The sequence below is a fragment of the Pseudomonas sp. 25 R 14 genome (assembly GCF_900004755.1).
Taxonomy (GTDB): domain Bacteria; phylum Pseudomonadota; class Gammaproteobacteria; order Pseudomonadales; family Pseudomonadaceae; genus Aquipseudomonas; species Aquipseudomonas brenneri.
In genome coordinates this window covers 56240-156925 of sequence record NZ_CVTS01000020.1, presented here as the reverse complement: position 1 = coordinate 156925, position 100686 = coordinate 56240, and the positions used below count along the sequence as shown (strand labels likewise).

Here is a 100686-nt window from a genome sequence, read left to right as displayed (position 1 = left end):
CCCGCCGCACCGGCCTGCGCGAAGATGCCAGCCTGGCTGCGATCTACCCGATTTCCCTGGCCGCCGGCGTGCTGATCCTTGGTCTGGCCGGCAAGCGCCTGGACCTGCTGCACCTGCTGTTCGGCTCGGCGCTGGCGGTAGACGGCCCGACCTTGACCGGCATGCTGTGGGTGTCCGGCTTCAGCCTGATCGCCATGGCACTGATCTACAAACTGCTGGTGCTGGACACCCTCGACCCCCTGTTCCTGCAAACCGTCAGTCGCCTCGGGCCGTTGGCCCATGGTGTGTTCCTGACCCTGGTGGTGTTGAACCTGGTGATCGGTTTCCAGGCCATCGGCGCCTTGATGGTGGTCGGCCTGATGATGTTGCCCGCCGCGGCGTCACGCTTCTGGAGCCGGCGGCTGCCGGTATTGATCGCGATATCGGCGCTGCTCGGATGCGTGTCGGTGTGGCTTGGCTTGTTGCTGTCGTTCTATTACTCGCTGCCCAGCGGCCCGGCGATTGTGCTGGTGGCTGGCGGCTTGTACCTGCTATCCGTGGTGTTCGGGCCGGTACATGGCTTGCTGCGCCGCCCGCCCTTGCTTACATCCCAATGAGGTGTTTTCCGATGCGCGCTCTACTCGTACTGTTCAGCGTCCTGCTACCGCTGTCGTTCGCGACCGCCCAGGATAAGCTCCAGGTGGTCACCAGCTTCAGCATTCTCGCCGACATGACCCAGCAGGTCGGCGGCGAACATATCCAGCTCAGCAACATGGTCGGCCCCGATGCCGATGCACACACCTATGAGCCATCACCCGACGATGCCAAGGCGCTGCTCAAGGCCCGCGTCATCATCAAAAATGGCCTGGGTTTCGAGCCGTGGCTCGATCGCCTGGTTGCCAGCACCGAGACCCCGGCCACGGTGGTCACCGCCAGCAAAGGCGTGATCGCGCGAACGCTGGACGAAGACGGTGAAAAGATCCCCGACCCCCACGCTTGGCATAACCTGGCCAACGCCGAAATCTACATCAGCAATATCACCCAGGCATTGATCACTGCCGACCCGGCCAACAAGGCCGACTACCAACGCAACAGCCAGGCGTACCTGCAAAAGATCTACCGCCTGCTGGCCGAAGCCAAGGCCAAGTTTGCCGCGCTGCCTGCGAGCAATCGACGCATCGTCACTTCCCATGACGCCTTCGGCTACCTGGGCCAGGCCTACGGTATCGACTTCATGGCGCCCCAAGGTTTGTCCACCGAGCGCGAGCCATCGGCCGCCGAAGTCGCCGCGCTGATCACCCAGATCCGCCAGGCCCACGTCAAGGCGGTCTTCATCGAGAACATCAAGGACGCACGCCTGCTCAAGCAGATTGCCGAGGAAAGCGGCGCGCATATCGGCGGCACGTTGTACTCCGATGCCCTGGCTGCCAAAGGCCCGGCCAGTACCTTTATCGGCCTGTTTGAATACAACCTCAACACCTTGTCCGACGCCTTGGGCACGCCATGACACTGTCGATGCTTGAACTGGAAGCCGCCGCCGTGGGCAGCCGCTTTCCCCTGGCCCAGGTACTGGATGCCTTGCCGTGGAACAGCGACGGCCTGATTGCCGCCATCGCCCAGCAACACCGCAGCGGCGAGGTATTGATGCTGGCCTGGATGAACCGCCAGGCCCTCGACGAAACCCTCGCCAGCGGCCAGGTCTGCTACTGGTCACGCTCGCGTCAGCGCTTGTGGCGCAAGGGTGAAAGCTCAGGCCACAGGCAACAGTTGATCGAAGCACGCCTGGACTGCGACGGCGATGCCGTCCTGCTGATCGTCGACCAACAAGGCCCGGCGTGCCACACCGGGCGCCCGACCTGCTTTTACAACGCCATTGAAGACCACCAGGTACACATCCTCACCGCGCCCCTCAAGGAACCTGCTGCATGATCCGCAAGAACCCCTCCGGCGATCTGCCGGTCATTGCCGAGTCAGCCTACGTCGATAAAACCGCGATCATCTGCGGCAAAGTGGTCATCGGCGAAAATGTATTTGTCGGCCCCTATGCGGTGATTCGCGCCGACGAAGTCAACGCCGACGGCGCCATGGATCCGATCACTATCGGCGCCAACTCCAATATCCAGGACGGCGTGGTGATCCACTCCAAATCCGGCGCGGCGGTAACCATCGGCGAATTCACCTCCATTGCTCACCGCTCGATTGTCCACGGCCCCTGCATCGTCGGCGATCGGGTGTTTATCGGTTTCAACAGCGTGCTGTTCAACTGTGTGGTCGGTGATGGCTGTGTGGTGCGGCACAACTCGGTGGTCGATGGTCGCGACTTGCCCGCCGCGTTCTATGTGCCCTCCACCACCCGTATCGGGCCCAACACCGACCTGTCGCAGTTCCCGCCAGTGAGTGTCAGTGCCTCGGAGTTTTCCGAAGACGTGGCCCGTACAAACGTTGATCTGGTACGCGGCTACAAAGCCCTGCAAAACGAGTTCTGACTATGAGCAGCCTGCTGATCCGCAACGCCCGCCTGGTGAATGAAGGCCAGGAATTGGACGCCGACGTGCTGGTCACCAACGGTCGTATCAAAAAAATCGCCAGCAGCATCGAAGGGCAAAACGCCGCTGTCGAGATCGACGCCCAGGGTCAGTGGTTGCTGCCAGGCATGATTGACGACCAGGTGCATTTTCGTGAGCCTGGCGCGCCGGACAAAGGCAGTATCTACAGCGAGTCCCGTGCAGCTGTCGCCGGCGGGATCACCAGTTTCATGGACATGCCCAACACCCAGCCGGCGACCTTGACCCTCGAAGCACTGGCCGACAAAAAACGCCGCGCCGCCCTGCACTCGGTGGCCAACTATGGCTTTCACTTTGGGGTCAGCAACGACAACCTCGATACCGTGGCCGCCCTTGATCCGCGCAAGGTTGCCGGAGTCAAAGTGTTTATGGGGGCCTCCACCGGCAATATGCTGGTGGATGATCCGCAGATTCTGGAGCGGCTATTTTCCGAGGTGCCGACGATTTTGCTCGCGCACTGCGAACATACGCCGAGCATCCAGGCCAACGAGCAACGTTTGCGCAACCGCTTCGGCGAAGCCATTCCTGCCGTCGCGCACCCGCTGATCCGTGATGCCGAAGCCTGCTACCAATCCTCGTCCCTGGCGGTGGACCTGGCCCGTCGCCACGGTACGCGTTTGCATGTGCTGCACCTGACCAGCGCCCGGGAACTGGCACTGTTCGAAGACAAGCCGCTGGCAGAAAAACTCATCACCGCTGAAGTCTGTGTGCATCACTTGCTGTTCGATGATCGTGACTACGCGCGCCTGGGCCATCAGATCAAATGCAACCCGGCGATCAAGACCCGTGCCGACCGCAATGCCCTGCGCCTGGCCTTGCTCAGCAACCGGTTGGATGTGATCGGCACCGACCATGCGCCTCACACCTGGGAACAAAAACAGCGGCCGTACCGCGAGGCACCCGCGGGGTTGCCCCTGGTGCAACATGCACTGCCGGCATTATTGGAGTTGGTGGCTGACGGCCTGCTGCCGCTGACCACGTTGGTGGCCAAGACCAGCCATCGCGTCGCCGACCTCTTCGCCATACCCGACCGGGGTTACCTGCGTGAAGGCTATTGGGCCGATCTGGTACTGATCAAGCCCGAGCCCCACGGCAAACCGGTAAGCAGCCAGCCGATCCTGGCGCGTTGTGGGTGGACGCCGTTTGCCGAGCGTAGCTTTCGCCACAGTGTCAGCACCACGGTGGTATCGGGGCACCTGGCCTGGCATGACGGTCAGGTGATCGACAGTTGCCAGGGGCTGCCCCTGCACTTTTTACGCTGACCCAAATGTGTAGGAGACGGTTTGCCGGCGCCTACAGGGGGATGCTTCAGGCGCGAGGTTTTACCGTACCGCAGTCGCTGCCCAACCACTGGGCTTGAGTGTCGAGGCTGCCGTTCTGCTGGATACCGGTGGCGTTGAAAGTGCCGTTGACCGAGGTGGTGAACGCCTTCTGACTCTGGAACGTCGCCACGCCACTGCCCTGGGCTTTCGGGCAACTGAAGCGGAACTTCCACTGGTTGCCGGTCTTGTCTGTCACCTCTTGCTTGCAACCCGATTGCGGGTCGGTCAGCGGGATCGAATCGGAGGCTACTTGCGCGGGGGTCAGGCACACCTGCACGCCCTTGCCGGCCATGGTAATGCCTTGTTTTTCCAGCATGGCGCGCTGTTCCGGGGTCATCTGTTGCTTCAGTTGACCGAGGATCAACGACAAGTCAGGCAGGTTCTGGTTATCGACCTTCATATTGCTGGTGGTCAATTCCCACAAGCCCGGCGCCAACATCTGCGCCTGCGCTGCCACCGGCAGCGTCAAACCAACAACCATGGCCAAACCAAGCAGACGAGCATTCATCGGGTAACTCCTGGGTAATTGTCGGTGTTAGACGTCGTAAAGTGGTCGGCGTTGCATGCTCAATAAAATAGCGACAATCGCCGCCGAACATGGTCTGTTACGCATTGGATTGTCAGGAGTAATGTTGTCCATGGATTTCTTCGGCCCGCACCTGCTTGGCTACTTCATCGCAACCCTGCATTTTCTCGGCTCCCTCGCCGCCCTGCACGCGGTGCTGACCGTACGCACCGCCCAAGGCTCGATCGCCTGGGCGCTGTCGCTGATGTTCATGCCTTACCTGACACTGATTCCCTACCTGATCTTTGGCCGCAGTAGCTTCGATGCCTATATCCAGGCCCGGCGCCAGGCCAACCAGGAGATGCACAAGGCAATCACCGAACTGAACTGGCGCCCCTGGGTCGAAGAGGCCCTGGCCGCGCGCAACTCCCACGCCTACGCCTCCCTGCGCGCCATGCCCAAGCTGGGACGCATGCCGTGCCTGGCCAATAACCAGGTGCGTTTGCTGGTCAATGGCGACGCGACCTTCAGCGCCATCTTCGAGGCCATCCGCGCGGCCAGGACGGCTGTGCTGGTGCAGTTCTTCATCATTCATGACGATGAACTCGGGCGCCAACTGCACGCCCTGCTCAAGGCCAAGGCCGCCGAGGGCGTGGCCATCTACGTGCTGTATGACCGCATCGGCAGCCACTCCCTGCCCCACCGCTATGTGCAATCGCTGCGCGACGCCGGGGTACAGATCAAGGCGTTTGCCACCCGCAGCGGCTGGCTCAATCGTTTTCAGGTGAATTTCCGCAACCACCGCAAGATTGTCGTGGTGGATGGTCTTAGCGGATTTGTCGGCGGGCATAACGTCGGCGACGAATACATGGGTAAAAAACCGCCGCTCGCGCCCTGGCGCGACACCCACGTGCAAGTCAGCGGCCCGGTGGTGGCGTGCTTGCAGGAGTCGTTTGCCGAAGACTGGTTCTGGGCTGCACGCGAACTGCCGCCACTGATCCTGCCCGACACCTATGCCGATGACGGCGTGCTCTGCCAACTGCTGGCAAGCGGCCCGGCGGACCCGTATGAAACCTGCTCGCTGTTTTTCGTCGAAGCCATTCACGCGGCCACCGAGCGGGTGTGGCTCACCAGCCCGTATTTCATCCCCGATGAAGCGGTATTCGCCGCACTGCGCCTGGCGGTATTGCGTGGTGTGGATGTGCGCTTGCTGTTGCCATCACGCCCCGACCATCGGATTGTCTATGCGGCGTCCAGCCTGTACGCGATTGAAGCAGTACGCGCCGGGGTCCGGGTATTCCGCTACAAACCCGGTTTCTTGCATCAGAAAGTGGTGCTGGTAGACCGCGAAATCAGCGCTATCGGCAGTGCGAATCTGGACAACCGTTCATTCCGCCTCAATTTCGAAGTGATGTTGCTGACGGTCGACAAAGCCTTCGCCAGCGAAGTGGAACACATGCTGCTGGACGACTTTGCCCAGGCCCATGAAATCAGCCAGGAAGAAAGCCTGCAGACCCGCCGCCTGCAACAATTGGGCATGCGGGTGGCGCGGCTGATTTCCCCGATCCTATAGACCAACGCAGAACCAATGTGGGAGCGGGCTTGCTCGCGAAAGCGGAGTGCCAGTCACAATAATTACCGACTGTTACACCGCTATCGCGAGCAAGCCCGCTCCCACATTTAGTATTGCAGCGTACCCAAAGACCTCAGCGGTAAAGGTCTTCCCGCGTCCACGGCAACTCATGGCTGCCATCGGCATGGGGTTTGACTGCCAGGATCTGGTGCAGGTTGATCCAGCCCCTGGCAAACGCATAGGCGCAACCCGCCAGATACAAGCGCCAGATGCGCAGTGCCTGCTCCGGCACCATCTTCGCAGCGGCTTCCAAGTTGTCTTCCAGGCGCTCGCTCCAGTGGTCCAGGGTGCGTGCGTAATGCAGGCGCAGGCTTTCCACGTCGACCACTTCCAGACCCACTTCACTGATTTGGGCGCTGATCATCACCAGGTGCGGCAACTCGCCATTGGGGAACACGTAGCGCTCGATAAACTCGCCGGCGCCACGCCCCACCGGGCGGCCGTCGGTATGTTTGGCAGTGATGCCATGGTTGAGCACCAGGCCACCTTCGCGCACGGCGCCGAACAGGGTCTGGCAGTACTGCGCCAGGTTCGCGTGCCCAACGTGTTCAAACATGCCGACGCTGACCACTTTGTCGAACCGCCCGTCCTGGGGCAGGTCGCGATAGTCGAGCAACGCCAACTCCACCTGGTCTTCCAGACCCTCGGCGAGCACCCGCTCCCTGGCCAGTGCCAGTTGTTCCTTGCTCAGGGTGATGCCGAACACCTTGACCCCAAACTCCCGCGCCGCATAACGCGCCAGCCCGCCCCAGCCGCAACCGACATCCAGCAGATATTCCCCAGGCTGCAGACGCAACTTGCGGCACAGGTGGCGGAATTTGTCTTGCTGGGCCTGGTCCAGGGATTCGCTGCCGGTCTCGAAGTAACCGCAGGAATAGGCCATGTCGCGGTCCAGCCAGAGCTGGTAGAACTCGTTCGACAGGTCGTAATGGTAGGAAATCGCGGCGGCGTCCGTAGCCTTGTCGTGGATCGAACGCACCGGTCCGGCGTGCTCATCTTCCTCGACCAGCGCGTGGCTCAATTCGTCACACACCCGGATCACATCGCTGATGGAGCCTTCCAGCTCCAGTTTGCCCTCAACGAAGGCAGCGCCCAGGGAATCGAGCGTGGGATGGCTCAGTTGCGTCACCATCACCGGGTCCTTGACCACAATCGTGACGCTGGGCTCCGGGCCCAGGTTGAATTCATGGCCATCCCAGAGTCGCAGACGCAGCGGTAGCTGAAGATTCTGTAAGGCCGGTGGAAGTTGCGCGAGCATGAGTAGTCCCCCCTTGTTTCAGACGTCTGAAATGAGGGTAGACCATCCATAAAAAAGTAGCAGGCTATCGATTCAATAGCCCCATTCTATGGTGCCCGACGTTGCAGCAAACCGTCCTGAACCCACTGTTTCAACCACGTGACAGCTTGCAGCGGCGCGCCCTCTTGATAAGTGACTGCCAATTCGGCGCACAGTTCTGAAAACGTCCAACCCCGCTCGGCCATCCCGGCCAGGGCGTACGCCTCGGCGGGCTCCAGGCTGCGGTAGCGGCACACCTGTTGGTCACGCCAGATCAGGCACACCTCGGCCAGCGGCAATGGCTGGCTACCGGGAAACTCAGCCTGCGCCTTGACCGCGCGCCAGATCTGCAGGCTGTTGAAGCGGCACACCACCTGCTGCACTGCTGGGGCCCACTCGACCTGCAGCAACGGCCAGGCCTCGGGGGCCAGTTGCGCCATATCCTGCAGGGTCAGGGGTTGGCCCGCTGGCGCATCAAACGCCAGGGTAAAGGCCCATTCCAGGCGGGCCAGTTCTGCCAGGGGGGCGCTTTGTTCGGCGACCAGATGCTCGCCAATAAAGCCTTCAAACCGCTGCCCCAACCAGCGCAAGCTGAAGTGCGTCGAGGGGTAACGATGCACATAGGCCGCCACCAGCCCAGCAAACTCGTCATCCCCCAGCCAATGCCACAGCCCTGGAAAATCCCCTTGCATCACTTCCAGCAGGCGAGCCCGGTAGGCGTTGTGGTAGATCGCCAGCCCAGTGTCGACATCCAGGGTCGGGCCACCGATCAACGTGCTGCCAAAGCCACTGTTGTCACTGTCTGCCAAGAGATGTCGTTCGAACGCCAGTTGCCACTCGATCAGGCGCATAACGACCTCCTGGCCAAGGCGCCAGCCCCCAACTCACGGGCCTTGCCCAGTTCGTCGAGCAGCTCGGCGAATGGCGGGAAATGGTCATCACGCTCCAGCAATGTCGCCACCGGCCCCAGGTGTTCCAGGGTCTGTTGATACAGCTGCCACACCGGGTCACACACGGGATGGTCATGGGTATCGACCACGTAGTCACCGTAATCCATATGCCCGGCCAGGTGCAGTTGGCGGATGCGCTGCGGCGGCAGGTTACGGATAAAGGTCCAGGCGTCGAAACCGTGATTGCGCGAGCTGACATATACGTTGTTGACGTCCAACAGCAGCTCGCAACCGCTGAGGTGGGTCAAGGCGCTGAGGAATTCCCACTCGGTGAATTCATCGTCCTTGGATCGCACATAGCTGGAGACATTTTCCAGCACCAATGGCCGCTGCAACACGTCTTGTACCTGCCGTACACGGTCGGCGACGTGGCGCAGGCTTTCCCCGGTGTAGGGCAGTGGCAGCAAATCATGCAGTTGATGGGCGTTGCCACGGCTCCAGCACAGGTGATCGGACACCCAGGCCGGCTTGACCCGGTCAGCCAATTGCTTGAGTTGCTTGAGGTAGTCCATATCGAGGGCATGGGGCCCGCCGATGGACAGGGACACGCCATGCATCACCAGCGGATAGCGCTCGGCGATGGCGTCCAGGTAGTACAGGGCTTTACCGCCCTGGACCAGATAATTCTCGGAGACGATTTCAAACCAGTCCACATCGGGCGACTGCTCGATAATCTCCTGATAGTAAGCGCTGCGTAAACCCAGGCCGTAGCCCAGGCAAGGAACCGATACCGACATGACGAACTCCTGGAAAGTGTCCACAGCGGCGTGCACACCGCTGCGGGATCACGTATTCGCGGTTATTCGCCGACTTTGCCACCAGCCGCATCGCAGGCTGCCTTGGTCATAGACTTGAAACCATGGCCCTTGCAGACAGCCTGGCCCTTGCAGGCGTTCTCAGCGGTCTTGCAATCGTTCATGCCTTTGCAGGAGGTCACGCCGTAGCAATGCACATTCGCTTCATCAGCGGCCTGGACCTGGGTCGCGACACCGGCAAACATCGTGGCGGCAGCAATGGCCAGGGCAGCACCGGAAACGGCATTCTTGAAGTTCATTGTTGTATTCCTCATGGGTCTGTAGGGGGTCGGCTGAACGGTTTGTTCCGTCCCGACATAGCACTAGAGTGAGGTGCCGGATGGACGTTACAACGCTGTGAAAATTTTCGTGGTTTCCTGAATCCTTGTAGGAGCCATCACTAGTGCCCGCCGCGATTTGTCGTCACACTCGCAGCAGCTTTTTCGCGGGATCACGGACAAGGAAGCGTCACTCTCATGATTTCGATCTATCAGCTCAAACCGCGTTTTCAAAACCTGCTGCGCCCTCTGGTACAGCGCCTGTATGACAACGGCACCACCGCCAACCAGATCACGGTGCTGGCCGGGATCGTGTCGTTGCTGGTGGGCCTGCTGATCGCCGGTTTCGCCCAGTACACCTGGCTGTTCGCGTTGATCCCGCTGTGGATGATCCTGCGCATGGCCCTCAATGCCATCGACGGCATGCTCGCCCGGGAGTTCGGCCAGCAGTCGCTCCTGGGCGCCTACCTCAATGAACTGTGCGACGTGATCGCCGACAGCGCGCTGATCCTGCCATTTGCCTTGATTCCCGGGGTCAGCCTGGCACCGGTGTTGCTGGTGACACTGCTGGCGGTGTTCAGCGAATACGCTGGCGTGCTCGGGCCCATGGTCGGCGCATCGCGGCGCTATGACGGGCCCATGGGCAAGAGTGACCGTGCGTTTGTCCTCGGCGTACTCGCCACCGGCGTGGCCCTGGGCTGGCTCGGCGCCGGCTGGGTCGACGGGGTGATGTGGCTGATGGCTGCGTTGCTCGCCTACACCCTGGTCAACCGTGTGCGCCAGGGCCTCAAAGAACCACAAGACATCTCCCCGACGGCATAAGGATCTTGCGATGCGCGAACAGCAGCAACACACCTTCAGCACCCATGACGGCGTAGAACTTTTCTATCGGCACTGGCCCGCGACCACAGAGGCAGGCAGCGAGCCGCGCCAGGCGATCCTGCTGTTCCATCGTGGCCACGAGCATTCCGGGCGCATTGCGCACCTAGTGGATGAGCTGGACCTGCCGCACTTCGATTTCTTCGCCTGGGACGCCCGCGGCCACGGCCAATCCCCCGGCGAGCGTGGCGATAGCCCAAGCTTTGCCACCAGCGCGCGGGACGTGCAGACCTTCTGCGACCATATCGGCACAACCTATGGCATTGAGCCCGCCAACCTCGCCGTCATCGCCCAAAGCGTCGGCGCGGTGATCGCCGCCACCTGGGTCCACGACTACGCGCCGAACATCCGCGCCCTGGTGCTTGCCTCCCCGGCGTTCAAGGTCAAGCTCTACGTGCCCTTCGCCCGGCCAGGCCTGGCGCTGATGCGGCGCTTTCGCGGCAACTTTTTCGTCAACAGCTACGTCAAGGCCAAATTTCTTAGCCATGACCCCGAACGCGTGGCGTCCTATGACAGCGACCCGCTGATCACCAAGGCGATCTCGGTGAACGTGCTGCTGGGCCTGTACGAAGCGGCCGACCGCGTGGTCGCCGACGCCCAGGCCATCCAGGTGCCGACCCAACTGCTGATCTCCGGCTCGGACTTTGTGGTGCATCGCAAACCCCAGCAGCAATTCTTCGAACGCCTTGGCAGCCTGAAAAAAGAACTGCACATCCTCCCCGGCTTTTTCCACGACACCCTCGGCGAACGTGACCGCGCCGTGGCACTGGCCAGCGCCAGGCGTTTTATCCTGCAAAACTTCGCACACCCGCTGGACCGCGCCAGCCTGCTGGATGCCGACAAGATCGGCGCGACCTGCGCCGAATCCGAATCCCTCGCCGCGCCGCTGCCACGCAACTCACTGCGTGACCTGTACTGGCGCATGACCCGCGCCAGCATGGGCCTGGGTCGCCAGTTGTCCGAGGGCGTGAAACTGGGCTTTGACACCGGTTTCGATTCCGGCAGCACCCTGGACTATGTCTACCGCAACAAGCCCACCGGCAAAGGTGCGCTGGGGCGGATGATCGACACCAACTACCTGAACTCCATCGGCTGGCGTGGGATTCGCCAGCGCAAACTGCATGTCGAAGAGTTGCTGCGCCTGGCCATGGCCAAACTGCGGGACGACGCTCGTGAAGTGCGTATCGTCGACATCGCCGCCGGGCATGGTCGGTACATTCTGGAAGCCTTGCAGGGCGTTTCTCCACTGCCGGAATCGATCCTGTTGCGCGACTACAGCGATATCAACGTACGCGACGGCGGCGCGCTGATCCGCGAGAAAGGCCTGGGGGATATTGCGCAGTTCGTCAAAGGCGATGCGTTTGACCGGGCCGACCTGGCAGCGCTGGCGCCCAAGCCAACGTTGGCCGTGGTGTCCGGGTTGTATGAACTGTTTGCCGATAACGCCATGGTCGGCGGCTCCCTGGCCGGCCTGGCCGAAGCCGTAGAGCCCGGCGGGTACCTGGTGTACACCGGCCAACCATGGCACCCGCAGCTGGAACTGATCGCCCGCGCCCTCACCAGCCATCGCCAGGGCCAGGCCTGGGTGATGCGGCGTCGCAGCCAGGCGGAAATGGATCAATTGGTGGAGGCGGCGGGCTTTCGCAAGATCACCCAACGCGTGGATGAGTGGGGCATCTTCAGCGTGTCACTGGCGCAGAAGATCTGAGCATGCGCGAACCGGGACTTTTCAAACCAGCGTTGCTGTGGCTGCTGCTGTTGGCACCGCTGTTTTTCAGCACCTACGGCTTCGCCACCTGGGTCACCAGCCAGCGCAGCGACGTCGGCACCCTGGTGTTCGGCTGGGAAACCCATATGCCGTTCTGGGCCTGGACCATCGTGCCCTACTGGTCGATCGACCTGCTCTACGGTTTCTCCCTATTGCTGCCCAACAGCCGCCATGAACTCAAGCAACATGCCCTGCGCCTGCTCAGTGCCCAGGTGATTGCCGTGAGCTGCTTCCTGCTCTGGCCGTTGCGCTTCACCTTCGAACGACCGGAAATGGACGGCGTGTTCGGTTGGCTGTTCGCGGTGCTGGCGGGGTTCGACAAACCGTTCAACCAGGCGCCTTCGCTGCATATCGCCTTGCTGGTAATCCTGTGGGTCATGTACCAGCGCCATACCCAGGGCCTGTGGCGCTGGCTGGTGCATGGCTGGTTCGCCCTGATCGGCATTTCGGTGCTGACCACTTACCAGCATCACTTTATCGACTTACCCACAGGCGTCCTGGCCGGCTGGCTGTGTGTGTGGCTATGGCCGGTGGATCATCCAAGCCCGCTGTTGCATGCACGGCTGACCCAGGACCCGAAACACTGGCGCCTGGGCTTGCGTTACGCCGTGGGCGCCCTGTTGCTGGCGATAGCGGCCTTTACGTTGGGGGGCGCAGGGTTGTGGCTGCTCTGGCCGGCCGTGGCGGTGTTATTGGTGGCGCTCAACTATTGGCTGCTGGGCGCCGCAGGTTTTCAGAAACGCGCGGATGGGCGCCTCAGCCCGGCAGCACGCTGGCTGTATGCGCCTTATCTCGCGGCGGCGTGGCTCAACTCACGGCTCTGGACGCGCAAACATCCACAGCCCGACCAGGTTGTGGATAACGTCTGGCTAGGGCGGATTCCGACAGCAGCACAGTTAAATTCATTCAATGCCGTGGTCGACCTGTGTGCCGAACTGCCGGTTTATCCACAAGGCCGCGCTTACCATGCCCTGCCCATCCTCGACCTGACCGTACCTACACCTGCACAGTGCCTGGAAGCGGCCCAAGCCATTGAGCGCTTGCGCGAACACGGGCCGTTGCTGGTGTGCTGCGCCCTCGGTTATTCGCGCAGTGCCTGCGCCGTGGCTGCATGGCTGCTGCACAGCGGGCGTGCCAACACGGTGGATGAGGCACTGGCTATTATTCGTACAGCACGACCGGATGTGGTCCTGCATGCCAATCACCGCCAAGCCTTGGGAGAACTGCCGCATGCCCGCTGATATGCAACTCCAGGTGGTCGCCAGCCTGCTGCGCCGCGGCCGCTCGCTGGATCAGTTATCCACAGGCCTGACCTTGCTCGGGGTGCTGTTTGGCCTGGCGCAACTGTTGATGGTCAGTATCGCGCCGATCTGCCTGCTGCTCAGCCTGTGGATGATTATCCTTGGGCTGCTGCAAAAGTATTGGGCACTGCGGGTGGCGTTCGATGCCGATCTGTTTGCGCTGCTGGCCAAGGACATAGAGCGCACCGGCGAACTGGACCAGAGCCTGCAAAGCCTGGGCCTGCAACCGGCCAACCGCGCCAGCCGACCCTGGGCCGAGCGCCAGCGCGGCGCCCTCAAATTGCTGCGCAAACAGGCTTACCTGCTGGGCGCGCAAGTCTTACTGACATTGGCCGTCATCCTGGCCAGCCCGTGGCTGCCCTTCTCCGGATAAGGAATCCTCATGTTCGAACCCGTGGTCGCGACCCTGATTACCTCCATGGCCCGCACAGTGACCGGCGCTCGCAGCCTGTGGCTGGGTTGTGCGCCAGAACCGGTGCAGCGCATCTATTTTGCCAACCACAGCAGCCACGGCGACTTTGTGCTGCTCTGGGCATCCTTGCCGCCAAACCTGCGCAAAGCCACACGCCCGGTGGCCGGCACGGACTACTGGAACAAAAGCGCGCTGCGCCGTTACATCATCAACCGCGTCTTCAACGGCGTGCTGATTGACCGCGAACGCAAAGACCCTGTGGATAACCCTTTGCAGCCAATGCTCGAAGCCCTGGAACAGGGCGACTCGCTGATCATCTTCCCCGAGGGTACGCGTAACCTGGAGGATGGCCTGTTGCCGTTCAAAAGTGGCCTGTATCACCTGGCAAAGAGTTATCCACAGGCGCAACTGATCCCGGTGTGGATCGCCAACCTCAACCGCGTAATGCCCAAGGGTCGCGTGCTGCCACTGCCATTGCTATGCACCACCAGCTTCGGCGCCCCCCTGCAATTGGCAGACGGTGAAGACAAGGCCCTATTCCTCGCCCGCAGCCGCGACGCCCTGCTCGCCCTCGCCCCGGAGCATTCCTGACATGGATAGCCAAACCCTGATGTTGTTCGGCGGTATCGGCATGATCCTGGTGCTCGCCTCGCTGATCGGCCTGATCCTCAAGCTACGCACCCGTGGCACGCCTAACGCGGTGATCGACAACCTCAACGCCCGCATCAACGCCTGGTGGGTGATGGTGGTGGTGATCGGCATCGCCTTCTGGCTCGGCACCGGCACGGTGATCCTGCTGTTCTACGCCGTGTCGTTCTACGCCCTGCGCGAATTCCTCACCCTCACCCCCACCCGCCGCAGCGACTACCCGGCGCTGGTCGCCGCGTTCTACCTGGCGCTGCCGCTGCAATACCTGCTGATCTACTTTGACTGGTACGGCCTGTTTTCGATCTTTATCCCGGTCTACGTATTCCTGCTGCTGCCCATCCTGGCCTCGCTGGGCGGCGACAGCACGCACTTCCTGGAGCGGGCGTCGAAAGTGCAGTGGGGCCTGATGATCGCGGTGTTCTGCGTATCCTTCGTCCCCGCCCTGCTGACCCTCGACATCGTCGGCTACGAGGGCCGCAACCTCTTGCTGATCGCCTACCTGGTGATCGTAGTGCAGCTCTCGGACGTGTTGCAGTACGTGTGCGGCAAACTGTTCGGCAAACGCAAGATCGCCCCCAACCTGTCACCGTCGAAAACCGTCGAAGGCTTTGTCGGCGGGATCCTGCTGTCATCCCTGATCGGCGCGGCGCTGTGGTGGATCACACCGTTCAACCCCTGGCAGTCCTTCCTGATAGCACTGTTGATCAACCTGCTGGGCTTTGCCGGCGGGATTGTGATGTCGGCGATCAAGCGCGATCGGGGCGTGAAGGACTGGGGGCATATGATCGAAGGGCACGGCGGGATGCTCGATCGGCTGGATTCGGTGTGTTTCGCGGCGCCGATTTTCTTTCATCTGGTGCGGTATTGGTGGACCTGAGTCACACCTATCCGAAGGCTCGCGACGCTCAAATGTGAGAGCGGGCTTGCGCGCGAAAACGTGATGTCAGGCGCCACCTGTTTGGCCGAGTCTCCAGGCTATTCGGCATTACTCGCGTTATGTCTTAACATAGCCGGTTGCCGAAAGAACCGTCATGGCCATAACCATGGAGGGCTTCCGCCCTTTTCGACTACAAATAAGTGTGCTGAAGATGAACAAGCCTTTCATTTCGCTGTGCCCCGAAATTACTCGGGCGCATGCACTGACGCTGATGGACTGGTTGGAGGATGAGCGCGTCACCTGCTATCTGAGCGATTCGCGTCATGTCTCCCGCTCCATCGAGCACGCCATCGATCGGACTCAATTGCCGATCCTGACCCATCTATTCAACCGGGGCGGGCGATTCTTCATGGCCTATGACCGGCATGACGCGCCGGTGGGCTTTGTCCGTCTCATCAAGACCGGCTCAGATTGCGAGATCGTCCTGGTCATCGGAGACAGCGACAAATGGGGCAAGAACCTTGGCGCCCGTACGATCCGCGAAGGCATGAAACTGGCCTTCCTCGACATGCGGGCCAAGAAGCTCATCGCCAAGATCCACCCGGACAACGCGCGCTCGCTGAAAGCCTTTCTGCGCAGCGGCTTTGTGCTTGAGAGCGAAACACCGACATTGAAGTCGTTTTCCATGACGGTGGGGCGCTATCTCCAGTTCTTGCGCGAAGGTGGCGTTGGCGACTCCACTAGGATCTACATCACTGAAATCGACAAGGCCAGGCTCGAAAGTCTAATCGTGCTCGAACAAGGCCCGGCCGTTGTTGAACTCGAACACGAGCTTGAGCGAGCCATTGTCGTCAAGCCGCAGCAGGTGGCGCGCAATGTCGTCACGATGAACTCCAGGGCCTTGCTGCAACTGGACGACGAAGAGATCGAAGTGGCCCTGGTTTACCCCGAAGACGCGGACAGCAACGCAGGGAAGCATTCCGTGTATTCCGACATCGGCGCCGCCATCCTGGGCTATCAGGAGGGGGACGCCATCGACTGGCGAATTTCTGATCGGACCCGCCGGATTGAGATCAGGAAAGTGCTTTACCAACCGGAAGCTGCGGGCGACTTCCACCTATAGGGATCTGGCCAAGGCTACTTCGTGCAGCCATTGAGGACGGTGGCGCGTCTGTAGCAGGCGCTGATCAGAACGGTCAGCTACCTGCGTCAGATTTAATACACCAGCGGCAGTTTTAATTCTCTAAAACCACCCTTTCTCATTCCCGATAGACGTTACTCAACCGTCACCGACTTGGCCAGGTTACGCGGCTGGTCAACGTCGGTGCCCTTGAGCACGGCCACGTAGTACGACAGCAATTGCAGCGGGATGGTGTAGAGGATCGGTGACAGGGTGTCGTGGATGTGCGGCATGTTGATGACGTGGGTGCCTTCACCATTGGTCATGCCGGCCTTTTCATCGGCGAATACGATCAATTGGCCGCCACGGGCGCGTACTTCCTGCAGGTTGGACTTGAGCTTCTCCAGCAGTTCATTGTTCGGCGCAACGGTGACCACCGGCATGTCGTCGTCCACCAGGGCCAATGGGCCGTGCTTGAGTTCACCGGCCGGGTAGGCTTCGGCGTGGATATAGGAGATTTCCTTGAGTTTCAGGGAGCCTTCCATCGCCACGGGGTACTGTGCGCCACGGCCAAGGAACAGGGTGTGGTTCTTGTCGGCAAACAGCTCCGCGACTTTCTCTACAGTGCTATCCATAGCCAGGGCTTCGCCCAGGCGAGTCGGCAGGCGGCGCAGTTCTTCCACCAGGGTGGCTTCGACGCCTGCGCCCAATGTGCCGCGCACCTGGCCCAGGGACAGGGTCAGCAGCAGCAGGCCCACCAGTTGGGTGGTGAAGGCCTTGGTGGAGGCTACGCCGATTTCGCGGCCGGCCTGGGTCAGCAGGGTCAGGTCGGACTCACGCACCAGGGAGCTGATGCTGACGTTGCAGATCGCCAGGCTCGCCAGGTAGCCCAGCTCCTTGGCATTACGCAGGGCGGCCAACGTGTCGGCGGTCTCGCCGGACTGGGAGATGGTCACGAACAGGGTGTCAGGCTGCACCACCACCTTGCGGTAGCGGAACTCGCTGGCGACTTCGACCTGGCACGGGATGCCGGCCAGCTCTTCCAGCCAGTAACGCGCGACCATGCCGGCGTGGTAGCTGGTGCCACAGGCGACGATCTGCACATTGCGCACTTTGGCGAACAACTCGGCGGCTTGTGGGCCGAAGGCGTTGACCAGCACCTGGTTCTGGCTCAGGCGACCTTCCAGGGTGCGCTGCACCACGGAGGGTTGCTCGTGGATTTCCTTGAGCATGAAGTGGCGGAACTCACCCTTGTCGGCGGCTTCAGCGCCGTCGCGGTACTGCACGGCTTCGCGCTCGACAGAATTGCCGTTGACGTCCCAGATCGCCACGCTTTCACGGCGGATGTCGGCGATATCGCCTTCTTCCAGGTACATGAAGCGGTCGGTGACCTGGCGCAGGGCCAGTTGATCGGACGCCAGGAAGTTCTCTCCCAGGCCCAGGCCGATCACCAATGGGCTGCCACTGCGGGCGGCAACCACACGGTCCGGTTGGCTGGCGCTGATCACGGCCAGGCCGTAGGCGCCATGCAGTTCCTTGACCGTGGCCTTGAGGGCGGTGGTCAGGTCGCTGTGGTCCTTGAGCTTGTGGTTGAGCAGGTGGGCGATGACTTCGGTGTCGGTGTCCGAGGTAAAGACGTAGCCCAGGCCCTTGAGCTGTTCGCGCAGCACTTCGTGGTTCTCGATGATGCCGTTGTGCACCACCGCAATATCACCGGAGAAGTGCGGGTGCGCATTGCGTTCGCACGGCGCACCGTGGGTCGCCCAACGGGTATGGGCGATGCCCAGGCGGCCTGCCAGGGGCTCACCGGCCAGGGCCTGCTCCAGTTCGCTGACCTTGCCTGGGCGGCGCATGCGCTCCAGCTTGCCAGCATTACTGAAGACCGCGACACCGGCACTGTCGTAGCCACGGTATTCCAGGCGCTTGAGGCCTTCGAGCAAAATGGCGGTAACGTTTCGTTCAGCGACTGCGCCTACAATTCCACACATGGTTTCTCTCCTAGATGACTGCCGCGCAAATCAGCGTAATGCCGCGGGCTTGAATCTGGTCGCGGGCCTCAAGCGGCAGGCGATCATCGGTAATAAGGGTATGGACGCTGCTCCAGGGCAGTTCCAGGTTGGGGATCTTGCGGCCAATCTTGTCGGACTCGACCATCACCACCACTTCGCGGGCAACTTCGGCCATCACGCGGCTCAAACCCAGCAATTCATTGAAGGTGGTGGTGCCGCGCTGCAGATCGATGCCGTCGGCGCCGATGAACAGTTGGTCGAAGTCGTAGGAGCGCAGCACTTGTTCAGCGACCTGGCCCTGGAACGAGTCCGAGTGCGGGTCCCAGGTACCGCCAGTCATCAACAGCACAGGCTCATGTTCCAACTCACTCAGGGCACTGGCCACATGCAGGGAGTTGGTCATCACCACCAGGCCGGGCTGATGGCCCAGTTCCGGAATCATCGCGGCGGTGGTGCTGCCGCTGTCGATGATGATCCGTGCATGTTCACGCAGGCGTTTGACCGCCGCCCGCGCGATGGCGCGCTTGTGCACAGAAATCGGTTGGGCAGGATCGCCGACCAGTTCCTGGGGCATGGTGATGGCACCACCGTAGCGACGCAGCAACAGGCCGTTGCTTTCCAGCGCGGCGAGGTCCTTGCGGATGGTCACTTCGGAGGTTTCGAAACGCTTGGCCAATTCGTCCACGCTCACTTCACCCTGCTCGGTGAGCAAAGCCAGGATGTTGTGGCGTCGTTGAGGTGTATTTCGTTTCGACATGGTGATGATAAGTTTCGTTTCGAAAGATAACGAAGGCAATCAAAACCTACTGGCGGGAAATCGTCAAGCGGCGGATGCACTTTTTTGAAAACAACATAGATCCAATGTGGGAGCGGGCTTGCTCGCGAAGGCGGTGCATCAGATACACGTTCAGTGACTGGCACTCCGTCTTCGCGAGCAAGCCCGCTCCCACAATGGAATGGCGTTGCTAATGAGGTTGTGGATAACTCAGGTCTTTTTGATTTTGACCGGGCGTTTCCAGCCGTCGATGTTGCGCTGGCGGGCGCGGGCCACACCTAGTTGCAAGTTATCCACATCCTGATTAATGGTGGAGCCTGCGGCCGTGCTGGCACCATCACCCACCTTCACAGGGGCAACCAGCGAGTTATTGGAGCCGATGAATACATCTTCACCCAGCACGGTCTGGTGCTTGTTGGCGCCATCGTAGTTGCAGGTGATGGTCCCTGCGCCGATGTTGGTGCGCGCACCGATAACGGCGTCGCCCAGGTAAGTCAGGTGACCCGCCTTGGCGCCCTCGCCCAGGTGGGCGTTTTTCAGTTCGACAAAGTTACCCACATGGGCCTTGGCTCCCAGCACGCTACCCGGACGCAACCGCGCGAACGGCCCGGCATCGCTGCCCTCGCCCATCACTGCACCGTCGATATGGCTGTTAGCCTTGATCACCACGCCTTTGCGCAGGGTGCTGTCCTTGATCACGCAGTTCGGGCCGATGACCACGTCATCTTCAATCACCACGCGGCCTTCGAGGATCACGTTGATATCGATCAGCACGTCGCGGCCCACGGTAACCTCACCGCGTACGTCGAAACGCGCCGGATCGCGCAGCGTCACGCCCTGAGCCATCAAGCGGCGGCCTTCACGTAGTTGGTAGTGACGCTCCAGTTCCGCCAGTTGCTTGCGATCGTTGGCGCCCTGCACTTCCATCGGGTCGTGGGGCTGCTCGGTGGCGACCACCAGGCCATCATTGACGGCCATTTCAATCACGTCGGTGAGGTAGTACTCACCCTGGACGTTGTTGTTCGACAGACGACTCATCCAGTCCGCCAAATGAGTCGCCGGCACCGCGAGAATTCCGGTGTTGCCTTCGGTAATTGCCCGTTGGGCCTCAGTGGCGTCCTTGTGCTCGACGATGGCTGTGACCTTGCCGTCGGCATTGCGCACGATACGGCCGTAACCGGTCGGGTCGTCCAGTTCGACGGTCAGCAGCCCCATCTGGCCAGGCACCACGTGTTTGAGCAGGCGCTGCAGGGTTTCTACTTCGATCAGCGGCACATCACCGTAGAGGATCAGCACGGTGTCAGCCTTGATGAACGGTACGGCTTGCGCCGTGGCATGACCGGTACCCAGTTGCTTGTCCTGCAATACGAAATTCAAGTCGTCGGCGGCCAGACGTTCACGCACCGCATCGGCACCGTGGCCAATCACCACGTGGATACGCTGTGGCGCCAGTTGCCGGGCGCTGTGGATAACATGGCCGAGCATGGAGTTGCCAGCAACCGGGTGCAGCACCTTGGGCAGGGCTGAACGCATGCGAGTGCCCTGGCCTGCGGCGAGAATGACGATTTCAAGAGACATGAATGGCTACCAATCCTGGGCGGTCCGGCTTCAGACCAAAGAAGTGTTTTGCTAAAAAAGAAAAAGGGTAGCCGAGGCTACCCTTTTTAATCAATCACACATGAAGCATGACGGCGAGGCCGCTTACTTCTTGCGGATCTGCTGGAGAGTACGCAGCTGAGCTGCGGCCTCGGCCAGACGTACTGCAGCAGCGCTGTAGTCGAAGTCTGCGCCTTTTTCGTGCAGGGCCTTCTCGGCAGCCTTGACGGCTTCCTGAGCGGAGGCTTCATCCAGGTCGCCAGCACGTTGCACAGTGTCGGCAAGCACCTTGACCATGTTCGGCTGAACCTCAAGGAAACCACTGGAGATGTAAAACACCTCACGTTCCCCGCCTTGCTTGGTCAGCGTGATCGGACCTGGCTTCAAGCTGGTAATCAGCGGCGCGTGCCCCATGGCGATACCAAGATCACCCAGAACGCCGTGCGCTGTTACAAACTCGACCAGACCGGAGAAGATTTCCCCTTCCGCACTGACGATATCGCAATGGACTGTCATAGCCATCTGATTGCCTCAACCTAAATTAGCGCCCGTTGCCGGGCGCTGGGATTACAGTTTCTTGGCTTTCTCGATCGCTTCTTCGATGCCGCCGACCATGTAGAACGCTTGTTCTGGCAGGTGGTCGTAGTCACCGTTGAGGATGCCTTTGAAGCCAGCAATGGTGTCTTTCAGGGAAACGTATTTACCCGAGGCACCGGTGAAGACTTCAGCCACGAAGAACGGCTGCGACAAGAAACGCTGGATCTTACGAGCACGGTTTACCAACTGCTTGTCGGCTTCCGACAGCTCGTCCATACCCAGGATCGCAATGATGTCCTTCAGTTCTTTGTAACGCTGCAGCACGTACTGAACGCCGCGAGCGGTGTCGTAGTGCTCCTGGCCGATCACGTTCGGGTCCAGCTGGCGCGAAGTCGAGTCGAGTGGATCGACCGCTGGGTAGATACCCAGGGAAGCGATGTCACGGGACAGTACGACGGTGGCGTCCAAGTGGGCGAAGGTGGTCGCAGGCGATGGGTCGGTCAAGTCATCCGCAGGTACGTATACCGCTTGGATCGAAGTGATCGAACCTTCCTTGGTCGAAGTGATACGTTCTTGCAGAACGCCCATCTCTTCAGCCAGGGTCGGCTGGTAACCTACTGCCGAAGGCATACGGCCCAGCAGTGCGGATACTTCAGTACCGGCCAGGGTGTAACGGTAGATGTTGTCGACGAACAGCAGAACGTCGTTACCTTCGTCACGGAACTTCTCGGCCATGGTCAGGCCAGTCAGTGCTACGCGCAGACGGTTACCCGGCGGCTCGTTCATCTGACCGTAGACCAGTGCCACTTTGTCCAGAACGTTGGAATCCTTCATCTCGTGGTAGAAGTCGTTACCCTCACGAGTACGCTCACCCACACCGGCGAACACGGAATAACCGCTGTGCTCGATGGCGATGTTACGGATCAGTTCCATCATGTTTACGGTCTTGCCTACACCGGCACCACCGAACAGACCGACTTTACCGCCCTTGGCGAACGGGCAAACCAGGTCGATAACCTTGATGCCGGTTTCCAGCAGGTCGTTACCGCCCGCTTGCTCGGCGAACGAAGGTGCTGGACGGTGAATGCCCCAGCGCTCTTCGGTGGCGATCGGGCCAGCTTCGTCAATCGGGTTGCCCAGTACGTCCATGATCCGGCCCAGGGTCGCTTTACCGACCGGTACGGAGATGGCAGCGCCAGTGTCGACAACGTCCAGACCGCGCTTCAAGCCTTCGGTGGAACCCATCGCAATGGTACGAACTACGCCGTCGCCCAGCTGCTGCTGAACTTCCAGGGTAGTTTCCGCGCCTTGTACTTTCAGCGCGTTGTAGATGCTCGGTACGCTGTCGCGTGGGAATTCCACGTCGATAACGGCGCCGATGATTTGAACGATACGTCCGCTACTCATAGCTGGATCCTCTGAATATTTGAACCGTTAAACCGCGGCAGCGCCGCCGACGATTTCCGAGATCTCTTGGGTGATCGCAGCCTGACGCGCCTTGTTGTAGATCAGCTGCAAATCGCTGATCAGATCACCGGCGTTGTCGGTAGCGTTTTTCATCGCGATCATCCGCGCCGCTTGTTCAGCTGCGTTGTTCTCGACCACCGCCTGGTACACCTGCGACTCCACGTAGCGCACCATCAAGCCGTCAAGCAGCTCTTTGGCGTCTGGTTCGTAGAGGTAGTCCCAGTGGTGCTTGAGTTCCTGATCCGGGGTCGCCACCAGTGGAATCAATTGCTCCACGGTTGGCTGCTGGGTCATGGTGTTGATGAACTTGTTGGATACCACGGACAGGCGGTCAATCCGGCCTTCCAGGTACGCATCCAGCATCACCTTCACACTGCCGATCAAGTCATTGATCGACGGCTCTTCACCCAGGTGGCTGATAGCTGCAACGACGTTACCGCCGAAGTTGCGGAAAAAGGCCGCACCCTTGCTACCAACAACACACAGATCGATCTCGACGCCGTTTTCGCGGTTTACCGCCATGTCCTTGACCAGGGCCTTGAACAGGTTGGTATTCAGACCACCGCACAAACCACGGTCACTGCTCACTACCACATAACCCACACGCTTGACTTCGCGGTCGATCATGAACGGGTGGCGGTATTCCGGGTTGGCGTTGGCCAGATGCCCAATTACCTGGCGGATACGCTCCGCATAAGGACGGCTAGCAGCCATGCGCATTTGTGCCTTGCGCATTTTGCTGACCGCCACTTTCTCCATGGCGCTGGTAATTTTTTGCGTGCTTTTGATGCTCGCAATCTTACTGCGAATCTCTTTTGCGCCTGCCATGTAACACCTATCAGGTTAGCAAGCGGGAGCCTTGCGGCTCCCGCTGCGGCTTACCAGGTTTGGGTGGCCTTGAACTTCTCGATACCGGCCTTCAGGCCAGCGTCGATTTCGTCATTGAAGTCACCCTTCACGTTGATCTTGGCCATCAAATCGGCATGATCTCGGTTGAAGTAAGCAATCAGCGCTTGTTCAAAGCTGCCGACCTTGGCGATTTCGACGTCAGTCAGGAACCCACGCTCAGCGGCATACAGCGACAGCGACATGTCAGCGATCGACATTGGCGCGTATTGCTTCTGCTTCATCAGCTCGGTAACGCGCTGACCATGCTCAAGTTGCTTACGGGTCGCTTCGTCCAGGTCAGAAGCGAACTGGGCGAATGCCGCCAGTTCACGGTACTGAGCCAGAGCGGTACGGATACCACCGGAGAGCTTCTTGATGATCTTGGTCTGAGCGGCACCACCCACACGGGATACCGAAACACCGGCGTTCACAGCAGGACGGATCCCGGAGTTGAACATGGCCGATTCCAGGAAGATCTGACCGTCGGTGATGGAAATCACGTTGGTCGGAACGAACGCGGAAACGTCGCCAGCCTGGGTTTCGATGATCGGCAGTGCGGTCAGGGAACCGGTTTTGCCGGTCACTGCGCCGTTGGTGAACTTCTCTACGTACTCTTCGGATACGCGGGATGCGCGCTCCAGCAGACGGGAGTGGAGATAGAACACGTCGCCTGGGTAGGCTTCACGGCCTGGTGGACGGCGCAGCAGCAGGGAAATCTGGCGGTAAGCCACTGCTTGCTTGGACAGATCGTCATAAACGATCAGCGCGTCTTCACCGCGGTCGCGGAAGAATTCACCCATGGTGCAACCGGAGTACGGTGCCAGGAATTGCAGCGCAGGAGATTCCGAAGCACTGGCAGCCACGATGATCGTGTTGGCCAGGGCGCCGTTTTCTTCCAGCTTGCGAACCACGTTGGCGATGGTCGATTGTTTCTGACCGATCGCTACGTAGACGCAGAAAATGCCGCTGTCTTTCTGGTTGATGATCGCGTCGATCGCCAGAGCGGTCTTGCCGATCTGACGGTCACCGATGATCAGCTCACGCTGGCCACGGCCGACAGGGATCATGGCATCGACAGCCTTGTAGCCAGTCTGTACAGGCTGGTCTACCGACTTACGCCAGATCACGCCTGGAGCAACTTTCTCGACCGCGTCGGTCTCGGTGTTGCCCAGTGGACCTTTACCGTCAACAGGGTTACCCAGTGCGTCGACAACGCGACCCAGCAGTTCCTTACCAACCGGAACTTCGAGGATGCGGCCTGTGCACTTGGCGCTCATGCCTTCAGCCAGACTGGTGTACGCGCCCAATACAACGGCACCTACGGAGTCTTGCTCCAGGTTGAGGGCCATACCGTAGACGCCGCCCGGAAACTCGATCATCTCGCCGTACATTACGTCGGCCAGACCGTGAATCCGCACGATGCCGTCAGATACGCTGACGACAGTGCCTTCGTTACGGGCTTGGGAGGTCACATCGAGCTTGTCGATGCGGCCCTTGATAATTTCACTTATTTCGGAAGGATTGAGTTGCTGCATTGCTCTGCTGCCCCTTCAAACTCAAGATTTCAATGCTTCGGCAAGTTTCGCGATTTTGCCGCGAATCGAGCCATCGATAACCAGGTCGCCGGCACGGATAACAACACCACCAATCAGGGATGCGTCCTCCGAAGCTTGCAGGCGCACTTCCCGATTGAGTCGTGCACTGAGAACCTTGGCGAGTTTGTCTTGCTGTTCTTGGTTCAATGCAAAAGCACTGGTCACTTCAACGTCTACCGACTTCTCTTGCTCGGCCTTGTACAGGTCGAACAGAGCGGCGATCTCCGGCAATAGCGGGAGACGGTCGTTTTCGGCAACGACGTGGATGAAGTTCTGTGCCTTCACATCAAACTTGTCGCCGCACACGTCAATAAACGTGGCGGCCTTGTCTGCGCTCGTCAGTCGCGGGGCCTTGAGCACGCGCTGCATGGTGTCGTCTTGCGACACTGCTGCAGCCAGGCCGAGCATGGCTGACCAAGAGGCCAGCTGCTGGTGGGCCTGGGCGTGCTCGAAGGCTGCCTTAGCGTAAGGTCGGGCCAACGTGGTCAATTCTGCCATGATCGCCCTCGCTTAAATTTCAGCAGCCAGTTTGTTTACCAGCTCCGCGTGCGCGTTTTGATCGATTGTGGCACCCAGGATCTTCTCAGCACCGCCGACGGCCAGAGCACCCAGTTGGGCACGCAGCGCATCTTTGACACCGTTCAATTCCTGTTCGATCTCGGCCTGAGCCTGAACCTTCACACGGTCAGCGTCGATACGGGCTTTTTCAACAGCCTCTTCAACAATCTGGTTACCGCGTTTCTTGGCTTGCTCAATGATTTCAGCTGCCTGAGCCTTCGCTTCGCGCAGTTGCTGACCCGCTTTATCTTGGGCCAACTCCAGGTCGCGAGCTGCTCGTGCGGCAGCGTCCAGTCCATCCGCGATCTTCTTCTGACGTTCGTGCAGAGCCGCGATGACCGGAGGCCATACGAACTTCATGCAGAAAACAACAAAAATCAAGAACGCTAAGGACTGACCAATAATGGTTGCATTAATGTTCACGCCAATACCTCGCTCGTTCGTTGCACAACACACCAATCACTCGAAAAAACGAGTGATTAACCGGCGAGTTGACCAACGAAGGGGTTCGCGAAGGTGAAGAACAGAGCGATACCAACACCGATCATGGTCACGGCGTCGAGCAGGCCGGCAACGATGAACATTTTAACTTGCAGCATTGGAACCATTTCTGGCTGACGCGCTGCGCCTTCCAGGAACTTGCCGCCCAACAGGCCGAAACCAATGGCAGTACCCAGGGCGCCCAGGCCGATCAACAGTGCAACAGCGATAGCGGTTAGACCAACTACAGTTTCCATCTTTCCTCCCGACTTTTACGTCGTATGGTTTAGGTTTTTTAGATTTTAAAGCGGTAAAACAAATCGTTTCATAGCCCTTTGGGGCCACCTTCCCGTTTCACCGGGAAGGACATCAGACTAGTCGAGACTGGTCTTAATGGTTCTCTTCGTGCGCCATCGACAGGTAGACGATGGTCAGCATCATGAAGATAAACGCCTGCAGGGTGATGATCAGGATGTGGAACACAGCCCACGCCCACTGCAGAACAATGCCCAGGCCGCTAAGCCAGAGCAGGCCGCTGCCGAACATCACAGCGATCAGAATGAACACCAGTTCGCCGGCATACATGTTGCCGAACAGTCGCAGAGCCAGGGAAATCGGCTTGGCGATCAGGGTCACGAATTCCAGCAGGAAGTTCACCGGGATCAGCAAGGCTTGAACGAAGATGTTCTTGCTGCCGAACGGGTGCAGGGTCAGTTCGCCGATGAAGCCGCCGATGCCCTTGATCTTGATGCTGTAGAAAATGATCAGCGCGAACACCGACAGGGCCATGCCCAGGGTAGCGTTCGGGTCAGTGGTCGATACAGCGCGGAACGGGATGTGCGGGTCGCCGGAGATCGCCATGGCCAACTGAGGAATCCAGTCCACCGGAATCAGGTCGACGGCGTTCATCAGGAACACCCAGACGAAGATGGTCAGTGCCAGCGGTGCAATCACCGGGCTACGGCCATGGAAGCTGTCTTTCACGCTGGTATCGACGAATTCGACCAATACTTCAACGAAGTTCTGCAAAGCACCTGGCTGACCGGAAGTCGCCTTCTTTGCCGCCATGCGGAAAATCAGGACGAAGATCAGACCCAATGCGACCGACCAGCCCAGAGTATCCAGGTGGAAAGCCCAGAAGCCCATTTCTTTGGCTTCTGCTGCGGAGTGGGCAAAGCCCCAGCCGCCGTTGGGAAGCTGACCGAAGGTCAGGTTCTGCAAGTGGTGCTGGATATAGCCCGAAGCGGTTGTTTCTGCCATGGTTGCCTCAAACGCCCTAAGGTTTCGAAAGTCTTGTTTTCATTAGCAGGGGAGCGAACCAGCTGACCAGTTGGGTCAACACGAAGACGCCGAATACAGCTAGCGGCGCCAATGGCTTCACACCTGCAAAGGTCAGTGCAAACAGCACTGCCGTCAAAATCAGTTTCCCTGCCTCGCCGGCATAAAAGGACCGGACGATAGCCTGGGCTGCTCGGGCGCCGGAAAACCGAAAGGCCCTGTGAGCAAAATACATATTGGGCAGCAAGGCTATCAGGCCTCCGCAGAGTCCTGAATATCCGGCTACGACCCCATGCCAATACCAAAGCGCCAATGCGGCGATCAGCAAAATGACAAATTGGGCCAATAAAACCGGAAAAACGGCCAAGCGATGGAACGGCAACGTGTTTGGCGTGCGGGTTTCCATCACTCTTGCTCCTCAATGGTCGGCTGCCGGAAATCAATAACTTGGCATAATTTGTGCCGACAAAATGCGCGCAGAGTATAGGGGCGGTTCAGCCCCTATTCAACTGCCGGGTAGTGATTTCCGACTGCGCGCTACATAAGCAAATGTTTCAGCGGATGTGGGAAAGAACGCCCTGAAGCTCATCAAGGGAGTTATATCCGATAACCAATTGCCCTTTGCCCTTCTTGCCGTGGCGAATTTGCACCGCAGAGCCCAGCCGCTCGGCCAGGCGCTGCTCCAGACGCGCAATATCCGGATCAGTTTTGACTGTTTCGACCGGTGCAGGTTTGCCACTGAGCCACTGGCGAACCAGGGCCTCGGTCTGACGAACGGTGAGACCTCGTGCGACAACGTGTCGCGCCCCTTCAACCTGTTGATTTTCCGGCAAACCGAGCAAAGCCCGGGCATGACCCATTTCCAGGTCGCCGTGGGACAGCATGGTCTTGATCACTTCAGGAAGCGCGATCAGGCGCAGCAGGTTGGAAACCGTGACACGGGATTTGCCCACCGCATCGGCTACTTCCTGCTGGGTCAGCTTGAATTCCTGCTGCAAGCGCTGCAGGGCAATGGCTTCCTCGATGGGATTGAGGTCTTCGCGCTGGATATTCTCGATCAGCGCCATGGCGATGGCCGTTTCATCCGGTACATCGCGCACCATCGCCGGGATGGTTTCCTGGCCGGCCTGCTGGCTGGCGCGCCAGCGGCGTTCGCCGGCGATGATTTCAAAGCGACCGCCGCCAATGGGGCGCACGACAATCGGCTGCATCACGCCCTGGGCCTTGATCGAATTCGCCAACTCCTCCAGCGCCTGCGGGTCCATGTCCCGGCGCGGCTGGTACTTGCCACGCTGGATCAGGTCCAGCGGCAAATGTTGCAACTCACGCGAGTCGGCCTGCACCGCCTGTTCTTCCAGCGAAGTGACAGTCGGACCACTCAGCAGTGCATCCAGTCCACGTCCGAGACCTCGTTTCTTGACGGCCATGGGGATTCCTTAAGTTGGCTGGGCTGCAGCGGTGCGTGAATTGCGACGTTGGCGGCGAACCATCTCGCCGGCCAGCGCCAGGTAGGCAATGGCACCACGCGATGACTTGTCGTACGCCAGCGCGGGCATGCCATAGCTTGGCGCTTCGGCCAGGCGGATGTTGCGTGGAATCACGGTGTCGTAGAGCTGATCGCCAAAGTGCTCCTTGAGCTGCGCCGACACATCGTTCATCAGGCTCAGCCGCGGGTCATACATGGTCCGCAGCAGGCCTTCGACTTTCAGGTTCGGGTTGAGCAGCTCGGCGATGCGCTTGATGTTATCCACAAGGTCGCTCAAGCCTTCGAGGGCGAAGTACTCGCACTGCATGGGGATAATCACCCCATCGGCGGCGACTAACGCGTTGAGCGTGAGCATCGACAGCGACGGCGGGCAGTCGATCAAAATGTAGTCGTAATTCTCGCGGATCGGCGCCAGGGCGCTGCGCAGACGGCTTTCTTTCATCTGCATTTCCAGCAGCACCACTTCCGCCGCGGTCAAATCGCGGTTGGCCGGCAGCAGTTGATAACCGCCGTGCTCGGAATAGTGCATGGCCTGGGCCAGGTCGCACTCGCCAATCAGCAAGTCGTAGACCGAGTTTTCCAGGCCGTGTTTATCCACACCGCTACCCATGGTGGCGTTGCCCTGTGGATCGAGGTCGATCAACAGCACCCGACGCTTGGTAGCGACCAGGGATGCTGCGAGGTTGATGCAGGTGGTGGTTTTGCCCACGCCACCTTTCTGGTTCGCTATCGCGAATACCTTAGCCATTCTTGCTTGTGTTCCCAATCATGCCGTGCGGCGCAGTATCAGCAGATGGCGTTGGCCTTGGCAACCGGGTACGGCCAAGGCGTGTTCGCTATCGAGGTGGAAGTCTGCCGGCAATGCTAACAGCTCGTCGCTTGGATGAACGCCCTTCATTGCCAGCCAACGGGTGTTCAGGTCGCCCAGGTGGCGGGTCCAGTTGCTGAAGTTCTCCATGCTGCTGAAAGCCCGGGAAACAATTCCGTTGAAAGGCAGTTCAGGCGTGAAGGCTTCGACGCGGCTGTGGATAACTTGCAGGTTGTCCAGCTTGAGTTCGAGTTTGACCTGGGTCAGGAAGCGGGTTTTCTTGCCGTTGCTGTCCAGGCAGGTCACTTGCGACTCGGGAAACAGGATCGCCAAGGGGATGCCAGGCATGCCACCGCCACTGCCGACGTCCAGCCAGCGGCCGTTTTCGATAAACGGCATCACGCTCAAGCTGTCGAGCAGATGCCGCGATACCATTTCGTCCGGATCGCGCACCGCAGTGAGGTTGTAGGCCTTGTTCCATTTGATCAACAGGGCCAGGTAACCCAACAGCAACTCGTGCTGGGCTTCGGTCAGGTCCACGCCCAATTGGCGCGCACCTGTGGATAACTCTTCGGCGTGTTGCGAGGTGACCAACGAACTCAAGCGCTTTGCTCCAACTGACGGCCCGCGCCGCGTTTTTTCAAATGAATCATCAACAGCGAAATGGCTGCCGGGGTGACACCCGGGATACGGGAAGCCTGGCCCAGAGTCTCGGGACGAGTTATCCCCAGCTTGCTTTGAATCTCTTTCGACAGGCCGGAAATCCCGGTGTAATCGATATCCACAGGCAGCTTGGTGTCTTCACTGGCGCGCAGCCTGGCGATTTCGTCCTGCTGGCGGTCAATGTAACCGGCATATTTGGTCTTTATTTCGACCTGCTCGGCAACCTGTGGATCTTCTGCACCGCCACCGGTCACTTCGACCAGACCAGCGTAGTCGATTTCCGGACGGGACAGCAGGTTCAACAGATTGTATTCGTGAGTCAGCGGCGTGCCGAATTTTTCGGCAATCGCATCGCCCTGCTCAGTGCCCGGGCGCACCCAGGTACTTTTCAGACGCTGCTCTTCGACTTCGATGCTCTCGCGTTTTTTGCAGAACGCTGCCCAGCGTGCGTCATCGACCAGGCCCAGCTCGCGACCTTTTTCGGTCAGGCGCAGGTCGGCGTTGTCTTCGCGCAGGATCAGGCGATATTCGGCCCGGGACGTGAACATCCGGTACGGTTCCTGGGTACCGAGGGTAATCAGGTCGTCAACCAACACGCCGATGTACGCTTCATCGCGACGCGGGCACCAGCTGTCTTTGCCCTGGGCGCGCAATGCCGCGTTGGTCCCGGCTAGCAAACCCTGGGCGCCGGCTTCTTCGTAACCGGTGGTGCCATTGATTTGCCCGGCGAAGAACAGACCGCCGATCACTTTGGTTTCCAGGCTGTATTTCAAGTCCCGCGGATCGAAGTAGTCGTACTCGATGGCGTAGCCAGGTCGCACGATGTGCGCGTTTTCCATGCCGCGAATCGACTGCACGATCTGGATTTGCACGTCGAATGGCAGGGAAGTGGAAATCCCGTTCGGGTACAGCTCGTGGGTGGTCAAGCCTTCCGGCTCGATGAAGACCTGGTGGCTTTCCTTGTCGGCAAAGCGGTGGATCTTGTCTTCGATCGACGGGCAATAACGTGGGCCAATACCTTCGATCACCCCGGAATACATCGGCGAACGATCAAGATTGGCCGCGATGATTTCGTGGGTCCGCGCATTGGTGTGGGTAATCCAGCAACTCACCTGTTTGGGGTGCTGCTCTTTGGAACCCATGAACGACATCACCGGGATTGGCGTGTCCCCGGCTTGCTCGGTCATCACCGAGAAATCCACAGAACGCCCGTCGATACGCGGCGGGGTCCCGGTTTTCAGACGACCGACACGCAGTGGCAGTTCGCGTAGGCGATGAGCCAGGGCGATGGACGGCGGATCACCGGCACGGCCACCCGAATAGTTCTGCATCCCGATGTGGATAAGTCCACCGAGGAACGTGCCGGTGGTCAGCACCACGGATTCTGCAAAGAAACGCAGGCCCATTTGCGTGACAACGCCGCGCACTTGGTCCTGTTCGACGATCAGGTCGTCAGCAGCCTGCTGAAATATCCACAGGTTGGGCTGGTTTTCCAGGGTTTCGCGCACCGCGGCCTTGTACAGGATGCGGTCGGCTTGTGCCCGGGTAGCACGCACGGCCGGGCCTTTGCGGCTGTTGAGCACGCGAAATTGAATACCACCCTTGTCGGTAGCCATGGCCATCACACCGCCAAGGGCATCGATTTCCTTGACCAGATGGCTTTTGCCAATCCCACCGATGGCGGGGTTGCAACTCATGGCACCGAGGGTTTCCACGTTGTGCGTCAGCAACAGGGTTTTGACCCCCATGCGGGCTGACGCCAGTGCTGCCTCGGTACCGGCATGACCGCCGCCGATGACGATCACTTCAAAACGGGAAGGGAAATCCACCACGCACCTCGTGCCTGCTTATGTAGGTAATCAGGAATTGTTTGTTGAAAGAGTTTTAGAGCTATGGCGGCAAGTATAGGGACTTAGCCCTTCCTAAAGAACCCTTTGCACAAAATTTAACCAGCTGTGGATGAATCAGAGGTAATAGAAATTAAAAGAGAGAAATTTATTAAATCTTTGTTTTTATGTTTATTTCTACTGAGCCTACTTTCTGTGGATAGATCTCTACAGGCCTTTGTTTACATTGTGTACAGAGATTCAAAAGTCTGTGGTTAGGTGCCAATGAGGCCCTTGGATAAGTGCTCTAAGCCTGTGGATTAAACAGGTGCTTATCCACAGGCGGGGTTTTACTCAGGTTTCAAGCCCTGTTATCAACCGGGCACAGGGGCGGTTATTCACAGGGCTTAATCCACAGAAACGGCAAATTTCACCCACGGCAAGGCACCTCGGTGTGAGGTAAATGTCAGGAAATACGAAGGTGTTGCCCTGAAACGGGCAAAACAGACAGGCACGAACGGCCTGTCTGTGAACAACGAAGGGTTATTTACCGATGCAGAAGCTGGAAAAGATCCTGCCGAGCAGATCATCGGAGCTGAATGCCCCGGTAATTTCCCCCAGCAGTTGCTGCGCCTGCCGTAAATCTTCGGCTAGCAGCTCTCCTGCACCCGCCAGCGTCAGCTGTGCCCTACCGTGCTCAAGGGCGGCACTGGCATGGCGTAGGGCTTCAAGGTGCCTGCGACGAGCACTGAAGCTGCTTTCCGAGGTCTGTTCATAACCCATGCACGCCTTGAGATGATCGCGCAGCAGTTCCAGGCCATCGCCGGCAGACTTGGCGCTGAGGCTGATCGTGACATGGCCATCGTCGCTGACTTCCAGGGCAATGGCTTCACCCGTCAGGTCCGCTTTGTTGCGAATCAGCGTGACTTTGGCCGGGTCCGGCCGTTGTTCAAGGAATTCGGGCCACAGCGCAAAAGGATCCACGGCCTCGGGTGCTGTGGCATCCACCACCAACAGCACCCGATCGGCTTCACTGATGGCCTTGAGCGCCCGTTCCACACCGATTTTTTCTACCTGGTCATCGGTATCGCGTAAGCCGGCGGTATCGACCACGTGCAGCGGCATGCCATCAATGTGGATGTGTTCGCGCAGGATATCCCGGGTGGTACCGGCAATCTCGGTGACAATGGCGGCTTCACGACCCGCAAGAGCGTTGAGCAAACTGGACTTGCCGGCGTTGGGCCGACCAGCAATCACCACTGTCATGCCATCGCGCAGCAATGCGCCCTGCCCGGCTTCCTTCAGGACTGTGGATAACTCATCGCGGACCTTATCGAGCATGGCCAGGACATGGCCATCGGCGAGAAAGTCGATTTCCTCTTCCGGGAAATCAATGGCGGCCTCGACATAGATGCGCAAACTGATCAGTTGCTCGGTGAGGTTATGCACACGCAGGGAAAACTCCCCCTGCAGCGAGCGCAACGCATTGCGTGCGGCCTGTGCAGAACTGGCCTCGATCAGGTCGGCAATCGCCTCGGCCTGGGCCAGGTCGAGTTTGTCATTGAGAAACGCGCGCTCGCTGAACTCACCCGGCCGGGCCAGGCGGCAACCCAGCTGCAGGCAGCGTTGCAGCAACATATCCAGGACGACAGGGCCGCCATGGCCTTGCAGTTCCAGCACATCTTCACCGGTGAATGAGTTTGGTCCCGGGAAATACAGGGCCAGGCCCTCATCCAGTACCTCAAGCTCCTCGCCGAAAAAAGGCCCGTAATGCGCATACCGGGGCTTTAGCTCACGCCCGCTGATGGCTTGGGCAGCGATGCCGGCAAGCGGCCCGGAAATACGAACGATACCGACACCGCCCCGGCCTTGAGCAGTGGCGACGGCAGCGATGGTTTCACGAGGAGCGCTCATCAGCGGTTTCCCAGACAAAAGTGACAGAATGCAAAACGCCCCACGAGGGGGCGTCTTGAGTGGTTATCCACAGAGTAAGTTACGCCTCGGCTTTTTTGGCAGCCGCTTCGATCTTACGTGTGATGTACCACTGTTGAGAGATCGACAACACGTTGTTGACCACCCAGTACAGAACCAGACCAGCCGGGAACCACAGGAAGAAGAAGGTGAAAATGATTGGCATCATTTTCATCACCTTGGCCTGCATCGGATCCGGAGGAGTCGGGTTCAGACGCTGCTGGATGAACATGGTCGCGCCCATGATGATCGGCAGGATAAAGAACGGGTCTTTGATCGACAAGTCCGTTATCCACAGCATGAACGGCGCTTGGCGCATTTCCACGCTTTCCAGGAGCACCCAGTACAGCGACAGGAATACCGGCATCTGTACCAGAATCGGCAAGCATCCACCCAACGGGTTGATCTTCTCTTTCTTGTACAGCTCCATCATGGCTTGCGACATTTTCTGCCGGTCGTCGCCATGTTGCTCTTTCAGTGCAGCCAGTTTCGGTGCAACCGCACGCATACGGGCCATCGATTTGTAGCTGGCAGCCGACAGCGGGAAGAAAATCCCTTTGATCAGCATGGTCAGGAAGATGATCGACCAGCCCCAGTTACCAACGATGCTGTGGATATGTTGCAGCAACCAGAAGATTGGCTGGGCAATGAACCACAGAATGCCGTAATCCACAGTCAGTTCCAGACCTGGGGATAACTCCTTGAGTACTGCCTGGCTTTTTGGGCCGGCATACAAGGTGGCGCTGGTTTCAGCCTTGGCACCTGGCGCAACGGTCAACGCCGGGCCAGTGAAACCGATGATGTAGTTGCCCTGGTTGTCCTTACGGGTCTGAACCAGGTTGGCTTCGCCCTTGTTCGGGATCCATGCGGTTACAAAGTAGTGTTGCAGCCAGGCTACCCAACCACCTTGTACCGTCTCTTTCAGCGCGCCCTTGTCGATATCTTTCATCGACACTTTTTTGTACGGCTCGTTACTTGTCCACAGGGCGGCGCCCAGGTAAGTCGCGGTGCCAGTGGCAGTGCTGGAGGAAGGATCGGAGCTGCCATCACGCTTGAGCTGGGCAAACAAGTTGCCCGTCCAGGCTTTTTCGCTGGTGTTGTCGATCAGATAGGTGACTTTCAGATCGTACAAACCGCGAGTGAAGCTGAAACGCTTGATGTAATTGACGCCGTCGTGACTGAATTTCAGGTCGACGTTCAACTGGTTCTGGCCATCAGCCAGTTGATAAGTCTTCTGTTCGGTCGAATAAACCGGACGACCGGTAGCACGAGCATCAGGACCATCAGTCCCAGTCAGGCCGCTTTGTGCCAGATAAACACGTTCGCCACCGTTATCGAACAACTGGAAAGGAACATCCGGGTGGTCTTGGCGACGTGGATACAGTGGCAATTTCAGTTGGGCGATATCGCCACCCTGTGGATCGATCGCCAGGTCCAGTACATCCGTTTTGACGTGGATGAGGTCTTTATTGGTGATGACCGCGTTGTCTACAGGGGTGCTGGTATCGGCATTCGCGCTGGGTACATCGGCACTGGCGGAAGCATTGTTACCCAACGGTGCATCTGCAATAGCAGGAGCAGACTGATTGGTAGCAACATTCTGAGTCGGCAGGGCAGCCTGGCCATAGTCCTGGTTCCATTTCAGAACCATAACGTAGGACACGATTGCCAGGGCGACGATCAGGATCGTGCGTTTAATATCCATGATTACTCGGCCATCGAAGAAGAACGGGAGGTAGGGATAGGCGGAACCGGGTCATAACCACCGGGATTCCACGGATGACAGCGACCTAAACGACGAAAGGTCAGCCAGCCACCGCGCAGAAGGCCATGATTTTCTATGGCTTCATACGCGTAGCAGGAACAACTGGGGTAGAAACGACAGTGGCTGGCCATCAGCGGACTAATGGCATAACGGTAAAACTGGATCGGAACGAGGGCCAGTTTACGCATCAGTGCTGTCTACCCCTACAGTTTCGGGGCTGACTGCTGGGGTTGGCTTGCTGGTGCGAGCCAAACGTTTCCAGAGCTTGCCGAAATGCTGAATCAATTCGGGGTTTTCTACGTCCCCCAAGCCTTTGCGCGCGACGATAACAATATCCCAACCAACCAGAGTGTCCTGGTGGAGGCGAAACGATTCGCGCATCAGACGCTTGAGGCGATTGCGCTCAACGGAGAGCTTTACGCTCTTCTTGCCGATCACCAACCCGAGACGGGGGTGATCCAGATCGTTGTTACGCGCAAGGAGCAGGAGATTTTTCCCCGGAACCTTGCCGGTGGGGGAGTCAAAGACTGCCTTGAAATGCCGGGGGGTTAGCAGACGCTTTTCCCGACTGAAGTCCTGACTCACCACCAGTACCGGATTATCAAACTGCCAGACGCGCACGACCTTTGGCGCGGCGACGCGACAGGACAGCACGGCCGTTCTTGGTAGCCATGCGAGCACGGAAACCGTGGGTACGGGCGCGTTTGATGGTGCTTGGTTGGAAAGTACGTTTCATGGCGTGTTACCTGGTTCGTCCACAACGGGCCGGAATGGCCCCCGTTTTAAGAGACCGGGGATTCTAGAGAAAGCAAGCCTCTAGGTCAATTTCCAACCAGCTATTCCTGCAATTAGATATCTGAAGGCCTTGGGACCGATTCCGTGAGGTTCGACTTTCATGAGCAATGCCATAGATATAAAAATAAAGAAGGAAGTTATTTAAAGCTTTTCTGTAAAGCTTATAAAAGCTAGGGAGCCGATCATCTGTGGATAACTGACTTAAGGCCTTGTTCTACGTGCTGTACAGAGAATGACAACACGGGGGAGAAACGGTGCTCTGCCTGTGCTGCGCTATCGGATAAGCTGTGTGTGGAATGGGTACTTATCCACAGGCTGGTTACCCACAGACTTTCGACCCCACTTGTACAACGAGCTCAGGGGCGTTTATCCACAGAGCTTATGCACAGACCATTGGTCGCCTTTTTTAGGGGTAAGGCATTGATTCTTGGTGGCCTGTGAGCAACCTACATGTGGATAAGTGGCCCGCTCGCCGCTACAATGGCGGCTGTTTTTGCCTCACCGGCTTTCAACTTAGGGGATATCCGTGTCAGTGGAACTTTGGCAGCAGTGCGTGGAGCTTTTGCGCGATGAGCTGCCTGCCCAGCAATTCAACACCTGGATCCGTCCGCTACAGGTCGAAGCCGAAGGCGACGAGTTGCGTGTCTACGCACCCAATCGTTTTGTTCTCGACTGGGTCAACGAGAAGTACCTGAGCCGCGTTCTCGAATTGTTCGACGAGCATGGCAACGGGATGGCTCCAGCCCTCTCCTTACTAATAGGTAGCAAACGCAGCTCGGCACCGCGTGCCGCTCCGAATGCACCCCTGGCTGCCGCTGCATCGCATGCCCAGGCTGCTGCAGCGCCGATCAACCACGCACCAGCACCTGCTGCACCCGCCCCGAGCAAATCCGTGGTGCAAAAAAATGCGCCGGTCAGTGAAGAGCCGTCCCGCGACAGCTTCGACCCGATGGCGGGTGCCAGTTCGCAGCAGGCGCCGGTACGCGCCGAACAGCGCACAGTCCAGGTCGAAGGTGCGCTCAAGCACACCAGCTATCTGAACCGCACCTTTACCTTTGAAAATTTCGTCGAAGGTAAGTCCAACCAACTGGCCCGTGCTGCGGCCTGGCAGGTTGCCGATAATCCCAAGCACGGTTACAACCCGCTCTTCCTTTATGGCGGTGTTGGCTTGGGTAAGACGCACTTGATGCACGCTGTGGGTAACCACCTATTAAAGAAGAACCCGAATGCCAAGGTCGTGTACCTGCACTCGGAGCGCTTCGTGGCCGACATGGTCAAGGCGTTGCAGCTCAATGCGATCAACGAATTCAAGCGCTTCTATCGCTCGGTCGATGCGCTGCTGATCGATGACATTCAATTCTTCGCGCGCAAGGAACGTTCCCAGGAAGAGTTTTTCCACACGTTCAATGCCCTGCTTGAAGGTGGCCAGCAGGTCATTCTCACCAGTGACCGTTACCCGAAGGAAATCGAAGGCCTGGAAGAGCGCTTAAAATCGCGCTTCGGCTGGGGCCTGACCGTTGCGGTAGAGCCGCCGGAACTGGAAACCCGGGTTGCGATCCTGATGAAAAAGGCCGATCAGGCGAAAGTCGATCTGCCTCATGACGCTGCATTCTTCATCGCCCAACGCATTCGCTCCAACGTGCGTGAGCTCGAAGGCGCGCTCAAGCGCGTCATCGCTCACTCGCACTTCATGGGCCGCGATATCACCATCGAGCTGATTCGCGAATCCTTGAAGGACTTGCTGGCACTGCAGGACAAACTGGTGAGTGTGGATAACATCCAGCGCACCGTGGCCGAGTACTACAAGATCAAGATTTCCGACCTGCTGTCCAAGCGCCGTTCGCGCTCGGTAGCCCGTCCCCGGCAGGTGGCCATGGCGCTCTCCAAGGAGCTGACCAACCATAGCCTGCCGGAAATCGGCGATGTGTTTGGTGGTCGCGACCACACCACGGTCTTGCACGCGTGCCGCAAGATCAACGAACTTAAGGAATCCGACGCGGATATTCGCGAGGACTACAAGAACCTGCTGCGTACACTGACCACTTGATGAACACCAGCGCAGCTTATTAAGGCAAGGGACTAGACCATGCATTTCACCATTCAACGCGAAGCCCTGTTGAAACCCCTGCAACTGGTCGCAGGCGTCGTCGAGCGCCGACAGACCTTGCCGGTGCTTTCCAACGTATTGTTGGTTGTCGAAGGCCAGCAGTTGTCCTTGACCGGTACCGACTTGGAAGTCGAACTGGTTGGCCGTGTACAGCTGGAAGAGCCCGCCGAGCCCGGCGAGATCACCGTGCCTGCGCGCAAGCTGATGGATATCTGCAAAAGCCTGCCCAATGACGCGCTGATCGACATCAAGGTTGATGAGCAGAAGCTGGTGGTCAAGGCCGGGCGTAGCCGTTTTACCCTGTCGACCTTGCCGGCCAATGACTTCCCGACGGTGGAAGAAGGTCCGGGCTCGTTGACCTGCAGCCTGGAGCAAAGCCGACTGCGTCGTTTGATCGAACGCACCAGCTTCGCCATGGCCCAGCAGGATGTGCGTTACTACCTCAACGGCATGCTGTTGGAAGTCTCCGAAGGCATCATCCGCGCCGTGGCTACCGACGGTCACCGTCTGGCAATGTGTTCGATGAAGGCCGATATCGGCCAGCCGGACCGCCACCAGGTCATCGTGCCGCGCAAAGGTATCCTGGAACTGGCGCGCCTGCTCACCGAGCCGGATGGCAATGTCAGCATCGTCCTGGGCCAGCATCACATCCGTGCGACCACGGGTGAGTTCACCTTCACATCCAAGCTGGTAGACGGCAAGTTCCCGGACTACGAGCGCGTACTGCCCAAAGGCGGTGACAAGCTGGTGATCGGTGATCGTCAAGCCCTGCGTGAAGCGTTCAGCCGTACCGCGATCCTGTCCAACGAAAAGTACCGCGGTATTCGCCTGCAATTGGCCAATGGTCAATTGAAAATCCAGGCCAACAACCCGGAGCAGGAAGAAGCCGAAGAAGAAATCAGCGTTGATTACAACGGTGGCTCGCTGGAGATTGGCTTCAACGTGAGCTACCTGCTGGATGTGCTGGGTGTGATGACGACCGAACAGGTTCGCCTGATCCTGTCCGACTCCAATAGCAGTGCACTGGTGCAAGAATCCGATAACGACGACTCGGCTTATGTTGTTATGCCGATGCGCCTGTAATCATGCTCAGCAGAAGCTAGATGTCCCTCAGTCGCGTCTCGGTCACCGCGGTGCGCAATCTGCACCCGGTGACCTTCTCTCCCTCCCCCCGCATCAATATCCTCCACGGCGCCAATGGCAGTGGCAAAACCAGCGTGCTGGAAGCCATTCATCTGCTGGGCCTGGCTCGCTCCTTTCGCAGCGCCCGTTTGTTGCCGGTGATTCAATACGAACAATTGGCGTGCACCGTATTTGGCCAGGTTGAACTGGCGCAAGGCGGGCATAGCAGCCTGGGGATATCCCGTGATCGCCAGGGGGAGTTCCAGATCCGTATCGATGGGCAGAATGCGCGCAGTGCGGCGCAACTGGCGGAAATCCTGCCTCTGCAATTGATCAACCCTGACAGCTTCCGCTTGCTGGAGGGCGCACCCAAAATTCGCCGGCAATTCCTCGATTGGGGAGTGTTCCACGTGGAACCGCGGTTCATGGCCACTTGGCAGCGCCTGCAGAAGGCCCTGCGGCAGCGAAACTCATGGCTGCGGCATGGTACACTTGACGCCGCTTCGCAAGCGGCCTGGGACCGTGAACTGTGCCTGGCCAGCGACGAAATAGATGAATACCGCCGCGCCTATATCAAAGCCTTGAAACCAGTCTTTGAACAGACCTTGAGTGAGTTGTTGGAACTTGAGGGGCTGACGTTGAGCTACTACCGCGGTTGGGATAAAGAGCGAGAGCTGAGTGCAGTGCTCGCAACGTCCCTGCAACGGGATCAGCAAATAGGTCATACGCAGGCTGGACCCCAACGAGCTGATCTGCGCCTTAGATTAGGTGCACATAACGCTGCGGACATCTTGTCTCGCGGTCAGCAAAAACTGGTGGTCTGTGCTTTACGTATTGCCCAGGGGCATTTGGTCAGCCAAGCCCGGCGAGGCCAATGTATTTATCTGGTGGATGACTTGCCGTCCGAGTTGGACGAGCAACACCGTCGCGCGCTATGCCGCTTGTTGGAAGACTTACGCTGCCAGGTGTTTATCACCTGTGTAGATCACGAATTATTGAGGGAAGGCTGGCAGACGGAAACGCCAGTCGCTTTGTTCCACGTGGAACAGGGCCGTATCACCCAGACCCACGACCATCGGGAGTGAAGGCATGAGCGAAGAAAACACGTACGACTCGACCAGCATTAAAGTGCTGAAAGGTTTGGATGCCGTACGCAAACGTCCCGGTATGTACATTGGCGACACCGATGATGGTAGCGGTCTGCACCACATGGTGTTCGAGGTGGTCGACAACTCCATCGACGAAGCACTGGCCGGCCACTGCGACGACATCAGCATCATTATCCACCCGGACGAGTCCATCACCGTACGCGACAACGGTCGCGGCATTCCGGTAGATGTGCATAAAGAAGAAGGCGTATCGGCGGCAGAGGTCATCATGACTGTGCTCCACGCCGGCGGTAAGTTCGATGACAACTCCTACAAAGTATCCGGCGGCTTGCACGGTGTAGGTGTGTCGGTGGTAAACGCCCTGTCGGAAGAACTGATCCTGACCGTTCGCCGTAGTGGCAAGATCTGGGAACAGACCTACGTCCATGGTGTGCCTCAGGCTCCTATGGCGATCGTTGGTGACAGCGAAACCACCGGTACCCAGATTCACTTCAAGCCTTCGGCTGACACCTTCAAGAATATCCACTTCAGCTGGGACATCCTGGCCAAGCGGATTCGTGAACTGTCCTTCCTCAACTCCGGTGTGGGTATCGTCCTCAAGGACGAGCGCAGCGGCAAGGAAGAACTGTTCAAGTACGAAGGCGGCCTGCGTGCGTTCGTTGAATACCTGAACACCAACAAAACTGCGGTCAACCAGGTGTTCCACTTCAACATCCAGCGTGAAGACGGCATCGGCGTGGAAATCGCCCTGCAGTGGAACGACAGCTTCAACGAGAACCTGTTGTGCTTCACCAACAACATTCCTCAGCGCGATGGCGGTACTCACCTGGTGGGTTTCCGTTCCGCCCTGACGCGTAACCTGAACACCTACATCGAAGCTGAAGGCCTGGCGAAGAAGCACAAAGTCGCCACCACCGGTGATGATGCGCGTGAAGGCCTGACCGCAATTATTTCGGTCAAGGTTCCGGATCCGAAGTTCAGCTCCCAGACCAAAGACAAGCTGGTTTCTTCCGAAGTGAAGACCGCTGTCGAACAGGAAATGGGTAAGTACTTCTCTGACTTCCTGCTGGAAAACCCCAACGAAGCCAAGCTGGTCGTCGGCAAGATGATCGATGCGGCGCGGGCTCGTGAAGCGGCGCGTAAAGCCCGTGAAATGACTCGTCGTAAAGGCGCGCTGGATATTGCTGGCCTGCCGGGCAAACTTGCGGACTGCCAGGAGAAGGACCCTGCCCTCTCCGAGCTGTACTTGGTGGAAGGTGACTCTGCTGGCGGTTCCGCCAAGCAGGGTCGCAACCGTCGCACCCAGGCGATCCTGCCGTTGAAGGGCAAGATCCTCAACGTCGAGAAAGCCCGTTTCGACAAGATGATTTCCTCCCAGGAAGTCGGCACCTTGATCACCGCCCTGGGCTGTGGCATTGGTCGCGACGAGTACAACATCGACAAGCTGCGCTACCACAACATCATCATCATGACCGATGCTGACGTCGACGGTTCGCACATCCGTACCCTGCTGCTGACCTTCTTCTTCCGTCAGTTGCCAGAGCTGATCGAGCGTGGCTACATCTACATCGCCCAGCCACCGTTGTACAAAGTGAAAAAGGGCAAGCAAGAGCAATACATCAAAGACGACGACGCCATGGAAGAGTACATGACGCAGTCGGCCCTGGAAGATGCCAGCCTGCACTTGAACGACGAAGCCCCGGGCATCTCCGGTGAGGCGCTGGAGCGCCTGGTAAACGACTTCCGTATGGTGATGAAGACTCTCAAGCGTTTGTCGCGCCTGTACCCTCAGGAGCTGACCGAGCACTTCATCTACCTGCCAGCTGTCAGCCTGGAACAGTTGGGCGATCACGCAGCGATGCAGGATTGGCTGGCCCAGTACGAAGTCCGTCTGCGCACTGTCGAGAAGTCCGGCCTGGTCTACAAAGCCAGCCTGCGTGAAGACCGTGAACGTAACGTCTGGTTGCCAGAGGTCGAACTGATCTCCCACGGTCTGTCGAACTACGTCACCTTCAACCGCGACTTCTTCGGCAGCAACGACTACAAGACCGTAGTTACCCTGGGTGCGCAACTGAGCACCCTGCTGGACGACGGCGCTTATATTCAGCGTGGCGAACGCAAGAAGCAGGTCAAAGAGTTCAAGGAAGCACTGGACTGGTTGATGGCTGAAAGCACCAAGCGTCACACCATTCAGCGATACAAAGGTCTGGGCGAGATGAACCCGGATCAGTTGTGGGAAACCACCATGGACCCAAGCCAGCGTCGTATGTTGCGTGTGACCATCGAAGACGCCATTGGCGCGGACCAGATCTTCAACACCCTGATGGGTGATGCGGTCGAACCACGTCGTGACTTCATCGAGAGCAATGCCCTGGCAGTGTCTAACCTGGACTTCTGATAACGCCATTGCGAAACAAAAAAGGCCAACGTCAAACGTTGGCCTTTTTTATTGCCCGGATTTCAGGCCTTTTTAAAATGCTCCACGTGGAACATTAGCTATGCCGTAGCCGCGGTCACGCTCTCCAATCGATAGCCATACCCATAGATCGTCAGTAACTGCCAACCCCGTTCCGGCGTCAGTCCAAGCTTGTTTCGTAGTCGATAGATATGGGTATCCAACGGCCGCGAAGACACCATTTCTTCATGGGTCCAGAACCGTTCATAGAGATATTCCCGGGACAGCGGCCGCGCCAGGTTGGCGAACAGGCAGCGTGCCAGGCGGTATTCCCTTTCGGTCAGGTTGATTGGATCACCGGCGCGGCTGACCGTCAGCTCGGCATCGTCGAAGGTCAGGTCGTTGAAAACCAGCACTTCGGTTGCAGCAGATTTCTGCAGGCCGTGACGACGCAAGACTGCACTCACCCGGGCCTTTAGCTCGTTGGGGCGAAACGGTTTGCTGACATAGTCATCAGCGCCGCTGTTCAGTGCCTGGACGATATCGCTCTCGGCATCGCGGCTGGTCAGCATGATCACGGGAGGGGGCGCCTCCATGTGTTCACGGGTCCAGCGCAGGATCGCGATGCCGCTCAGGTCCGGCAACTGCCAGTCGAGTACCAGCAAATCGAAAGTTTCTCGGCGCAGTTGGCGCAGCAAGTCTTCACCGCGCTCGAAGCAATGTAGCGTCCATGGCTGCTCCGAGGCACTTGGGATTTGTCGCAGTGTCTGTTCCACCCGCCGCAATTCGGCAGGTTCGTCATCCAGTATCGCGACACGCATGGGAGGGTCCTTTCTTCTTGAAGAATGTTGCAGCGGTTGAAGAGAGCGTACTAGTTCACCGTTGAATCTGAACAATTATGGCCAGTTTCTCAAGTCCCCTGAATCTCTCGGTACGCTGATATCAAATAGCCCTAAGGCCGTTAAACATCGTGTACCCAGCTGGAAAGATACCGGCTCAAGCCCCTCAGGAAAAGGATCAATGGCAATCAGGTTTTATGCGCTGTCGGGACGAGTGAGTCTCGTGCAGAAGGTCAGTGTGTGGGGAAAGATGTTGATCTTGGTGGTGGCCACAGGTTTGGGGACGGAAATGGTGGATGCCCGTAGTGCTCCTGCCGAGCCAGTTCAAGTGTACAGCGAGTCTGTAGACGCCCTTGGTTACGCTGGATTCTGGGAAGTTGATGCCCCGCAAGGTGTTCAACAAGGCAGCGTGCTTGACCAGGACCAACGCTGGATCTTTTAAATCTGAACAAATGTTGCGATGCCGCCCTATGCACCTTGCTTGTAGGTAAATTCTCTATTGCTGAGTGACCACAGGGAGGGCGCACGCGGGAAGCGCGCTCGATACAGGGACGTATCATCCGTAGTCCGGAGCTTGTTCGGGCTGCTGTCGGAGGGATGTGAGGGACAGTATTTCTTCGATGTATACCCGGTTCGGCCTTGCCGATTCGGCAGACACAGGGATGTGTCACCTTTCCCGTAAAACCCGTCATGCCTTCTACGGCTATCGAGTGCGATACGTCATCGGGTATCGTAGGCATCATTCAAGGTCCTGCCACTGCAAGACGCTTTCTGAACGTGCAGTCTGATGAACCTTTAGAACTAGACCCTTGATGAGCACCATGACTCTCTCTCCCCGTCACTATCGCTCTGCCCTTTCCTCGCTGCTGGGCTCAGGCCTGGTCCTGGCGCTCTGTATCAACAGTCCCTTGGCCTTGGCCAAAAAATCTGCACCTGTGCGTGCGCCCTACATTGATGACAACCTGCTGTGCAGGGCGCAACCGCTGCCTGCTGTAGTCCAGCACCTCAACGGTGAAGCCTGGAAGCTGGATGCCAAGGGGCGCCCCAGTGTGTTGGAAGAAGGCATGCTGATCGATGAGCAGGAAAGTGTAAAAACCTCGCCATCGGCGTTTGTCAGCTTGTTGCTGGGTGATGGCTCGCGGATTGTCCTGCCCTCCAGCTCCGAGGTGCGTTTGCACCTGGTGGAGGAGCAGGCTATCCCCCAGGTAATCCTGCAACAAGGGCAAGTGGAAGCCTACGTACTCAAGCGTGCCAGCGACTATGACCGTTTTCAGATCGTGACCCCGGTGGGCGTACTGGGTGTGCGCGGTACGCACTTTCGTGTGCGTAACGACGATCAGCAATCGGTCGTCGAGGTGCTCAACGGTCAGGTAGCCGCCAGCCGTACCGAACCGCATCCGGTGGGCAAACAGCTCAAGAAAAAACCGCAGACGGGCCCGGTGGAAGGTGAGTTGAAGGTCGGTGCCCGACAAGGGGTGCTGCTCAAGACACAGGGTGAGTTGAAGACGGTCGACCTATTGCCCGCTCCGCGCCTGATGGGCCAGGACGGCCAGAAAGGCGACGCGCCGGTCTGGACGTTGATCCTGCATCCGCAACCGGGTGCCCGGCGCTATCGTGCGCAAGTGGCTACCGATACAACGTTCATGAACATCAAGCAGGAAAACTTCTCCAGTGAGCCGCGCTTGAGCTTCACTGGACTGAAGGCCTCGTTCTATCACGTTCGCGTGTCGGCCTTCGATGACCAGGGACTGGAAGGAGAAGCAGGCGTTTATGACATTTTCTATTACCCACCTGCCACCCGTGTGCAGTAGCACCGCGGCGTTCGGACGGTGAAGTGGTGGCGTCGGGCTGAACAGCGCCAGCCGACCCAGGCCCAGCGCCTGTTCAATGGCCTGGTCAGGGAATGGCTGTGGATCAGCCTGCTCCTGCTGCCGCTGACGGCCTTTCTCTCCCTGAGCCCCGGGCTTTCCCTGAATAACCTGTTGTATGACAGCCTGCGGCGCCTGGCGCCGTTACCCGTGGACTCGCGGATTCTGTTGGTGACCATTGACGACATGAGTCTCAAGGAACTCGGCCAATGGCCCTGGTCACGCCGCCTGCACGCTGATCTGCTTGACCATTTAAGTGCCGCCAAGCCTGCGGGGATCCTGTTCGATGTGATCTTCAGCGAGCCGGCGCGCGAGCCTGCCAACGACCAACGCCTGGCTCAGGCCATCTGCAATGCCGGCAATGTGTTGTTGCCTTTGATTCGTGAAGGCACGCAGCGCCTGGGGCAACCTGTGACACAGATCCTGCCCGTGCAGCCCTTGCGTGATTGCGCCAGGAGCGTTGGCCATATCAACGTTGAAGCTGACAGCGACGGCATTGTGCGTAGCCTGTACCTGCGTGAGGGGCCTCCTGGGCAACTGGTACCGCAATTGGCCTGGCTGGCGTTCGAACTGACTGGCCAGCAAACCGATATGCCCGGGTTGTCAGTGGCGTCTGGCGATACTGATTGGCAGCGGGACAATGCCATCCGTATTCCGTTTATCGCTGCCGATGAGGGCTTTCCCAGCGTCCCTTATGTCAGCGTCCTGCGCGGTGAAGTCCCGGCTCAACTGTTGCGTGATCGTGTGATTCTGGTGGGGGCTATCGCGCCCGGCATGGGTGATCGTTATGTAACGCCGCTGTCGGCCAGCGTCGGTACTACACCGGGTGTGGAGATTCAGGCCAATATCCTCAACGGGCTGCTGCAAGACCGCAGTATTACGGTGTTTCCAACGTGGCTGGCCACGCTGTTGTCCACCTCGATGGTGGCATTGCTGATGGGCTTGTTGCTGTTGCGCCCACGCTACGCGCTGTGGCTGACCCTGGCCTGCATGAGCACTGCCCTCCTCGCCTCCTGGGGCTTGTTGCGCCTGGGCCACTGGTGGTCGCCAGCCGCCACGCTGATCGGCATGCTGCTGGGCTACCTGATCTGGAACTGGCGCCGCCTGAGCGTGATCCTGGCCTATTTCGGCTGGGAACTGGCGCGTCTCGACAGCGAACCCAAGGTGTTGCCGGAACGCCGCCGTGTCCCCGTCAGTAGTGGCGACGTGTTGCAGGGCCGCATTGTGGCTTTGGAGCAAGCCGTCAGCCGTACCCGCGACACCCGGCGCTTCATGGCTGATGGCCTGGAATGCCTGGCGGTCGCTACGCTGATCACCGATCCGCAGGGCGATATCCTGCTGGCCAACCGCATTGCCCGCGATGTGTTTGGCAACGAACTGATTTCCGAAAACCTGCTGGAGCAGCTGGCGGCGCTGGGTTATCCACCGTTGCAAGGCAAGCTCGATACACCGCTGTCAGCCCTGGAAATCGTCGAATTCCGAGATATCCAGCAACGCAGCCTGCGCCTGGAGCTTGCCCCGTTGCTACCGGCTGACGGGGACATTGCACTGGGCTGGTTGCTGAGCCTGACCGACCTGAGCGTCGAACGTGACGCCCAACAGCAACGTGAAACCCTGCTGCAGTTCCTGTCCCATGACCTGCGGGCACCCCACTCGGCAATCCTGGCGTTGCTGGACGTGCAGCGGCATGAGGCCACAGACGTCACGCAGGTGTTTACCCAGATCGAGCAGCAAGTGCGCCGCGCGTTGAACTTGACCGAGTCGTTCGTGCAACTGGCCAAGGCTGAGTCCGACGGCTACCAATTCCAGCCCAGCCTGTTTGCGATGCTGGTACTCGATGCGTTTGACCAGGTGGCGTTGTTGGCCCAATTGAAAAATATCCAATTGGTCCATGACCTGGACGAGGCCGGTGAAGACATGGTCCTGGCGGATCAATCGCTGTTGACCCGTGCCTTGTTCAACCTGATCCAGAACGCGATCAAATACAGCCCATCCGGCACCACGGTTACGGTGAGGCTCGAACGTAACGACCAAGGGTTGGTGTGCCATATCCAGGATCAAGGCCCAGGTATTGCGGCTGAAGAACTACCTGAGTTGTTCAGCCAGTACCGACGCTTTGCCTCGTCTCAGGGCAGTGAAGGCTTGGGCTTGGGGCTGACGATGGTCAAGGCGGTAATGGATCGCCACGGTGGCCGTATCGGCTGTGAGAGTGTGGTGGGGCAAGGTACGGTTTTCAGCCTGCAATTGCAGGTGTGGGAAGAGTAAAAAGTTGTGCATAAAAAACCGGCCACAAGGGCCGGTCTTTAAGTGCCTGCAAAACTTATGCACGTTTTTCGCTGTTTTATTAGCTTAAGAAATATGTAATAAAATCATAAGCCTACAAGCTAAAAACTGCATTTCGCCAACAAACCGTACACAGGTTATCCACAGAACGTCAGATCACTGCCTGGTCTTCTGCAACCGGTAGTGGCGGCAGCGAACCCATGGCCCGCTGTTGCGCTTCATTCCAGGCCGCCGCGCGGTCATTGAGCGCTGCAATTGCACGCGGTCCTTCCCCTTCGGCATACATCGGCTCGCCGATCACCACGGTGATGGTGCCTTTACGCTTGGCCCAGCCTTCCTTGGGCCAGAACTTGCCAGCATTGTGAGCAATCGGCAGCACCGGCAGGTTGGCGTTGACGGCCAATGCCGTACCACCTCGTGAGAACTTGCCTACAGTGCCAAAGGGCACGCGGGTGCCTTCAGGGAAGATCAGTACCCAAACACCGTCCTTGAGCAACTCGTCACCCTTCTTCGCCACATGCTTGAGTGCGGCCTTGGGGTTGTCCCGGTCGATAGCAATCGGGCGCAACATGGCCATGGCCCAGCCAAAGAACGGTACGAACAGCAACTCACGCTTGAGCACCTGGCTCAGGGGCGAGAAGTAGGCAGAAAGGAAAAAGGTTTCCCAGGTGCTCTGGTGGTTCGACAGGATCACGCACGGCTGGTCCGGGACATTCTCGGCGCCCTTGACCTCGAAACGAATACCCAGGAACACCTTGGACAGCCACAACGCGCAGCGGCACCAATAGACGTTGATAAAGCGATAGCGCGCCTTGAATGGCAAAAAGGGCGCAATAAAAAAGCTCAGGGTGCACCAGAGAAACGAACTGGTGCCCAGTAGCAGGTAAAAGAAGAAGGTTCTGATGGCCTGCAAAATCGACATGGCAGCATTTACCGTTGCGGGACAACGCCCGCCTGTTAAAAGTGCACTCCCGAACAGTCCTTGGTCAGGAAGTCGAGGGCGACTAGTTGTTGATAAGTTCTGCGGCAACCGCCGCCAGATCGTCAAAAATCAAGGTGCCTACCGGCAGGTTTTTCGCCTGGGTCTTTTCGCCTTTTCCGGTTTTTACCAAAACTGGCTGAGAGTCGACGGCTTTGGCCGCCTCCAGGTCACCGAGACTGTCCCCGACGAACCATATCCCAGCCAGGGGCACCTTGTAATGTTCTGAAATGATTTTCAACATGCCAGGCTTGGGTTTGCGGCAATCGCAGCCCTCGTCCGGTCCATGGGGGCAGTACACAACCAGCCCCACCTCACCGCCCTGCTCTGCCACCAACGTGCGCAGGCGCGCGTGCATGGCGTCCAGGGTGGCGATGTCGTAGTAGCCGCGAGCGATGCCGGACTGGTTGGTAGCAATGGCTACCGTCCAGCCGGCCTTGCTCAACTGCGCGATGGCCTCGATCGAGCCGGGCAGCGGGATCCACTCCTCCACCGACTTGATGTAAGCGTCGGAGTCATAGTTGATCACCCCGTCCCGATCGAGAATCAGCAGTTTCAACATGATCAGCTCAGCGTCGAAATGTCAGCGATGTTGACGAACAAGCCGCGCAGGCGCGCCAACATGGCGTAGCGGTTTTTGCGCACGCCAGCATCTTCGGCATTGATCATCACCGCTTCGAAGAACGCATCCACCGGCTCACGCAAGGTGGCCAGGCGCGCCAGGGCTTCGGCGTAGTTGCGTTCGGCGATCAGCGGTTTCACTGCGTTCTCTGCCTTGGCAATGGCCGAGTTCAGCGAGAACTCCTTGGCATCGGCAAACAGGCCAGGGTCGACCTCGACAGAACCGGCGTTGTCGGCCTTGCTCAGCAGGTTCGACACACGCTTGTTCACGGCGGCCAGGGCATCGGCTTCTGGCAACTTGCGGAACGCTTGTACGGCTTGTACGCGTTGGTCGAAGTCCAGCGCCGAACCCGGTTGCAGGGCACGTACCGACAGGTAGACGGAAACGTCCACGCCTTCGTCTTCGTAGCGCGCACGCAGGCGGTCGAACACGAACTCCAGCACTTGCTCGGCCAAACCGGCTTGCTTGACCTTGCCACCGAACTGGCCAACCGCGAACACCACGGCCTGGGTCAGGTCGAGGTCCAGTTTCTTGTCGATCAGGATGCGCAGCACGCCCAGGGCCGCACGGCGCAGGGCATACGGGTCTTTGCTGCCGGTAGGCAACATGCCGATACCGAAGATACCGACCAGGGTGTCCAGCTTGTCGGCGATGGCTACGGCCGCACCGGTGAGGGTGCTTGGCAGCTCGGCACCGGCACCACGTGGCATGTACTGCTCGTTCAAGGCCAGGGCGACGTCTTCAGGCTCGCCGTCATTGAGCGCGTAGTAGTAACCGGCAACGCCTTGCATTTCCGGGAACTCGCCGACCATCTCGGTGGCCAGGTCGCATTTGCACAGCAGGCCGGCGCGCGCGGCCAGGGCAGCATCGCCGCCAATGCGTGGCGCGATGTAGGCCGCCAGCTTGGAAACCCGCACAGCCTTGTCGTAGACGCTGCCCAGCTTCTCTTGGAACACCACGTTCTGCAGGCGCAGGTTGAAGTCTTCGAGCTTTTGCTTCTTGTCTTGCTTGAAGAAGAACTCGGCGTCGGTCAGGCGCGGGCGCACGACTTTTTCGTTACCGGCGATGATCTGCTGCGGGTCCTTGCTTTCGATGTTGGCCACGGTGATAAAGCGCGGCAGCAACTTGCCATCCACGTCCAGCAGGCAGAAGTACTTCTGGTTGTCCTGCATGGTGGTGATCAGGGCTTCTTGCGGTACATCGAGGAAGCGCTCTTCAAACGAGCACACCAGCGGCACAGGCCACTCGACCAGCGCGGTCACTTCGTCGAGCAGGCTTGGCGGCACGATGGCGGTGCCTTCCTGCAGGCGGGCCAGCTCTTCGGTGCGCTTGCTGATCAGCTCGCGACGCTCGTTGGCATCGGCCAGCACATAGGCAGCGCGCAGGTCATTGAGGTAGTTGGCGGGTGCGCTGATACGCACGCTGTGCGGATGGTGGAAGCGATGACCACGGGAATCGCGGCCGGCCTTCTGGGCGAGGATGGTGCAATCGATGACGTCATCACCGAGCAGCATCACCAGCCATTGGGTCGGGCGTACGAATTCTTCTTTGCGCGCACCCCAGCGCATGCGCTTGGGAATCGGCAGGTCGTTCAGCGAGTCTTCAACGATGGTCGGCAGCAGGCTGGCGGTCGGCTTGCCGGTGATGACCTGGCTGAAACGCAGTTTCGGGCCGCTCTGGTCGATCTCGCTCAGCTCTACACCACACTTCTTGGCAAAACCCAGGGCGGCCTGGGTCGGGTTGCCGTCGGCATCGAAGGCAGCCTGGCGTGGCGGGCCGTCGAGGTTGATGCTGCGGTCCGGCTGCTGGGTTTGCAGCGCGGTCAGCAACACCGCCAGACGACGTGGCGCGGCGTAGACCTTCTTGGCTTCAAACGTCAGGCCGGCAGCCAGCAGACCTTTTTCGATACCGGCCAAAAATGCATCGGCCAGGGTGTTCAGGGCCTTGGGTGGCAGCTCTTCGGTGCCCAGTTCAACCAGGAAATCTTGAGCACTCATTGTGCAGCCTCCAGCTTAGCCAACACTTCATCACGCAAATCCGGGGTGGCCATCGGGAAGCCCAGCTTGGCGCGAGCCAGCAGGTAGGCTTGGGCGACGGCACGCGCCAGGGTGCGTACACGCAGGATGTATTGCTGGCGCGCGGTTACCGAGATGGCACGGCGGGCGTCCAGCAGGTTGAAGGTATGGGACGCCTTCAACACCATTTCATAGCTTGGCAACGGCAGCGGCTGGTCGAGTTCGATCAGGCGCTTGGCTTCGCTTTCATAGAAGTCGAACAGTTCGAACAGCTTCTCGACGTTGGCGTGTTCGAAGTTGTAGGTCGATTGCTCCACTTCGTTCTGGTGGAACACATCGCCGTAGGTCACTTTGCCGAACGGGCCGTCAGCCCACACCAGGTCGTAGACCGAGTCCACGCCTTGCAGGTACATGGCCAGGCGCTCAAGGCCGTAGGTGATCTCGCCGGTCACCGGGTAGCACTCGATGCCACCGGCTTGCTGGAAGTAAGTGAACTGCGTCACTTCCATGCCATTGAGCCAGACTTCCCAGCCCAGGCCCCAGGCGCCCAGGGTTGGCGACTCCCAGTTGTCTTCGACGAAACGGATGTCGTGGACCAGCGGGTCCAGGCCGACATGCTTCAACGAGCCCAGGTACAACTCCTGGAAGTTGTCCGGGTTCGGCTTGAGGACGACCTGGAACTGATAGTAGTGCTGCAGGCGGTTGGGGTTTTCGCCGTAGCGGCCGTCAGTCGGGCGACGACTGGGCTGCACATAAGCGGCGTTCCAGGTTTCCGGGCCGATGGCCCGCAGGAATGTTGCGGTGTGGAAAGTGCCGGCGCCTACTTCCATATCGTAGGGCTGAAGTACCACACAACCTTGCTCGGCCCAGTATTGCTGGAGGGCGAGGATCAAGTCTTGGAAGGTACGCACGGCTGGCGTAGGCTGGCTCACAAAATTCACCTGTTACTTGGGCTGCGATTTAAAGGGCGGCAGTATACCCGATTCGGCCCTGCCACCACTCCCTGGAGCCTTATGCCACGCTGCTTTTGGTGTTCTGAAGATCCGCTGTACATGGCTTATCACGATCAGGAGTGGGGAACGCCGCTGCGCGATGCGCAGGGTTTGTTTGAACTGCTTTTGCTCGAAGGGTTCCAGGCGGGCCTGTCCTGGATCACCGTTTTACGCAAACGCGAGCATTATCGGAAGGTCTTGTTTGGTTTTGATGCACAGCGTCTGGCGCAACTGACTGACGCCGAGATCGAAGCATTGATGCTCGATCCGGGCATCGTGCGCAACCGTCTCAAGCTCAACGCCACCCGGCGCAATGCCGCGGCCTGGCTGGCGCTAGAGGACCCGGTGGGGTTGCTCTGGTCGTTTGTCGGCGGCGTGCCCAAGGTCAACCATTTCAAGGACCGCAGCGAAGTCCCGGCGATTACGCCACAGGCCGAGGCCATGAGCAAAGCCCTCAAGAAAGCCGGCTTCACGTTCGTCGGGCCGACCATCTGCTACGCGTTCATGCAGGCCTCGGGCATGGTCATGGACCACACTCAGGACTGCGACCGTTACGCGGACTTGGTCAACGCCGGGTAGAATGGCGTACTTTGCGCACCGCACAACATCAGGAGTGACCTGTGGAAAAGTTAAAAGGCGCCTTGCTGGTAGGCGCTCTTCGGTTGTTTGCCTTGCTGCCCTGGCGCGCCGTCCAGGCGGTTGGCACGGCCATCGGCTGGATCATGTGGAAAACCCCCAACCGCTCCCGCGACACGGTGCGGATCAACCTCTCCAAGTGTTTCCCGGACATGGACCCGGCCGAGCGCGAGCGCCTGGTGGGCCAGAGCCTGATGGATATCGGTAAGTCCCTGACCGAAAGTGCCTGCGCCTGGATCTGGCCGGCCCAGCGCTCCATCGACCTGGTGCGCGAAGTCGAAGGCCTGGAGGTCCTGCATGAGGCGTTGGCTTCGGGCAAAGGTGTGGTGGGCATCACCAGTCACCTGGGCAACTGGGAAGTGTTGAACCACTTCTATTGCAGCCAGTGCAAACCGATCATTTTCTATCGTCCGCCCAAGCTCAAGGCGGTGGACGAACTGTTGCGCAAACAGCGTGTGCAATTGGGCAACCGTGTGGCGGCGTCCACCAAGGAAGGCATCCTCAGTGTGATCAAGGAAGTCCGCAAGGGCGGCCAGGTGGGGATCCCCGCTGACCCGGAACCGGCAGAGTCGGCCGGAATCTTCGTACCGTTCTTTGCCACCCAGGCGCTGACCAGCAAATTCGTGCCGAACATGCTCGCGGGTCATAAGGCGGTGGGTGTGTTCCTGCATGCCCTGCGGCTGCCGGATGGCTCGGGCTACAAAGTGATCCTGGAAGCGGCGCCGGAAGATATGTACAGCACCGACACGGCCACGTCCTGCGCGGCGATGAGCAAGGTGGTGGAACGTTATGTCGGGGCGTACCCGAGCCAGTACATGTGGAGCATGAAACGCTTCAAGAAACGCCCGCCGGGCGAGGCGCGCTGGTACTGATTCAAGGTCGACACAAAACCAATGTGGGAGCGAGCAAGCCCGCTCCCACATTTTGATTTTGGTTAAGCCAGGCGATCGAGTTTTTTCAGGAACACCGTCATCTCTTTTTCGGCCTGCTTGTCGCCATGGGCCAGGGCCGCTGCAATCCCCTGCTCCCACGCCAGCCGCGCCGCAGCGTTATCACCCAAACCCGCATGCGCCTTGCCCAACAGCTTCCACGCCGCCGAATACTTCGGATCGAACTCGACGCATTTTTGCAAATGCTCAGCCGCTTTGGCGTTGTCTTTCAGGTCCAGGTAACCCTTGCCCAAACCAAAGCGCAGCAGTGAGTTATCCACACCCTTGGCGAGCATTTTTTCCAGGGATTCGAGCATTTCAATCACTCCGTTTGATCAGAAGAAGCTCAACCCCACGTGGAACAGCTTCTCCACATCGCGGATATGTTTCTTATCCACCAGGAACAGAATCACATGGTCCCCTGTGGCGATTACCGTGTCGTCATGGGCGATGATCACTTCTTCATCCCGAATGATCGCGCCAATGGTGGTGCCCGGTGGCAAGCCGATATCGCGAATCGCCCGGCCGATCACCTTGCTCGACTTCGAGTCGCCATGGGCAATCGCTTCGATGGCTTCCGCCGCGCCTCGGCGCAGTGAGTGCACGCTGACGATATCGCCGCGCCGCACGTGGGCCAGCAAGGTGCCGATGGTCGCCAATTGCGGGCTGATGGCGATGTCGATGTCACCGCCCTGGATCAGGTCCACATAGGCCGGGTTGTTGATGATGGTCATCACTTTCTTGGCCCCCAGCCGCTTGGCCAGCAGCGACGACATGATGTTGGCTTCGTCGTCGTTGGTCAGGGCCAGGAAGATATCGGCGTCGGCGATGTTTTCTTCCATCAGCAGGTCGCGGTCCGAGGCGCTGCCTTGCAGGACCACGGTGCTGTCGAGGGTATCGGACAGATAGCGGCAGCGTGCAGGGTTCATCTCGATGATCTTCACCTGGTAGCGGCTTTCGATGGCCTCGGCCAGGCGCTCGCCAATCTGCCCGCCGCCCGCGATGACGATGCGCTTGTAGCTCTCGTCGAGCCGGCGCATTTCACTCATCACTGCACGAATATTGGCCTTGGCGGCGATGAAGAATACTTCGTCGTCGGCTTCGATCACCGTGTCGCCCTGGGGCAGGATCGGCCGGTCGCGGCGGAAAATCGCGGCCACGCGGGTATCTACGTTGGGCATGTGTTCGCGCAGTTGGCGCAATTGCTGGCCGACCAGCGGGCCGCCGTAGTAAGCCTTGACCGCGACCAGTTGCGCCTTGCCTTCGGCGAAATCGATCACCTGTAGCGCGCCGGGGATTTCGATCAGGCGCTTGATGTAGTGAGTGACCACTTGCTCCGGGCTGATCAGCACGTCTACCGGAATCGCGTCGTTGTCGAACAGGCCGGCGCGGGTCAGGTAGGCCGCTTCACGCACCCGGGCGATCTTGGTCGGGGTGTGGAACAGTGTATGGGCGACCTGGCAGGCGACCATGTTGGTCTCGTCGCTGTTGGTTACCGCCACCAGCATGTCGGCGTCATCGGCGCCGGCCTGGCGCAATACGGTCGGAAACGAGGCCCGCCCCTGCACCGTACGGATATCCAGGCGATCGCCCAGGCTTCGCAGGCGTTCGGCATCGGTGTCGACCACGGTAATGTCGTTGGCTTCACCGGCCAAGTGCTCGGCCAGCGTGCCGCCAACCTGCCCTGCTCCGAGGATGATGATCTTCATCCGTTCACTCCCTTAAAAACCATTCAACCGCGTGCAGCGGCAATCTTGATCAGCTTGGCGTAATAGAAGCCATCGTGCCCGCCTTCCTGCGCCAGCAACTGGCGGCCATGGGGCTGCTTGATGCCGGCTGTGGTGGCGATGTCCAACTCCCGTGCGCCGCTGGTGCGGGCGAGGAAGGCTTGGATCACCTCGGTGTTCTCGGTCGGCAACGTCGAACAGGTGGCGTAGAGCAGGATGCCACCGACTTCCAGCGTCGGCCACAACGCGTCCAGCAACTCGCCTTGCAGTACGGCCAGGGCGGCGATGTCATCGGGTTGGCGGGTCAGTTTGATATCCGGGTGGCGGCGGATCACGCCGGTGGCAGAGCACGGTGCGTCGAGCAGGATGCGCTGGAACGGTTTGCCATCCCACCAGGTGGCGGTGTCGCGACCGTCGGCGGCAATCAACTCGGCTTCCAGGCCCAGGCGTGCGAGGTTTTCGCGCACACGCACCAGGCGCTTGGCTTCCAGATCCACGGCAACCACGCCGGCCAGGCCCGGCTGGACTTCCATGATGTGGCAGGTCTTGCCGCCAGGCGCGCAGCAGGCGTCCAGCACCCGTTGGCCCGGCGCCAGGTCGAGCAGGTCGGCGGCCAGTTGCGCGGCTTCGTCCTGCACGCTTATCCAGCCTTCGGCAAAGCCTGGCAGGCTGCGTACATCACCTGCCGTTTCGAGCACGATACCGTCCTGGCTGTACACACAGGCGCTGGCATTGATGCCGGCATTTACCAGCAGCGTGAGATAGGTATCGCGGCTGTTGTGGCGGCGATTGACCCGCAGAATCATTGGCGGGTGGGCGTTGTTGGCAGCGCAGATGGCTTCCCACTGCTCTGGCCAGAACGCCTTGAGGGATTTTTGCAGCCAGCGTGGGTGCGCGGTGCGCACTACCGGGTCGTGCTCCAGTTCGGCCAGCAGGGCTTCGCTTTCACGCTGGGCGCGGCGTAACACAGCGTTGAGCAGGGCCTTGGCCCAGGGCTTTTTCAGCTTGTCGGCGCAGCCCACGGTTTCACCGATGGCGGCGTGGGCCGGCACGCGGCTGTAGAGCAGTTGGTAAAGCCCCACCAGCAGCAACGCCTCGACGTCGGCATCGGCGGCCTTGAACGGCTTTTGCAGCAACTTGGCGGCCAGGGCCGACAAACGCGGCTGCCAACGCGCGGTGCCAAATGCCAGGTCCTGGGTGAAACCGCGATCACGGTCTTCGACTTTATCCAGTTGCACCGGCAGCGAACTGTTCAGGGAAGCCTTGCCATTGAGCACGGCGGCCAGGGCCTTGGCGGCGGCCAAACGCGGGTTCATCAAGCGTCCACTCCAAGGATGATGCCGGGGGCAAATTTCTCACGACGGCTGTTGAGCAAATCGCTGAAGTTCAGCGCCTTGCCGCCAGGCAATTGCAGACGGGTCAGACACAAGGCCTGCTCCCCGCACGCTACCAGCAGGCCATCCTTGCTGGCACCGATGATTTCACCGGGCGCGCCATGGCCTTCGGCCAGGTTGGCGGCGAGGACTTTCAGCGCTTCGCCATTGAGGGTGCTGTGGCAGATCGGCCACGGGTTGAAGGCACGTACCAGGCGCTCCAGCTCAACGGCCGGGCGGCGCCAGTCGATGCGCGCTTCGTCCTTGTTCAGCTTGTGGGCGTAGGTGGCGAGGCTGTCGTCCTGCACTTGGCCTTCCAAGGTGCCGGCAGCGAGGCCGGCAATCGCCTGGATCACCGCAGGCGGGCCCATCTCGGCCAGGCGGTCATGCAGGCTGCCGCCGGTGTCTTGAGCCGTGATTGGCGTGGTGACTTTAAGCAGCATCGGGCCCGTGTCCAGGCCGGCCTCCATGCGCATTACCGTCACGCCGCTTTCGGCGTCACCGGCTTGCACCGCACGTTGGATCGGTGCGGCGCCGCGCCAGCGTGGCAGCAGCGAGGCGTGGCTGTTGATGCAGCCCAGGCGTGGAATATCCAGCACCGCTTGCGGCAGGATCAGGCCGTACGCCACCACTACCAGCAAGTCAGGCTTCAGCGCGGCCAGTTCAGCCTGGGCCTCTGCATTACGCAGTGTCGGCGGCTGCAGCACGGTAATGCCGTTCTCCAAGGCCAGTTGCTTGACCGGGCTGGGCATCAGTTTTTGCCCACGGCCGGCCGGCCGATCCGGCTGGGTGTACACCGCGACGATTTCATAAGGGCTGGCAAGCAGGGCCTTGAGGTGTTCGGCGGCAAATTCGGGGGTGCCGGCAAAAACGATGCGCAGTGGCTCGGTCATGGGAAACGTCTCACAAAAGAAAAAGGCTTGCCGGAGCAAGCCTTTGAAAGAAGGGAATCAAGCTTGCTGGCGATGCTTCTTTTCCAGTTTCTTCTTGATCCGGTCGCGTTTGAGCGTGGACAGGTAATCGACAAACAGCTTGCCGTTGAGGTGGTCACACTCATGCTGGATACACACCGCCAGCAGGCCTTCGGCAATCAGCTCGAATGGCTTGCCGTCGCGGTCCAGGGCCTTGATCTTGACGCGCAGCGGGCGTTCGACGTTCTCGTAGAACTCCGGCACCGACAGGCAACCTTCCTGGTACTCGCCCATCTCTTCGGTCAACGGCTCGAACTCGGGGTTGATGTACACCATCGGTTCGCTGCGGTCTTCGGACAGGTCCATGACCACCACGCGCAGGTGCACGTTGACCTGGGTCGCGGCAAGGCCGATGCCCGGGGCTTCATACATTGTTTCAAACATGTCATCGACCAACTGACGAACCTTGTCGTCCACTACGGCCACCGGTTTGGCGATAGTGCGCAGGCGCGAGTCCGGGAATTCGAGGATGTTCAAAATAGCCATAAGCGTAATTGCTGCACATGTGAGGTAAAGGCAAATCGGCGTCGGGGTACAACCCGCATGGCCGGTGTGAAACGCTCGCAAGCCGCGAAGGCCAAGGCATTTCACGCGAACGCACATAATAAAGGAGATTGCCCCCGTGAGGAAATCGCTACTCGTCTTCAAAACGTGCCGCCAGGTTGGGCGGCAATAACCAGTTGCAATAATTAGCCTGCTAAAGAAGTTACCAACAGAGTTATCCACAGCTTGTTCCTGATCAAGGATGATCATATGTCAGTAATCCAGACCCCGGATATTTCCCCTGCCGAGCTCGAAGCCCGCCTGCGTTTGCACCGCATGCCGGAGCTGGGTCCCAGGCGTTTCAAAACATTGATCGAAGCCTTTGGCTGCGCCTCGAAAGCCATCGGCGCCCCAGCCAGTGCCTGGCGTTCGCTGGGGTTGCCGGCAGCCTGCGCCGAGGCCCGGCGCAGTGCGCAAGTGCGCGATGGCGCCAGCGTTGCATTGGCCTGGCTAGAGCGTCCGGCCCAACATTTGCTGATGTGGGACCAGCCCGACTACCCGGCGTTGCTGGCCGAGTTGGACGACGCGCCACCGTTGTTATTCGTGGCCGGAACCCCTGCCATCCTGGAAAAACCGCAGTTGGCCATGGTTGGCAGCCGACGTGCGTCCAGGCCCGGAATGGATACGGCGGCGGCCTTTTCCCGCAGCCTGGCGAGTGCCGGTTTTGTCATCACCAGCGGCCTGGCCCTGGGCATTGATGGGGCGGCCCACCAAGCGGCATTAGATGTCGGTGGTCAGACAATCGGGGTGTTGGGCACTGGCCTGGAAAATTTTTATCCACAGCGTCACCGACGGCTTGCCGAGGCGATGATTGCCCAGGGCAGCGCGGTGGTTTCCGAGTTCCCACTGGACGCCGGTCCCCAGGCCGGCAACTTCCCACGGCGCAACCGCATTATCAGTGGCCTGTCCCTGGGCGTGCTGGTGGTAGAGGCCAGTGTTGCCAGTGGTTCGCTGATCACCGCACGGCTGGCTGCCGAACAGGGGCGCGAGGTGTATGCAATACCGGGGTCGATTCATCATCCCGGCGCCAGAGGCTGCCATCAATTGATCCGCGATGGCGCAGTGCTGGTGGAAACCATCGAACACATCCTTGAAGGCTTGCGCGGTTGGCAGGCGTTATCGCGGCCTGCGCCAATGGCGGTAACCCATCCGCTGGTGGCGCTGTTGCACGCCGCGCCCCAGACCAGCGAAGGCTTGGCCATTGCCAGTGGCCAGACCTTGTCCCAGGTGTTGGCGAGCCTCACCGAACTGGAGCTTGCGGGCCGGGTGATCTGCGAAAGTGGTCGCTGGTTTGCGCGCAGTTAGGTTTTGTAACGAAGATCGGTAAACTGCGCAGAGCTTTAGTCCGGAGAGTAAGTAATGGTCAACAGGTGGCGTGTGCAACAAGCCGCACGAGAGATTCGCGCAGGCGCGGTGATTGCCTATCCGACCGAGGCCGTGTGGGGCCTGGGCTGCGATCCGTGGAACGAGGACGCGGTGGATCGTTTGCTGGCGATCAAGGGTCGCTCGGTGGACAAGGGCTTGATCCTGATCGCTGACAATATCCGGCAATTCGACTTTCTGTTCGAAGACTTCCCGGACACCTGGATCGACCGCATGGCCAGTACCTGGCCTGGGCCCAATACCTGGCTGGTGCCTCACCAGGACTTATTGCCTGAATGGATTACCGGTGTGCATGACACGGTGGCATTGCGGGTCAGTGATCATCCGCTGGTGCGCGATTTGTGCTCGCTGGTGGGGCCGCTGATTTCCACCTCTGCCAACCCACAAGGCCGACCGGCGGCGCGTTCGCGGATCCGGGTGGAGCAGTATTTCCGTGGTCAGGTGGATCTGGTGTTGGGTGGCAGCCTGGGTGGGCGCAAGAACCCGAGTTTGATTCGGGATCTGGCAACGGGCGAGGTGCGGCGCCCGTCTTGAGACCGCGGTGCAGCCATCGCGGGCAAGCCCGCTCCCACATTCGAGCGCATTCCCATGTTGGAAATCGGGCGAATGTGGGAGCGGTCTGCCAAACAACCGAGATCTTATGGCAAGAGAATGGTCGACCCAGTGGTCCGCCGCCCCGACAACTCCACCTGCGCCTTCGCCGCCTCTGCCAACGAATAACGCTGGTTGATATCAATCCGCACCTTGCCACTTTCGATCATGGCAAACAGGTCATCGGCCATGGCCTGCAGGTTCTGCGGATTGTTGGCGTAGGTCGCCAGCGTCGGCCGGGTCACGTACAGCGAGCCTTTCGCCGCCAGAATCCCCAGGTTAACCCCGTCCACCGCGCCCGACGCATTGCCGAAACTCACCAGCAGGCCACGGGGCGCGACGCTGTCCAGTGAGGCGAGCCAGGTGTCCTTGCCCACGCCGTCATACACCACCGGGCACTTCTTGCCGTCGGTCAGCTCCAGCACGCGCTGCGGGACATTTTCATGGCTGTAGTCGATGGTTTCCCAGGCGCCGAGGGATTTGGCCAAGGCGGCTTTTTCCGGCGAACTGACCGTGCCGATCAGCTTCACGCCCAGGGCCTTGGCCCATTGGCAGGCCAGGGAGCCGACGCCACCGGCAGCGGCGTGGAACAGAATGGTTTCACCGCCTTTGAGTTCATAGGTCTGGCGCAACAGGTATTGCACCGTCAGGCCCTTGAGCATGGCGCCAGCGGCCTGTTCGAAGCTGATCGCGTCTGGCAGATGCACCAGGTTGGCCGCGGGTAGCACATGCAGTTCGCTATAGGCACCCAGTGGGCCGCTGCCGTAGGCCACGCGGTCGCCGACCTTGAACTGCGTGACTTCGCTGCCCACCGCATCCACCACGCCAGCACCTTCGGCGCCCAGGCCCGAGGGCAAGGCCGGTGGTGCATACAGGCCGCTGCGGTAATAGGTGTCGATAAAATTCAGGCCAATGGCCTTGTTGCGCACACGGACCTGTTGCGGGCCCGGTTCTGCCGGCGTGTAGTCCACATACTCAAGTACTTCGGGGCCGCCGTGGGCGCTGAACTGGATACGTCTGGCCATCTGCTCTGTCCTCAAGTCAATTTCGTGAAGGGCTCCTATCGGACTCCTATGCTTGATCTTCGTCAACTGTGGCAGCGCCCGGCGCGGTGGTATCCTGTGCGCCCCTTTGCCGCCGACGCCCAATGGCCTCGCGTAGCTTTGCCCGATTCAAGGTGATGCCATGACTACCCGCACCGAGGCTGTAAAAGCCTACCTGCTCGACCTGCAAGACCGCATTTGCAGCGCCCTGGAAACCTTCGAGACGCATACCCGCTTTATCGAAGACGCCTGGACCCGGCCTGCCGGTGGCGGCGGTCGCACCCGTGTGATCGAAAATGGCGCGGTGATTGAGAAAGGCGGCGTCAACTTTTCCCACGTGTTCGGCAGCGGTCTGCCACCGTCCGCCAGCGCCCACCGCCCGGAACTCGCCGGACGCGGTTTTGAAGCCCTCGGCGTATCGCTGGTGATCCACCCGCATAACCCACATGTGCCGACGTCCCACGCCAATGTGCGATTTTTCATCGCCGAGAAGGAAGGTGAAGAACCTGTGTGGTGGTTCGGTGGTGGCTTCGACCTGACGCCCTACTACGGCAACGAAGAGGACTGCATCCACTGGCACCGCGTGGCCGAGCAGGCCTGCGCGCCGTTCGGTGCAGACGTTTACCCACGCTACAAGGCCTGGTGCGACAGCTACTTCCACATCAAGCATCGCAACGAGCCCCGTGGTATCGGCGGCCTGTTCTTCGATGACTTGAACGAATGGGACTTCGACACCTGCTTCGCCTTCATACGTGCCATTGGCGATGCCTACATCGACGCCTACCTGCCGATCGTCCAGCGCCGTCAAGCGATGGCCTACACCGAGGAGCAGCGCCAGTTCCAGGAGTTCCGCCGGGGTCGCTATGTGGAATTCAACCTGGTCTACGACCGTGGCACGCTGTTTGGCCTGCAGTCGGGTGGGCGTACCGAGTCGATCCTGATGTCGCTGCCACCGCAAGTGCGCTGGAGCTATGACTGGAAGGCTACCGCCGGCAGCGAAGAAGCCCGCCTGACCGACTACTTCCTGCAAGACCGTGACTGGCTCGGCCTTGCTGCGCCCCAGGTGGCCAGCTGATGGATCGTTATGTGGTGTTCGGCAACCCCATCGGTCACAGCAAGTCGCCGCTGATTCATCGCCTGTTTGCCGAGCAGACCGGTGAGGCGTTGGACTACAGCACGTTGCTGGCGCCACTGGAGGATTTCACCGGCTGCGCTCGCGAATTTTTCCAGCAAGGGCGCGGCGCCAACGTCACCGTACCGTTCAAGGAAGAAGCCTATCGCCTGGCCAATGCCCTGACCGAGCGCGCCCAGCGTGCCGGCGCGGTGAACACCCTGAGCAAGCTGGCCGATGGCAGCCTGTTGGGCGATAACACCGATGGCGCCGGCCTGGTACGCGACCTGACCGTCAACGCCGGCCTGAGCCTGACGGGCAAGCGCATCCTGTTGCTCGGCGCCGGTGGCGCGGTGCGCGGTGCACTGGAGCCACTGCTGGCGCAACAACCCGCTTCGCTGATCATCGCCAACCGCACCGTGGAAAAAGCCGAGTTGCTGGCCGAGCTGTTCGACGACCTGGGGCCGGTGTCCGCCAGCGGTTTTGATTGGCTGAGTGAGCCGGTGGACCTGATCATCAATGCCACCTCGGCCAGTCTGTCAGGCGATGTACCGCCGATTGCCAGTAGCTTGATCGAACCAGGCAAGACCTTTTGCTACGACATGATGTACGCCAAGGAGCCGACCGCATTCTGCCGCTGGGCCACAGGGCACGGCGCCGTGGTGGCGATGGACGGCTTGGGCATGCTGGTGGAGCAGGCGGCGGAAGCCTTCTACCTGTGGCGTGGCGTGCGGCCGGATTCGGCGCCGGTGCTGGCTGAACTGCGCAAACTACTGGCGGCTAACTAATTCTAATGTGGGAGCTGGCTTGCCTGCGATAGCGGTGGGTCAGCGCCGGATGTGCCAACTGATACACCGCTATCGCAGGCAAGCCAGCTCCTACAGTGTTTGACCGTGTCAGTCTTCGAAATGGATCGGGCACTTGTCGGCCCCTTCCAGTTTCTTCAACTCCTCGACCACCTGCGGCCGCGCCCGGCGCAACGTCAGGCTACGCCCCAACCCGCGCAACCGGCGTGCTTCCTGGTGCAGCATCTCCACCCCGGAATAGTCGATAAAGTTGATCTGCTGCGCCTCGATCACCACCCGCTGGCCTTGCAGGCGCTGCAAGCGCACTTGCAGGTAATGGCTGGCGCCAAAGAAAATCGAGCCGCCGACCCGCAACACATCGTCTTCACCGTCACGCAACTGCTGGACCCGCGGCTGCGACGTCCGCTTGAGGTAGAAAAACAGCGACGCCAGCACCCCGGCATAGATCGCCGTTTGCAACTCCAGCAGCAGCGTGGCCAGGCAGGTCAGGCCCATCACCACACACTCTGCCCGGCTGACCCGCCACAACGCGCGGATGCCGCGATGATCCACCAGGCCCCAGCAGATCAACAGGATGCTGGCGGCCATGCTCGGGATTGGAATGTGCGTAATCAACGTCGCGCCGAACAGCGCAAACAGCGCGACCCACAATGCCGAAAATACCCCCGCCAGCGGCGAACAGGCGCCCGCCTCATAACTCAGGCCCGAGCGGGTGAAGGAACCGGCCGACAGGTAGCCCGAGAAAAATCCGCCGACGATGTTGGATAAGCCTTGGGCACGCACTTCCTGATTGGCGTCGAGCAATTGCTGCGAACGCGCCGACAGCGAGCGGGCAATCGACAGGCTGGTCACCAGCCCCAGCATGCCCACCGCCACGGCACTGGGCAGCAGGCGCAGGATCATGTCCACATCCAGCGGCAATGGGCTGAACGGCGGCAGTTGGCCGACAAACGCACTGACCCGCGCCACATGCCCGAACATCGCCGGCCACAACCACGCCGCCAGGCTGCCCAGGACCAGCGCAATCAGCAGGCTCGGCCAGCGCGGCGCCCAGTATTTGAGCAGCACGCCCACCAGCAAGGTGCCGAGCCCAAGGGCCAGTGAGGGGCGATCCCACTCGCCGCCGTGGTCGATCAACGCCAGCAGGCTGTTGAACGCCGTGCCCTGGCTGGGCAGGTCCAGCCCCATCAGGTTGGGTAATTGGCCCAGGGCAATGACCACCGCAGCGCCGAGGGTGAAGCCGAGCACGACGGAATGGGAGACGAAATTGACCAATGCGCCAAAGCGCAGCATGCCCAATAGCCATTGGAAGACCCCGGCCAGAAACGTCAGCAGCAGGATCAGGGTGATGTAGTCCTGGGAGCCGGGCACCGCCAGCGGACTGATACTGGCGTAGAGCACAATGGAAATCGCTGCCGTCGGGCCGCAGATCAGATGCCAGGACGAGCCCCACAGGCAGGCAATCAGCACCGGGATGATCGCTGCATACAGGCCGTATTCGGGAGGCAGGCCGGCGATCAGGGCATAGGCGATCGATTGCGGCAAGGCCAGCACCGCGCCGCTGAGGCCGACCAGCGCATCCCGGCTGACGCTGGCGCGGGTCTGGCGTGGTAGCCAGCGCAGGAATGGGAGCAGAGTGTGGGGCCGGGACATGGATCGCTCGAAATACTGTAGGAGCGAGCTTGCTCGCGAAGATGGGTAACGATAACGCGGGTTGTCTGAAAAAACGCGGCGTTTTCGAGTGCTTCGCCGGCAAGCCGGCCCCTACAGGGGATGGGTTTTAGAGTTTGGCTTTGACCGCCGCCAATGCGTCCTGGCCATCGAGGGTTTGAACCCCCTCCAGCCACGTGTCCAATACCGCCGGGTTGGCCTTGATCCACGCCTTCGCCGCTTCGCTATTGCTGACCTTGTTGTTCACCACCTCGGCCATGATGCTGTTCTCCATGTCCTGGGTAAATTTAAGGTTGGTCAGCAGTCTGGCCACATTCGGGCAGGTCTGTGCATAACCTTTGCGCGTCAGGGTGTACACGCTGCCGGTGTCGCCGAAGTATTTTTCCCCGCCCTTGAGGTAACGCATCTTCAGTTGCACGTTCATTGGGTGCGGTGTCCAGCCGAGGAAGGTGACGAAGCGCTCGCGCTTCACCGCCCGGGAGACTTCGGCGAGCATCGCCTGTTCGCTGGACTCGATCAGTTTCCACTGCCCCAGCTCAAAGTCGTTTTTCTTGATGATTTCGTGCAGCGAGAGATTGGCCGGCGCGCCGGAGCCAATGCCATAGATCTTCTTGTCGAACTTGTCGGCAAATTTACTCAGGTCGGCAAAGTCATGCACTCCGGCTTCCCACACATAGTCCGGCACCGCGAGGGTGAACTCTGTGCCTTCGAGGTTCTTGGCCAGTTGCACCACATCGCCATTGGCCACGAACTTGTCGTAGAAACCCTGCTGCGCCGGCATCCAGTTGCCCATAAACACATCCACCTGGCCGTCCTTGAGCCCACCAAAGGTAATCGGCACCGCCAGGGTGTCGACCTTGGCCTTGTAACCCATGCCGTTCAATAAAAAGCCGGTAATGGCATTGGTGGCGGCAATGTCGCTCCAACCCGGATCGGCCATCTTCACCGTCTCGCAATGGGCGTCGGCATACACCTGGGTAGCACTTAACAACAGTACGGCACTCACGGCTGTGGATAACTTTTGCATGGCCTTCCCCTCATTGGTTTTATTGGTTTTGGCAGGGTTGTGGATAACGTGCCTTGCGCTCCAGATCATCGAGGTCGATGTGGTTGCGCATGTATTGCTGGCTGGCGTCGACCAGTGGCTGGTGGTCCCAGCTCTTGAGTTTGCCCACCGCCAGCGCCTGGCTGACCAGGCGACGGCGGCGTTGGCTGGCGAGCACCTGCTGGTGGATCGCCGGGATGTCCCATTTGGCCCGTGCTTCAGCCAGGAACGCCTCAAACAGAGGGCGATGCTGTGCTGACTGGCTGAGTTCTTCCTGTTCACGCGGGTCGTTATGCACATCGAACAGCAGGCACGGATCATCCTCGCTGTAGATGAATTTGTAGGCGCCCCGGCGAATCATCATCAGCGGCCCGATGGTGCCTTCGGCCATGTATTCGCCGAACACTTCGTCATGCCCGCCCTGCCCCAGCAAGTGCGGGACCAGCGAGCGGCCGTCCAGGGGCAGGTGGGCGTCCAGTTCGCCGCCGGCCAGTTCCACCAGGGTCGGCAGCAGGTCGGCGGTGGACACGGCCGCACTCACCCGCCCGGCCGAAAATTGCCCCGGCGCACTGACCAGCAGCGGCACCCGCGCGGCCATTTCAAACCAGTGCATTTTGTACCAGAGCCCGCGTTCGCCGAGCATGTCGCCGTGGTCGCCGGAGAACACAATGATGGTGTCTTCCGCCAGGCCAGTGTCCTGCAGGGTTTGCAAGAGTTTGCCGACGTTGCTGTCGATATAGCTGCATGCCCCGAAGTAGGCACGCCGCGCATCGCGGATCTTATCCACAGGCAGCGGTTTGTCCCACAGGTCGTAGACTTTGAGCAGGCGCTGGGAATGCGGGTCCAGGTCCGCCTGGGCCGGCGTTGTAGGCATCGGGATGTCGTCATCGTCGTACAGATCCCAGAACGGCTTGGGAATGGTGTACGGGTCGTGGGGATGAGTCATGGAAACTGTAAGGCAGAACGGCTGGTCGCCGTCCTCGCGAATATGGTCGAACAGGTACTGCTGGGCCTTGAACACCACCTCTTCGTCGAAATCCAGCTGGTTGGTGCGCACGCACGGGCCGGCTTGCAGCACCGACGACATGTTGTGATACCAGGTGGGGCGCACATCCGGCTCGTCCCAGTTCACCGCCCAGCCATAGTCGGCGGGGTAGATATCGCTGGTGAGGCGCTCTTCATAGCCGTGCAGCTGGTCCGGCCCGCAGAAATGCATCTTGCCCGACAGCGCCGTGCGATAGCCGAGGCGACGCAGGTAGTGGGCGTAGGTCGGTACATCGGCGGGGAAATCCGCCGCATTGTCGTAGGCACCGATCTTGCTCGGCAACTGGCCGCTGACCAGGGTAAAACGCGACGGCGCACACAGTGGGCTGTTGCAGTACGCGGCATCGAACACCACGCCTTGGGCGGCGAGGCGGCTCAGGTTCGGCAGCTTGATCGGCGAAGGACCGTAGAAGGGCAGCAACGGCGCGGCCATTTGATCGGCCATGATGAAAAGAATGTTCTTGCGCTTCATGGTTTCGCAGCATTCCATAGTCAATGTTTATGCGATTGAGCATGCGGGCCATGGAAAACGTGGTAAAGCCCATGAAAAGCAATGTCTAGGATAAGTGCCGCTTATGTATGAAGCCCTGGGAAACCTGTCGCTGGACCTGCTGCGGGCCTTTGAAGCCGCCGCCCGCCATCGCAGCTTCACGGCGGCGGCGATGGAGTTGGGCACCACCCAGCCGGCCGTCAGCCAGCAGATCAAGCGCCTGGAGGAACAACTGGCGGTGCGTCTGTTTGACCGTATCTACCGAGGCATCGAATTGACGGATGCAGGCGTGTTGCTGTTCGAACACGTCCAGGCCGGCTTGCAGAGCATCAACACGGGCCTGAGCACGATCACCCAACAGGATCAGCACGAAGTGCTGCAAGTGGCCACCGACTTTGCCTTCGCCGCCTATTGGTTGATGCCGCGCCTGCATCGCTTTCACGAAGCCAACCCGCAGGTGGATGTGAGCCTGGTCACCAGCGAGCGCAATCACGCGACCTTGCGCAGCGATATCGACGTGGCGGTGCTGTTTGGTGACGGTCGCTTCAAGCAGGGCGACAGCCAGTGGCTGTTCAACGAAGAAGTGTTTCCGGTGTGCAGCCCGCAACTGCTCAAGGGCCGCACCGCGCCGTTGTCGTTGCAGAGCCTGCAAGCGTTGCCGTTGCTGCACCTGCGCCAGGAGAACAACAGTCAGTGGTTCGACTGGAGCGGCGTATTTCGCGAACTGGGGATCAGCGCCGCGCCGACCCCGGGGCCGCTGCGCTTCGACAATTACACGCTGCTGATCCAGGCGGCGATTGCCGGCCAGGGCGTGGCCATCGGCTGGCGCCACCTGGTGGATAACCTGTTGGAGCAAAAGTGGCTGTGCCGCCCGATTGGCGACACGGTGATCTCGCGCTTTGGGTATTACGTGGTATTGCCCCAGCGTAAGCGGCGCGGACAGTTGATCGAGCGGTTTGTCGACTGGCTGGTGGCCGAGCAGGCCAGCAGCGCGCAATCGCTGGCCGGGCTGGCCCTGCCGTCGATTGCGGTCTAGGATCGGCCGATCAACGAGCCCGGAGCCAGTCATGCAACGTATCAAGGGCTATCACGCCCACATCTACTTCGACGCCAGCACGATCGACCAGGCGCGCAAGCTTTGTGAAAGCGCGGCGGCCATCTTCCCGGTGCGCATGGGGCGCATGCATGAGCGTCCGGTGGGCCCGCATCCGGACTGGAGCTGCCAGCTGGCGTTCGATCCCCAATACATCGGCGTGGCGCTGCCGTGGCTGGCGCTCAATCGCAACGGGCTGGTGGTGTTCTTGCACCCCGATACCGGTGATGACCTGAAGGACCACACCGACTACGCGATCTGGATGGGCGCGATGCGGCCCTTGGATCTGTCGATTTTTTAAGCCGTTTCTGTCAGCGAATCCCCACGTTCATGTGCGATGAAAAGCACGATGGCGTGGGGATTTTCTTTGTGTTGTTCCAGTATATGGGATTGATATTTATATATTGAGATATTTCTGGCCTTAGGTTTATAGTCGGCCCTCTGCAACATTTCAGGTGAAGCGATGCCGGCGCAATTGATCGCGCTCGATTGGGGAACCAGTTCCCTTCGTGCCTACAAACTCGGCTCTGGTGGCCAGGTCCTCGAACAGCGTTCGCTGGCGTCGGGGATCATGCATTTACCCAGTGAACCGCGGCTGATTGCCGGTGTTCACAGCAGCAACGGTTTTGAACTGGCCTTCGATGCGGCCTGCGGCGACTGGCTCGACGCCCAGCCCGATCTGCCGGTGATTGCCTGCGGCATGGTCGGCAGCGCCCAGGGTTGGAGCGAAGCGGCTTATCGCAATACGCCTGTCGACGTCTCCAGCCTGGGCCAGGCGCTGCACAAGGTGCGCAGCCTGCGCGGTGTCGATGTGCATATCGTGCCCGGCGTGATCGAGCAGGTCGGTTTGCCCAACGTGATGCGCGGCGAAGAAACCCAGGTGCTCGGCGTGCTGCAAAACCTGCCGGCCAGCGGTGAGTTATTGATCGGCTTGCCCGGCAGCCATTCCAAGTGGGTCGAGGTGGTCGACGGCTGCATCACCCACTTCGACACGTTTATGACTGGTGAGCTGTTCGCGGTGTTGGGCAAGCACAGCATTCTCGGACGTACGCAAAAGATTGCCGGGCAGTTCCAGGCCGACGCCTTTGATCGAGGCGTGCGTGTGGCGCTGTCACAGGATGGCCAGCGCGGTGTGCTGTCGACGCTATTCAGCGCGCGCACCCTGGGACTGACCGCCGAACTGGCCCCCGAGCAGCAGCCGGATTACCTCTCCGGCTTGCTGATCGGCCATGAACTGGCCGGCTTGCCCGACCGTTCCCGCAACACGCCGATCATTTTGGTAGGCGCCAGCGCCCTCTGTGCCCGTTATCAACGCGCCCTCGCCCTGTGTGGTTTCAGCCAAGTCAGCCTCGCGCAAGAAGCGACCGAGCGCGGCCTCTGGCAATTGGCGCTGGCCGCCGGGCTCACTCAACCTGCAATCGAGGCCTGACATGCTCAAGCAAGCACTCACACACAACGGTTTGATCGCAATCCTGCGGGGCCTGCGCCCGGATGAGGCCGCAGCTGTCGGCCAAGTGTTGTACCAGGCCGGGTTCCGGGTGATCGAAGTGCCGCTCAACTCGCCCGATCCCTACACCAGCATCCGCATCTTGCGTGAGACCTTGCCCGCCGATTGCCTGATCGGGGCCGGCACCGTGCTGACGCCGGAACAGGTCGGGCAGGTGAAGGCGGCCGGTGGCCAGGTCATCGTCATGCCGCACAGCGATGCCAAGGTGTTGCGTGCCGCGAAAGCCGCGGGCCTGTACCTGTCGCCCGGTGTTGCGACGCCGACCGAAGCCTTTGCCGCCCTGGCCGAAGGTGCCGATGTGCTGAAGCTGTTCCCGGCCGAGCAAATGGGCCCGGCGGTGATCAAGGCCTGGCTGGCGGTGTTGCCGGCCGGCACGGTGTTGCTGCCGGTAGGCGGGATAACCCCGGACAACATGCAGGTCTTCGTCGACGCCGGGGCCAAGGGTTTTGGCTTGGGCTCCGGGCTGTTCAAGCCTGGCATGACGGTCGATCAGGTGGCGAGCCGTGCCCAGGCTTATGTCGCTGCCTGGAACGCCTTGAACTGAGTGTGCCTGGCACCCAGGCGCTGCATCCGACAAGAGAGACAAGAAGATGAAAATCACCAAACTGACCACCTTTATCGTGCCGCCGCGCTGGTGCTTCCTCAAAGTGGAAACCGACCAGGGCGTGACCGGTTGGGGTGAGCCTGTGGTTGAAGGCCGCGCCCACACCGTAGCGGCGGCGGTCGAGGAACTGTCCGACTACTTGATCGGCAAAGACCCACGCAATATCGAAGATATCTGGACGGTGCTCTATCGCGGCGGCTTCTACCGTGGCGGCGCGATTCATATGAGTGCTCTCGCTGGCATCGACCAGGCGCTGTGGGACATCAAGGGCAAGGCCCTCGGTGTGTCGGTCAGCGACCTGCTGGGCGGCCAGGTGCGGGACAAGATCCGCGTCTATTCGTGGATCGGCGGCGACCGTCCGGCCGACACTGCCCGCGCGGCCAAGGAAGCCGTGGCCCGTGGGTTTACGGCGGTGAAGATGAACGGCACCGAAGAGCTGCAGTTTCTCGACACCTTTGACAAGGTTGACCAAGCCCTGGCCAATGTCGCCGCCGTGCGCGATGCGGTCGGCCCGAATGTCGGCATCGGCGTGGACTTCCACGGCCGGGTCCACAAGCCTATGGCCAAGGTGCTGATGAAAGAGCTGGACCCGTACAAGCTGATGTTTATCGAAGAACCGGTACTGAGCGAAAACTACGAAGCGCTCAAGGAGCTGGCACCTTTGACCAGCACCCCGATTGCCCTGGGTGAGCGATTGTTCTCACGCTGGGATTTCAAGCGCGTGCTCAGCGAAGGTTACGTCGACATCATCCAGCCGGATGCGTCCCACGCCGGGGGCATCACCGAAACCCGCAAGATCGCCAACATGGCCGAGGCCTACGACGTGGCCCTGGCCCTGCACTGCCCGCTGGGGCCGATTGCCCTGGCGGCGTGCCTGCAACTGGACGCGGTTTGCTACAACGCGTTTATCCAGGAACAAAGCCTGGGCATTCACTACAACGAGAGCAACGACTTGCTCGATTACGTACGCGACCCCGGTGTTTTCGACTACGACCAGGGCTTTGTGAAGATCCCCAACGGGCCGGGGCTGGGGATTGAGATCAACGAGGAATATGTGATTGAACGGGCCGCCATCGGCCATCGCTGGCGCAACCCGATCTGGCGGCATGCCGATGGCAGCTTCGCCGAATGGTGATTTTTGCCTAATGGAACGCGGTCCGTGTGGGAGCGAGCAAGCCCGCTCCCACACGGAATACGGTTTCTTCAGTCAAATTGTTCAGACCTCAATAAACATAATAAGAGGCTCCCCCCATGCAACCTGAAACCCTCACCGGCCAGGCGTCTTTAGTCACGCCCAGCCGCAAGCGTTACTTCATCATGGTCCTGCTGTTTATCACGGTGGTGATCAACTACCTGGACCGCAGCAACCTGTCGATTGCCGCGCCGGCCCTGACCAGCGAGCTGGGCATCGACCCGGTGCATGTGGGGCTGATCTTCTCGGCGTTCGGCTGGACCTACGCCGCCATGCAAATCCCCGGCGGCTGGCTGGTGGACCGGGTGCCGCCGCGCATTCTCTACACCGTCGCCCTGCTGTTGTGGTCCATCGCCACAGTGATGCTGGGATTTGCCGCCAGCTTTATCGCCCTGTTCGTGCTGCGCATGGCAGTAGGTGCCCTGGAGGCGCCGGCCTATCCGATCAACAGCCGGGTGGTCACCAGTTGGTTTCCCGAGCGTGAGCGCGCGACGGCCATTGGCTTCTATACCTCCGGGCAGTTTGTCGGACTGGCGTTCCTCACCCCCGTCCTGGCCTGGTTGCAGCACCACTATGGCTGGCACATGGTGTTTATCAGCACGGGGGCGGTGGGCATCTTGTGGGCGGTGGTCTGGTACGCGGTCTACCGTGAGCCTCGGGACTTCAAGGGCATCAACAGTGCGGAAATCGAGCTGATCCGCGACGGCGGCGGGCTGGTGGACCTCAGCGCTCAAGTGGCCAAGCGCAAGACGCCGTTCAGTTGGGTCGACCTGGGCATCGTTCTGACTAAACGCAAGCTGTGGGGCATCTACCTGGGCCAGTTCTGCCTGAACTCGACCCTGTGGTTTTTCCTGACATGGTTCCCGACCTACCTGGTGAAATATCGCGGCATGGACTTCATCAAGTCCGGCCTGCTCGCCTCGTTGCCGTTCCTTGCGGCGTTTGTCGGTGTGTTGTGTTCCGGGCTGTTTTCCGACTGGCTGATCCGCCGTGGTGCCTCGGTAGGTTTTGCGCGCAAGTTGCCGATCATCAGCGGCTTGCTGATCTCCACGGCGATCATCGGCGCCAACTTCGTCGACTCGACGCCGTTGGTGATTGCGTTCCTCGCGGTGGCGTTTTTCGGCAACGGCCTGGCCTCGATCACCTGGTCGCTGGTCTCGACCCTGGCGCCGGCGCGGTTGTTGGGATTAACGGGTGGGGTGTTCAACTTCATCGGCAATCTGGCGGCGATCACCACGCCCATCGTGATTGGCTTTCTGGCCACGGGCGATTCGTTTGCGCCGGCGATTACCTACATTGCAGTGCTGGCGCTGCTGGGGGCGCTGTCCTACATATTGCTGGTGGGTAAGGTCGAACGTATCGAACTGAAGGAATAAAGCTGTTGTAGGAGCGAGCTTGCTCGCGAAAAACGTCAAGACACCGCGTTCATCCAGGATGCCCGCGTTATCGTTGACGGTCTTCGCGAGCAAGCTCGCTCCTACAAGGGGTGGGGATTATTTACGGGCGTTGCGTACACCTTCCGACAAGGCTGCGCACAGGCTCAGCACCCCATCAATTGCTTGCTGGTCGTTGCTGGCATTGGCGATATGGTCGATCAGCGCTGAACCCACCACCACACCGTCCGCCAGGCGGGCGATGGCGGCGGCCTGTTCCGGGGTGCGGATGCCGAAGCCGATGCTGATCGGCAGGTCGGTATGGCGACGCAGACGGCCGACGGCCTCTTCCACGTGTTCCAGAGTGGCGGCACCGGCACCGGTCACACCGGCCACCGAGACGTAGTACACAAACCCCGAGCTGCCGTTGAGCACCGTGGGCAGGCGTGCATCGTCGGTGGTCGGCGTGGTCAGGCGGATAAAGTCGATACCGGCGGCCTGGGCCGGGTCGCACAGTTCGCTGTTATGTTCCGGCGGCATATCGACCACGATCAGGCCATCGACGCCGGCTTCTTTTGCGTCAGCGATAAAACGTGGCACGCCGTACATGTGGATCGGGTTGAAGTAGCCCATCAGCACCAGCGGCGTATCGTTGTTGCCCTGGCGGAACTCGCGGACCATCTGCAGGGTTTTCACCAGGTTCTGCTTGGCGGTCAGCGCGCGGATGTTGGCCAGTTGGATGGCCGGGCCATCGGCCATCGGATCGGTGAAGGGCATGCCCAGCTCGATCACATCGGCGCCGGCTGCCGGCAAGCCCTTGAGGATCGCCAGGGAGGTGTCATAACCCGGGTCGCCGGCAGTGACGAAGGTCACCAGGGCGGCGCGGTTTTGTTCCTTGAGTTGGGCAAAGCGGGTTTGCAGGCGGCTCATCAGTGTTTCTCCTGCTTGGCGGTTTCCATATGGTGCATCACGGTCTGCATGTCTTTGTCGCCACGACCCGACAGGTTGACCACCATCAGGTGATCCTTGGGCAGGGTGGGTGCGCGCTTGAACACTTCAGCCAGGGCGTGGGCGCTTTCCAGTGCAGGAATGATCCCTTCCAGGCGGCAGCATTTGTGAAAGGCGTCGAGGGCTTCGTCATCCGTCACCGAGGTGTACTGGACGCGGCCGATATCGTGCAACCAGGCGTGCTCCGGGCCGATGCCGGGGTAATCGAGGCCGGCGGAAATCGAGTGGGCGTCGATGATCTGGCCGTCGTCGTCCTGCAACAGGAAGGTACGGTTGCCGTGCAGCACACCCGGTACGCCGCCGTTGAGGCTGGCCGCGTGCTTGCCGGTTTCAATACCGTAGCCGGCCGCTTCGACGCCGATGATTTCGACACTGGTGTCATCGAGGAACGGGTGGAACAGGCCCATGGCGTTCGAGCCACCGCCGATGCACGCCACCAGGCTGTCCGGCAGGCGGCCTTCCTGGGCTTGCAACTGGTCGCGGGTTTCCTTGCCGATCACCGCCTGGAAATCGCGCACCATCGCAGGGTATGGGTGTGGCCCGGCCACGGTGCCAATCAGGTAGAAGGTGCTGTCGACGTTGGTCACCCAGTCGCGCAGGGCTTCGTTCATCGCATCCTTGAGGGTGCCGGTGCCGGCGACTACCGGGATCACTTCGGCGCCCAGCAGCTTCATGCGAAATACGTTGGCCTGTTGGCGCTCGATATCGGTGGTGCCCATGTAGATCACACATTGCAGGCCAAACCGCGCGGCGACGGTGGCGGTGGCCACGCCGTGCATGCCGGCGCCGGTCTCGGCGATGATGCGTTTCTTGCCCATGCGCCGTGCCAGCAGGATCTGGCCGATGCAGTTGTTGATCTTGTGCGCGCCGGTGTGGTTCAGCTCTTCGCGCTTGAGGTAGATCTTGGCGCCGCCGCAGAATTCGGTCAGGCGTTCGGCGAAGTACAGCGGGCTTGGGCGTCCGACGTAATCGCGCTGGAAGTAGGCCAGCTCTTCGTTGAATGCCGGATCGATCTTCGCCGCTTCGTATTCGCGGGCCAGGTCGAGGATCAACGGCATCAGGGTTTCCGCCACGTAGCGGCCGCCGAACGCGCCAAACAGGCCGTTGGCGTCAGGGCCGTTGCGTAAATCGGTCTGGGACTGAGTCATGGGACGCTCCAGGAAGAAAGTGTGGGGGAGGCAATGACGGTCACTCTACCTCTGACGCTTGACCGTGAAAACCGATAAGATCGCCACAACCTGTCAGGAAAACTCACGGATGAACCGAAACCTTCCCCCGCTTAATGCCCTGCGCGCATTCGAAGCCACTGCCCGCCTCAACAGCGTCAGCCAGGCTGCCGAGCAATTGCACGTGACCCACGGCGCCGTCAGCCGACAACTGAAAGTGTTGGAAGAGCATCTTGGGTTGAGTCTTTTCGTCAAGGATGGGCGCGGCATTAAACTCACAGATGCAGGCGTGCGGCTGCGCGATGCCAGTTTCGAGGCGTTCGAGCGCCTGCGGGATGTGTGCGGGGAGTTGACCCAAAGCAGCGCCGACGCACCGTTCGTCCTCGGTTGTTCCGGCAGCCTGCTGGCGCGCTGGTTTATTCCGCGCCTGGGTCGCCTTAACGCCGATCTGCCGGATTTGCGCCTGCACCTGTCGGCGGGTGAAGGCGATCTTGACCCACGGCGTCCGGGCCTGGATGCCTTGCTGGTGTTCGCCGAGCCGCCATGGCCGGCGGATATGCAGGTCTACGAACTGGCCAGCGAGCGTATCGGCCCGGTAATGAGCCCACGTTTTGCTCATTACGAGGCGCTGCGCGAGGCGCCTGCGCAGGCGTTGCTGGGCGAGGCCTTGTTGCACACCACCTCACGCCCGCAAGCCTGGCCCAACTGGGCCCAGCACCATGGCATCGAGGCCGGCGCGTTGAAATACGGCCAGGGGTTTGAGCATTTGTATTATTTGCTGGAGGCGGCCGTGGCGGGCCTGGGGGTGGCGATTGCGCCGCAACCGCTGGTGGCGGAGGACTTGCGCGGCGGTCGCCTGGTGGCGCCGTGGGGATTCAGTGAAACCCCGGCGCACCTGGCGTTGTGGCTACCCAAGCGCGCCGCGGATGGGCGCGCCCGGCAACTGGCGCAGTGGCTCAAGACTGAGCTTGAGCGCCAGCCGGTTTAGTCACCGCGTTTGCACAGCAGGTAGGCCGCCAGCAGGCCCAGGGCGCCCACGGCAACGCCGGCGGTGGTCCAAGGGTGCTCCTGCGCATAGTCACGGGTGGCAACTCCGGTCTCGCGGATTTTCACTTTGCTTTCTTCGTAGGCATCGCTGATCAGGTGGCGGGAGTGCTTGAGGGCATTCTCGGCATTGCTTTTGAGGGCCTTCAGGGTTTTGCGCGACTCGTCCGATGCATCGTCCTTGAGGCTCTCAAGGGATTTGAGCAGGCTCGAAATCTCGGCTTCCATGCTTTCCAATGACGCTTTGCGTAAAGAGGTGTTGGCCATGTGGGCTCTCCTGGAGTGATTGAGTGGCATGTGTTGATTCCGACTCCGGGGCTTTCAGAAAGTGCAGTAAATCTGAACTTTCAAGTGAGAAGGGTCGCCAGAAGCAGTACGAAGAATCACTGCTAGGCTTTATTCAACGACCCAGGAGAACGCTCATGTCTGATCATCACACCTACAAGAAAGTCGAATTGGTGGGCTCCTCGCCTACCAGCATCGAGGACGCCATCAACAATGCCCTGGCCGAGGCCAGCAAGAGCATCAAGCACCTGGAATGGTTTGAGGTGACCGAAACCCGTGGCCACATCAAGGATGGCAAGGCCGCGCACTTTCAGGTGACCCTCAAGGTGGGCTTTCGTATTGCCAATAGTTGATAGGCTCGGTTGAACTTGCACGCTGGCCGATTGCCATAACCTGCGCTACACCTGTGGGCGCCGATGCCAAATGCGTCGGCGTACATTTTTTGATCAGCGCAAGGAAAGTAACGGATGAAAAAGCTTCTGTTAGCGGTAGGTTTGTTGAGCCTGGCGGGTACGGCCCTGGCGGCGGGCAAACCGTGTGGCGAACTGAAAAGCGAAATCGACGCCAAGATCCAGGCCAATGGCGCCTCCGGGTACACCCTGGAAATCGTGGATAAAGGCACTGCAACCAATGGCGAAGTGGTCGGCAGTTGCGAAGGTGGTACCAAGGAAATCGTCTACAACCGCGGGTGATCCCGTGTGCCAGACATAAAAACCGACGCCAGAGCGTCGGTTTTTTTGTGCCTGTGGGTCAGCCTTTCATCACTTGCGCCAGCAGCTCGTAGGAATGAATCCGATCAGCATGCTCGTACAAGTCACAGGTAAAGATCAGCTCATCGGCACCGGTCTGCTCGATCAGTACCTGCAGCTTGGCGCGAATCTTCGCCGGGCTTCCCACCATCGCCAAGCCCAGGAAACTGCCTACGGCATCTTTCTCATGGGGCAGCCACAGGCCGTCCATGCTGTCGACCGGCGGGCGCTGCACCAGGCTCTGCCCACGCATCAGCGCGAGAATTCGTTGGTAGACCGAGGTGGCCAGGTAATTGGCCTGCTCATCGGTATCGGCGGCCACCAGTGGTACACCGAGCATCACGTAGGGCTTGTCGAGGACAGCCGAAGGCTTGAAGTGATTGCGATAGACGCGAATCGCCTCATGCATCATGCGCGGTGCGAAATGGGAGGCGAAGGCGTAGGGCAAACCGCGCTCACCGGCCAGTTGGGCGCTGAACAGGCTTGAGCCGAGCAGCCACACCGGGACGTTGGTATCGGTGCCAGGCATCGCGATCACCCGTTGCTCGGGCGTGCGTGGACCCAGGTACGCCATGAGTTCGGCCACGTCTTCGGGGAAGTCATCGGCGCTGCCGGAGCGCTCGCGTCGCAGGGCGCGGGCGGTCATCTGGTCGGAGCCGGGCGCGCGCCCCAGGCCCAGGTCGATACGGCCAGGATAGAGGCTTTCCAGGGTGCCGAATTGCTCCGCAATCACCAGTGGCGCGTGGTTGGGCAGCATCACGCCGCCTGCACCGACGCGAATGGTCGAGGTGCCGCCGGCCAGGTAGCCGAGCAGTACCGAGGTCGCGGAGCTGGCGATGCCATCCATATTGTGGTGTTCGGCCACCCAGAAGCGGGTGTAGCCGAGTTTTTCCACGTGCTGGGCCAGGTCCAGGGAATTGCGCAGCGACTGCGCCGGGCTGCCATTGGCGCGCACCGGCACCAGGTCGAGGGTCGAGAACTTCACATCGGACAGTGGTTTCATAAGCCTGCTTCTCCTAAGGGCGCAGGCTTGTGACGAACCAAAACCTGCCGCTTCATGTGCATGCTCTATGCAATGAGGGCATATACCCGAGATTCAATAGCACTCGTGAAATTTCCTACTGAGCCACTAGGTTTTTCTGATGAGGTGAACTTTGCCAGAGCTTCTATCCTCAGAACCTTACTGATGCAAAACCACTGCTTGGGAGATTGCTATGAGTATCGTGAAAAAAGCCTCCGCTCACTGGGAAGGCGACCTGAAGACCGGCTTGGGTTCTATCTCGACCGAAACCGGCGTACTGCGTGAAGCGCCCTACGGCTTCAAGGCGCGTTTCGAAGGTGGCAAGGGCACCAACCCTGAAGAATTGATCGGCGCGGCCCATGCCGGCTGTTTCTCCATGGCCTTTTCCATGATTCTCGGCGAGGCCGGGCTCAAGGCCGACAGCATCGACACTCAGGCCGAAGTCACCCTGGACCAGGTGGACGGTGGTTTTGCGATCACCGCGGTGCACCTGATCCTCAAGGCCAAGATCCCGGGCGCGAGCCAGGCGCAGTTCGATGAGCTGAGCAAAAAAGCCAAGGAAGGATGCCCGGTGTCTAAGGTCCTGAATGCGACCATCACCCTGGATGGCACCCTCATCAACTGATCTGCGCAGGTCCACTGTGGGAGCAAGCCAGCTCCCACATTTTGTTGTGCGTTAAATCAGAACTCGCGTTTCGCAAATGTGGTCTCATATCCATGCAGCCTTTGGCGCACACCCGTGCGCGATGCATTTAGGGAGCTTCACACATGAAACGTTTTGCCTTGGCGATTATCTGCGGTGCTTTGGCCACGTCGGCAATGGCCGCACCGAAAGACTGTGAAGAGCTCAGGAAAGAGATTGAAGTTGGCCTGCAGGCCAAGGCGATTCCGTCCTACACCCTGGAAATCATCACTGCCGAAGAAGCCAAGAATCATGACGAAGCCATGATCGTCGGCTCTTGCGAAAACGGCACCAAACGCATCATCTACCAGCGCAATGACGACTGATCAGGGAATACAGTTGACGCTGCGTTCCTCTGCCAGCAACTGACGCTGTGCGTTATACAGCCGGATATTCGGGGTGAAGCCCAGCGAGCGCCCTTCCAGGCGATAGCGCTGGCCGGCTTCGAATTGGTCGTATTGCACGGTGATAAAACAGGTACGGTCCTGGGGCTGGCTCAGTCCGCTGCCCAGGCCACCGCCGGCATACACCTCGAAATCAAAACGCACCATCAATTCGTGGCTACCCGGTGGCACCTGGAAGTAGCGCCCGTCGTTGAGATTTTTGCCATCCAGGCGCTGCGCCATGACCAACTTGGCGCCCGGCGTCGGGGTGGCGAAATCGACCCAGGCCTGTTGCGGGTCGGCTGGCGGGATTGGTGTGGAAGCGCAAGCGCTGAGAAAAATCGCCACCAGGGCAGGCAAGAGCTGACGCATGTTGGGCACTCTACGGTAGGAATGGTGTGAGCATAGCGCCAACAAGCCAGATAGTCTGGCAGGCCCATCACCCTGGAGCAGTTTGAAATGGCATGGCGTTTATTGGCGGGGCTGATGTGTGTAGTGCTCGGCGGCTGCTCCAGTGTCAGCTATTACAGCCAACTGGCCAGCGGCCAATGGCAGTTGCTGCGCTCGCGCGAACCGGTGGCCGAGGTCATTGCTGACCCGGCGCGGCCACAAGTGCTGCGCGATCACCTGGCGCAATCCCAGAAGGCGCGTAGCTTCGCCAGCCAGCAACTGCATCTGCCGGACAACCAGAGTTACCGCTTGTATGCCGATATCGGTCGGCCGTACGTCGTCTGGAATGTCTTCGCTACTTCAGAGTTTTCCTTGTTGCCCCAGAACCATTGCTTCCCAATTGCCGGGTGCGTGGCCTATCGCGGTTATTACAGCCAGGGCGCGGCGCGTGGCGAGGCGGCGTTGCTGCAACTGCGCGGCATGGATGTGTCGATTGGCGGGGTCGAGGCCTATTCCACTTTGGGCTGGTTCGACGACCCGATCATGAGTTCGATGATGCGCTGGGGCGAAGAGCGCTTGGCCACGGTGATTTTTCACGAGTTGGCTCACCAGCGTTTTTATGTGAAGGACGACACCGAGTTCAATGAGTCGTTTGCCACCTTTGTCGAGCAGGAAGGCACCCGGCAATGGCGCGCGGCCCGTGGCCTTGCGCCTGCCAGCGAGTCGAGCCTGAAACAGCGCGACCAGTTTATCCAGTTGATTCTCGACACCCGCACCCGCCTGGAACGCCTGTATGCGCAGCCCTTGGCAGCGGATGCGATGCGTCAGGCCAAGGCGGCCGAATTCGAGCGTTTGCGCAATGATTATCGACAGATGCGCGACAACCAGTGGGCCGGCGACAAGCGTTATGACGCCTGGATCAACCAGCCGATGAACAATGCGCGGTTGTTGCCGTTTGGTTTGTACGACCAGTGGGTGCCGGCGTTTGCGGCATTGTTTGCGCAGGAAGGTGGGGATTGGCTGAAGTTCTACAGGGCTGTGGAACAGTTGGGGCGCTTGCCGGTGGAGCCGCGCAAAGTGGCGTTGCGGCAGTTGGTAGGCGGCCTTTAGGGCCTCATCGCAGGCAAGCCAGCTCCCACATTTTGATGTGTGAACACCGGCCAATGTGGGAACGGGCTTGCCCGCGATAGCGAGCTCAAACCCGCCGCAAAAACGCCTGATGCATCTCGGCCAACGTCTCAAAATGCCAGCGCGGCGCCTCGGCATTCAACTCTTCAAAACTACCAAACCCATACCCCACCGCCGCCGCATCCAGCCCATTGCTGCGCGCGCCGATCAGGTCATGCTTGCGGTCGCCGATCATCAAGGTGCTGGCCGGGTCCAGCCCTTCTTCGCGCATCAAATGGGCGATCAATTCGACCTTGTTGGTGCGCGTACCGTCCAGCTCGCTGCCGTAGATCACCTTGAAGTGCTTGGCGAAATCGAAATGCCGGGCGATCTCCCGGGCAAATTCCCACGGCTTGGAGGTGGCCACATACAGCTGGCGCCCCTGGCCATTCAACGCTTCGAGCAATGGCATGACCCCCTCGAACACGCGGTTTTCATAGAGCCCGGTGACTTTGAAGCGCTCGCGATAGAAATTCACGGCCTCCCAGGCGCGGGCCTCGTCGAAGTCATAGAACTGCATAAAGGCCTGCAGCAGCGGCGGGCCGATAAAGTGTTCGAGCTTGGTCAGGTCAGGCTCATCGATGCCCAGCTTGCTCAAGGCGTACTGGATCGAACGGGTGATGCCTTCCCGTGGGTCGGTCAGGGTGCCGTCCAGGTCGAATAGAACTGTCTGGTAATCCAGGGTCATCGGTCGAATCCTTCTGCCAGGTGCAGGTCCTTGAGCTTCACGTAGTTCGCGGCGCTGTAGGTGAAAAAGGCGCGTTCCTTGTCAGTCAGCGCACGGATCTGTTTAATCGGGCTGCCCACGTACAAAAAACCGCTTTCAAGTTTCTTGCCCGGCGGTACCAGGCTGCCGGCGCCGATGATCACATCGTCTGCAACCACGGCGCCATCCATCACGATGCTGCCCATGCCGATCAGGATCCGGCTGCCCACGGTGCAGCCATGCAGCATGACTTTGTGGGCGATGGTCACGTCGTCGCCGATCAGCAGCGGGAAACCGTCAGGGTTGAAGGGGCCGGCGTGGGTAATGTGCAGCACACAGCCGTCCTGCACGCTGGTGCGTGCGCCGATGCGGATGCGGTGCATGTCGCCGCGAATCACCGTCAGCGGCCAGACCGAACTGTCTGCGCCAATTTCAACATCGCCGATCACCACCGCCGAAGCGTCGACAAAAGCCCCGGCGCCGAGGGTTGGCGCGTGATTCTGATAGGTGCGAAGGGTCACGATAGCCTCTCTCTGTTTGGTTGATAGCTGCGGTGGGCATTGATTGTAATTAAGATGGCCCCATCTTTGTCTTATCTGTTTCTTCAGCCAAGGTGCCAACCGTGAGCGCGAACAACCCTCTTTTGCAGTCCTACGACCTGCCGCCGTTCTCGGCGATCCGTGCCGAGCACGTCCAACCGGCGATCGAACAGATCCTGGCCGACAACCGGGTCGCCATCGACGGCATCCTGCAAAGCCAGGGAAAAAATCCTACCTGGGCCGGCCTGATCCTGGCCATGGACGAACTCAACGACCGCCTGGGCGCCGCCTGGAGCCCGGTCAGCCACCTCAATGCCGTGTGCAACAGCGCTGAACTGCGCGAAGCCTACGAGGCCTGCCTGCCGGCATTGAGCGCCTACTCTACCGAGATGGGCCAGAACCGTGAGCTGTTCCAGGCGTTCGAAGCCCTGGCCAGCAGCCCCGAAGCCGCCGGTTTCGATGTGGCGCAAAAAACCATTCTGGAACACGCCCTGCGCGACTTCCGCCTGTCGGGTATCGACCTGCCGCCGGAACAGCAAAAGCGCTACGCCGAAGTGCAAAGCAAGCTTTCCGAGTTGGGCAGCAAGTTTTCCAACCAGTTGCTGGACGCCACACAGGCCTGGACCAAACACGTTACCGACGAAGCGACCCTGGCCGGCCTGACCGATTCCGCCAAGGCACAAATGGCTGCCGCAGCCCAGGCCAAAGAGCTGGATGGCTGGCTGATCACTTTGGAATTCCCCAGCTACTACGCGGTGATGACCTACGCCCAGGACCGCGCCCTGCGTGAGGAAATTTACGCCGCCTACTGCACTCGTGCGTCGGACCAGGGCCCGAATGCCGGTCAGAACGATAACGGCCCGGTGATGGAACAGATCCTCGACCTGCGTCAGGAGTTGGCCCAACTGCTCGGCTTCGCCTCCTTCTCCGAGCTGAGCCTGGCCACCAAAATGGCCGAGTCCAGCGATCAGGTCCTGAGTTTCCTGCGCGACCTGGCCAAGCGCAGCAAGCCATTCGCCACCCAGGACCTGCAGCAGCTCAAGGCCTATGCCGCCGAACAGGGCTGCACCGACCTGCAAAGTTGGGACAGCGGTTTCTACGGCGAAAAATTGCGTGAGCAACGCTACAGCGTGTCCCAGGAAGCCCTGCGCGCCTACTTCCCGATCGACAAAGTGCTGGGCGGCCTGTTTGCCATCGTCCAGCGCCTGTACGGCATCGAGATCGCCGAGCAGAAAGGCTTCGACACCTGGCACCCGGATGTCCGCCTGTTTGAAATCAAGGAAAACGGCCAGCACGTCGGCCGCTTTTTCTTCGACCTGTACGCCCGCGCCAATAAGCGTGGTGGGGCCTGGATGGACGGCGCGCGCGACCGTCGCCGCACCGTTGACGGTGTGCTGCAAAGCCCGGTGGCTAACCTTGTGTGTAACTTCACGCCGGCCGACAGCGGCAAACCTGCCCTGCTGACCCACGATGAAGTCACTACCCTGTTCCACGAGTTCGGCCATGGCCTGCACCACCTGCTGACCCGGGTTGAACACGCGGGCGTGTCTGGCATCAACGGCGTGGCCTGGGATGCAGTGGAGTTGCCGAGCCAGTTCATGGAGAACTGGTGCTGGGAGCCGGAAGGCCTGGCACTGATCTCCGGCCATTATGAAAGCGGCGAAGCACTGCCTCAGGACCTGCTGGAGAAAATGCTCGCGGCGAAGAACTTCCAGTCCGGCCTGATGATGGTGCGCCAGCTGGAATTCTCGCTGTTCGACTTTGAGCTGCACGCCACCCACGGCGATGGCCGCAGTGCGGCGCAGGTGCTTGAAGGCGTGCGTGACGAAGTCTCGGTGATGCGCCCTCCAGCCTACAACCGCTTCCCCAACAGCTTTGCGCACATCTTCGCCGGTGGTTACGCGGCGGGTTACTACAGCTACAAGTGGGCCGAAGTGCTGTCGGCGGATGCCTTTTCCAAGTTTGAAGAGGACGGTGTGCTTAACCCTGAAACCGGGCGTGCCTTCCGCGAGGCGATCCTGGCCCGTGGTGGTTCCCAGGCGCCGATGGTGCTGTTCGTCGACTTCCGCGGACGTGCACCGTCGATTGACGCACTCTTGCGCCACAGCGGCCTGAGTGAGGACGCGGCAGCATGAGTGACGGACCTGTGATCACCAAGAAGCAATTTATCGCCGGCGCCGTGTGCCCGGCGTGCAGCGAGCCGGACAAGTTGAAGATGTGGACCGAGGACAGCGTGCCGCATCGCGAATGCGTGGCCTGTGGGTATACCGACACGCTCAATGACCAGGGGTTGTCGGTGCCCAGGGAGCTGGGTACTCGGGTTAACACCTCGGCGTTGAAAGTACCGGATGCCAAAGTGCAGGCGGTGCAGTTCTTTCCCAACCCCAAGTTGAAAAAACACTGATTGACTGAAACACCCCATCGCCTTTCGCCCCTCTGCGGCGTAAGGCGATGTACATAGGTATTGCTTGGCCCGGATTGGTTTTTTTTAGACTTTCGAGTTCCACTCGAAGGACAAAAAGGAACGAACCCATGCTTGGCCACAACCCCTTGCTACAGACCGGTGACCTACCACTGTTCTCGCAGGTCCACACCGAACACCTCGCGCCGGCGGCACAGGCATTGATTGCCGACAGCCGCCGTCAGGTGGACGAAACCCTACAAACCCAAGCGCTATTCCCTACATGGGATGACGTGGTGCTGGCCATGAGTGATCTCTACGCCCGCCTCGATGCGGCCCAGCGCATAGTCATGGTGCTGGACTCTGTAGCCATCGATGATGACTGGAGGCGCGCCGCCAGCGACTTCCATGATCAGTTGAATGCTTATAGAGCAGAACTGGCCGCCAGCCCGCAACTGCATGCTCTCTACGCAAGCCTTGGCGCGAGCCCGATAGCGCGGCTTTTCGACCCGTCGCGTCAACGCGTACTGGAAAAAACCGTGGCGCGGTATCGAAGGTCAGGCGCCATGTTGCCGGCCACGTCCCGTGAACGTCTGGCTTACCTGACAGCGGTCAATCAGCAGCTTGAAGCCGACTTTTCCTACCAACTCATTCAAGCAACTGCTGCGTGGAGCAAGCATATCCAGGATGAGACATTGCTTGAGGGCGTGCCCGCCAGCCTCAAGCACTCGATGGCGGCCAAGGCCCGCGCGCAGGGATTGACCGGCTGGTTGGTCACATTGGAGGGTGAGACGGTTCGACGTTTGCTCGCGCAAGCCGCGAACCGGGGGCTACGCCAGGAGGTATGCAGTGCATTTTATAGTCGTGCTTCTGATATCGGTCCGCACGCGGGCTTGTACGATAACAGCGACCACCTGAGGGTGGTGATGGATGGGCGCCATGAGATCGCCAAACTATTGGGTTACGACAACTTTGCCCAGTTGGCGCTGGAAAACCAAATGGCTACGTCCACCGACCAAGTGCTGGCGTTTTTGCAAAAACAACTGGCAAGTGAGCAATCCACCTTTGCCAGTGACCTACTGCAACTCCAGGCAATGGCCGCTAGCCATGGGGTCTTTGATCTGAAACTGTGGGACTACGCGTTCTTCGCGCAAAGGATTCGCCAGCAAGTTGCCGGTGTTTCTGCGCAACAGTTACGTGAGTATTTTACGTTGGATGACACGCTCTTTCGGTTGTGCGAACTCTTCCAGCAATTGTTTGGCGTGCAGTTCGTTGAGCGCACGGATTTTGATCGGTGGAGTGCGTCTGTTCGTCTGTTCGAGGTGCAGGAGTTCAACGAAGTCCTTGGCTATGTGTTCTTTGAACCATTTTTGCGCGCGGGGCGGATGAGGCTCCAAACAGCTTTGCCTTGCGCGATCGGCACAAGGATGCCGAGGGTTTACTGACGCGTCCGAGCGTTGTCTTGCAGTGTAATTTCATGCAGGAGGAGCCTGGGCAACCCTATTTGCTTGACCACGCCCAACTGAGAGTTCTATTCCATGAGTTTGGGCACTGCTTGCAACAAGTACTGACAAGCGCCGAGCACCGTGAGGTTTCGAGTTCGTCTGGCTACGGGCGCGACACTTCGGAGTTTATTGGCGAGTTCCTTGAGCAGTGGTGCTTCCAGCCAGAAGTACTCACTTGGCTGTCCCGCCATCATCAGACGGGTGAGCGTCTGTCGGACGGCTTGGCGCATAGGCAAGTGAGCCATCTCTCCATTCAAACGTGCTGGGACACGGCCGAGTTATTGATGGCTGCCCTATTCGATTTCGAATTGCACAGGACCTGGGGCGACGGGCGCAGCATTGAGCAGGTCTTCGACGATGCCGCCGTGCAAGTCGGGTATTTGACCGAGCTGTCCGGCCTGCGCCCGGTCAATCAGCTGACCCATATCATGCAAGGCTATGAGGCCAACCTATATTCCTACCGGTGGTCCGGTGTCCTCGCAAAAGAAGCTTTTTCAAGGTTTCTGCGTGAGGGGGTGTTCAGCCCGCAAGCGGGGCGTGCTTTTCGGGAGACCGTATTGGCCCCAGGTAATTCGCGGCCATTGTGCGAGTCATTGCAGGTGTTTCTCGGTGTGACGCCGGGCATCTTGCTCCAGGGGCAGGAGCCACTTGCTCATTAGGCCCTTGGTCAGCGTTGTGTGCTATTTCTGGATATTTTGTGGCTGAAACGATTCGTCTGATGCTTAGGCTGCTATCATTTCGTAACTATTTATTACCGCTGCGTTCTATTTCCTAGGGTCCTTTTGGCCCAATTCGCTGCCCAAACCACAAGCCACTCCCAGAAGTGGCTAAAAAACCGTGACCACATGATGAGGTGCCACCATGTCTGATCAAGATCGAGACAACCCCCGGCGTGACTTTTTGCGCAAATCCTTGACCTTGATCCCGGTGGTCACGGTTGCCAGTACCGGCCTTGGCGGCTCGATGCTGATGGCCACGCCGGCGCCTGCCCAGGCCAGCCCGGCCAAGGCCCCCGCCAGTGAAAAGGCCTACGAGCCCAGCTACTTCACGGCTGAGGAATGGGCCTTTATCAACGCCGCCGTCGCGCGCTTGATTCCTGCCGATGCCCAAGGCCCAGGCGCCCTGGAGGCCGGTGCGCCGGAATACATCGACCGTCAGATGAACACTCCTTACGCCAGTGGTGCCCTGTGGTTCATGCAAGGCCCGTTCAATGCCGACGCGCCGCCCGAGATGGGCTGGCAGAGCAAACTGGTGCCCAAGGAGATTTATCGCCTGGGTATCGCTGCCACGGATTCCTGGTCGAAAGCGTTCAACGGTAAAGCATTTGCTGGGCAAGACAGCGCTACCCAGGATGATTTGCTACGCCGCCTGGAGGCTGGCGGTGCCGAAAGCGGCGAGCATTTCGCGGCGGTACCGCCGAAGATTTTCTTCAACTTGTTGCTGCAAAACACCAAGGAAGGGTTCTTCTGCGACCCGATCCACGGCGGCAACAAAGGCATGGTCGGCTGGACCATGATCGGCTTCCCCGGCGCCCGCGCCGATTTCATGGATTGGGTTGAACGCAACGAGCAATACCCCTTCCCGGCTGTTTCCATCCGTGGCGAGAGGGCATAAACGTGGCGACCATCATGAAGAAAGTGGATGCAGTCATTGTCGGCTTCGGCTGGACCGGCGCGATCATGGCCAAGGAGTTGACCGAAGCGGGCTTGCACGTGGTAGCGCTGGAGCGCGGCCCGATGCAGGACACTTACCCGGACGGTAATTACCCGCAAGTGATCGATGAACTGACCTACAGCGTGCGTAAGAAACTCTTCCAGGACGTCTCCAAGGAAACCGTGACCATTCGCCATAGCGTGAATGACATCGCCTTGCCCAACCGCCAGTTGGGCGCCTTTCTGCCGGGTAACGGCGTGGGCGGCGCGGGCCTGCACTGGTCGGGCGTGCATTTTCGGGTCGATCCCATCGAGCTGCGCATGCGCAGCCACTACGAAGAGCGCTACGGCAAAAACTTCATACCCAAGGACATGACCATCCAGGACTTCGGCGTCAGCTACGAAGAGCTGGAACCGTTCTTTGACTACGCCGAAAAAGTCTTCGGCACCTCCGGCCAGGCCTGGACCGTGAAAGGCCAACGGGTGGGTGAAGGCAAGGGCGGCAACCCTTACGCGCCGGATCGCTCCAGCCATTTCCCACTGGAGTCGCAGAAAAATACCTACTCGGCGCAGCTGTTCCAGAAGGCCGCCGCCGATGTGGGCTACAAGCCCTACAACCTGCCTTCGGCCAATACATCAGGGCCCTACACCAACCCCTACGGCGCGCAGATGGGGCCGTGCAATTTCTGCGGATTTTGCAGCGGCTATGTCTGCTACATGTACTCCAAAGCATCGCCCAACGTGAACATCCTGCCGGCGTTGCGCCAGGTGCCGAACTTTGAGCTGCGGCCCAATTCCCACGTACTCAAGGTCAATCTCGACAGCACCAAGCGCAAGGCTACCGGCGTGACCTATATCGACGCCCAGGGCCGCGAGATCGAGCAACCGGCAGACCTGGTGATTCTCGGCGCGTTCCAGTTCCACAACGTGCGCCTGATGCTGCTCTCGGGCATTGGCAAACCCTACGACCCGATCACTGGCGAAGGGGTGGTGGGCAAGAACTTCGCCTACCAGAACATGGCCACCATCAAGGCCTACTTCGACAAAGACGTGCACACCAACAACTTCATCGGCGCTGGCGGCAATGGCGTGGCGGTGGACGACTTCAACGCCGACAACTTCGATCATGGGCCCCACGGTTTCGTCGGCGGCTCGCCGATGTGGGTCAACCAGGCGGGCAGCCGGCCGATTGCCGGCACCTCCAACCCGCCGGGTACACCGGCCTGGGGCAGCGCGTGGAAGCGCGCCACGGCCGATTACTACACCCACCAGGTGTCGATGGACGCCCACGGCGCCCATCAATCCTACCGGGGCAACTACCTCGATCTGGACCCGGTGTACCGTGATGCCTACGGCCTGCCGCTGCTGCGCATGACCTTCGACTGGCAGGAAAACGACATCAAGATGAACCGCTTCATGGTCGAGAAAATGGGCAAGATCGCCGAAGCGATGAACCCCAAGGCGATTGCCGTGTTCGGCAAAAAAGTCGGCGAACACTTCAACACTGCGTCCTACCAGACTACCCACCTCAACGGCGGCGCGATCATGGGCACCGACCCGAAAACCAGTGCTGTGAACCGCTATTTGCAGTGCTGGGATGTTCACAACGTGTTTGTGCCGGGCGCATCAGCTTTCCCACAAGGGCTGGGCTACAACCCTACGGGCCTGGTGGCTGCGCTGACCTACTGGTCGGCCCGGGCGATTCGCGAGCAATACCTCAAGAACCCCGGCCCGCTGGTTCAGGCATAAGGAGCGACGACCATGAAAGCATTTGTTATCGCGACCCTGGCCCTGATCAGCAGTTGCTCGGTGAGCGCCGCGCAAACGGATCTGATCAAACAAGGCGAATACCTGGCCCGCGCCGGCGACTGCGTGGCCTGCCACACCGCCAAGGGCGGCAAGCCGTTTGCCGGTGGCCTGCCGATGGAAACCCCGATCGGCGTGATCTACTCCACCAACATCACCCCGGACAAAAGCGGCCTGGGGGACTACAGCTTTGAAGACTTCGACAAGGCCGTGCGCCACGGTGTCGCCAAAAACGGTAGTACGCTTTACCCGGCGATGCCCTACCCGTCTTACGCACGTGTCAGCGAAACCGATATGCAGGCGTTGTATGCGTACTTCATGAAAGGTGTGGAGCCGGTCGCCCAGCAGAACCAGGACAGCGATATTCCCTGGCCTCTGAGCATGCGTTGGCCGCTGGCTGCATGGCGCTGGATGTTCGCACCCGAGGTGGCGGGCTATCAGGCCCAGGCCGGTGCCGACCCGGTGATCAGCCGTGGCGCCTACCTGGTGGAAGGTCTCGGCCACTGTGGCGCCTGCCACACGCCTCGGGCCCTGACCATGCAGGAAAAGGCCCTGAGTGCGTCTGAAGGTGCGGCGTTCCTGTCCGGCAGTGCGCCGTTGGAAGGCTGGATCGCCAAAAGCCTGCGCGGCGACCACAAGGACGGCCTGGGCAGTTGGAGCGAAGAGCAACTGGTGCAATTCCTCAAGACCGGTCGCAGTGATCGCAGCGCGGTGTTTGGCGGCATGAGCGATGTGGTCGTCCACAGCATGCAGTACATGTCGGAAGATGACCTGACGGCTATCGCCCGTTACCTCAAGAGCCTGCCGGCGGTGGACCCCGAGGATCAGCCGCATCAGTACGACAAACAGGTGGCCGAGGCGCTGTGGAAGGGCGATGACAGCCAGCCGGGCGCTGCGGTGTATATCGACAACTGCGCGGCCTGCCATCGTACCGATGGCCATGGCTACACCCGGGTGTTCCCGGCGCTGGCGGGCAACCCGGTGTTGCAGACGGCCGATGCCACGTCGCTGATCAATATTGTGTTGCATGGCGGCACCCTGCCGGCTACTCACGCCGCGCCTTCCACCTTCACGATGCCGGCGTTTGCCTGGCGGCTGTCGGATCAGGAAGTGGCGCAGGTGGTCAGCTTCATTCGCGGCAGTTGGGGTAACCAGGGGGCGCCGGTCAAGGCCAGCGATGTGGCAGACTTGCGCAAAAACCACAGCGAGTGACGAGCAGGTTCTGATTTGGCGTTTGCCGCCCAATGGCACTGGTCAGATGCGCTGCGCCTCGATACTGTATATAAAAACAGTATCGAGGTGCTTTTATGTCCACTCCTCTGCCGCCGCGCGGGCGAGGCACCGCCACCAACCTGCATAATCGCTTCGCACCCACGGTGAGCGTGACCGAGGATGACGGCTGGTATCAGGAAGTCCCGCCGACCCAGGGCACCGAAGTGCGCATCGAGACGGCGAAGACCATCATCACCCGCAACACCTCGCCGGACCTGCCGTTCGACCGCTCGATCAACCCTTACCGGGGGTGTGAGCATGGGTGCATTTATTGTTATGCGCGGCCCAGCCACGCCTATTGGGACATGTCCCCGGGCCTGGATTTCGAAACCAAACTGATTGCCAAGACCAACGCCGCCGATGTGCTGGAGCAGCAACTGTCCAAGCCCGGCTATACCTGTGCACCGATCAACCTGGGTTCCAACACGGATCCATACCAGCCCATCGAGCGCGAGTACAAGATCACCCGGCAAATCTTGCAAGTGCTGTTGCGCTATCGTCACCCGGTGACCATCGTGACCAAGGGCTCGCTGATCCTGCGTGACCTTGACCTGCTCACCGAGCTGGCCCGGCAGCGGCTGGTGGCGGTGATGATCAGCCTCACCAGCCTGGACGATGAGCTCAAGCGTATCCTGGAACCGCGCACGGCGGCGCCCAAGGCGCGCCTGCGGGCGATCCGGGTGATGCGCGAGGCGGGCATCCCGGTGGGCGTGCTGTGTTCGCCGATGATTCCAATGATCAACGACAGCGAGCTGGAAAGCCTGCTGGCCGAGGCTCATGCTGCCGGCGCACAGAGCGCGGCCTATATGATGCTGCGCCTGCCCCTTGAAGTGGCGCCGCTGTTCGAGGAGTGGTTGGCGGCCCATTACCCGCAACGGGCCGCCCATGTGATGAGCCTGGTGCGCCAGGTGCGTGGTGGTGAAGTCTACGACAGCCGCTTCGGTGTACGCATGCGCGGCGAGGGGCCGTTTGCTGATCTGCTGGCACAGCGATTTGCCAAGGCGATCAAGCGCTTGGGGCTCGATCGGCGGGAAGGGTACAACCTCGATTGCAGTGCATTCTGTCCACCCGGCAGGCAGCTGGCTTTGTTGTAGACTGACACAAATACGTGGGTAGCCCGGCGAGGGTGGTCGCGTTTTGACATCACTGAAAGCAGCGAGCTAGAGCGGTTCATTCAGTTTGAGTTAAGTTTCGGCAGCTACCTTGTTTATCGAGTGACCCATGGGTCGGCGCTACGAATCGTGCGTCGAGCTGAACTGCAAAACTCTCCTGCGCCAACAAGAGGATGAATCATGAGTGACAAGGATAAACAGCCGTTGGCTGCGTCGGCTTCAGCCCCTTACGAGGCGGAGTCTGCCGGTGCAGCGCTGCAGCACATCGTTGACGGCTTTTTGCATTTCCATAACGAGGTCTTTCCCCAGCAGGAAGAACTCTTCAAGAAACTCGCCACGGCCCAGAGCCCACGAGCGATGTTTATCACCTGTGCCGATTCGCGCATTGTTCCCGAGCTGATCACCCACAGCTCCCCAGGCGACCTGTTCGTGACCCGTAATGTGGGCAACGTCGTACCGCCTTATGGGCAGATGAACGGCGGTGTTTCCACGGCCATCGAGTACGCGGTATTGGCCCTGGGCGTGCAGCACATCATTGTGTGCGGCCACTCCGATTGTGGCGCGATGCGGGCGGTGCTCAACCCCCAGAGCCTGGAAAAAATGCCCACGGTCAAAGCCTGGCTGCGCCACGCCGAAGTTGCCAAGACCATGGTCCAGGACAACTGCGACTGCGCCAACGAAGGTGAAAGCATGCAGGTGTTGACGGAAGAAAACGTCATTGCCCAGCTGCAACATTTGCGCACCCACCCTTCCGTGGCCTCGCGCATGGCCAACGGTCATTTGTTTATCCATGGCTGGATCTACAACATCGAGACCAGCGAAATCAAAGCCTACGATGCTGACCAGGCCACGTTCCTGCCGTTGAACGGCGTCGGGCCAATCCCTTCGGCGACGCCAAAAGCGCGCTTCTAACACATTCCCCTGCCGGGTAACGCGATGGCTGCCATGGATGCAGCCAGGCCTTGCCATGCCCGGCGAATGCCTCGGGAGAGTCATCATGCGTGCAGCTCAATTAAAAACAGTGCTGCCACGGGAGCTGTTGGCTTCGGTGGTGGTGTTTCTGGTGGCCTTGCCCTTGTGCATGGGGATCGCCATCGCATCGGGTATGCCACCGGCCAAGGGCCTGATCACCGGGATCATTGGTGGCCTGGTGGTGGGCTGGCTGGCCGGTTCACCCCTGCAAGTCAGCGGCCCGGCGGCCGGCCTGGCGGTGCTGGTGTTCGAGCTGGTGCGCCAACACGGCATGCTTATGCTCGGGCCGATCCTGCTGTTGGCGGGCTTCCTGCAATTGGTGGCCGGGCGCCTGCGCCTGGGTTGTTGGTTCCGGGTGACGGCGCCGGCAGTGGTCTATGGCATGTTGGCGGGGATTGGGGTGTTGATTGTCCTGTCGCAAATGCATGTGATGCTCGATGGCGCGCCCAAGCCGTCTGGGCTGGATAACCTTGCTGGCTTCCCCGCAGCAGTGGCCCAGGCCATTCCCAGTCTCGGCTGGCAAGCCGGTCTGCTGGGGTTATCGACGATTCTGGTGATGTGGTTGTGGGATAAATTTCGTCCGCAAAAACTGCGTTTTGTACCGGGTGCGTTGCTGGGTGTCGGCCTGGCGACAGCAGCCAGCCTGCTGCTGGCCTTGCAGGTCAAGCGCGTGGAAGTGCCAGAAAACCTCGCCGATGCCATCGACTGGCTCCGCCCCAGCGACCTGCTGAACCTGGCCGACCCCAACCTGCTGATCGCTGCTTTCGCGGTGGCCTTTATTGCCAGTGCCGAAACCTTGCTCTCGGCGGCGGCTGTGGATCGGATGCACAACGGCCAGCGCTCGGACTTCGACAAGGAATTGTCTGCCCAGGGTGTAGGCAACATGCTCTGCGGGCTGGTGGGTGCACTGCCCATGACGGGGGTGATCGTGCGCAGTTCGGCCAACGTCCAGGCGGGCGCAACCACGCGTCTGTCGGCGATGTTCCACGGCCTCTGGCTGCTGGCCTTCGTGCTGCTACTGTCGAGCGTGCTGCAAAGCATTCCGGTGGCGAGCCTGGCGGGTGTGCTGGTGTACACCGGGATCAAGCTGGTGGACCTCAAGGCGTTCCGTGGCCTGGCGCGCTATGGTCGGATGCCGATGTTCACCTACGCTGCCACGGCCTTGGCGATCATCTTCACCGACTTGCTGACGGGTGTGCTGGTGGGCTTCGGCCTGACCCTGGTGAAACTGGCGTGGAAGGCTTCGCGCTTGAAAATCAGCCTGATCGACTTGCCCCAGGACGGTGAAATGGAGTTGCGGTTGATAGGCGCGGCGACCTTTCTCAAGGTGCCCGCATTGACCCAGGTACTGGCGACAGTGCCGGCGGGAAGCACCGTGCATGTGCCGCTCAATAACCTGAGCTATGTGGATCATTCGTGCCTGGAGTTGCTGGAGGAATGGGGGCGGGCCAATGCGGCCAAGGGCTCGAAGTTGGTGATCGAGGCGCGCGGGTTGAAGCGTCGGTTGGAAGGCCGGATACGCACCACGACCCGGATCGGCTCTGCCCCGCAGTTGGCTGACGAAACCGGCTAAAAAATGTGGGAGCGGGCTTGCTCGCGAAGGCGTAGTGTCAGTCACCAGCTACTTGGCTGACACACCGCATTCGCGAGCAAGCCCGCTCCCACATTTGTTCTATGTCAGGCAGGAAAACTCAGGCCGGCTGATCCAGCTCCAACTCCACACCCAACTGGCGCGACAGGCACGGCCAGCGCTTCCACGCGGCTTCCGTTGCCGGGCTTTTGAGTTGCTCGCGATAGGCTTCGACGGACTCCAGGGCGAAGCTCTCTTCATTGAGCATTTCATCCACCGCCAGGTGCACGGCCTCGTCCAGCTGATTGGCGAAATCTTCACCGATCAGTTGGTGGGCAATCACGTTGGCCACGGTGGTGTCCGCAGGAATCAACGGCTGGCCGAAATGCTTGATATACAGATCGTTTACTTCTTCTACCAGCCGGTGGGCCAGGTAGGCTTCGTCCAGCAGGCCGTTCAGGCCTTCATGAGCCGCCAGGATGGCGGGCGGCTGGAGAAAGAAATGCTCGGCGATTTTCAGCACCGGCTTGATCTGGCTTTCAATCCCGGCTTCCCGGGCCACGTCGTTGGCGGCATCCAGCAGGTCCGGGACCTGATCGATGTAGGCGGTGACGAAACGCGTCATCACGGCATTACGATCACCCTCGGCCAGGGAAATGGCCGAGTGCAGGTGGGGTAACTGAGCGTCCAGTTGTTTAGCCAATTGGCCGGTGGACGCTTCATGTTGATGGGCACGGGAAATCTGCTCGCGCAATGCGGCGGTGTTCATGAAAGCTCCAGGAATACGGGCGTAGGAAAGGGGACTGCATAAGGTAGCTCGTTTATACGAGCCCCTAAGACGCATTTGTCATAATTATTTCATGGTTATGCGCCGCTGTTATATCGAAATGCCATCGTTCGTCGGATAGGCCCTGAATATGCTGGCCGGCTAGCGCCGTTCGTCTCTTTTTACTGATTTGCCCCCACACATTGCGGGGTCGCAGTCGCTGTCTATACTCGGGTTTGTACGTAATTAGCTGATGACGCCCGACTGCATTAGGCAGGCAAGGCTTGGCGGATGTAAGCAGTTTGGAAGCCGCCCCCTTGGCCGCAGGTGCAAACCGGCGGGATAACAAGAACGATAAGGGGAACCCGCAATGACGCGACATCCACATGTTTGGATGGGCTTACTCTTGTGGTCAGTATTCAGCCAGGCGCAGGCCGCCTGGACGGTGAATATGGCACCAGGGGCCACTGAAGTCAGTCACGCCGTGTTCGACCTGCACATGACCATTTTCTGGATCTGTGTGGTGATCGGCATCATCGTGTTTGGCGCCATGTTCTGGTCGATGATTGTGCATCGACGCTCTACGGGCCAGGTGGCGGCCAAGTTCCACGAAAGTACCACGGTCGAGATTCTCTGGACCGTCGTGCCCCTGCTGATCCTCGTCGCCATGGCCATTCCGGCGACCAAGACCCTGATCAACATCTACGACAGCAGTGAGTCGGATATCGATATCCAGGTCACCGGCTACCAGTGGAAGTGGCACTACAAATACCTGGGCCAGGACGTCGAGTTCTTCAGCAACCTGGCCACCCCCGCCGAGCAGATCCAGAACAAGGCCATCAAGGGCGAACACTACCTGCTGGAAGTCGACCAGCCGCTGGTGCTGCCGGTGGGCGCCAAGGTGCGCTTTTTGGTGACCGCGGCCGACGTGATCCATTCCTGGTGGGTGCCAGCGTTTGCGGTCAAGCGCGATGCCATCCCCGGCTTCGTCAACGAGGCCTGGACCCGGGTCGAGAAGCCCGGCATCTACCGTGGCCAGTGCGCAGAGCTGTGCGGCAAGGACCACGGGTTCATGCCCATCGTAGTCGAGGTCAAGTCCAAGGCCGACTACGAAACCTGGCTCGGCGAGCGCAAGGTCGAGGCTGCCAAGCTCAAGGAGCTGACCTCCAAGGAGTGGACACTTGAAGAGCTGGTGGCGCGTGGCGACAAGGTCTACCACACCACCTGCGTGGCCTGTCACCAGGCCGAAGGCCAGGGCCTGCCGCCGATGTTCCCGGCGCTCAAGGGCTCGAAAATCGCCACCGGACCTGCGGCAGATCACCTGAGCATCGTCTACCACGGCAAGCCCGGCACCGCGATGGCGGCGTTCGGCAAGCAGCTGTCGGAAGTCGATATTGCGGCGGTCGTGACCTACGAGCGCAACGCCTGGGGCAACAACAAAGGCGACATGGTCACGCCTAAAGACGTGCTGGCCATCAAACAGGCGGAAAGCAAATGAACCTCTTCATTGCGTATGCCCTGAACCGCCCCGCCCATCCGCTTGCAGGAGAACGGCCATGAGCACTGTGATCGACGACCACGGTCATGCCGCTGACCACGCCCACGGCCCCGCCAAGGGCTTGATGCGCTGGGTGCTGACCACCAACCACAAAGATATCGGGACCATGTACCTGTGGTTCAGCTTCGCCATGTTCCTGCTCGGCGGTTCGTTCGCCATGGTGATCCGGGCCGAGTTGTTCCAGCCAGGTTTGCAGATCGTCGAGCCGGCATTCTTCAACCAGATGACCACCATGCACGGCTTGATCATGGTGTTTGGCGCGGTGATGCCGGCGTTTGTCGGCCTGGCCAACTGGATGATCCCGCTGATGATCGGCGCGCCGGACATGGCCTTGCCACGTATGAACAACTTCAGCTTCTGGCTGCTGCCGGCGGCGTTCCTGCTGCTGGTCTCGACCCTGTTTTCCCCGGGCGGCGGGCCGAATTTCGGCTGGACCTTCTACGCCCCGCTCTCCACCACCTATGCCCCGGAAAGCGTGACGTTCTTTATCTTCGCCATCCACCTGATGGGGATCAGCTCGATCATGGGCGCGATCAACGTGGTCGCCACCATCCTCAACCTGCGTGCGCCCGGCATGACCTTGATGAAGATGCCGCTGTTTGTCTGGACCTGGCTGATCACCGCGTTCTTGCTGATCGCGGTGATGCCGGTACTGGCCGGTTGCGTGACCATGATGCTGATGGATATCCACTTCGGCACCAGCTTCTTCAGCGCCGCCGGTGGTGGTGACCCGGTATTGTTCCAGCATGTGTTCTGGTTCTTCGGCCACCCCGAGGTGTACATCATGATCCTGCCGGCCTTCGGTGCTGTCAGTTCGATCATCCCGACCTTCTCGCGCAAGCCGCTGTTTGGCTACACCTCGATGGTCTACGCCACGGCAAGCATCGCGTTCCTGTCGTTTATCGTGTGGGCGCACCATATGTTCGTGGTGGGCATTCCGCTGGTGGGCGAGTTGTTCTTCATGTACGCCACGTTGCTGATCGCCGTGCCCACCGGGGTCAAGGTGTTCAACTGGGTCAGCACCATGTGGCAAGGCTCGCTGACCTTCGAGACGCCGATGCTGTTTGCCGTGGCCTTCGTGATCCTGTTCACCATCGGCGGCTTTTCCGGGCTGATGCTGGCCATCGCCCCGGCGGATTTCCAGTATCACGACACCTACTTTGTGGTGGCGCACTTCCATTACGTACTGGTGCCTGGGGCGATCTTCGGGATCTTCGCCTCGGCCTACTACTGGCTGCCGAAATGGACCGGCCACATGTACGACGAAACCCTGGGCAAGCTGCATTTCTGGCTGTCGTTCGTGGGGATGAACATGGCGTTCTTCCCGATGCATTTCGTCGGGCTGGCCGGCATGCCGCGCCGGGTGCCGGACTACAACCTGCAGTTCGCCGACTTCAATATGGTGTCGTCGATTGGCGCCTTCATGTTTGGCGCCACGCAGATTTTCTTCCTGTTTATCGTGATCAAGTGCATCCGTGGCGGCAAGCCGGCGCCGGCCAAGCCGTGGGATGGTGCCGAAGGGCTGGAGTGGAGCATTCCTTCGCCGGCGCCGTACCACACCTTCACCACGCCGCCGGAGGTCAAATGAACAGCGGCCGCCCACCTGTAGGAGCGAGCTTGCTCGCGAAGGGCGTGAACGATAACGCGGGTTGCCTGGATAAACGCGGCGCGCTCTGGTTTTTCGCGAGCAAGCTCGCTCCTACAGAACCGTCACGCGGGGGTGGGCGCCATGGCTGATTCCGTGCCCCTCAACCGCCTGGTCACGCGCCTGCTGATTCTGGTGCTGGCGATGTTCGCCTTTGGCTTTGCCCTGGTGCCGATCTACGACGTGATGTGCAAGGCGTTCGGTATCAATGGCAAGACCGCCGGGCAGTACGAAGGCTCGCAAGTGGTCGATCCGTCGCGCCAGGTGCGGGTGCAGTTCCTGTCGACCAATGCCATCGATATGGTCTGGGAATTCCACTCCAAGGCCGACGAAATCGTGGTCAACCCTGGCGCGGTCAACGAGATGGTGTTCGTGGCCTTCAACCCCAGCAACAAGCCGATGACGGCCCAGGCGATCCCGAGTATTTCCCCGGCCGAAGCGGCGATGTACTTCCACAAGACCGAGTGTTTTTGCTTCACCCAGCAAGTGCTGCAGCCGGGGGAGCGCATCGAGATGCCGGTGCGCTTCATTGTCGATCGCGACATGCCCAAGGATGTGAAGCATTTGACCCTGGCGTACACGCTGTTCGATATCACTGCGCGCCAACCGCCCGTGGCTGTCCATACCGGCGGCTAGGCGTGCCTGCGGGCTCGATTAGGAGAACGGATACATGTCGACTCATGATACGTACTACGTACCAGCGCAAAGCAAGTGGCCAATAATTGCCACGTTTGGGCTGCTGATCACCGTGTATGGCCTGGGATTGTGGTTCAACGACCTCAAGGCTGCGCGCCCGGAATCCCACGGGCCGCTGATCTTTTTCGTCGGCAGCCTGCTGCTGGCCTACATGATGTTTGGCTGGTTTGGCGCAGTGATCAAGGAAAGCCGTGCCGGCCTCTACAGCGCGCAGATGGACCGCTCGTTCCGCTGGGGCATGACCTGGTTCATCTTTTCCGAGGTGATGTTTTTTATCGCGTTCTTCGGCGCGCTGTTCTATGTGCGGCATCTGTCGGCGCCGTGG

Annotated in this window: 100 protein-coding genes (1 of these 100 running past the window's edge); 52 read left to right on the top strand and 48 right to left on the bottom strand. The window is 60.0% G+C overall.

Annotation, left to right across the window (positions count from 1 at the left end):
- From BFQ03_RS03635 to BFQ03_RS03615, 5 genes are all read left to right on the top strand, one after another.
- The coding region (locus tag BFQ03_RS03635) for a metal ABC transporter permease (RefSeq protein WP_065942486.1) at positions 1 to 596 on the top strand (596 nt) is incomplete at its 5' end.
- A gap of 11 nt (positions 597 to 607) precedes the next feature.
- Complete coding sequence (locus BFQ03_RS03630) at positions 608 to 1486, top strand: metal ABC transporter substrate-binding protein (protein ID WP_065942485.1); 879 nt, start codon at positions 608 to 610, stop codon at positions 1484 to 1486.
- Positions 1483 to 1908, top strand: coding sequence for a phosphoribosyl-AMP cyclohydrolase (gene hisI / locus BFQ03_RS03625; RefSeq protein WP_032856660.1), 426 nt, complete (start codon positions 1483 to 1485; stop codon positions 1906 to 1908). Before BFQ03_RS03630 ends, hisI begins: the two co-directional genes overlap by 4 nt.
- Entirely contained in the window at positions 1905 to 2465 is a 561-nt protein-coding gene (locus BFQ03_RS03620; protein WP_032856659.1) for a gamma carbonic anhydrase family protein, read from the top strand. The genes hisI and BFQ03_RS03620 overlap by 4 nt, the downstream gene beginning before the upstream one ends.
- Before the next feature lie 2 nt (positions 2466 to 2467).
- A complete protein-coding gene (locus BFQ03_RS03615; protein WP_065942484.1) occupies positions 2468 to 3805 on the top strand; it encodes a dihydroorotase in 1338 nt (445 codons plus the stop codon).
- Between the two features lie 46 nt (positions 3806 to 3851).
- On the opposite strand, the gene BFQ03_RS03610 is transcribed toward BFQ03_RS03615, so the two are convergent.
- Positions 3852 to 4373: a DUF3617 domain-containing protein gene (locus BFQ03_RS03610; protein WP_065942483.1), complete on the bottom strand. Its 522-nt coding sequence runs from the start codon at positions 4371 to 4373 to the stop codon at positions 3852 to 3854.
- Between the two features lie 130 nt (positions 4374 to 4503).
- Between BFQ03_RS03610 and cls the strand changes: the two genes are divergently transcribed.
- Complete coding sequence (gene cls / locus BFQ03_RS03605; protein ID WP_032856655.1) at positions 4504 to 5943, top strand: cardiolipin synthase; 1440 nt, start codon at positions 4504 to 4506, stop codon at positions 5941 to 5943.
- 133 nt (positions 5944 to 6076) lie between these two features.
- On the opposite strand, the gene cfaB is transcribed toward cls, so the two are convergent.
- The 4 genes from cfaB to BFQ03_RS03585 all read right to left on the bottom strand — a co-directional run bounded on the left by cfaB (position 6077) and on the right by BFQ03_RS03585 (position 9283).
- On the bottom strand, positions 6077 to 7261 hold the full coding sequence (gene cfaB / locus BFQ03_RS03600) for a C17 cyclopropane fatty acid synthase CfaB (RefSeq protein ID WP_032856654.1): 1185 nt from the start codon (positions 7259 to 7261) through the stop codon (positions 6077 to 6079).
- A gap of 86 nt (positions 7262 to 7347) precedes the next feature.
- The gene (locus BFQ03_RS03595) at positions 7348 to 8130 is read right to left on the bottom strand and encodes an HvfC/BufC N-terminal domain-containing protein (RefSeq protein ID WP_065942482.1); all 783 of its coding nucleotides are present in this window, start codon (positions 8128 to 8130) and stop codon (positions 7348 to 7350) included.
- A complete protein-coding gene (locus BFQ03_RS03590; protein ID WP_032856652.1) occupies positions 8121 to 8966 on the bottom strand; it encodes an MNIO family bufferin maturase in 846 nt (281 codons plus the stop codon). The genes BFQ03_RS03595 and BFQ03_RS03590 overlap by 10 nt, the downstream gene beginning before the upstream one ends.
- A gap of 62 nt (positions 8967 to 9028) precedes the next feature.
- The gene (locus tag BFQ03_RS03585) at positions 9029 to 9283 is read right to left on the bottom strand and encodes a BufA2 family periplasmic bufferin-type metallophore (protein ID WP_032856651.1); all 255 of its coding nucleotides are present in this window, start codon (positions 9281 to 9283) and stop codon (positions 9029 to 9031) included.
- A gap of 216 nt (positions 9284 to 9499) precedes the next feature.
- Between BFQ03_RS03585 and BFQ03_RS03580 the strand changes: the two genes are divergently transcribed.
- The 7 genes from BFQ03_RS03580 to BFQ03_RS03550 all read left to right on the top strand — a co-directional run bounded on the left by BFQ03_RS03580 (position 9500) and on the right by BFQ03_RS03550 (position 16309).
- Entirely contained in the window at positions 9500 to 10123 is a 624-nt protein-coding gene (locus BFQ03_RS03580) for a CDP-alcohol phosphatidyltransferase family protein (protein ID WP_065942481.1), read from the top strand.
- 10 nt (positions 10124 to 10133) lie between these two features.
- Positions 10134 to 11888, top strand: a complete 1755-nt coding sequence (locus tag BFQ03_RS03575) for a bifunctional alpha/beta hydrolase/class I SAM-dependent methyltransferase (protein WP_032856649.1) — start codon at positions 10134 to 10136, stop codon at positions 11886 to 11888.
- 2 nt (positions 11889 to 11890) lie between these two features.
- The gene (locus BFQ03_RS03570; protein WP_065942480.1) at positions 11891 to 13189 is read left to right on the top strand and encodes a phosphatase PAP2/dual specificity phosphatase family protein; all 1299 of its coding nucleotides are present in this window, start codon (positions 11891 to 11893) and stop codon (positions 13187 to 13189) included.
- Positions 13179 to 13622 carry a hypothetical protein gene (locus BFQ03_RS03565; protein WP_032856647.1) on the top strand — a complete coding sequence of 148 codons (444 nt, stop codon included), beginning with the start codon at positions 13179 to 13181 and terminating at the stop codon, positions 13620 to 13622. The genes BFQ03_RS03570 and BFQ03_RS03565 overlap by 11 nt, the downstream gene beginning before the upstream one ends.
- Positions 13623 to 13631: 9 nt before the next feature.
- A complete protein-coding gene (locus tag BFQ03_RS03560; protein ID WP_032856646.1) occupies positions 13632 to 14252 on the top strand; it encodes a lysophospholipid acyltransferase family protein in 621 nt (206 codons plus the stop codon).
- Between the two features lies 1 nt (position 14253).
- The gene (locus BFQ03_RS03555) at positions 14254 to 15186 is read left to right on the top strand and encodes a phosphatidate cytidylyltransferase (protein WP_032856645.1); all 933 of its coding nucleotides are present in this window, start codon (positions 14254 to 14256) and stop codon (positions 15184 to 15186) included.
- Between the two features lie 154 nt (positions 15187 to 15340).
- The gene (locus tag BFQ03_RS03550; protein ID WP_175403875.1) at positions 15341 to 16309 is read left to right on the top strand and encodes a bifunctional GNAT family N-acetyltransferase/nucleoside diphosphate kinase regulator; all 969 of its coding nucleotides are present in this window, start codon (positions 15341 to 15343) and stop codon (positions 16307 to 16309) included.
- A 152-nt stretch (positions 16310 to 16461) separates the two neighbouring features.
- On the opposite strand, the gene glmS is transcribed toward BFQ03_RS03550, so the two are convergent.
- The 21 genes from glmS to rpmH form a co-directional block, all read right to left on the bottom strand.
- A complete protein-coding gene (glmS, locus tag BFQ03_RS03545; RefSeq protein WP_065942479.1) occupies positions 16462 to 18294 on the bottom strand; it encodes a glutamine--fructose-6-phosphate transaminase (isomerizing) in 1833 nt (610 codons plus the stop codon).
- Between the two features lie 10 nt (positions 18295 to 18304).
- Positions 18305 to 19072, bottom strand: a complete 768-nt coding sequence (locus BFQ03_RS03540) for a DeoR/GlpR family DNA-binding transcription regulator (protein WP_032857193.1) — start codon at positions 19070 to 19072, stop codon at positions 18305 to 18307.
- Positions 19073 to 19300: 228 nt separating this feature from the next.
- A complete protein-coding gene (gene glmU / locus BFQ03_RS03535; RefSeq protein WP_032857191.1) occupies positions 19301 to 20668 on the bottom strand; it encodes a bifunctional UDP-N-acetylglucosamine diphosphorylase/glucosamine-1-phosphate N-acetyltransferase GlmU in 1368 nt (455 codons plus the stop codon).
- Positions 20669 to 20791: 123 nt separating this feature from the next.
- A complete protein-coding gene (locus BFQ03_RS03530; protein ID WP_032857189.1) occupies positions 20792 to 21208 on the bottom strand; it encodes a F0F1 ATP synthase subunit epsilon in 417 nt (138 codons plus the stop codon).
- A gap of 45 nt (positions 21209 to 21253) precedes the next feature.
- Positions 21254 to 22630: a F0F1 ATP synthase subunit beta gene (gene atpD, locus BFQ03_RS03525; RefSeq protein ID WP_032857187.1), complete on the bottom strand. Its 1377-nt coding sequence runs from the start codon at positions 22628 to 22630 to the stop codon at positions 21254 to 21256.
- 27 nt (positions 22631 to 22657) lie between these two features.
- Positions 22658 to 23518 (bottom strand): F0F1 ATP synthase subunit gamma, encoded by an 861-nt coding sequence (gene atpG / locus BFQ03_RS03520; RefSeq protein WP_010565870.1) that lies wholly within the window; start codon positions 23516 to 23518, stop codon positions 22658 to 22660.
- 50 nt (positions 23519 to 23568) lie between these two features.
- On the bottom strand, positions 23569 to 25113 hold the full coding sequence (gene atpA, locus BFQ03_RS03515) for a F0F1 ATP synthase subunit alpha (RefSeq protein ID WP_029290137.1): 1545 nt from the start codon (positions 25111 to 25113) through the stop codon (positions 23569 to 23571).
- A 21-nt stretch (positions 25114 to 25134) separates the two neighbouring features.
- Positions 25135 to 25671 carry a F0F1 ATP synthase subunit delta gene (locus tag BFQ03_RS03510; RefSeq protein WP_032857185.1) on the bottom strand — a complete coding sequence of 179 codons (537 nt, stop codon included), beginning with the start codon at positions 25669 to 25671 and terminating at the stop codon, positions 25135 to 25137.
- 12 nt (positions 25672 to 25683) lie between these two features.
- Entirely contained in the window at positions 25684 to 26154 is a 471-nt protein-coding gene (locus BFQ03_RS03505; protein WP_008439543.1) for a F0F1 ATP synthase subunit B, read from the bottom strand.
- A 56-nt stretch (positions 26155 to 26210) separates the two neighbouring features.
- Complete coding sequence (atpE, locus tag BFQ03_RS03500) at positions 26211 to 26468, bottom strand: F0F1 ATP synthase subunit C (RefSeq protein ID WP_002555987.1); 258 nt, start codon at positions 26466 to 26468, stop codon at positions 26211 to 26213.
- Between the two features lie 133 nt (positions 26469 to 26601).
- On the bottom strand, positions 26602 to 27471 hold the full coding sequence (gene atpB / locus BFQ03_RS03495; RefSeq protein ID WP_032857183.1) for a F0F1 ATP synthase subunit A: 870 nt from the start codon (positions 27469 to 27471) through the stop codon (positions 26602 to 26604).
- A 16-nt stretch (positions 27472 to 27487) separates the two neighbouring features.
- Entirely contained in the window at positions 27488 to 27895 is a 408-nt protein-coding gene (locus tag BFQ03_RS03490; protein WP_010565865.1) for a F0F1 ATP synthase subunit I, read from the bottom strand.
- A gap of 148 nt (positions 27896 to 28043) precedes the next feature.
- Positions 28044 to 28916, bottom strand: a complete 873-nt coding sequence (locus BFQ03_RS03485) for a ParB/RepB/Spo0J family partition protein (RefSeq protein WP_032857179.1) — start codon at positions 28914 to 28916, stop codon at positions 28044 to 28046.
- A 9-nt stretch (positions 28917 to 28925) separates the two neighbouring features.
- Positions 28926 to 29723, bottom strand: coding sequence for a ParA family protein (locus BFQ03_RS03480; RefSeq protein WP_005792605.1), 798 nt, complete (start codon positions 29721 to 29723; stop codon positions 28926 to 28928).
- Between the two features lie 18 nt (positions 29724 to 29741).
- The gene (gene rsmG, locus BFQ03_RS03475; protein ID WP_032857175.1) at positions 29742 to 30386 is read right to left on the bottom strand and encodes a 16S rRNA (guanine(527)-N(7))-methyltransferase RsmG; all 645 of its coding nucleotides are present in this window, start codon (positions 30384 to 30386) and stop codon (positions 29742 to 29744) included.
- Positions 30383 to 32275, bottom strand: coding sequence for a tRNA uridine-5-carboxymethylaminomethyl(34) synthesis enzyme MnmG (mnmG, locus tag BFQ03_RS03470; protein WP_032857204.1), 1893 nt, complete (start codon positions 32273 to 32275; stop codon positions 30383 to 30385). The genes rsmG and mnmG overlap by 4 nt, the downstream gene beginning before the upstream one ends.
- A gap of 540 nt (positions 32276 to 32815) precedes the next feature.
- A complete protein-coding gene (gene mnmE, locus BFQ03_RS03465) occupies positions 32816 to 34186 on the bottom strand; it encodes a tRNA uridine-5-carboxymethylaminomethyl(34) synthesis GTPase MnmE (RefSeq protein ID WP_065942478.1) in 1371 nt (456 codons plus the stop codon).
- A 79-nt stretch (positions 34187 to 34265) separates the two neighbouring features.
- On the bottom strand, positions 34266 to 35948 hold the full coding sequence (yidC, locus tag BFQ03_RS03460) for a membrane protein insertase YidC (protein WP_032857171.1): 1683 nt from the start codon (positions 35946 to 35948) through the stop codon (positions 34266 to 34268).
- A gap of 2 nt (positions 35949 to 35950) precedes the next feature.
- Positions 35951 to 36196: a membrane protein insertion efficiency factor YidD gene (yidD, locus tag BFQ03_RS28790; protein WP_010465488.1), complete on the bottom strand. Its 246-nt coding sequence runs from the start codon at positions 36194 to 36196 to the stop codon at positions 35951 to 35953.
- The gene (rnpA, locus tag BFQ03_RS28785) at positions 36189 to 36593 is read right to left on the bottom strand and encodes a ribonuclease P protein component (RefSeq protein WP_029290189.1); all 405 of its coding nucleotides are present in this window, start codon (positions 36591 to 36593) and stop codon (positions 36189 to 36191) included. Before rnpA ends, yidD begins: the two co-directional genes overlap by 8 nt.
- Before the next feature lie 16 nt (positions 36594 to 36609).
- Positions 36610 to 36744 carry a 50S ribosomal protein L34 gene (rpmH, locus tag BFQ03_RS28780; RefSeq protein WP_003213577.1) on the bottom strand — a complete coding sequence of 45 codons (135 nt, stop codon included), beginning with the start codon at positions 36742 to 36744 and terminating at the stop codon, positions 36610 to 36612.
- Between the two features lie 585 nt (positions 36745 to 37329).
- Here rpmH and dnaA point away from each other — a divergent pair.
- From dnaA to gyrB, 4 genes are read left to right on the top strand one after another with little or no spacing between them, the layout of a single operon-like run.
- On the top strand, positions 37330 to 38850 hold the full coding sequence (dnaA, locus tag BFQ03_RS03450) for a chromosomal replication initiator protein DnaA (protein WP_065942477.1): 1521 nt from the start codon (positions 37330 to 37332) through the stop codon (positions 38848 to 38850).
- A gap of 39 nt (positions 38851 to 38889) precedes the next feature.
- On the top strand, positions 38890 to 39993 hold the full coding sequence (gene dnaN / locus BFQ03_RS03445) for a DNA polymerase III subunit beta (RefSeq protein WP_029290193.1): 1104 nt from the start codon (positions 38890 to 38892) through the stop codon (positions 39991 to 39993).
- Between the two features lie 20 nt (positions 39994 to 40013).
- Positions 40014 to 41117: a DNA replication/repair protein RecF gene (recF, locus tag BFQ03_RS03440; protein WP_032857167.1), complete on the top strand. Its 1104-nt coding sequence runs from the start codon at positions 40014 to 40016 to the stop codon at positions 41115 to 41117.
- Between the two features lie 4 nt (positions 41118 to 41121).
- Positions 41122 to 43539, top strand: a complete 2418-nt coding sequence (gyrB, locus tag BFQ03_RS03435) for a DNA topoisomerase (ATP-hydrolyzing) subunit B (RefSeq protein ID WP_065942476.1) — start codon at positions 41122 to 41124, stop codon at positions 43537 to 43539.
- Positions 43540 to 43637: 98 nt separating this feature from the next.
- Here gyrB and BFQ03_RS03430 read toward each other — a convergent pair whose 3' ends face one another.
- The gene (locus BFQ03_RS03430; RefSeq protein ID WP_032857163.1) at positions 43638 to 44357 is read right to left on the bottom strand and encodes a response regulator transcription factor; all 720 of its coding nucleotides are present in this window, start codon (positions 44355 to 44357) and stop codon (positions 43638 to 43640) included.
- 199 nt (positions 44358 to 44556) lie between these two features.
- On the opposite strand from BFQ03_RS03430, the gene BFQ03_RS03425 reads away from it, so the two are divergent.
- From BFQ03_RS03425 to BFQ03_RS03415, 3 genes are all read left to right on the top strand, one after another.
- A complete protein-coding gene (locus BFQ03_RS03425; RefSeq protein WP_032857161.1) occupies positions 44557 to 44817 on the top strand; it encodes a hypothetical protein in 261 nt (86 codons plus the stop codon).
- A gap of 370 nt (positions 44818 to 45187) precedes the next feature.
- On the top strand, positions 45188 to 46186 hold the full coding sequence (locus BFQ03_RS03420) for a FecR family protein (RefSeq protein ID WP_032857159.1): 999 nt from the start codon (positions 45188 to 45190) through the stop codon (positions 46184 to 46186).
- An 18-nt stretch (positions 46187 to 46204) separates the two neighbouring features.
- Complete coding sequence (locus BFQ03_RS03415) at positions 46205 to 48508, top strand: CHASE2 domain-containing protein (protein WP_065942475.1); 2304 nt, start codon at positions 46205 to 46207, stop codon at positions 48506 to 48508.
- Between the two features lie 169 nt (positions 48509 to 48677).
- Here BFQ03_RS03415 and BFQ03_RS03410 read toward each other — a convergent pair whose 3' ends face one another.
- The 4 genes from BFQ03_RS03410 to glyQ form a co-directional block, all read right to left on the bottom strand.
- Positions 48678 to 49448, bottom strand: coding sequence for a lysophospholipid acyltransferase family protein (locus tag BFQ03_RS03410; protein ID WP_032857155.1), 771 nt, complete (start codon positions 49446 to 49448; stop codon positions 48678 to 48680).
- 82 nt (positions 49449 to 49530) lie between these two features.
- A complete protein-coding gene (gmhB, locus tag BFQ03_RS03405; RefSeq protein WP_169870889.1) occupies positions 49531 to 50070 on the bottom strand; it encodes a D-glycero-beta-D-manno-heptose 1,7-bisphosphate 7-phosphatase in 540 nt (179 codons plus the stop codon).
- Positions 50070 to 52124: a glycine--tRNA ligase subunit beta gene (gene glyS / locus BFQ03_RS03400; RefSeq protein ID WP_032857153.1), complete on the bottom strand. Its 2055-nt coding sequence runs from the start codon at positions 52122 to 52124 to the stop codon at positions 50070 to 50072. Before glyS ends, gmhB begins: the two co-directional genes overlap by 1 nt.
- Entirely contained in the window at positions 52121 to 53074 is a 954-nt protein-coding gene (glyQ, locus tag BFQ03_RS03395; protein ID WP_032857150.1) for a glycine--tRNA ligase subunit alpha, read from the bottom strand. Before glyQ ends, glyS begins: the two co-directional genes overlap by 4 nt.
- 81 nt (positions 53075 to 53155) lie before the next feature.
- Here glyQ and tag point away from each other — a divergent pair, with 81 nt between their 5' ends.
- Both tag and BFQ03_RS03385 read left to right on the top strand, forming a co-directional pair.
- The gene (gene tag / locus BFQ03_RS03390; protein ID WP_032857147.1) at positions 53156 to 53713 is read left to right on the top strand and encodes a DNA-3-methyladenine glycosylase I; all 558 of its coding nucleotides are present in this window, start codon (positions 53156 to 53158) and stop codon (positions 53711 to 53713) included.
- A 41-nt stretch (positions 53714 to 53754) separates the two neighbouring features.
- A complete protein-coding gene (locus BFQ03_RS03385) occupies positions 53755 to 54642 on the top strand; it encodes a lysophospholipid acyltransferase (protein WP_032857144.1) in 888 nt (295 codons plus the stop codon).
- 62 nt (positions 54643 to 54704) lie between these two features.
- Here BFQ03_RS03385 and BFQ03_RS03380 read toward each other — a convergent pair whose 3' ends face one another.
- From BFQ03_RS03380 to def, 5 genes are read right to left on the bottom strand one after another with little or no spacing between them, the layout of a single operon-like run.
- On the bottom strand, positions 54705 to 55016 hold the full coding sequence (locus BFQ03_RS03380; RefSeq protein ID WP_032857142.1) for a hypothetical protein: 312 nt from the start codon (positions 55014 to 55016) through the stop codon (positions 54705 to 54707).
- A gap of 18 nt (positions 55017 to 55034) precedes the next feature.
- Complete coding sequence (gene trkA / locus BFQ03_RS03375) at positions 55035 to 56408, bottom strand: Trk system potassium transporter TrkA (protein WP_032857141.1); 1374 nt, start codon at positions 56406 to 56408, stop codon at positions 55035 to 55037.
- Between the two features lie 23 nt (positions 56409 to 56431).
- Complete coding sequence (gene rsmB / locus BFQ03_RS03370; protein WP_065942474.1) at positions 56432 to 57742, bottom strand: 16S rRNA (cytosine(967)-C(5))-methyltransferase RsmB; 1311 nt, start codon at positions 57740 to 57742, stop codon at positions 56432 to 56434.
- On the bottom strand, positions 57742 to 58692 hold the full coding sequence (gene fmt / locus BFQ03_RS03365; protein ID WP_032857137.1) for a methionyl-tRNA formyltransferase: 951 nt from the start codon (positions 58690 to 58692) through the stop codon (positions 57742 to 57744). The genes rsmB and fmt overlap by 1 nt, the downstream gene beginning before the upstream one ends.
- A gap of 57 nt (positions 58693 to 58749) precedes the next feature.
- Positions 58750 to 59256 (bottom strand): peptide deformylase, encoded by a 507-nt coding sequence (gene def, locus BFQ03_RS03360; protein WP_032857135.1) that lies wholly within the window; start codon positions 59254 to 59256, stop codon positions 58750 to 58752.
- Between the two features lie 267 nt (positions 59257 to 59523).
- Between def and dprA the strand changes: the two genes are divergently transcribed.
- Positions 59524 to 60618, top strand: a complete 1095-nt coding sequence (gene dprA, locus BFQ03_RS03355; RefSeq protein ID WP_032857134.1) for a DNA-processing protein DprA — start codon at positions 59524 to 59526, stop codon at positions 60616 to 60618.
- A 54-nt stretch (positions 60619 to 60672) separates the two neighbouring features.
- A complete protein-coding gene (locus tag BFQ03_RS03350; RefSeq protein ID WP_032857133.1) occupies positions 60673 to 61230 on the top strand; it encodes an L-threonylcarbamoyladenylate synthase type 1 TsaC in 558 nt (185 codons plus the stop codon).
- 104 nt (positions 61231 to 61334) lie between these two features.
- Here the strand turns inward: BFQ03_RS03350 and BFQ03_RS03345 are convergent, their stop codons facing one another.
- Entirely contained in the window at positions 61335 to 62312 is a 978-nt protein-coding gene (locus BFQ03_RS03345) for an NADPH:quinone reductase (RefSeq protein ID WP_032857132.1), read from the bottom strand.
- Positions 62313 to 62472: 160 nt separating this feature from the next.
- Here BFQ03_RS03345 and hemF point away from each other — a divergent pair, with 160 nt between their 5' ends.
- A complete protein-coding gene (gene hemF / locus BFQ03_RS03340; protein ID WP_032857131.1) occupies positions 62473 to 63405 on the top strand; it encodes an oxygen-dependent coproporphyrinogen oxidase in 933 nt (310 codons plus the stop codon).
- Positions 63405 to 64229: a shikimate dehydrogenase gene (gene aroE / locus BFQ03_RS03335; protein WP_065942473.1), complete on the top strand. Its 825-nt coding sequence runs from the start codon at positions 63405 to 63407 to the stop codon at positions 64227 to 64229. Before hemF ends, aroE begins: the two co-directional genes overlap by 1 nt.
- Before the next feature lie 108 nt (positions 64230 to 64337).
- Here aroE and BFQ03_RS03330 read toward each other — a convergent pair whose 3' ends face one another.
- From BFQ03_RS03330 to betC, 3 genes are all read right to left on the bottom strand, one after another.
- Complete coding sequence (locus BFQ03_RS03330) at positions 64338 to 65900, bottom strand: SulP family inorganic anion transporter (protein ID WP_065942472.1); 1563 nt, start codon at positions 65898 to 65900, stop codon at positions 64338 to 64340.
- 127 nt (positions 65901 to 66027) lie between these two features.
- The gene (gene choX / locus BFQ03_RS03325) at positions 66028 to 66945 is read right to left on the bottom strand and encodes a choline ABC transporter substrate-binding protein (protein ID WP_065942471.1); all 918 of its coding nucleotides are present in this window, start codon (positions 66943 to 66945) and stop codon (positions 66028 to 66030) included.
- A gap of 19 nt (positions 66946 to 66964) precedes the next feature.
- Positions 66965 to 68479: a choline-sulfatase gene (betC, locus tag BFQ03_RS03320; protein ID WP_065942470.1), complete on the bottom strand. Its 1515-nt coding sequence runs from the start codon at positions 68477 to 68479 to the stop codon at positions 66965 to 66967.
- A gap of 103 nt (positions 68480 to 68582) precedes the next feature.
- Here betC and BFQ03_RS03315 point away from each other — a divergent pair, with 103 nt between their 5' ends.
- From BFQ03_RS03315 to BFQ03_RS03290, 6 genes are all read left to right on the top strand, one after another.
- A complete protein-coding gene (locus tag BFQ03_RS03315) occupies positions 68583 to 69533 on the top strand; it encodes a choline sulfate utilization transcriptional regulator (protein ID WP_065942469.1) in 951 nt (316 codons plus the stop codon).
- A 31-nt stretch (positions 69534 to 69564) separates the two neighbouring features.
- Positions 69565 to 69891: a DOPA 4,5-dioxygenase family protein gene (locus BFQ03_RS03310; protein WP_032857125.1), complete on the top strand. Its 327-nt coding sequence runs from the start codon at positions 69565 to 69567 to the stop codon at positions 69889 to 69891.
- A gap of 162 nt (positions 69892 to 70053) precedes the next feature.
- The gene (locus BFQ03_RS03305) at positions 70054 to 71019 is read left to right on the top strand and encodes a 2-dehydro-3-deoxygalactonokinase (protein WP_065942468.1); all 966 of its coding nucleotides are present in this window, start codon (positions 70054 to 70056) and stop codon (positions 71017 to 71019) included.
- Between the two features lies 1 nt (position 71020).
- Entirely contained in the window at positions 71021 to 71641 is a 621-nt protein-coding gene (locus BFQ03_RS03300; RefSeq protein WP_032857123.1) for a 2-dehydro-3-deoxy-6-phosphogalactonate aldolase, read from the top strand.
- A 46-nt stretch (positions 71642 to 71687) separates the two neighbouring features.
- Entirely contained in the window at positions 71688 to 72836 is a 1149-nt protein-coding gene (gene dgoD / locus BFQ03_RS03295; RefSeq protein WP_032857121.1) for a galactonate dehydratase, read from the top strand.
- A gap of 116 nt (positions 72837 to 72952) precedes the next feature.
- Complete coding sequence (locus BFQ03_RS03290) at positions 72953 to 74269, top strand: MFS transporter (protein WP_065942467.1); 1317 nt, start codon at positions 72953 to 72955, stop codon at positions 74267 to 74269.
- 117 nt (positions 74270 to 74386) lie between these two features.
- Here BFQ03_RS03290 and trpA read toward each other — a convergent pair whose 3' ends face one another.
- Both trpA and trpB read right to left on the bottom strand, forming a co-directional pair.
- A complete protein-coding gene (gene trpA / locus BFQ03_RS03285; protein WP_032857118.1) occupies positions 74387 to 75196 on the bottom strand; it encodes a tryptophan synthase subunit alpha in 810 nt (269 codons plus the stop codon).
- Positions 75196 to 76422, bottom strand: a complete 1227-nt coding sequence (gene trpB, locus BFQ03_RS03280) for a tryptophan synthase subunit beta (RefSeq protein ID WP_032857117.1) — start codon at positions 76420 to 76422, stop codon at positions 75196 to 75198. The genes trpA and trpB overlap by 1 nt, the downstream gene beginning before the upstream one ends.
- Positions 76423 to 76531: 109 nt before the next feature.
- Here trpB and BFQ03_RS03275 point away from each other — a divergent pair, with 109 nt between their 5' ends.
- Positions 76532 to 77428 carry a LysR family transcriptional regulator gene (locus BFQ03_RS03275; RefSeq protein ID WP_065942466.1) on the top strand — a complete coding sequence of 299 codons (897 nt, stop codon included), beginning with the start codon at positions 76532 to 76534 and terminating at the stop codon, positions 77426 to 77428.
- On the opposite strand, the gene BFQ03_RS03270 is transcribed toward BFQ03_RS03275, so the two are convergent.
- A complete protein-coding gene (locus tag BFQ03_RS03270) occupies positions 77425 to 77751 on the bottom strand; it encodes an ElaB/YgaM/YqjD family protein (RefSeq protein ID WP_003170746.1) in 327 nt (108 codons plus the stop codon). The genes BFQ03_RS03275 and BFQ03_RS03270 overlap by 4 nt on opposite strands.
- A gap of 155 nt (positions 77752 to 77906) precedes the next feature.
- Here BFQ03_RS03270 and BFQ03_RS03265 point away from each other — a divergent pair, with 155 nt between their 5' ends.
- Complete coding sequence (locus BFQ03_RS03265) at positions 77907 to 78122, top strand: dodecin (RefSeq protein ID WP_032857113.1); 216 nt, start codon at positions 77907 to 77909, stop codon at positions 78120 to 78122.
- A gap of 114 nt (positions 78123 to 78236) precedes the next feature.
- On the top strand, positions 78237 to 78461 hold the full coding sequence (locus BFQ03_RS03260) for a DUF1161 domain-containing protein (protein WP_032857111.1): 225 nt from the start codon (positions 78237 to 78239) through the stop codon (positions 78459 to 78461).
- Positions 78462 to 78519: 58 nt separating this feature from the next.
- On the opposite strand, the gene BFQ03_RS03255 is transcribed toward BFQ03_RS03260, so the two are convergent.
- Positions 78520 to 79521, bottom strand: coding sequence for an LLM class flavin-dependent oxidoreductase (locus BFQ03_RS03255; protein ID WP_032857109.1), 1002 nt, complete (start codon positions 79519 to 79521; stop codon positions 78520 to 78522).
- A 211-nt stretch (positions 79522 to 79732) separates the two neighbouring features.
- Here BFQ03_RS03255 and BFQ03_RS03250 point away from each other — a divergent pair, with 211 nt between their 5' ends.
- Entirely contained in the window at positions 79733 to 80164 is a 432-nt protein-coding gene (locus BFQ03_RS03250; RefSeq protein ID WP_032857107.1) for an OsmC family protein, read from the top strand.
- A gap of 143 nt (positions 80165 to 80307) precedes the next feature.
- Positions 80308 to 80547 carry a DUF1161 domain-containing protein gene (locus BFQ03_RS03245; RefSeq protein WP_032857106.1) on the top strand — a complete coding sequence of 80 codons (240 nt, stop codon included), beginning with the start codon at positions 80308 to 80310 and terminating at the stop codon, positions 80545 to 80547.
- On the opposite strand, the gene BFQ03_RS03240 is transcribed toward BFQ03_RS03245, so the two are convergent.
- Positions 80548 to 80976 carry a PA0061/PA0062 family lipoprotein gene (locus tag BFQ03_RS03240; RefSeq protein ID WP_032857104.1) on the bottom strand — a complete coding sequence of 143 codons (429 nt, stop codon included), beginning with the start codon at positions 80974 to 80976 and terminating at the stop codon, positions 80548 to 80550.
- Positions 80977 to 81063: 87 nt separating this feature from the next.
- Between BFQ03_RS03240 and BFQ03_RS03235 the strand changes: the two genes are divergently transcribed.
- Positions 81064 to 82104: an aminopeptidase gene (locus BFQ03_RS03235; protein ID WP_065942465.1), complete on the top strand. Its 1041-nt coding sequence runs from the start codon at positions 81064 to 81066 to the stop codon at positions 82102 to 82104.
- Between the two features lie 85 nt (positions 82105 to 82189).
- Here BFQ03_RS03235 and BFQ03_RS03230 read toward each other — a convergent pair whose 3' ends face one another.
- Together BFQ03_RS03230 and BFQ03_RS03225 are read right to left on the bottom strand one after the other, a co-directional pair.
- Positions 82190 to 82849 carry an HAD family hydrolase gene (locus BFQ03_RS03230; RefSeq protein WP_065942464.1) on the bottom strand — a complete coding sequence of 220 codons (660 nt, stop codon included), beginning with the start codon at positions 82847 to 82849 and terminating at the stop codon, positions 82190 to 82192.
- On the bottom strand, positions 82846 to 83388 hold the full coding sequence (locus tag BFQ03_RS03225) for a gamma carbonic anhydrase family protein (RefSeq protein ID WP_065942463.1): 543 nt from the start codon (positions 83386 to 83388) through the stop codon (positions 82846 to 82848). Before BFQ03_RS03225 ends, BFQ03_RS03230 begins: the two co-directional genes overlap by 4 nt.
- Positions 83389 to 83489: 101 nt before the next feature.
- Between BFQ03_RS03225 and prlC the strand changes: the two genes are divergently transcribed.
- From prlC to BFQ03_RS03180, 10 genes are all read left to right on the top strand, one after another.
- Positions 83490 to 85541: an oligopeptidase A gene (prlC, locus tag BFQ03_RS03220; protein ID WP_065942462.1), complete on the top strand. Its 2052-nt coding sequence runs from the start codon at positions 83490 to 83492 to the stop codon at positions 85539 to 85541.
- On the top strand, positions 85538 to 85810 hold the full coding sequence (locus BFQ03_RS03215) for a YheV family putative zinc ribbon protein (RefSeq protein WP_032857097.1): 273 nt from the start codon (positions 85538 to 85540) through the stop codon (positions 85808 to 85810). The genes prlC and BFQ03_RS03215 overlap by 4 nt, the downstream gene beginning before the upstream one ends.
- Before the next feature lie 128 nt (positions 85811 to 85938).
- The gene (locus BFQ03_RS30975) at positions 85939 to 87252 is read left to right on the top strand and encodes a M3 family metallopeptidase (protein ID WP_175403874.1); all 1314 of its coding nucleotides are present in this window, start codon (positions 85939 to 85941) and stop codon (positions 87250 to 87252) included.
- Between the two features lie 32 nt (positions 87253 to 87284).
- A complete protein-coding gene (locus BFQ03_RS30970; protein WP_345788446.1) occupies positions 87285 to 87971 on the top strand; it encodes a M3 family metallopeptidase in 687 nt (228 codons plus the stop codon).
- Between the two features lie 202 nt (positions 87972 to 88173).
- Entirely contained in the window at positions 88174 to 88926 is a 753-nt protein-coding gene (locus tag BFQ03_RS03205; protein ID WP_032857094.1) for a gluconate 2-dehydrogenase subunit 3 family protein, read from the top strand.
- A 2-nt stretch (positions 88927 to 88928) separates the two neighbouring features.
- Positions 88929 to 90713 carry a GMC family oxidoreductase gene (locus BFQ03_RS03200; protein ID WP_032857092.1) on the top strand — a complete coding sequence of 595 codons (1785 nt, stop codon included), beginning with the start codon at positions 88929 to 88931 and terminating at the stop codon, positions 90711 to 90713.
- A 12-nt stretch (positions 90714 to 90725) separates the two neighbouring features.
- Complete coding sequence (locus BFQ03_RS03195; RefSeq protein WP_032857091.1) at positions 90726 to 91982, top strand: cytochrome c; 1257 nt, start codon at positions 90726 to 90728, stop codon at positions 91980 to 91982.
- Between the two features lie 95 nt (positions 91983 to 92077).
- Positions 92078 to 93136, top strand: coding sequence for a PA0069 family radical SAM protein (locus BFQ03_RS03190; protein WP_032857088.1), 1059 nt, complete (start codon positions 92078 to 92080; stop codon positions 93134 to 93136).
- A gap of 198 nt (positions 93137 to 93334) precedes the next feature.
- Positions 93335 to 94066 (top strand): carbonic anhydrase, encoded by a 732-nt coding sequence (locus tag BFQ03_RS03185; protein WP_032857087.1) that lies wholly within the window; start codon positions 93335 to 93337, stop codon positions 94064 to 94066.
- Between the two features lie 85 nt (positions 94067 to 94151).
- The gene (locus BFQ03_RS03180) at positions 94152 to 95699 is read left to right on the top strand and encodes a SulP family inorganic anion transporter (protein ID WP_032857085.1); all 1548 of its coding nucleotides are present in this window, start codon (positions 94152 to 94154) and stop codon (positions 95697 to 95699) included.
- Positions 95700 to 95817: 118 nt separating this feature from the next.
- Here the strand turns inward: BFQ03_RS03180 and BFQ03_RS03175 are convergent, their stop codons facing one another.
- Positions 95818 to 96465: a hypothetical protein gene (locus BFQ03_RS03175; RefSeq protein WP_032862631.1), complete on the bottom strand. Its 648-nt coding sequence runs from the start codon at positions 96463 to 96465 to the stop codon at positions 95818 to 95820.
- A 367-nt stretch (positions 96466 to 96832) separates the two neighbouring features.
- On the opposite strand from BFQ03_RS03175, the gene coxB reads away from it, so the two are divergent.
- From coxB to BFQ03_RS03155, 4 genes are all read left to right on the top strand, one after another.
- Complete coding sequence (coxB, locus tag BFQ03_RS03170; protein WP_065942461.1) at positions 96833 to 97960, top strand: cytochrome c oxidase subunit II; 1128 nt, start codon at positions 96833 to 96835, stop codon at positions 97958 to 97960.
- Between the two features lie 58 nt (positions 97961 to 98018).
- Positions 98019 to 99608: a cytochrome c oxidase subunit I gene (gene ctaD, locus BFQ03_RS03165; RefSeq protein ID WP_029290313.1), complete on the top strand. Its 1590-nt coding sequence runs from the start codon at positions 98019 to 98021 to the stop codon at positions 99606 to 99608.
- 141 nt (positions 99609 to 99749) lie between these two features.
- Positions 99750 to 100301, top strand: a complete 552-nt coding sequence (locus tag BFQ03_RS03160) for a cytochrome c oxidase assembly protein (RefSeq protein ID WP_032862633.1) — start codon at positions 99750 to 99752, stop codon at positions 100299 to 100301.
- Between the two features lie 34 nt (positions 100302 to 100335).
- Positions 100336 to 100686 carry the 5' end (the start) of a cytochrome c oxidase subunit 3 gene (locus BFQ03_RS03155; RefSeq protein ID WP_032862634.1) on the top strand. Its footprint extends 537 nt past the window's final position, so only the first 351 of its 888 coding nucleotides appear in the window; the start codon lies at positions 100336 to 100338; its stop codon lies beyond the right edge, outside the window.

What these genes read in the sequence shown, in the direction of transcription:
- BFQ03_RS03570 (WP_065942480.1), top strand. Translation starts at nt 11,891, where the DNA reads ATGCGCGAACCGGGACTTTTCAAACCAGCGTTGCTGTGGCTGCTGCTG.
- rsmB (WP_065942474.1), bottom strand. Translation starts at nt 57,742, where the DNA reads ATGAACCCGCGTTTGGCCGCCGCCAAGGCCCTGGCCGCCGTGCTCAAT.
- BFQ03_RS03230 (WP_065942464.1), bottom strand. Translation starts at nt 82,849, where the DNA reads ATGACCCTGGATTACCAGACAGTTCTATTCGACCTGGACGGCACCCTG.
- BFQ03_RS03585 (WP_032856651.1), bottom strand. Translation starts at nt 9,283, where the DNA reads ATGAACTTCAAGAATGCCGTTTCCGGTGCTGCCCTGGCCATTGCTGCC.
- coxB (WP_065942461.1), top strand. Translation starts at nt 96,833, where the DNA reads ATGACGCGACATCCACATGTTTGGATGGGCTTACTCTTGTGGTCAGTA.
- BFQ03_RS03610 (WP_065942483.1), bottom strand. Translation starts at nt 4,373, where the DNA reads ATGAATGCTCGTCTGCTTGGTTTGGCCATGGTTGTTGGTTTGACGCTG.
- BFQ03_RS03575 (WP_032856649.1), top strand. Translation starts at nt 10,134, where the DNA reads ATGCGCGAACAGCAGCAACACACCTTCAGCACCCATGACGGCGTAGAA.
- betC (WP_065942470.1), bottom strand. Translation starts at nt 68,479, where the DNA reads ATGAAGCGCAAGAACATTCTTTTCATCATGGCCGATCAAATGGCCGCG.
- glmU (WP_032857191.1), bottom strand. Translation starts at nt 20,668, where the DNA reads ATGTCTCTTGAAATCGTCATTCTCGCCGCAGGCCAGGGCACTCGCATG.
- tag (WP_032857147.1), top strand. Translation starts at nt 53,156, where the DNA reads ATGCCACGCTGCTTTTGGTGTTCTGAAGATCCGCTGTACATGGCTTAT.
- dprA (WP_032857134.1), top strand. Translation starts at nt 59,524, where the DNA reads ATGTCAGTAATCCAGACCCCGGATATTTCCCCTGCCGAGCTCGAAGCC.
- BFQ03_RS03180 (WP_032857085.1), top strand. Translation starts at nt 94,152, where the DNA reads ATGCGTGCAGCTCAATTAAAAACAGTGCTGCCACGGGAGCTGTTGGCT.
- aroE (WP_065942473.1), top strand. Translation starts at nt 63,405, where the DNA reads ATGGATCGTTATGTGGTGTTCGGCAACCCCATCGGTCACAGCAAGTCG.
- BFQ03_RS03195 (WP_032857091.1), top strand. Translation starts at nt 90,726, where the DNA reads ATGAAAGCATTTGTTATCGCGACCCTGGCCCTGATCAGCAGTTGCTCG.
- BFQ03_RS03580 (WP_065942481.1), top strand. Translation starts at nt 9,500, where the DNA reads ATGATTTCGATCTATCAGCTCAAACCGCGTTTTCAAAACCTGCTGCGC.
- BFQ03_RS30975 (WP_175403874.1), top strand. Translation starts at nt 85,939, where the DNA reads ATGCTTGGCCACAACCCCTTGCTACAGACCGGTGACCTACCACTGTTC.
- BFQ03_RS03290 (WP_065942467.1), top strand. Translation starts at nt 72,953, where the DNA reads ATGCAACCTGAAACCCTCACCGGCCAGGCGTCTTTAGTCACGCCCAGC.
- BFQ03_RS03555 (WP_032856645.1), top strand. Translation starts at nt 14,254, where the DNA reads ATGGATAGCCAAACCCTGATGTTGTTCGGCGGTATCGGCATGATCCTG.
- BFQ03_RS03510 (WP_032857185.1), bottom strand. Translation starts at nt 25,671, where the DNA reads ATGGCAGAATTGACCACGTTGGCCCGACCTTACGCTAAGGCAGCCTTC.
- BFQ03_RS03255 (WP_032857109.1), bottom strand. Translation starts at nt 79,521, where the DNA reads ATGAAACCACTGTCCGATGTGAAGTTCTCGACCCTCGACCTGGTGCCG.
- BFQ03_RS03345 (WP_032857132.1), bottom strand. Translation starts at nt 62,312, where the DNA reads ATGGCCAGACGTATCCAGTTCAGCGCCCACGGCGGCCCCGAAGTACTT.
- recF (WP_032857167.1), top strand. Translation starts at nt 40,014, where the DNA reads ATGTCCCTCAGTCGCGTCTCGGTCACCGCGGTGCGCAATCTGCACCCG.
- BFQ03_RS03620 (WP_032856659.1), top strand. Translation starts at nt 1,905, where the DNA reads ATGATCCGCAAGAACCCCTCCGGCGATCTGCCGGTCATTGCCGAGTCA.
- BFQ03_RS03410 (WP_032857155.1), bottom strand. Translation starts at nt 49,448, where the DNA reads ATGTCGATTTTGCAGGCCATCAGAACCTTCTTCTTTTACCTGCTACTG.
- trpB (WP_032857117.1), bottom strand. Translation starts at nt 76,422, where the DNA reads ATGACTCAGTCCCAGACCGATTTACGCAACGGCCCTGACGCCAACGGC.
- glyS (WP_032857153.1), bottom strand. Translation starts at nt 52,124, where the DNA reads ATGAGTGCTCAAGATTTCCTGGTTGAACTGGGCACCGAAGAGCTGCCA.
- BFQ03_RS03380 (WP_032857142.1), bottom strand. Translation starts at nt 55,016, where the DNA reads ATGCTCGAATCCCTGGAAAAAATGCTCGCCAAGGGTGTGGATAACTCA.
- cls (WP_032856655.1), top strand. Translation starts at nt 4,504, where the DNA reads ATGGATTTCTTCGGCCCGCACCTGCTTGGCTACTTCATCGCAACCCTG.
- BFQ03_RS03630 (WP_065942485.1), top strand. Translation starts at nt 608, where the DNA reads ATGCGCGCTCTACTCGTACTGTTCAGCGTCCTGCTACCGCTGTCGTTC.
- ctaD (WP_029290313.1), top strand. Translation starts at nt 98,019, where the DNA reads ATGAGCACTGTGATCGACGACCACGGTCATGCCGCTGACCACGCCCAC.
- BFQ03_RS03540 (WP_032857193.1), bottom strand. Translation starts at nt 19,072, where the DNA reads ATGTCGAAACGAAATACACCTCAACGACGCCACAACATCCTGGCTTTG.
- BFQ03_RS03430 (WP_032857163.1), bottom strand. Translation starts at nt 44,357, where the DNA reads ATGCGTGTCGCGATACTGGATGACGAACCTGCCGAATTGCGGCGGGTG.
- BFQ03_RS03480 (WP_005792605.1), bottom strand. Translation starts at nt 29,723, where the DNA reads ATGGCTAAGGTATTCGCGATAGCGAACCAGAAAGGTGGCGTGGGCAAA.
- BFQ03_RS30970 (WP_345788446.1), top strand. Translation starts at nt 87,285, where the DNA reads ATGCAGGAGGAGCCTGGGCAACCCTATTTGCTTGACCACGCCCAACTG.
- BFQ03_RS03215 (WP_032857097.1), top strand. Translation starts at nt 85,538, where the DNA reads ATGAGTGACGGACCTGTGATCACCAAGAAGCAATTTATCGCCGGCGCC.
- BFQ03_RS03300 (WP_032857123.1), top strand. Translation starts at nt 71,021, where the DNA reads ATGCTCAAGCAAGCACTCACACACAACGGTTTGATCGCAATCCTGCGG.
- mnmE (WP_065942478.1), bottom strand. Translation starts at nt 34,186, where the DNA reads ATGAGCGCTCCTCGTGAAACCATCGCTGCCGTCGCCACTGCTCAAGGC.
- BFQ03_RS03615 (WP_065942484.1), top strand. Translation starts at nt 2,468, where the DNA reads ATGAGCAGCCTGCTGATCCGCAACGCCCGCCTGGTGAATGAAGGCCAG.
- choX (WP_065942471.1), bottom strand. Translation starts at nt 66,945, where the DNA reads ATGCAAAAGTTATCCACAGCCGTGAGTGCCGTACTGTTGTTAAGTGCT.
- BFQ03_RS03330 (WP_065942472.1), bottom strand. Translation starts at nt 65,900, where the DNA reads ATGTCCCGGCCCCACACTCTGCTCCCATTCCTGCGCTGGCTACCACGC.
- hemF (WP_032857131.1), top strand. Translation starts at nt 62,473, where the DNA reads ATGACTACCCGCACCGAGGCTGTAAAAGCCTACCTGCTCGACCTGCAA.
- BFQ03_RS03275 (WP_065942466.1), top strand. Translation starts at nt 76,532, where the DNA reads ATGAACCGAAACCTTCCCCCGCTTAATGCCCTGCGCGCATTCGAAGCC.
- BFQ03_RS03595 (WP_065942482.1), bottom strand. Translation starts at nt 8,130, where the DNA reads ATGCGCCTGATCGAGTGGCAACTGGCGTTCGAACGACATCTCTTGGCA.
- BFQ03_RS03245 (WP_032857106.1), top strand. Translation starts at nt 80,308, where the DNA reads ATGAAACGTTTTGCCTTGGCGATTATCTGCGGTGCTTTGGCCACGTCG.
- BFQ03_RS03190 (WP_032857088.1), top strand. Translation starts at nt 92,078, where the DNA reads ATGTCCACTCCTCTGCCGCCGCGCGGGCGAGGCACCGCCACCAACCTG.
- BFQ03_RS03235 (WP_065942465.1), top strand. Translation starts at nt 81,064, where the DNA reads ATGGCATGGCGTTTATTGGCGGGGCTGATGTGTGTAGTGCTCGGCGGC.
- BFQ03_RS03240 (WP_032857104.1), bottom strand. Translation starts at nt 80,976, where the DNA reads ATGCGTCAGCTCTTGCCTGCCCTGGTGGCGATTTTTCTCAGCGCTTGC.
- BFQ03_RS03560 (WP_032856646.1), top strand. Translation starts at nt 13,632, where the DNA reads ATGTTCGAACCCGTGGTCGCGACCCTGATTACCTCCATGGCCCGCACA.
- atpB (WP_032857183.1), bottom strand. Translation starts at nt 27,471, where the DNA reads ATGGCAGAAACAACCGCTTCGGGCTATATCCAGCACCACTTGCAGAAC.
- BFQ03_RS03425 (WP_032857161.1), top strand. Translation starts at nt 44,557, where the DNA reads ATGGCAATCAGGTTTTATGCGCTGTCGGGACGAGTGAGTCTCGTGCAG.
- BFQ03_RS03305 (WP_065942468.1), top strand. Translation starts at nt 70,054, where the DNA reads ATGCCGGCGCAATTGATCGCGCTCGATTGGGGAACCAGTTCCCTTCGT.
- BFQ03_RS03265 (WP_032857113.1), top strand. Translation starts at nt 77,907, where the DNA reads ATGTCTGATCATCACACCTACAAGAAAGTCGAATTGGTGGGCTCCTCG.
- BFQ03_RS03205 (WP_032857094.1), top strand. Translation starts at nt 88,174, where the DNA reads ATGTCTGATCAAGATCGAGACAACCCCCGGCGTGACTTTTTGCGCAAA.
- BFQ03_RS03530 (WP_032857189.1), bottom strand. Translation starts at nt 21,208, where the DNA reads ATGGCTATGACAGTCCATTGCGATATCGTCAGTGCGGAAGGGGAAATC.
- BFQ03_RS03590 (WP_032856652.1), bottom strand. Translation starts at nt 8,966, where the DNA reads ATGTCGGTATCGGTTCCTTGCCTGGGCTACGGCCTGGGTTTACGCAGC.
- trpA (WP_032857118.1), bottom strand. Translation starts at nt 75,196, where the DNA reads ATGAGCCGCCTGCAAACCCGCTTTGCCCAACTCAAGGAACAAAACCGC.
- glmS (WP_065942479.1), bottom strand. Translation starts at nt 18,294, where the DNA reads ATGTGTGGAATTGTAGGCGCAGTCGCTGAACGAAACGTTACCGCCATT.
- atpA (WP_029290137.1), bottom strand. Translation starts at nt 25,113, where the DNA reads ATGCAGCAACTCAATCCTTCCGAAATAAGTGAAATTATCAAGGGCCGC.
- trkA (WP_032857141.1), bottom strand. Translation starts at nt 56,408, where the DNA reads ATGAAGATCATCATCCTCGGAGCAGGGCAGGTTGGCGGCACGCTGGCC.
- atpD (WP_032857187.1), bottom strand. Translation starts at nt 22,630, where the DNA reads ATGAGTAGCGGACGTATCGTTCAAATCATCGGCGCCGTTATCGACGTG.
- atpE (WP_002555987.1), bottom strand. Translation starts at nt 26,468, where the DNA reads ATGGAAACTGTAGTTGGTCTAACCGCTATCGCTGTTGCACTGTTGATC.
- BFQ03_RS03160 (WP_032862633.1), top strand. Translation starts at nt 99,750, where the DNA reads ATGGCTGATTCCGTGCCCCTCAACCGCCTGGTCACGCGCCTGCTGATT.
- dgoD (WP_032857121.1), top strand. Translation starts at nt 71,688, where the DNA reads ATGAAAATCACCAAACTGACCACCTTTATCGTGCCGCCGCGCTGGTGC.
- rpmH (WP_003213577.1), bottom strand. Translation starts at nt 36,744, where the DNA reads ATGAAACGTACTTTCCAACCAAGCACCATCAAACGCGCCCGTACCCAC.
- yidD (WP_010465488.1), bottom strand. Translation starts at nt 36,196, where the DNA reads ATGCGTAAACTGGCCCTCGTTCCGATCCAGTTTTACCGTTATGCCATT.
- dnaN (WP_029290193.1), top strand. Translation starts at nt 38,890, where the DNA reads ATGCATTTCACCATTCAACGCGAAGCCCTGTTGAAACCCCTGCAACTG.
- BFQ03_RS03565 (WP_032856647.1), top strand. Translation starts at nt 13,179, where the DNA reads ATGCCCGCTGATATGCAACTCCAGGTGGTCGCCAGCCTGCTGCGCCGC.
- fmt (WP_032857137.1), bottom strand. Translation starts at nt 58,692, where the DNA reads ATGACCGAGCCACTGCGCATCGTTTTTGCCGGCACCCCCGAATTTGCC.
- BFQ03_RS03315 (WP_065942469.1), top strand. Translation starts at nt 68,583, where the DNA reads ATGTATGAAGCCCTGGGAAACCTGTCGCTGGACCTGCTGCGGGCCTTT.
- yidC (WP_032857171.1), bottom strand. Translation starts at nt 35,948, where the DNA reads ATGGATATTAAACGCACGATCCTGATCGTCGCCCTGGCAATCGTGTCC.
- gyrB (WP_065942476.1), top strand. Translation starts at nt 41,122, where the DNA reads ATGAGCGAAGAAAACACGTACGACTCGACCAGCATTAAAGTGCTGAAA.
- BFQ03_RS03485 (WP_032857179.1), bottom strand. Translation starts at nt 28,916, where the DNA reads ATGGCCGTCAAGAAACGAGGTCTCGGACGTGGACTGGATGCACTGCTG.
- BFQ03_RS03185 (WP_032857087.1), top strand. Translation starts at nt 93,335, where the DNA reads ATGAGTGACAAGGATAAACAGCCGTTGGCTGCGTCGGCTTCAGCCCCT.
- BFQ03_RS03420 (WP_032857159.1), top strand. Translation starts at nt 45,188, where the DNA reads ATGAGCACCATGACTCTCTCTCCCCGTCACTATCGCTCTGCCCTTTCC.
- atpG (WP_010565870.1), bottom strand. Translation starts at nt 23,518, where the DNA reads ATGGCAGGCGCAAAAGAGATTCGCAGTAAGATTGCGAGCATCAAAAGC.
- BFQ03_RS03310 (WP_032857125.1), top strand. Translation starts at nt 69,565, where the DNA reads ATGCAACGTATCAAGGGCTATCACGCCCACATCTACTTCGACGCCAGC.
- cfaB (WP_032856654.1), bottom strand. Translation starts at nt 7,261, where the DNA reads ATGCTCGCGCAACTTCCACCGGCCTTACAGAATCTTCAGCTACCGCTG.
- BFQ03_RS03250 (WP_032857107.1), top strand. Translation starts at nt 79,733, where the DNA reads ATGAGTATCGTGAAAAAAGCCTCCGCTCACTGGGAAGGCGACCTGAAG.
- BFQ03_RS03550 (WP_175403875.1), top strand. Translation starts at nt 15,341, where the DNA reads ATGGCCATAACCATGGAGGGCTTCCGCCCTTTTCGACTACAAATAAGT.
- BFQ03_RS03175 (WP_032862631.1), bottom strand. Translation starts at nt 96,465, where the DNA reads ATGAACACCGCCGCATTGCGCGAGCAGATTTCCCGTGCCCATCAACAT.
- hisI (WP_032856660.1), top strand. Translation starts at nt 1,483, where the DNA reads ATGACACTGTCGATGCTTGAACTGGAAGCCGCCGCCGTGGGCAGCCGC.
- BFQ03_RS03270 (WP_003170746.1), bottom strand. Translation starts at nt 77,751, where the DNA reads ATGGCCAACACCTCTTTACGCAAAGCGTCATTGGAAAGCATGGAAGCC.
- BFQ03_RS03350 (WP_032857133.1), top strand. Translation starts at nt 60,673, where the DNA reads ATGGTCAACAGGTGGCGTGTGCAACAAGCCGCACGAGAGATTCGCGCA.
- BFQ03_RS03260 (WP_032857111.1), top strand. Translation starts at nt 78,237, where the DNA reads ATGAAAAAGCTTCTGTTAGCGGTAGGTTTGTTGAGCCTGGCGGGTACG.
- BFQ03_RS03490 (WP_010565865.1), bottom strand. Translation starts at nt 27,895, where the DNA reads ATGGAAACCCGCACGCCAAACACGTTGCCGTTCCATCGCTTGGCCGTT.
- def (WP_032857135.1), bottom strand. Translation starts at nt 59,256, where the DNA reads ATGGCTATTTTGAACATCCTCGAATTCCCGGACTCGCGCCTGCGCACT.